Here is a 115343-nt window from a genome sequence, read left to right on the forward strand (position 1 = left end):
TACCGCTTACGCGGCAAACAGAAAAGCCCTGCCGTTTATTGGTTACGTCCATCAGGGGGAAATCTGGCAGACATGAAGCGCGTGGTTGAAATGTCGCTGGCCGAAGGCCAGGATTACACTGAGTTTATGCTGCACAGCTCAGAATTTATGCCCGACGGCAGCCCGACATTCAAAAATGCACAAGATATCGAGCGATTGTACGAAGATCTGGACGCGCTGTTTAGCTGGTTAGCCCCGCGTTTCGAGGGTAAGACGCTGTCGGAATATCACGACAGCTTTAAACTTCAACACGCTTAGCGCTGAGTTGCTGCCATGCTTCCCAGACCGTTTCTAGCGAGACATCCTGACACTCTCCCGAAGCGGTCTGCATAATTTGATATTCACCTGACCACGGATGCCACAGCCTGGCATTGGTATCGCCGAAAAAAACCACCTGCTTTTTATGCAGTCCGGCGGCAAGATGCATCTGCCCGCCATCGCTACACAAAATCTGCTCACAGCGATCAAAACCTGCCACCAGTTCGCGCACGGATGCGGTGGGATAGCGCGCCACTCGCGGTGAATTTACCAACTGCATCAGCTCATCCGTACGTGCCGCATCGCCTTTATCATCGAGATCTAGCGTACCCTGCGGCGACCAGAACACCAGCACGCGCGCCTGTTCATCTTCCAGCAGCTTATTAATAAACGCCGCATACAATTCCACCGACCAGCGGCGTTTTGGGCTGCGACTACTGATATGCACGCCGAAGATCTTGCCTGGTGTGGAGAACAGCGCGCCTACACGTTTACCCGCCGCTTCACGTTCGGCGGTTGAGAGATAGATATTGACCGCAGGCACTGCAGGCGGCACATCGGTGAGGGCATAAAGATAGGAATAAGTATGCTCAACCTGATGATTTCCGCGAAAATCACTTTTTTGAAACGGATGATCAAGCCGCGCGTCAGCCTGAGCCGCGCCAATCACGTTACCGGCTCCAGCCATTTTCGCCAGTCGCAGGCTGTATTTGCACGGTACGGGATTCGCCAGAATGGTGGCGTCAAAGCGGGTTTTACGCAGCGCCAGCATGACCTTCACTCGCTGCCAGTACACGCCAAGCGTGGTTTCATTTTTACCGCGATGCTTGGCTTTCTTGTAAACATATAAGCGGTCAACATGTGGGTTATGAATCACCACATCCTCAGCAATTTTATTGACCAACAGGGTCAGGGTCGCCTCAGGAAAAGCTTTTTTTAATCCTTCCAGCAGTGGCGTGGTGCAGACCATATCGCCAATGTTGTCGCGTCTGATGACGAGAATATTTTTCATGCTGATGCCCAGTTGAGGGAGTTTTCTCACGTCAGTCAACGCTGAAAAACTCATAAAAATGCTGAAATGTTAGCGAGCAAAACATTTTTGACCATTATTGTGCAAAAAGTTCTTAATTCATTACTAATAATTGGGGTAACAAATTTGTAACTTAGTAGCGGAAAAATGTCGCTCGCAACGCCCTTACTCTCTGTCATTACGCCATTATTTAATGCAGGCGCGATGTTCGAGTCATTCATACAGTCCCTACTCGCCCAAACCTTAACCTCACTCGAAATCATCATTGTCGACGATGGTTCCACTGACGGTTCAGGTGAGCGCGCGGATGCTTATGCGCAGCAGCATCCTCACGTGCGCGTGATTCATCAAGCCAACGGCGGCGTATCGCGCGCGCGCAATGCGGGTTTAGCGGTAGCGCGCGGTAAGTATGTTTCGTTTCCGGATGCCGACGACACCATGGATCCGGCGATGTATCAAACGCTGGTTGAGATGGCAGAACGCGACAATCTTGATGCCGCGCAGTGCAATGCGGAGTGGTTTTTTAAGGCCAGCCAGCAAGTGAAGCCGCTGATTCCGCTCGATCGATTAACCAGTACCGGAGTGCTGAGTGGTCCAGAGTGGCTTAACAAAGCCCTGAAAACCCATCGCTATATGCACGTGGTATGGCTGGGAATTTACCGCCGTGAAGTGATTGAGCAACTCAACCTCAATTTTGAACCCGGGCTGCATCATCAGGACATTCCCTGGACCACCGAGTTCATGCTCAACGCCCAACGCGTGCGCTACACCGATAAAGTGCTGTATTGCTATTACATGCATGATGCCTCAATCAGCAACCGCAAGCGCACCGGACAGCGCAACGTGGAATATCAGCGCCATTACCTGAAAATTGTGCGATTACTGGAAGAGATCAATGCACGTTATCGCCACAAGGTGAAAATCTACCCGGCGTTTCACTACCAGATTACGCATGAGGCGCTTAGCGTGTGTCACTGTATCCGGCGCGAGCCCGAAGAGAGTGCGCGTCAGGCGATGATTGCTGACCTGTTCGCGACGCAAACCCACAAGCGCATGCTGCGTAACGCACGCGGCGTGCAGCAATGGTATCAACTGCTGCTGTGGCTGAGCCGAATTTATCGCTGGCGCAAGAAATAAGCGCCGCGTCTGGCTTTCACGCCTTTGGGGTTTGCCCTACAATCAGCTGACTGAATTCTGAGATCATTTGAGTATGGCAAGCCCGATTCCAGACCAATTTGCACCGAAAAATATTCTACTGATCAAGCTGCGCCATCACGGCGATATGCTGCTGACCACGCCCGCAATTAACGCTCTTCGCCAGCGCTATCCACAGGCCAATATCGACGTCCTGCTGTATAAAGAAACCCGTCCGATGCTGGAAGCACATCCGGCTATCCGCCAGTTACACATCATCGATCGTAACTGGAAAAAAGAGGGCGGCTGGCAGAAATTCCGCCATGAGATGGCCCTGATTTCTGCCGTGCGCACTTGTCATTATGACGTTGTGATTAATCTTGCCGATCAGTGGCGCAGCGCCATCATCACTGGCCTTTCGGGCGCGCCGGTGCGCATTGGTTTTGCTTTCCACAAACGCGATAACGCCTTTTGGCGCTGGATGCATAATCAGCTGGTTAGCACCAACGATCATAATCAGCTGCACACGGTGGAACAAAATATGGCTGCGCTGAAGCCGCTGGGTATCAGCGCAGCGGGTGCGAAAGCCTCAATGCATTTCAGCGCCGCCGATCAACAGAAAGTGCAGGATGTGCTGGCACAGCATGCGGTGAGCTCACCCTTTATTGTTCTGCAGCCGACTTCCCGTTGGCCGTTCAAATGTTGGGAAGACGACAAAGTCGCGCAGCTGATTGATACGCTCGCCGCCGAGGGTCGTACGGTGATCCTCACCGCAGCGCCGGACCAGAAAGAGCTGGCGATGATCGCCAATATTCAATCGCTGTGCCGCAGCAGCAATGTGGTGTCGCTGGCTGGGGAATTATCCTTGCCACAGTTGGCGGCGCTGATCGATGCCGCGCAGCTGTTTATCGGCGTGGATTCAGCGCCAATGCATATGGCCGCCGCGCTGGAAACGCCATGTCTCGCGCTGTTTGGGCCGACCAAGCTGCAACACTGGCGTCCGTGGGGGGATCACAACCGCGTGATCTGGGCCGGTGATTATGGCCCGCTGCCTTCGCCAGACGCCATCGATACCAACACGCAACAGCGCTATCTTTCTGCCATTCCCGTTGAGGATGTCGTGGCTGCCGCCCGGAGTTTTTTGCATGAGTAAGTTACGCCTGGCAATCGTCCGGCAGAAATACCGCCCAGACGGCGGCGCCGAACGTTTTATCTCGCGTGCGCTTGAAGCGTTAGATAGCGAGCAGCTCGATCTTAATATCATCACCCGCAGCTGGCAGGGCACACCGAATCCCGCCTGGCATCTGCACATTTGCAATCCGGCGAAATTCGGTCGCATCTCGCGCGAGCGCGGTTTTGCCCATGCCGCGCGCGAATGCTGGGAACGTGAGAAGTTTGATATTGTGCAAAGCCACGAACGCATCGCCGGCTGCGATATCTTTCGTGCCGGTGATGGCGTGCATCGCGTATGGCTAGAGCAGCGCGCGCGCATCGTTTCTCCGTGGCAACGTTTAAGCGCCCGTCTCAGTCCTTATCACCGTTACGTGTTGCAAGCCGAAACCGAAATGTTCAACGCGCCGTCGTTGAAAGCGGTGATCTGTAATTCAGAGATGGTGAAACAGGATATTTTGCGTAATTTCACACTTGATGCCAGCAAGATCCATGTGATTCACAATGCGATTGATAGCCAACGTTTCCAGCCCGCCAGCGAAGCGCTGCGTCATGCGTCACGTCAGCAGCTTAAACTGCCGCAAGATGCCACAGTAATGATTTACGTGGGTTCGGGCTTTGAGCGCAAAGGATTGAAAGCCGCCATTGAAGCGGTGGCGAAAAGCGATCGCTACCTGGTGGTGGTTGGCCAGGACAAGCAGCTCTCACGCTATCAGCAATTGGCGAACCAGCTGAATTGCCTCGATCGCTTACGCTTTGTTGGCGTGCAGCAGGACGTGCAGCCGTTCTACCATGCAGCCGATGCGCTGCTGCTGCCCACGCTTTATGACCCTTTCCCGAATGTGGTGCTGGAAGCGATGGCCTGCGGTCTGGCAGTGATCACGAGCACCGGCTGCGGCGGCGCGGAGTTTATCACTGCGGGTCAGGAGGGTTTTGTCTGCGATGCATTAGATATCAACGCGTTAAACGAAGCCGTATTAGCAACACCGGCACTTTCACATAATCCTGCCATGGGCGAAGCCGCACGTCGCAGAATTGAACCTTTTGGTCCGCAGCGGCTGGCGCAAGCGTTGACTTCGCTGTATCAACAAGTGCTGCAGACCGGCTGACGAAGTGGTATGAGCAGGCGGTTAATTTCTGATAACATGCCGCCTTTCATCTGTTTTTTGACGCGATTCTGTCGTAACGGTAACTATGACGACTCTATACACAGCCTTGCTCTATCTGATTCAGCCACTGATCTGGCTGCGCCTGTGGCTGCGCGGTCGAAAAGCACCGGCCTATCGTAAACGCTGGGCAGAACGCTATGGCTACTGCGCGGGCAAAGTGCTACCGCATGGCATTGTGCTGCACTCCGTATCCGTCGGTGAGACGCTAGCGGCGGTGCCGCTGGTGCGCGCGCTGCGTCATCGCTATCCGACGCTACCGATTACTGTCACCACCATGACGCCAACCGGCTCCGAACGTGCGCAGTCGGCGTTTGGCAAAGACGTGCATCATGTTTACCTGCCCTACGACCTGCCGGGCTCGATCAACCGTTTCCTCGATTCCGTCGATCCGCGACTGGTGATTATCATGGAGACCGAGTTGTGGCCGAACATTATCCGTATTCTGCATCAGCGCAAGATTCCATTGGTGATTGCGAACGCGCGCCTGTCTGAGCGTTCGGCCAAAGGCTACAAAAAGCTCGGCGGCTTTATGCGCGACTTGCTGCAGCGCATCACGCTAATTGCCGCGCAAAACGCCGAAGATGGCGACCGTTTCCTCAGCCTTGGCCTGAAGCGTTCGCATCTCACCGTGACTGGCAGCCTCAAGTTTGATATTTCGGTGACGCCAGAGCTGGCGGCGAAAGCGGTCACGCTGCGTCGTCAGTGGGCGTCGCGTCGTCCGGTGTGGATCGCGACCAGCACCCACGAAGGTGAAGAAGCGATTGTGCTCGATGCCCATCGTCGTCTGCTGCAACAGTTCCCTGATCTGCTGCTAATTTTGGTGCCGCGCCATCCAGAACGTTTCAAAGATGCCTGCGATCTGACGCAAAAACGTGGCTTCAGTTTTATCCTGCGCAGCAGCGGCGAGATTCCTTCAAGCTCCACGCAAGTGGTGATTGGCGACACTATGGGCGAGCTGATGATGCTGTACGGCATTGCCGATCTCGCCTTTGTTGGCGGCAGCCTGGTCGAGCGCGGCGGCCACAACCCGCTGGAACCCGCAGCGCATGCCATTCCGGTGCTGATGGGCCCGCACATCTGGAACTTCAAAGATATCTGCGCCAAGCTGCAACAGGCCGAAGGGCTGATTACCGTTACTGACGTGGTATCGCTGCAGAAAGAGGTCGCCAACTTACTGCAGGATGATGATTATCGCCGCTATTACGGCCGGCATGCTGTGGAAGTGCTGCATCAAAATCAGGGCGCATTACAGCGTCTGCTACAGTTACTCGAACCTCACTTACCGCCGCGAGCTCACTAATTCATGTCGCAACGCCAACGTCTCTCTGTGGTAATGATCGCCAAAAACGAAGCTGAACTACTGCCTGAGGCATTGGCTTCGGTCAGTTGGGCGGATGAGATTGTAGTACTCGATTCTGGCAGCAGCGACAACACGGCGCAGGTAGCTCGCGAACAGGGCGCGCAGGTTTTCCAGGCTGAAGACTGGCAAGGTTTTGGTAAGCAGCGCCAGCGTGCGCAGGCGCATGCGCACGGCGATATGATTTTGATGATCGATGCCGACGAGCGTGTTACCCCCGAACTGCGGCGCGCTATTGAGCAAGTTCTCGCGCAGCCCGCTTCGGACCACGTTTACAGCCTCGGTCGCAGCAATCTGTTTCTCGGCCGCTTTATGCGCCACAGCGGTTGGTATCCCGACCGCGTGATGCGCCTTTATCCGCGCAAGCTTAATTACAACGACAATCTGGTACACGAATCACTGGAGACGCAAGGTGCGCCAGTAGTGAAGCTGGCGGGCGATCTGCAACATCTCACCTGTCGCGACCTGATTGCATTTCAGCGTAAGCAGATGAACTATGCCGAAGCCTGGGCGCAGGAACGCTTTCAGCGCGGCAAACGCTGTGGCTTGTTCTCGATTTTTAGCCACACGCTTGGCGCATTCGTCAAAACGCTGCTGCTGCGCGCCGGTTTTCTTGATGGCAAACAGGGCTGGATTCTGGCGGTGGTTAACGCACAGTACACTTTCAACAAATACTCGGCGCTCTGGGCGCTGCATCACACCTCAACACAAGGTCGCGTATGAGTACGAAAGCGATTTATCCCGGCACCTTTGATCCCTTTACCTTGGGTCATCTGGATATTGTGACGCGCGCAGCGAAGATGTTTGACCGCATCGTCGTGGCCATTGCCGCCAGCCCGAGTAAAAAGCCGCTGTTCAGTCTGGATGAGCGCGTGGATATGGCGCGCCAGGTAACGGCACATCTTCCGAATGTTGAAGTGATAGGTTTTAGCGATCTGATGGCGAATTTTGCCCAGGCGCAGAACGCCAACGTGCTGGTGCGTGGATTGCGTGCGGTGTCGGATTTCGAATATGAGCTGCAGCTGGCACAGATGAATCGTCACCTGTTGCCCACGCTGGAGAGCGTGTTCCTGATGCCGTCAGAAGGCTTCTCCTTCGTCTCTTCTTCGCTGGTCAAAGAAGTCGCGCGCCACGCCGGTGACGTGCAGGCATTTCTGCCTGACGTGGTGCACAAGGCGTTGCTGGCGCGACTGGCTCAGCCTTAACTCAATGCTGGCAGCGTGGACACCAGAAGGTGCTGCGCTGGCCATGCTTGCCGCTGACAATCGGCGTACCACAGGCACGGCACGGCTCACCGGCGCGACCATAAACCTGAAGCTCTTGCGCAAAGTAGCCGGGTTTACCGTCGGTTTGCAGGAAATCACGCAACGTGGTACCGCCCTGCTCAATCGAGCGTAGCAATACGGCTTTGATAGTGTTAACCAGCAGTTCCGCTTCCTCCTGACTCAAACTCATCGCGGAACGATCGGGCAAGATCCCGGCGGTAAACAGCGATTCGCTGGCATAAATATTCCCGACGCCCACCACCACTTTGTTATCCATCAGCCACTGTTTGATCACGGTGCGTTTACCGCGTGACTTTTCAAACAGGTAGGCACCATCAAATTCGCTGCTGAGCGGCTCCGGGCCGAGATGCGCCAGCACGCTGCTGCCTGCGAGGTCATTGCTCCACAGCCATGCGCCAAAGCGACGTGGATCGGTGTAGCGCAGCACTTTGCCGTTGCTCATCACCAAATCGACGTGGTCATGTTTGGCGGCGGGTTGTTCGCCAGGTAACACGCGTAAGCTGCCGGACATGCCGAGATGAATGATGATCCAGCCGTGCGGCAGTTCGAGCAGCAGATATTTAGCGCGACGCTGCACGCTCAATACCGGTTGGTCGCTCAGTGCGTGGATTTCATGCGAGACCGGCCAGCGTAAGCGTGGATTGCGTACCACCGCATGCAGAATGGTGGCACCGACCATGTGGGGTTCGATACCGCGACGACTGGTTTCTACCTCAGGTAATTCAGGCATCTCATCTCCTCAACGAATCGCAGAAACAAAAAACCCGGCCGAAGCCGGGTTTTTCTCAGAACACTAAAATTACTTAATTTTAGCTTCTTTGTAGATCACGTGCTGACGTACAACCGGATCGAACTTTTTCAGTTCTAATTTCTCTGGTTTAGTACGCTTGTTCTTCGTGGTGGTATAGAAGTGACCTGTACCAGCAGAGGAAACCAGCTTGATCTTCTCACGAATACCTTTAGCCATGATTCAGTTCCTTAGTACTTCTCACCACGGGCGCGGATTTCGGTCAAAACCGTATCGATGCCCTTTTTATCAATAACACGCATACCTTTAGCAGATACACGCAGAGTAACGAAGCGCTTTTCGCTCTCAACCCAGAAACGGTGAGAGTGCAGGTTCGGCAGGAAACGGCGTTTCGTCGCGTTCATTGCGTGGGAACGGTTGTTACCCGTTACCGGACGCTTTCCAGTTACCTGGCAGACTCGTGACATTTCTATTCTCCAAAAATCAAATCAGCTCGAGCTTTAAAAACTAGGTTTTGGCCGCCTCGTCAGGCCTTAGCCCGCCCAGGCGAGTTCCATGTGAACCCGCTAAGCTGGCCCAAACGCCAAACCCGAGATTCTCAAAGGTGGCGTAGTATACGCCGCTCAGCCCGAGTGCTCAAGTCCCGAACAGATAAAGATCCCTCTGGATCGCGCAAAAATGCCCTATTTCTGTTCACTTGAATCGATGAATTACAGCCAACCGCGCTCAGCGAAAGAGGTAAACTCGCCGTGACCGATCACCAAATGATCAAGTAAACGTATATTGAGCAGGGCGCACGCTTGCGCTACTTTCCCCGTAATATCACGATCGGCCCGGCTGGGTTCAGCAATTCCCGAAGGGTGATTGTGCGCCAGAATCACTGCCGCCGCGTTAAGCTTGAGTGCTTCGCGCACGATTTCGCGCGGATGTACCTCCACGCTGGCAATCGACCCCGAAAACATCTTCTGCGCCTGCAGGACACGATGCTGATTATCCAAAAACAGCGCCATAAATACTTCGCGCTCCTGATGCGCCAGCACGCTCTGCAGGTAATGGCGCGTCACCTGCGGATTCTCCATAACATTTTCTCGTGCCAGCTGGCTGGCAAAAAAGCGTCTTCCCAACTCCGCTATCGCATACAGCTGCGTCATCTTGGCGCTGCCCACGCCTTTAATCTGACAAAGTTCCTCTTTACTGGCGCTCATAATGCGGTACAACGAGCCAAACTCGTTCAGCATCTGCTGCGCCAAAAGCAGCACACTGGTGCCGGTGACGCCGGTGCGCAAAAAAATGGCCAGCAGCTCGGCATCGCTCAGCACTTCTGCGCCCAATAACATCAGTTTTTCCCGTGGTGCCAGTTCCATCATGACCTTATCCTCCCTGCGTTGCGGCGATTCTGCGCGTCAGCCACCGTCAACGCCAGCACGCGATTATTGATTTCAGAGCCGGCTCGCAAAGGCCGCAGGCAGGGAAAAGGCGCGCTGCGGGTTTTGTGATAAAGTTGCCTGCATCTGCCGACATTGACGCGGCAATCTGTATTGAGGCGAAGAACATGATGGGATTAGCCGGAAAGAAAATTCTGCTGGGCGTGAGCGGCGGCATTGCCGCTTATAAAGCGCCGGAGCTGGTGCGTCGGCTGCGCGATCGCGGTGCTGATGTACGCGTAATGATGACCGAAGCGGCCAAAGCGTTTATTACGCCGCTGAGCCTACAGGCGGTTTCCGGTTATCCGGTATTTGATGATTTGCTCGACCCGGCCGCAGAAGCGGCGATGGGCCATATTGAACTGGCAAAATGGGCCGACTTAATTGTGCTGGCGCCTGCAACTGCCGACCTGATTGCTCGCGTTACGGCTGGTATGGCGAACGATTTAGTCACCACCGCGTGCCTGGCAAGCGCAGCGCCCGTCGCCATCGTCCCGGCCATGAACCAGCAGATGTATCGCGCATCGATAACCCAAGAGAATCTGCAACGTCTGCATCAGCGCGGCGTGCTGATTTGGGGGCCAGACAGCGGCAGCCAGGCGTGCGGCGATATTGGGCCTGGCCGTATGCTCGATCCGCTGGCGATTGTGGCGCACGCGCTGGAATGGGCTGCGCCCGTCAACGATCTGCAACATCTCAACATTATGATCACCGCCGGCCCCACTCGCGAAGCGCTGGACCCGGTGCGTTATATCAGCAATCACAGCTCGGGTAAGATGGGCTTTGCGATTGCCGCGGCCGCGGCAAAACGCGGTGCGAAGGTGACGCTGGTTGCCGGTCCGGTGGCGCTGCCAACGCCAGCTGGCGTGCAACGCGTGGACGTCGACAGCGCGCTGGAGATGGAAGCGGCGGTGATGGCACAAATCCAGCAACAACATATTTTCATTGCCAGCGCAGCCGTGGCAGACTACCGGGCGGCTACCATTGCCGCAGAGAAAATCAAAAAACAGGGTGGCGACGATAACGTCACGCTGCAGTTGGTGAAGAACCCGGATATTGTCGCAGGCGTAGCGGCGTTGCAGGCACATCGCCCTTATGTTGTGGGGTTTGCTGCCGAAACCCAGAATGTGGAAGAATACGCGCGGCAAAAACGGGTGCGAAAAAACCTGGATCTGATTTGTGCTAACGATGTGGCGCAGGCGGGTCAGGGCTTCAATAGCGACACCAATGCTCTTCACCTTTTTTGGCAGGAAGGAGAAAAAGTCTTACCGCTCAGTGATAAGACGCTCCTTGGCCAACAATTAATAGACGAGATTGTCAGCCGTTATGATGAAAAAAATCGACGTTAAAATTCTTGATGCACGTGTGGGCAATGAATTTCCGCTGCCAACTTATGCAACCTCTGGTTCTGCAGGTCTCGATTTACGCGCCTGCCTTGATGGCGCGCTGGAAATCGCACCGGGCATGACCACGCTGGTACCAACAGGCCTGGCGATTCACATTGCCGATCCAAGCCTGGCTGCCGTGATATTGCCGCGCTCCGGTCTCGGCCATAAGCATGGCATCGTGCTCGGCAACCTGGTGGGTTTGATCGACTCCGATTATCAGGGTCAGCTCATGGTTTCGGTCTGGAACCGCGGTCAGGACAGCTTCACGCTGCAGCCCGGCGACCGCTTAGCACAGCTGGTCTTCGTGCCGGTCGTTCAGGCCGAATTTAATCTGGTGGAAGATTTTGACACCAGCGATCGCGGCGCAGGCGGCTTCGGTCACTCAGGCCGTCAGTAACACGCAACACTTTTTGCTTAGCCATCTTTTTATTTCTTGTCGCCACAGGCCGCTTTGCTTGTGGCAGATGAGGCAGTATTGCCTGTTTTTGGTGAATTTCAGGGGTGTTGAAGGTCATGGCAGAAAAAAAAGTCGCGAAACGGAACCGTCGCGAAGAGATTTTGCAGGCGCTAGCGCAGATGCTGGAGTCGGGCGATGGCAGTCAGCGCATCACCACCGCGAAGCTGGCAGCCAATGTAGGCGTTTCGGAAGCGGCGCTGTATCGCCACTTTCCCAGCAAAACGCGCATGTTCGACAGCCTGATCGAATTTATTGAAGACAGTCTGATTACCCGCATCAATCTGATCCTGAAAGATGAAAAAGAGACGCTGACGCGACTGCGTTTAATCGTGCAGCTGATTCTGGGATTTGGTGAGCGTAATCCGGGGCTGACGCGTATTTTGACCGGCCATGCACTGATGTTTGAACAGGATCGCCTGCAAGGGCGTATCAATCAATTGTTTGAACGCATTGAAGTGCAGCTGCGCCAGGTGATGCGTGAAAAGAAAATGCGCGATGGCGAAGGTTTCCAGAACGACGAAACGCTGCTGGCGAGCCAGTTACTGGCATTTTGTGAGGGATTGTTGTCGCGCTATGTGCGCTCCGAGTTCCGCTTCCGTCCGACCGCAGATTTCGAGAGCCGCTGGCCGCTGATGGCCGCGCAGTTGGTTTAAAATAGCAGGTCAGCATGAATGCCGACCCTACAGCGTAGGGTTGCCATTCATGGCAACCTCATTACACATCGCGCAATTGCCCGGTCGTTAAATCCCGTACTCTTTGCGATAGGCGCGCACTTTCGCCAGATGATCCGCCATCTCCGGCTTTTCTTCCAGATAATCAATCAGCTCAGCGAGCGTAATAATTGCAGTGACTTTGCACTTATAGTCGCGTTCCACTTCCTGAATCGCCGAAATATCGCTGCGTCCACGCTCCTGACGATCCAGCGAAATCAACACACCGGCTAACGTAGCGTTGTGCGCACTGATAATATCCATTGATTCACGAATCGCGGTGCCAGCGGTGATCACGTCATCCACCAGCATCACTTTGCCTTGCAGTGGGCTGCCCACCAGTAAGCCGCCTTCGCCGTGATCTTTGGCTTCTTTGCGGTTAAAGCAATAAGGCACGTCGCGCTCATGATGATCGGCCAGCGCCACCGCGGTAGTGGTGGCAATCGGGATGCCTTTATAAGCCGGGCCGAACAGAAGGTCGAAATCGACGCCGCCATCCACCAGCGCCTGCGCATAGAAACGGCCCAGCAGCGCTAAATCGCGACCGGTATTAAACAGTCCAGCGTTAAAGAAATAGGGACTTTTACGACCCGACTTCAGGGTGAACTCACCAAACTTCAGCACCCCTTTGTTCAGGGCGAATTCAATAAACTGACGCTGCCAGGCTTTCATTTCTTACTCCTCAAATAAAGAAAAGGCGACTCTATGGTCGCCTGTTACATCAATTATTTAGCGCTGCTTTCTGCGCCTGAATCAACTGCTCAATGCCACCTCGCGCCAGCGCCAGCAGCTGCAGTAACTCGTCGTGGCTGAACGGCTCACCTTCTGCGGTGCCCTGCACCTCAATCATGCGACCGTCTTCGGTCATCACAACGTTCATGTCAGTTTCGGCTGCGGCATCTTCGACATATTCCAAATCGCACAGCGCTTCAGCGCCCACGATACCGACGGAAATCGCCGCCACCATGCCTTTCAACGGGCTGGCTTTCAGCTTGCCAGCGGCAACCAGCGCATTCAACGCATCGGCCAGCGCCACGCAGGCACCGGTAATGGATGCGGTGCGCGTGCCGCCATCCGCCTGAATGACGTCGCAATCCAGCGTGATGGTAAATTCACCCAGTGCTTCCAAATCTACTGCCGCGCGCAGTGAACGGGCGATCAGGCGCTGAATCTCCAGCGTACGTCCGCCTTGTTTACCCTTGGCCGCTTCACGCGGCATACGGCTGTGAGTGGAACGTGGCAGCATGCCATATTCAGCGGTAATCCAGCCTTGACCTTTGCCTTTGAGGAAACGTGGCACGCTCTCTTCGACGGTTGCGGTGCACAGCACTTTGGTTTCGCCGAACTCAACGAGCACTGAGCCTTCTGCATGTTTAGTGTAGTGACGCGTAATAGTGACGGGACGTGTTTCAGATGCACTACGGCCTGCTGGACGCATGGTTTCTCTCCGGCTTGCTTAGGTTTGGCTGCGCATTATACGGACTTCGTGCGCGGCTGTCCCGCCCACGATCGGCACAATTCCGGATGAGTGGGCGCAATAAAAGAGAGTGACTTTTTAAAATGCGACGCATACCAGTGAATCAACTCGCATCACTGATTGCTGGTCAAAGCGCTTTTTGTAGATATCACGCAATGTGTTGATGCTGTCAGAACTGATGCGATCCGGGTTGTGAATCAACATCAACGTTTTACTGTGATCCGTTGCTCGCTTAGCGTGCTCGCCCGGCCGCTGCACATCAGATACTGATAATCCTTCTTTAAAGCGCGGCGTGACATCATTATCGATAAACTGCTGCCATTCCAGAGCGCTAATGGTGCTGCCATCGGGTTTATTGATGCCAAACCACAGCGTAGTTTGCATCATGATCTCTCCCGCACCACACACTGCAACAGGCGCAGTATTCGGCGGAATCTGTTCAAACGAGGGTGAAGGTGTCTGACATCCAGCCAGCAGTAACGTCAATAAAGCAAGCAGAGTCGCAGAGCGCAACATCACAATCATCCTTATAAGCGAACCAGCGATAAGCATAAGTGCCTGTTGCTAAAAGCGGTAATTTTTTGTTATTCAAGCTTATGTACGCTTATGCCTGTTAGCGTCGAGCCGGCCTCGCTATACTTCACCCAACATTTCTGAAAATGAGAAGACGATTATGATCCGCAGTATGACCGCTTACGCCCGCCGCGAAGCCAAAGGCCACTGGGGCAGCGCCGCCTGGGAACTTCGTTCTGTTAACCAGCGTTATCTGGAAACTTACATCCGTCTGCCGGAGCAATTTCGTGGTCTGGAGCCGGTAATCCGCGAGCGCATCCGTAATCGCCTGACGCGCGGTAAAATCGAGTGCAATCTGCGTTACGACGCTGATGCCAGCGCGCAAGGCGAACTGCAGCTGAATGAATCGCTGGCTAAACAGCTGGTGCAGGCTGCCAATTGGGTGAAGATGCAGAGCGATGAGGGCGCGATCAACCCGCTGGATATTCTGCGCTGGCCGGGCGTGATGTCCGCACAAGAGCAGGATTTAGACGCCATCAACGCCGAACTGCTGGTCGCGCTGGATGGCGCGTTAGATGACTTTATCGAAGCGCGTGAAAGTGAAGGTACTGCGCTGAAGGCGATGATTGAACAGCGCCTGGAAGGCGTATCGCATGAGGTCAGCAAAGTACGCGCGCAAATGCCAGAAGTGATTAAGTGGCAGCGTGAGCGTCTGGTGACCAAGCTGGAAGAAGCCGAAGTACAGCTGGAAAATAATCGCCTTGAGCAGGAACTGGTGATGATGGCGCAGCGCACCGATGTATCGGAAGAGCTGGATCGTCTGGATGCGCACGTGAAAGAAACCTACAACATCCTGAAAAAGAAAGAAGCCGTTGGCCGCCGCCTCGACTTTATGATGCAGGAGTTCAACCGCGAGTCGAACACGCTGGCTTCAAAATCGATTAACGCAGAGATCACCGCATCAGCGATCGAACTGAAAGTGTTAATTGAACAGATGCGTGAGCAGATTCAGAATATCGAGTAATATGCTTTTCGAAAAGCCCGCACTACAGCGGGCTTCTTAAAGTAGGATTGGCTGGCTAAATCGTTGCCGTTTACGCACAAGCTACGCAAGCAAGAACTCTGTTTTTCACGGTTAGCGTTAAATAAGTGTCAGCAATCATAAAAAATCTTTTCAGAATTGACTTTGAGTGAGCCAATATCCCCGTTAAACCGTATTAAGGTCGGCCATTAACTCACTGATAGTAAAGAGAACTCCCTGCCAGATAGCCATTAACACACTAACAGTCGCTTTATCAATGAGTTCTCTTAATCTTAAAGATTGTGGAGATCGCGTTTCTTTGACGGCACTATTTGTTAATCTACTGGTCGTAATTAGAACAGTTGTACCGCCAGGAACTCATGGACTCTCTTCTTTGTGCGATACATTTTTCCCGACATGAAGGCGTTATGACGAAATCCAGGCAGTTCCGCTCAACTCTTCTGCATCCTCGCTATTGGTTTACCTGGTTTGGGCTAGGTGTTCTGTGGCTACTGGTGCAACTTCCCTATCCTATTCTGATCCGGCTTGGCGCTGGCGCGGGTAAATTGTCACGTCGTTTCCTGAAGCGCCGAGAGCGCATTACCCGCCGCAACATTGAGCTGTGCTTCCCCAATATTGATGAAGAGAAGAAAGAAGCGATGATCGCCGGCAACTTCGAATCGTTGGGTATGGCGCTGGCAGAAACCGGCATCGCCTGGTTCTGGTCTGACGCACGCGTGCGTCGTTATTTCAAAGTGAGCGGACTCGAAAACCTGCAGCATGCTCAAAGCCACCAGCGCGGTGTAATGGTTATCGGCGTGCATTTTATGTCGTTGGAGCTTGGCGGCCGCATTACGGGTTTATGTCAGCCGATGATGGCGATGTATCGTCCACACAATAATCAGGCGATGGAATGGGCGCAGACCAAAGGGCGCATGCGTTCAAATAAAGCGATGATTGACCGTCGTGATTTACGTGGCATGGTGCAGGCGCTGAAAAAAGGTGAGGCAGTGTGGTTCGCACCCGATCAGGACTACGGTCCAAAAGGCAGCGTGTTTGCCCCGCTGTTCGCCGTTAAACAAGCAGCGACCACCAATGGCACTTTTGTGCTCTCTCGACTGGCAAAACCCGCGATGCTGACCATCGTGTTGATTCGTAATCAGGATAAGAGCGGTTATCAGCTGATCATTCAGCCAGAACTGGAAAATTATCCCTATGAAGATGAGGCTGCTGCCGCTGCTTATATGAATCGTGTGATCGAGAAAGAGATTTTGCGCGCGCCTGACCAATATCTTTGGCTGCATCGCCGCTTTAAAACCCGTCCGCCGGGTGAAGCGTCCCTCTATATCTAATCCATTGAAGCAACAAGCCTTAGGCTAACGGCTGGCATTCTGTCGGGCATTGATGAATGATAGTCCGCACTGTGTAATCACCTGCGGACTATTATGATGGAACAGAATATTGAGGCTGGCTGGTTGCGGCTTCTGATTGCCGACCGACTTACCCCTTACCTTGAAATTGATGCGCCGCGCCTGCAGCGCAACCTGCATCAGATGCAGCAAAAAGCCGATGCCGCTGGCGTCGCATTGCGTCCTCATATCAAAACCCATAAAAGTGTCTGGATCGCTCAGCAGCAACGCGCGCTCGGCGCGCGTGGCATTACCGTTTCTAAGCCGAGCGAAGGCATCGCTTTTATTCAGGGTGGTGAACGCGATTTGCTGCTGGCTTATCCGATTGTGCATGCCGACACGCTGGCTGAACTGCTGGCGATTGCCACACAGCATCAGGCGCGTATTACCTGCATTGCCGATAGCGCGACTGGCGTCGCGGCGATTGCCGCTGCGCATCAGCGCCAGCCCGATTGCCAGCTGGCCTTGGCCATCAAGGTGGATGTTGGATTACATCGTGTCGGCATTGATCCGCATAGCGATGCTGCCATTTCGCTGGCGCAACAAATCCAGGCTGCTGGCCTCACTTTTGCCGGGCTGATTTCTCATGCCGGTCACGCTTATGGCGCGGGCAACGCTGTTGCGATTGCAGACGTTGCGTTACAGGAAATCGCACTGATGCGTGATGTGCAGCAGTGCCTAATCGCCGCCGGTTTTGCGCACTGCCCGATTTCTGTCGGTTCAACGCCAACGGCGTTGGCGGCCCCCGTGGCAGATGGCTGCGATGAAATCCGGCCAGGCAATTACGCGCTGCTGGATCTGACCGCATGGCGTCTGGGTCTCTGCTCGCCGGATGCACTGGCGCTGAGCGTGGTGACACGCGTGGTGGCCGTCAATCCGCATTTCGCCATTATTGATGCCGGTTCCAAAATGCTCAGCTCTGACAAAGGTCCGCATGGTACCAATGCCAGTGGTTTTGGCATTGCCGTGGATGAACAAGGCAATCACTATGAAGTGTTAAAACTGTCGGAAGAGCATGGCTTCCTGCAATACAGCGATCCAGCGCCACCCGTTGGTGCACTGATGCGTATCTTTCCTAACCATAGTTGCGCCGTGGTGGCGCAGTCCGATCGCTTCGTGCTGCGCCAGGCTGACGGCTCTGGCGAAGAACTGGATATTCAGGGGCGCGGCAAGTTTATCTGATTACAGCGGTTTCACGGAAATCGTTGTTGACCCACACTTCCATGACCGGGCCGTTTGCAGCCCGGTATCACCGTGCTTTAATGGCTTCTTGTTTGCTCATCAGGAGGTTCCATGCTGCCATCTCAGACCGTCACACTTACGGTTCCACGTAACTGGTTAGATTTGTATGAAACCATCTGGAAACCAGAATGCTTTGCCAAATGGGCCAGCGGACTCAGCACCCGCACGCTGACGCAGGAAGGTAACGGCTGGAAAGCCAAAGGTCCCGAGGGGACAGTGAAGATCCGCTTCACGCCCCATAATCCGTTTGGCGTGATGGATCACTGGATTGATACCGGAACCGGTAAAGAGATTTATATGCCAATGCGGGTGATTGCTAACGAGCAGGGCGCGGAGGTGGTGATGGTAGTTTATCGTCAGCCCTTCATGTCCGACGAGAAGTTTGCAGAGGATGTAGCATGGGTAAAACGCGACCTGGAGCAGCTACTTCATCTATTAACTCATTAGAATCAATGTATTATGCCATGAACATCTCTTTACCTCGTGCTGGAATCAATTTATAAAATTCGGTTTCTTTTTTGCACAGTAGCGTTTAACTATTTTGTTCAAAGCATGATGTATTTATCTGTTAATCACCAGTCCAGCTTATGCATCCTCAACAGGAAAGTTCCTGGTGAGGATGAGCAGAAAAAGGCTGAGCCACTCTGATTTATCGACGTTTTTTCTATTTTTATTACTCACTTCTTCATTAAGACGTCCGGAATGAAGAAAAGCACTAATAAATAGTGAATCTCTCGCCTTATATATTCTGATGCAAATTCTGAAACCATTTATTCCTGCGGTCTATTTATAGGAGTTTTCTGATGGTGTTAATTTAATTAAAACACGGTATAACTCTTTCACACACAGCAGTAACCATAATAACAACAGCAGGGAAATAACATGGATCGCTCAACCTATCCTTTGTTATCAGAAAAAGAATTTGTTGAGATTGCCAGGCGGATGCTGGCCGGGGAATATATAAACGCAAAGGGATTTTATAATGATCTTACGGATTTCCTCCGCACAGGAGGAGATACCAGTAAGACAACAACACCATTACGCGCCAGGGGCATCTTTTTAAATTCAGGACATCATCTAATTGAAAGCATCTTTACGTGGCAACACCTGAAAGGTATTTCAGGTCTGCGCCAGGAATCGTTGCATTGATGTGAACTGTGCTTTGGCTATGGCCAGAGTAAACCCTTAATTGCACTGGTACATGTACCATAACGAGCAGAGTATGGCGATAAAAGAAAAAAATCTGACCCATTCAAAATGGTCATTTTTGTCATCGATTAAAATCGTCGGCATTGGTGTTTTACAACTTTCTCTTCTGGCGCAAATACTTCAGGCTAATGAGCTTGATTTACTCGCCATTGCTATTGTGATGTTATTGATCATTGACACACTTGCCGATCGCGGATTTGGCAATGCGATTATCAGAAATAAAAACCTTAATAATAGCGATCTATCAATTCTATATTGGGGAAATGTATTAATTGGGCTGGCAATTTTTTCCGCATTATTTATTGGCAGTGATATTTCAAGCCGAGTAATGGAACAACCCGAAATGGCAGTAATGCTGGAAATGATTTCAGTTATATTCATCATCATTCCGCAGGGACAACATTATCGCGCCATATTACAGCGGGAAAACCAATTTTCGCGCATCGCTTTTGCAGAAGCTTCTTCTGTGCTGGTGGGATTAGGCATCACACTCTTTACCGTGTGGCTGACACCTTCAGTGCTATGCGCTATCTGGGGTTACCTTGCCATGGTATCCATTAGAATGCTGATCTACTGCTATTACGGTCGTTCCTGGTTCCAGCCAGAATACCGTTTTAGCCTGAAAAGTTTCGCTAACGTGCGAGCAAGAAACGGATAATAAAAACAAGTCTGTATGGTGGGCTCTGGGCATCTGAAAAGATGCGTTCGCGTGCTGGTCGCCAGCACGCTTTTTTCTTTTTTAGGCTTCCAGCAACTCTTCCAGAGAGTTAACGTTGAGTTCACTTAACTTGCCGTTACGCTGCAAACGCAGCCAGCTGACCAGCATGCGTAACTCATCAATTACCATAAAGAGATCGGCCATATCATTCTTGCTTTTGATCTGCAGCCGCGCCAGCGCATTGAGCTTGTGTGCATTCACCGTTTTATGACTGATACCCAAGCGAACACCTATTTGCTCCGTGCTGTAACCCCACGCCATCATCAGTAACACCCGTAACTGACGATCAGGAAGCAAAATATCAGCGCCTTCTAATAACTGAATCTGCGCATGGGTGTTGATACAGGTGAGTAAACGACTGGTAATCCTCTGGCATGAGGATTTTAAGTCCAGAATACTGAGCGAAGGCAGGTAGCGACTGAGCGCATGCATTAACGGCAACAAACGTCGTGTTAGCACCATGATCTGCATCGTAGGGAATTGTTGTTGCAAAGCGTAAAGCACCTTTAAGGTGCCCGCCAACGGCATATTTTCATGAAAGATACATACCAGCAGCCGTGGTTTGAGTTTTTCACACTGAGCTATCACGGTGCTGAGCGACCACAACTCATGTATCTGACTCACGGCAGGTAGCGTAGCCAAAATACTTTCCAGCCCTAGCGCCGCCAGTTTGTCAGAGGAAAAAAAGAGTATGTCTTCGTTACGAATTTTCATGCCTGTCCAATAGTTGCTTCGTCTAAAGCCAATGAGTAATAAGCCCGGTTGAGCAGGCAGTAATCACTTACGACACAAATAGGAATGAACTTAAGAAGAGAGGTTTTACGCTATTTCGCATCATTTATACTTATGCGAAATCCTTGGCAAAAGCTGATTTATCCCTCCAATTAAGCCTGTTAGCATGCACGCCATTATAACGGCTAATCCGATGACGTTTTATTTAGAAAATCTCAGTGGTCTACACTCTGAAAAATCCTTAGCCTTGCCGCCAATCTGTTGGAGTGCTCAATGTTATTAACCGTTCTCTATATTATTGGTATTACTGCCGAAGCCATGACCGGCGCGCTGGCGGCGGGACGTCGTAAAATGGACCTGTTTGGCGTGATTATCATCGCCTCAGTGACCGCCATTGGCGGCGGTTCGGTGCGTGACATCTTGCTGGGCCATTACCCACTTAGCTGGGTCAAAAATCCTGAATACATCATGATCGTGGCCGCCGCCGCGGTTGTGACTACTTTTGTTGCACCGCTGATGACGCATCTGCGCAAAGTGTTTCTGGTGCTGGATGCGTTGGGTTTGGTGGTTTTCTCCATTATTGGTGCTCAGGTTGCGCTGGACAGCGGGCACGCCGCCATCATCGCCGCCATCGCCGCCGTGATCACCGGCGTTTTTGGCGGGGTGTTACGCGACATGTTCTGCAACCGCATTCCGCTGGTGTTCCAGAAAGAGCTGTACGCCGGTATCGCTTTCGCCTCGGGCTGGATGTATATCCTGCTGTTGAAAACGCCGCTGGCCCATGAAGCGGTGGTGATCATCACGCTACTGTTCGGCTTCTTCGCTCGCTTGCTAGCGCTGCGTTTCCGCCTCGGTTTGCCGATCTTCAACTATCCCCACCCTGAACATTGAGTCAGCAGCAGGAATATCCTGCTGTTGCAGAAAATGAATCAATTGCTGCAGGCTCGCATCCTGCAGCATCATCACAATCCTCTGTGCCAAAACGTTACCGATACCGGGCAACTGCTGCCAGCTTTCCGCCGTTCGCGCCATTAGCTGCGACCACTGCGTATCCGGGAGCGCCTGCAGTGCCGTGCGCGGTAACGGCAAGCCAAGCGCACTCACCCAGCGCCGCAGCGGCTGCTGTCGCGTCAGGTTAAAGCGGTGCCAGACGAGTTGGGCTCGTGCAGACGTAATGCCGTTGGCCTGCGCAATCTGATCTGGCGTCAGCGTCAGCCAGGAAAAGAGATGGCTGATAACGCTACTATCCAGAAGGCGCTGCCAGCTACTGCGCTGTACACCCGCAATATCGAGCACCGATTTCTGGCTTAACCAGCTGAGGCGAGACAAAAACTGCGCCCGGCAATCGGCGCTAAAGTGCAGACAGGTTAAGCCGTGGAATTCACCATCCTGAGGCGATGGTGGATAATCGCGCTGCACGACGCGCCAAATCACCCGTTCCAGCCGGGGAATACCTAATCCCGCTAGCGTGAGCGTCACTTCATCACCCGCGATCACATCCAGTTCGCGCCAGCGTCGCAGTGAGCCAATATTGACCCGCCGTACCGTTTTGTCATCGAGTTGTACCGGAATCAGATTCAGTACGACGGCGATCTTGCCTGTGCGTCCTACATTGAAATCGACAGAGAGCACTTCACTACTGACTTCCGCCGGCTGATATTTCCATGCCGCTGACCAATGGCCCTGACCGGGCTGCCAGTCGCGCCCTGCGCTGGCAGGTGATTGATGGATCACCACGCCATCGGTGACAAACGGCAGCGATTCACGGAACCAGCGATCGCGCCATATCGCAATCTCCTCTTCATTACTCACCTGACGACTCCAGCTCTGTGCGAGTCCAAAGCCCCATTGTGTTAGTTGTGTCAGACGATCGGACATCGACGCCGGACCATCCGGCCACGCCCAAATAAATATACCAAGTCGCTCAAGAAGCGGGCTGGTGTCGTGCCGCATCATCGCTCCGGCAACTTGGGCACGTGCATTTTTCCCCCCATCACGCGCCTGTTGATGATCGGTCATTTGTAGAAATAGCTCACCTTGCAGCACCACGTTTTCGCGCAGCGTATCAATAACTTGTGGAATGGCAGGAATATGCGGTGATTTGGCCAGCCACTCCTCACCACGCAAACCATCGCCCCGGCTGATTAATGACACCAACCGACCTTGCCGATACACCAAGGTGACAGCGACGCCATCGACTTTGGGCTGTAACCACAGCGCAGATTTATCCTGCATCCAGTACGCCACTGCCAGCTTATCGCGCAGTTTGCGCACGCCGGTATGCGCCACCGGATGATGTGTACTGCCATCGGTGGTGAGTCGCGCATCGTAGGTCATCTGCGATGGGGTGAAACAGCGTTGCCACTGCTGTAATCGCTGTTGCAGGCTGTCGTAATCGGCATCGGTCACACGATTGGTACCTTGCCGGTAATACGCGTCATCCCATTGCCGTAGCTGGGTTTGCAGCTGTTCGATTTCCTGCCCCGCGCGCACTGGCGACCAGTTCGGGCACAGCGCTACGGCCCAGCAACCCATGCTGAATAAGCAACACAATAGACTCAGGCATCCTTTCATCTTCGCTCTCCTTTTTCGCTATTGGAAAGCGCAGCACAGGCATTTACCAGCCATGAAAATCGCGCGCTGGAAGCAGATTCCAGACATTAAATCGCTGTTGCAGTCTGCTACATCAGCCTCTGGCGCGGCTTCACAGAAAAAAGAATTGCCTCAGCCAAGCGGCAAACGCTGCGTGACATCCCCAAGCCGTGTATACTGTGCAGGAAATCGACTCCGCTCTTTACTCAATTCAAGATAACCATGGCTCAAGGCACGCTTTATATAATTTCCGCCCCCAGCGGCGCGGGTAAATCCAGCCTGATTCAGGCGCTGTTAAAGACACAACCGCTGTACGATACGCAGGTGTCTATTTCTCATACCACCCGTGGCGTGCGTCCCGGTGAAGCTCATGGTGAGCACTACTTTTTCGTCTCTAAGTCCGAATTCGAGACCATGATTGCAGCAGACGACTTCCTCGAGCATGCGGAAGTGTTTGGCAATTATTACGGTACGTCACGCGCTGCGATTGAGCAGGTGCTGGCGACCGGCGTTGACGTATTCCTGGATATCGACTGGCAAGGTGCGCAGCAGATTCGCAAGAAAATGCCTGCCGCGCGCAGCATCTTTGTGTTGCCGCCTTCTACCGAAGAGTTGGATCGTCGCCTGCGTGGCCGCGGTCAGGACAGCGAAGAGGTGATTGCCCGTCGTATGCAACAGGCCGTGGCGGAAATGAGCCACTACGCCGAGTATGACTATTTAATTGTTAATGATGATTTCGATCTGGCGCTGTCAGATCTGAAAACCATTATCCGCGCAGAACGTCTGCGTATGGGTCGCCAAAAATCGCGACATGATGCTTTAATCAGCAAACTATTGGCAGTCTGAATTCACTTTCAGTATTATGCCCAGTCATTTCTTCATCATCTGTGGAGTAGCACACCTATGGCACGCGTAACCGTTCAGGACGCAGTAGAGAAAGTTGGTAACCGTTTTGACCTGGTGTTGGTCGCTGCACGTCGTGCACGTCAGATGCAGGTAGGCGGTAAAGATGCGCTGGTTCCAGAAGAGAACGATAAGCCAACCGTTATCGCCCTGCGCGAAATCGAAGAAGGTCTGATCACGACCCAGATTCTGGATGTCCGTGATCGTCAGGAACAGCATGAGCAGGAAGCCGCTGAGTTACAAGCCGTTACCGCTATCGCTGAAGGTCGTCGTTAACAGCACTTCGCAGGTCGCCCTTGTATCTGTTTGAAAGCCTCAATCAACTGATTGAAAAATACTTGCCTGAGGAGCAAATTAAGCGCCTCAAGCAAGCTTATCTAGTCGCGCGTGATGCCCACGAGGGTCAAACACGCTCCAGCGGCGAGCCTTACATCACCCATCCTGTTGCTGTCGCCTGCATTCTGGCCGAGATGAAACTCGACCATGAAACGCTAATGGCGGCGCTGCTGCATGACGTGATCGAAGATACGCCCGCCACTTACCAGGATATGGAACAGCTGTTTGGTAAAAGCGTTGCCGAACTGGTGGAAGGTGTATCCAAGCTCGATAAGCTGAAGTTCCGCGACAAGAAAGAAGCGCAGGCTGAAAACTTCCGCAAAATGATCATGGCAATGGTGCAGGATATCCGCGTCATCTTGATCAAACTGGCTGACCGCACGCACAACATGCGCACGCTCGGCGCATTACGTCCGGATAAAAAACGCCGTATCGCGCTGGAAACGCTGGAGATTTACAGTCCTCTGGCGCACCGCCTTGGTATTCATCACCTGAAAACAGAACTGGAAGAGCTCGGCTTTGAAGCGCTCTACCCCAACCGTTTCCGCGTGATTAAAGAGGTGGTGAAAGCGGCACGCGGTAACCGAAAAGAGATGATTCAGAAGATCCTCGCTGAAATCGATGGTCGCTTACAGGAAGCAGGAATTCCCTGCCGTGTAAGTGGACGCGAAAAACATCTCTATTCGATCTACCGCAAAATGCACCTGAAAGAGCAGCGTTTTCACTCGATCATGGATATCTACGCCTTCCGCGTCATCGTGAAAGATCTGGATACCTGTTATCGCGTGCTCGGACAGATGCACAGCTTGTACAAACCGCGTCCCGGACGCGTGAAAGATTACATCGCCATTCCCAAGGCCAACGGCTATCAATCGCTGCACACCTCAATGATTGGCCCGCATGGCGTGCCCGTTGAAGTGCAGATCCGTACCGAAGATATGGATCAGATGGCAGAAATGGGTGTGGCTGCACACTGGGCTTATAAAGAGACCGGTGAAATCAGCGGTACCACCGCACAAATTCGTGCCCAACGCTGGCTGCAAAGCTTACTTGAGCTGCAGCAAAGCGCCGGTAGCTCGTTTGAATTTATTGAAAGCGTGAAATCCGATCTCTTCCCGGATGAGATCTATGTGTTCACGCCGGAAGGCCGCATTGTCGAATTGCCGGCGGGCGCCACGCCAGTCGATTTCGCGTATGCGGTGCATACCGATATTGGTCATGCCTGTGTTGGCGCGCGTGTCGATCGTCAGCCTTATCCGCTGTCACAGTCGCTGACCAGCGGTCAAACCATTGAAATTATTACCGCACCGGGCGCACGTCCGAATGCTGCCTGGCTCAATTTTGTCGTCAGTTCTAAAGCACGCGCCAAAATTCGTCAGTTGCTGAAAAACCTTAAACGTGAAGACTCCGTCAACCTTGGCCGTCGTCTGTTGAGCCACGCGCTCGGCGGCAGCAAAAAGTTGGCAGAGATTCCGCTCGAGAATATTCAGCACGAACTTGAACGCATGAAGCTGACTGCCATCGATGATTTGCTGGCAGAAATTGGCTTGGGTAACGCCATGAGCGTGGTCGTGGCGAAGAACTTGCTGCAGTCAGGCAGTGAAGCGCCGCAGAGCAACAGCAAACGCAAAAAGCTGCCGATCAAAGGCGCAGATGGCGTGTTGATTACCTTTGCCAAATGCTGCCGCCCAATCCCTGGCGACCCGATTGTGGCGCACGTCAGTCCCGGTAAAGGTCTGGTGGTGCATCACGAATCCTGCCGTAACATTCGCGGCTATCAAAAAGAACCTGAAAAGTTCATGCCGGTAGAGTGGGATAAAGTGATTGATCAGGAATTTGTCGCTGAGATTAAAGTCGACATGTTCAATCATCAGGGCGCGCTGGCGAACCTGACTGCGGCAATCAATACCGCCGGTTCCAATATTCAGAGCCTGAATACTGAAGAGCGTGATGGTCGCGTGTATAGCGCCTTTATCCGCCTCACCGCGAACGATCGCGTCCATCTGGCGAATATTATGCGCAAAATCCGCGTAATGCCGGACGTGATCAAAGTTCACCGAAACCGTAATTAGTCCATGAACGCTCAACGCTTTGCCCGAATTCAGGAGATGCTGGCCTTGCGCCAGCACGATCTCACCGTCTGCATGGAACAGGTGCATAAACCGCATAACGTTTCTGCGGTGATCCGTACCGCCGATGCGGTAGGCATCCATGAAGTGCATGCTGTTTGGCCAAGCGTACGGATGCGTACCATGGTTTCCGCTTCTGCCGGCAGCAACAGTTGGGTAAAGGTCAAAACGCATCGTCATATCGCCGAAGCGGTCCGTCATCTGAAAGAGAGCGGCATGCAAGTGCTGGCGACTAATCTGTCGGCCAAAGCGGTTGATTTTCGCGAGATCGATTACACCAAACCAACCTGCATTTTGATGGGTCAGGAAAAAACCGGTATTACCGCTGAAGCACTGGCGCTGGCCGATCAGGACATCATTGTGCCGATGGTTGGCATGGTGCAGTCGCTCAATGTTTCGGTGGCTTCGGCGCTGATTCTGTACGAAGCACAACGCCAGCGGCAGAATGCCGGAATGTATCAGCGCACCTACAGCTTGCTGGATGAAGATGAGCAACAGCGTTTGCTGTTCGAAGGCGGTTATCCGGTGCTGGCGCGCGTCGCTAAGCAGAAAAACCTGCCTTATCCGCATATTAATGCCCGGGGCGAGGTGGAAGCTGACACCGAGTGGTGGGCCACCATGCAATCGACAGGTAGAAAATGAAAGGCCGTCTGCTGGATGCCATCCCGCTCAGTACCCTGACCGGCGTCGGCGCCAGTCAGGCGGGAAAGCTGGCCAAACTTGGCCTGTTTACCATTCAGGATTTACTGCTGCATCTGCCACTGCGCTACGAAGATCGCACCCAACTTTATAAAATTAATGACCTGCTGCCGGGCGTTTATGCCACGGTGGAAGGTGAAGTGCTGAGCAGCGAAATCACCTTTGGTCGCCGTCGCATGCTGGTGTGCCACATCAGCGATGGCAGCGGCATGCTGACCATGCGCTTCTTCAATTTCAATGCCGGGATGAAAAACAGCCTGTCACCGGGCAGTCGCGTTACAGCCTATGGCGAGATTAAACGCGGTCAGCGCGGTGCTGAAATCATTCATCCCGAGTATCGCATACAGGGCGAGCAAGGCGGCGTGGAGCTGCAGGAAACCCTGACGCCGGTTTATCCCACCACCGAAGGCATTCGCCAGGCGACATTGCGCAACCTCACCGATCAAGCGTTGACGCTGTTAGAGAGTTGCCCGATTGCCGAACTGCTGCCGTCCGAACTGAGCGGCGGGATGATTAGCCTGCCAGATGCACTGCGCACGCTGCATCGTCCGCCGCCGGATATGCGTCTGAGTGAGCTGGAAACCGGCCGCCATCCGGCACAGAAACGCTTAATTCTGGAAGAGCTGCTGGCACATAACCTCAGCATGCTGGCGGTACGTGCCGGGGCGCAGCGCCATCATGCGCTGCCGATGACCGCTCGCCACGAACTGGTTGATCAACTGCTGGCGGCGCTGCCCTTTTCACCGACCGGTGCGCAAAACCGTGTGGTGGCAGAAATCGAAAAGGATCTGACCAACGATTTTCCGATGATGCGTTTGGTGCAGGGCGATGTGGGCTCCGGTAAAACGCTGGTGGCCGCGCTGGCCGCCTTGAACGTCATCGCGCACGGCAAACAGGTGGCGCTGATGGCACCGACCGAATTGCTGGCCGAGCAGCATGCCAACAACTTCCGCCAGTGGTTTGCGCCACTGGGAATTGAAGTGGGCTGGCTAGCGGGCAAGCAAAAAGGCAAAGCGCGCGAAGCACAGCAGGAAGCGATTGCCAGCGGCCAGGTCGCGATGGTGGTTGGCACGCATGCGCTATTCCAGGAGCAGGTGAAATTCAACGGTATGGCGCTGGTGATCATTGATGAGCAGCACCGCTTTGGCGTGCATCAACGCTTAGCGCTGTGGGAAAAAGGCGAGGAGCAAGGTTTCCATCCACATCAGCTGATTATGACCGCGACGCCGATTCCGCGCACGTTGGCGATGACCGCTTACGCCGATCTGGATACCTCAACCATTGACGAATTACCGCCGGGACGCACGCCGGTGACCACGGTGGCGATTCCCGATAGCCGCCGCAGCGAGATCATTACGCGTGTGCAAAGCGCCTGCCATGAAGGGCGTCAGGCTTATTGGGTGTGTACGCTGATTGAAGAATCCGAAGTGCTGGAGGCGCAGGCGGCGGAAGCAACCTGGGAAGAGCTAAAAGTGGCGCTGCCAGATTTGCAGGTCGGCCTGGTGCACGGCCGCATGAAGCCTGCCGAAAAGCAGGCGGTGATGGCAGCGTTTAAAGCCAATGAAATCCAGTTGCTGATCGCCACCACGGTTATCGAAGTGGGCGTGGATGTGCCAAATGCCAGCCTGATGATTATCGAAAATCCGGAACGCCTTGGTTTAGCGCAGCTACATCAGCTGCGTGGTCGTGTTGGTCGTGGGGCCGTCGCCTCGCATTGCGTGCTTCTATACAAAGCGCCGCTCAGCAAAACCGCGCAAAAACGTTTGCAAGTCTTGCGCGACAGCAATGACGGCTTTGTCATTGCCCAGCACGATTTGGAGATTCGCGGTCCAGGTGAAATGCTCGGCACGCGTCAAACCGGCAACGCAGAGTTTAAAGTGGCTGATTTGCTGCGTGATCAAGGCATGATTCCCGAAGTTCAGCGCGTGGCGCGCCATATCCATCAGCACTATCCGGAACAAGCGCAGGCTCTTATTGAGCGCTGGCTGCCGGAAACCGAGCGCTACAGCAACGCTTAATCCGTCGTATTGGCCTTATCAATAGCCATAAAATCCCCGACAAACTTCTGTAGCAGACGTGCTAATTCGGCGCGTTCTTCATCCGGCCAGCTTGCAAACAGGTTTTGATAAATCTGCGCGCGCGCCGCATCGATTTTGTCGGTCATCGCTTTACCTGCCGCAGTAATTACTGCTTCATTCACCCGTTTATCTTTGCCATTTTTCTGGCGCTTCGCCAGCCCTAACTCCTCCAGCTTAGCCACCTGACGACTCACCGTGGTGTAATCGCGTCCGGCACGCTCTGCCAGTTCCACCACGCCAATCGGGCCGAAGCGCCCGATCTGAATCAGCAGCGGAAACAGCGCGCGATCAAGCTGAATATTCGACTCTTTAATCAATAATTCATCACGTTGCGGACGGTTAAATGTCCCCACAATCATCAGCAGCGCGTTGTGCAGATCATCGAATGATGCACTATTATGTGTATTTTGCACACTTTCCATTGACGTTATTCCGAGGCAAGCCTAATGTGTGCATATTACACATAGTTTACGTCTAACAGAAGGTGAAAGCATGAAAGCAGCGATAGTTTCTGCGGCAGGTGAACAGCCCGTTTACGGTGATTTCCCTGAACCGCAGGCCGATGAAAACCATGTGGTGGTCACGGTGAAAGCCGCCGCCATCAGCCAACTGGCAAAAGCACGCGCCGCCGGCACGCATTACAGCGCGGCCGCGCACTATCCCTTCATTACCGGCATTGATGGTACTGGCACGCTGAGCAACGGCGATCCGGTTTACTTCCTCGCCTTTACAGCGCCGTGGGGCAGCATGGCGGAAAGAACCTTAGTGCCTGCCGATAGCATCGTTCCGCTGCCGGCCACACTTGATCCGGTGCTGGCTGCCGCGCTGGCGAATCCAGGCATGTCCTCCTGGGCGGCATTAACCCGACGCGCTCAGCTGCGTCACGGTGAAACCGTGTTGATCAATGGCGCTACCGGCACGTCGGGCGGTTTGGCGGTACGTATCGCGCAGCATTTGGGCGCAGGCAAAATCATCGCCACCGGACGTAACCGCGCCGCGCTGGAGCAACTGCGCGCACAGGGCGCGGACATCACGCTCACGCTGGATGAATTACCGGGCGCGTTACCGGCGTTAATGAAAGAAGGCGTTGATGTGGTGCTGGATTATCTCTGGGGTCAGAGCGCGCTCGATATCATGCAGGCCGCAGTGGCAGGCGGTGAAAAGACGGTGCGCTTTGTACAAATCGGTTCGCTGAGCGGTCAGGAAATCACGCTGCACAGCAAGCTGCTGCGCTCCTCCGGATTGACGTTGATGGGCAGCGGCCTGGGAAGCGTCTCGGACAAGGAGCTGATTACCTGCATTGGCGAAATGTTGACAGCGGCCGCCGAGAGCGATTTTTCCATCGCCTTCAAGATGCGTCCATTAAGTGAAGTGGCGCAGGCGTGGCAGGAAGAGGATAGCCGCTGCCGCACGGTGTTTACGCTTTAGATCAACGGAAGTAAAAAGGGGCATTGCAAACGATTGCTTTCACAACGCAACCGTTTAAAATCGCCCCTTTGTTGTAATTGAGAACGTCCACCATGTCCGTCAATACCGCTGAAACTCGCCAGCCTGCCAGCGCTGCAAGCCCGAAAAGTGAACTGATTTACCGCCTCGAAGACCGTCCACCGCTGCCACAAACCTTGTTTGCTGCCTGTCAGCATTTGCTGGCGATGTTTGTCGCGGTGATTACGCCCGCATTGCTAATTTGCCAGGCGCTGGGTTTACCGGCGCAGGATACGCAGCACATCATCAGCATGTCATTGTTTGCCTCGGGCGTGGCATCCATTCTGCAAATCAAAACCTGGGGGCCGGTGGGTTCCGGCCTGTTGTCGATTCAGGGCACCAGCTTTAACTTCGTGACGCCGCTGATCATGGGCGGCATGGCGCTGAAGAATGGCGGCGTTGATGTGCCGACCATGATGGCGGCACTGTTTGGTACGCTGATGGTAGCGTCTTGTACCGAAATGGTGCTGTCACGCGTGCTGCACCTGGCACGCCGCATCATTACGCCGCTGGTTTCCGGCATTGTGGTGATGATTATTGGTCTGTCGCTGATTCAGGTCGGTTTGACCTCCATCGGCGGCGGCTTTGCCGCCATGAGCGATCACTCGTTTGGTGCACCGAAAAATTTGTTGCTGGCGGCTTCGGTGTTGGTGGTGATTATCCTGCTTAATCGTCAGCGTAATGCCTATCTGCGCGTTGCTTCACTGGTGATCGCGATGGCGGTAGGTTATGCGTTGGCTTGGACACTGGATATGCTGCCTGCCACCAGTACGCCAGCCGATCAGCCACTGATTGCCGTGCCATCGCCGCTCTACTACGGTCTGGGCTTTGACTGGAACCTGCTGATCCCGCTGATGTTGGTATTTATGGTGACCTCGCTGGAAACCATTGGCGACATCACCGCGACCTCTGATGTTTCCGAGCAGCCGGTCAGCGGCCCGCTGTATATGAAGCGTCTGAAAGGCGGCGTGCTGGCCAACGGCCTCAACTCCTTTGTTTCGGCGCTGTTCAACACTTTTCCGAACTCCTGTTTTGGCCAAAACAACGGCGTGATTCAGCTTACCGGCGTCGCCAGTCGCTATGTGGGTTTTGTCGTGGCGCTGATGCTGATCGTGCTGGGCCTGTTCCCGGCAGTGAGCGGATTTGTGCAGCACATTCCAGAACCGGTATTGGGCGGCGCGACCATTGTGATGTTCGGTACTATCGCCGCGTCTGGCGTGCGTATCGTTTCACGTGAACCGCTGAATCGTCGTGCCATCATGATTATCGCGCTGTCGCTGGCAGTAGGTTTGGGCGTTTCTCAGCAGCCGCTGATTCTGCAATTTGCCCCGGACTGGCTGAAAACCCTGCTTTCATCTGGCATTGCGGCCGGTGGTATCACCGCCATCGTACTGAACCTGATCTTCCCGCAAGAAAAGTAATCTCGCAGGCAGGCTTCGGCCTGCCTGATATTTATCCGCATTTACATCCAGGCTGTTGAGCTGTAACGGTAATTCAGGCATAACAACCACTCACCGGATAAATATCGGGATGGATGAGTGCGATGAAATTTTTAGGCAAGTTTTTCCTTACTTTACTGCTGCTAATTCTGCTGGCGCTGGTAGTGCTGTATGTGTTGCTGCAAACACAATGGGGCGCAGGTTGGTTTAGCCGCTGGGTAAGCGATAAAACTGCCTGGCATCTCTCTCTCAGCAAGATTGAGCACGACTTTTCCTCCCCTTCGCACATCATTCTCGATGACTTCAGCTTTGGCCATGATGGTCAGCCCGCTGTATTGGTGGCGAAACGCGTTGATCTCGGTCTCGCGCTGGTTCAGTTTAGCGATCCTCTGCACTTCAACAGCATCGAAGTGCGCGACGGCGAAATCAATCTTGCCAATCAAGCGCCCAATACCACGCTGCCCATCCAGGCCAATCGCCTGCAGCTGAACAATGTGCGTATTGAGAATCCACAAAGCACTTTGCCGATGAGTGCTGAGCGCGTGAATGGCGGTCTTCTACCTTGGAAACCGCTGCCTAACGACGTACTGGGCAGCGATGCGCAGTTCCAGATCAGTGCCGGAACCTTGACGCTGGACGGCGTACCGGGCAACAACGTGCTGTTACAGGGCAGCATTAAGCAACGTCGTCTGGTGCTGAGCAATATCGGTGCCGATCTGGCGCGCGGTTCGATGACCGGCAACGCCGAGCGTGATGCGCAGGGCAACTGGAAAATTGACCAACTGCGCCTGAACGATATCCGCCTGCAAACGCATCAAAACCTGAGCGACTTCCTTAATCCACTGCGCGATGTGCCTTCGGTGAGCATCAATCGTCTGGATATGACCGATGCGCGCCTGCAAGGGCCCGATTGGGCGGTAACCGATCTCGATTTAACGCTGAAGAACATTACCCTGCGCGGCGATAGCTGGGAAAGCGACGGCGGTTCTCTTTCCATGAACGCCGGGAATTTTATTAACGGCGGCTTTGAGCTTAACGATCCGATCGTCAATGCTGACCTCTCCGCGCAGGGCATTGCCCTCACCCAGTTCAGCTCGCGCTGGGTCAATGGCGTGGTGCGCGCCAGCGGTAACTGGTCGCGCAGCGACAAGCGGCTGACGCTGGATGAACTGGCGATCGCCGGGCTGGAATATACGCTGCCGCAAAATTGGCGCGATCGCTGGCAGCAAGCCCTGCCGGATTGGCTGGATAGCGTGCTGATCACGCGTGCCACCGCTAACCGCAACCTGATTATTGATATCAATCCAGCGTTCCCGTTCCAGATGACGTCACTGGATGGTAGCGCGGATAACCTGCTGCTGGCACGTCAACATCAATGGGGAATTTGGGCTGGGAAAGCCAGCTTTAACGCCGCCGAAGCTACCTTCAATCGTACCGATTTGCGTCATCCGTCGATTGCGCTGAATGCCAACGATCAGCAGATTCAGGTGACTGAAATGAGTGCCTTTAACGGCAGCGGTTTATTGGAAGGTACCGCGACGGTTGGACAGGATGTGCCACGTCCGCTAACGCTGAATCTGAAAGGACAGGCTGTGCCGGCAAACGTGCTGGGGAACTGGGGTTGGCCAACGCAGCTGAGCGGTAACAGTAATTTGCAGCTGCAGATGAAAGCGTCGCTGAACGCCAGCGCGCCGCTGCGCCCAAGCGTGGATGGCACGTTGTCGGTGACCACCGATACACAAGCCGTGCAGCAGACGATGCGTGGCGGTCAGTTGCAATAATTTAAAAACCAGGTCGCCATGAATGGCGACCCTACGTTTATAGAGCTGGATTTTCCTAGGGTGCGCATGCATGCGCACCTGGATAACCGGGCATTTTTGCGTAATTGAGCGGTATCAGTTGATACGCGCCCCGGAGCCGCCTTCTTCCAGTGAACCATCAGAATCGGCGGGCAGAACGATATACACCCCTTCGAAAACCGCGCCTAACTCTTCATCACCAAACAGCTCAACTTCCATCTGCACGCGCGCTTTACGGCCACGTGCCAGACGATCAAGATCGCCGCTGAGTGAGCCGAGATCGGCAATCGCGCCCGGACGGCCGCTGATGGGTTTGCTGTAGCGAATATGCGCATCTGCCAGAATGATAGTACCGCCGAGGTGACGCTCGCGCAGCAGCAGCCAAATCAAGCCCCAGCCAGTCAGCGTAGCGAGCGAGAACAGGCTGCCGGCGAATAAGGTGTGATGGGGATTCTGGTTGCCCGCTTCGGGCATGGTGGTAACGAATTTCTGCCCGGTATATTGCAGAATGCGCACGCCCATTTTTTCACTCAGCGGGATGTGTTCATACCAGGCTTGCTGCAGCTGGCCGCACCAGTCGGCGCGATGCAGAATATCGTCGAGCGTCACGACCGGTTTGATCATCAGGAAGTGGCGCACCGGCGTGGTTTGCGGTGCAGTGATTTCACCCTGATTGACGTAGCCTAGCTTGGCAAAGAATTCGACGGCGTCTTCACGCGCACTACAGGTGACGCGCTTTGCCCCTTCCTGACGTGCGACCGATTCCAGCGTCATCGCCACGAGCGTGCCAAGACCTTTGCCCTGCACGGAAGGATGGACCGCGAGGAAGCGAATTGCCGCTTCGTTTTCCGCGTTGATATACAGACGACCAATCGCCACCGGTTTGCCCTGCTCATCCACCACCATTTGATGATGTGCTAGCGCATCCCAGGCGTCGCGCTCAGAACCCTGCGGCTGACGCAGCGGCTTTCGTAACATTTCCCAGCGGAACTGGTAATACATATCCAGCTCTTCCGCCGTTTGCGGTACGCGAAGATGATACATAAAGTGATTCTCTCGTTCGGAGCTTGCGTGGCTAAGTCCTTGCCGCTCGGCTGAAAACCTCACACCTGTAACCAAAAGGTCACCGGACCATCGTTTACCAACGAAACCTGCATATTGGCGGCAAAGCGTCCGTTTGCTGTGGATACGCCCTGTGCCCGGCAGCAATCGCTAAAGTATTCATAGAGGCGATCGGCTTCCGCCGGTTCAGCGCCGCCAGAAAAAGAGGGACGCATGCCTTTATTGGTATCCGCGGCGAGAGTGAATTGCGATACCACCAGCACGCTGCCGCCAGCCTGCTGCACATTGAGATTCATTTTGTCATTCTCATCCGCGAAGATGCGGTAGCCCAGAACGCGCTCGGTTAAACGCTGCGCTTTTTGCTCGTCGTCGCCCTTTTCTACACCCAATAACACTAATAAACCGGCACCAATTTCACCCACTGTCGCGCCATCAACGCTGACACTGGCGCGGCTGACGCGCTGAATCAAAGCAATCATGTTTCCTCACGTTCTTTATCGCGTTCCTGCTGTTTTAACTGGCGATAGTCATCCAGGGTGACGGTGATTTCCGCGCCTAACAAAACAATACACCACGACCAGTACACCCAAAGGAACAGAATAGGGATAACCGCCAGAACGCCGTAAATTAACTGATACGAAGGGAACATCGTAACATAGAGCGCAAAGCCTTTTTTGCCCAGCTCGAACAGCAAGCCGGCAACGATAGCGCCGATCAGTGCATCGCGCGTGGGCACACGTCGCGTTGGCACAATGCTATACAGCAGCCAGAAAGCGAGAATGGAGAGGAACAGCGGGAAGATGCGCAGCAGATGATCAATCAAACTGGTGACGCCGGTGACATTCACCCAACGCAGCGACAACAGATAGGAGCTAAGGGCTAAGCTTGCGCCTGCCAGCAGCGGGCCGAGCGTTAAAATCATCCAGTAAACGGCAAACGAATAGACCAATGGCCGCGGCTTGTCACTGCGCCAGATGGCATTTAACGCACTGTCTACCGAATGCATCAGCAGCAGCGCGGTGACGATCAATCCCACAATGCCGACCGCCGTCATCTTATTGACGTTGGCGACGAACTGATCGAGATAACGCTGAATCACATCGCCCGTCGCCGGGATGAAGTTGGTGAAAATGAAGTTTTTTAGCTGCACACTGATATCTGAGAACATCGGAAAGGCGGCAAACAGCGCAAAAACCACGGCAATCAGCGGCACCAACGCCAGCAATGAGACGTAGGCGAGATTACCCGCCTGCGTGGTCATGTTGTCATCATCAATGCGTCGCCACAGCAGTTTAACCCACAAATAAAAGGCATGCGCCGAGTGGCGCAGATGTCGTCGGTTCAGCACTCAGAGACGACCCTCGAACCAATCCGGCACAGTTTTCTCATCCACTACCAGCACGCTCTCAATGCCGAGCGCGCGTGCAGCGTCGATATTGGCCTGATTATCATCAAAGAATACCGCCTGATCGGCCTGGTAACCTTCATGCTGCAGCACATAGTTATAGATGCGGGCTTCCGGCTTACGCATGCCGATATCCTGCGACATATAAAGATGATCGGCCGCCTGCTGCACATCGGGGTATTGCGTTGGCCAGAACTCAAAGTGCAGCTGATTGGTATTGGACAGGATCACCACGCGCTCGCCATTGGCTCGCAGCTTGTTCATGATGGCCAGCGTTTCCGGACGCACGCCAACAAACACCGCCTGCCAGCCAGCAGTAAATTGCGGATAGCTCAGCGCGATATCCAGTTGGTCGCAGATGCGCGCCGCGAATTCGGGATCGCTGATTTCGCCACGTTCGTGTTTCTCAAAAGCCTCATCCATGCGGAAACTGCTTTGCAACGTTGCCAGCGGCACACGCCCCAAATCGCTCCAGACGCCGAGCACACGATTAAAATCGATATCAACAATCACATTGCCTAAATCAAAAATGTACAGCATGACGCCTCTCCTTTATGTTCCCTGGATCATTCACTTTAGCGGCAAAAGCGGCGTCTGAACAGGGACGAGGCGCGGGAAATCAGCAATCTGTAAGCGGGGCCGAACGACCGCAAGCGAGCGTTGTAGCGGATTACAGGCACAAAAAAGCCCCGCTGGTGCGGGGCTTAATATCAGACTGTTTCGCTTACTCTTTGCTGCCGCGAGAAGAACGTTTACGATCGTTCTCGGTCAGGTGACGTTTACGAATACGGACTGACAGCGGAGTCACTTCAACCAGTTCGTCGTCATCGATGAACTCGATAGCCTGTTCCAGCGTCATTTTCTGCGGTGGAACCAGAGTGGTCGCTTCATCAGTACCTGATGCACGCATGTTGGTCAGTTTCTTACCGGTCAGGCAGTTAACTGTCAGGTCGTTAGAACGGCTGTGAATACCGATGATCTGGCCTTCATACACTTCCGCACCGTGACCCAGGAACAGCTTACCGCGATCCTGCAGACCGAACAGAGCAAACGCTACCGCTTTACCCTGACCGTTAGAGATCAGTACGCCGTTCTGACGCTGGCCCACTTCGCCCGGACGAACGTCGTCGTAGTGGCTGAAGGTGGAGTACAGCAGACCAGTACCTGAGGTCATGGTCATAAATTCGTTACGGAAACCGATCAGACCACGGCTTGGGATCATGTAGTCGAGACGTACACGGCCTTTACCATCTGGATCCATGTTTTTCAGGTCGCCTTTACGCTCACCCATCGCTTGCATCACAGAACCCTGATGGGTTTCTTCGATGTCGAGGGTAACGTTTTCGAATGGCTCCTGCTTACGGCCTTCGAACTCACGGAAGATAACTTTCGGACGGGATACCGCCAGCTCGAAACCTTCACGACGCATGTTCTCGATCAGCACTGACAAGTGCAGCTCACCACGACCGGAAACGCGGAATGCATCCGAATCTTCAGTTTCTTCAACGCGCAGTGCAACGTTGTGTACCAGCTCTTTGTTCAAACGCTCCAGGATCTGGCGCGAGGTCACGAACTTACCTTCTTTACCGCAGAACGGTGAGGTGTTCACGTTGAAGAACATGGTTACGGTTGGTTCGTCGACGCTCAGGGCTGGCAGCGCTTCCACATTCTGCGTGTCGCAGATGGTGTCAGAGATGTTCAGCTCGCCCAGACCGGTGATCGCGATGATGTCGCCCGCTTCCGCCAGGGTGCTTTCGATACGCTCCAGACCAAGGTGGCCCAGCACTTTACCGACTTTACCGTTACGGGTTTTGCCTTCGCTATCAATGATAGTGACCTGCTGGTTCGGCTTAACGGTACCGCGTTTGATGCGGCCGATACCGATCACGCCCAGATAGTTGTTGTAGTCCAGCTGCGAGATCTGCATCTGCAGTGGAGCTTCAACTTCAACCTGAGGTGGAGAAACGTGGTCGACGATCGCCTGATACAGCGGGGTCATGTCGTCAGCCATGTCGGTATGTTCCAGACCCGCGATGCCATTCAGCGCCGAAGCGAAGATGATCGGGAAGTCCAGCTGCTCGTCAGTCGCATCCAGGTTAACGAACAGGTCAAATACCTGATCAACAACCCAATCAGGACGCGCGCCCGGACGGTCAACTTTGTTAATAACCACAATCGGCTTCAAACCATGAGCAAATGCTTTCTTGGTTACGAAGCGGGTTTGCGGCATAGGGCCATCCATCGCATCTACAACCAGCAGCACCGAATCCACCATGGACATGACGCGCTCCACTTCACCACCGAAGTCGGCGTGTCCTGGGGTATCAACGATGTTGATACGGTAGTCATTCCATTTGATGGCGGTGTTTTTTGCGAGGATGGTAATCCCACGCTCTTTCTCCAAATCGTTGGAGTCCATTACGCGCTCAGTCGCTTCGGTACGAGCATCAAAAGTACCGGACTGTTGTAGCAGCTTGTCAACCAGGGTGGTCTTACCATGGTCAACGTGCGCGATGATGGCGATGTTACGCAAATTTTCGATCACAGCTTTGCCTCAGGCATTATAGAAATAACGCGGTATTGTACACGGATTAAGCGGAAGACTGAACATGATCACAGATTTCGCCGAAAGTTTCTCGTAGCGCTGGTTTTTAGCACCATTTACGGTGCATTAATCTGCACTGCGATGGCAATTTGCACCAATATAGTGCTTATATTCACCGGTGATGCACCATAACAATGCATGCAATCCATCCTGGTGCAGCCTTCGACTCACGAAAGAGCGCATTGTAGCGCCATTTTCGCCATTGTCATAAAGTTGGCACAGAATTCGCTTTATATATTTTAAGCGAAAACGACAGTTATAAAACGGTTGAAAGAGCTTGCCGAGATCTTTGGTTAGGAATGGTCAGCAGTCGAGACACATTCCCGGCAACGAAGTTCTCTCACCATGACGATAATGACCATTTCCAGGAGAGTTGAGTATGTCCGCTGAACACGTTCTCTCGATGATGAACGAGCATGAAGTTAAGTTTGTTGACCTGCGTTTTACCGATACTAAAGGTAAAGAACAGCACGTTACTATCCCTGCTCACCAGGTTAACGCTGACTTCTTCGAAGAAGGCAAAATGTTCGATGGCTCCTCCATCGGTGGCTGGAAAGGCATTAACGAATCAGACATGGTGCTGATGCCGGATGCAACCACTGCAGTCATGGATCCGTTCTTCGAAGACTCGACCCTGATCATCCGTTGCGACATCCTTGAGCCAGGCACTTTGCAGGGCTACGATCGTGACCCACGCTCCATTGCTAAACGTGCAGAAGAGTTCCTGCGTTCTTCAGGCATCGCGGATACCGTGCTGTTTGGACCAGAACCAGAGTTCTTCCTGTTCGATGACATCCGCTTCGGTTCTTCTACCTCAGGTTCACACGTTGCTATCGATGATATCGAAGCCGCATGGAACACCGGTAAAGAGTATGAAGGCGGAAACAAAGGTCACCGTCCTGGTCTGAAAGGCGGTTACTTCCCAGTGCCACCGGTTGACTCCGCGCAGGACATCCGTTCTGCCATGTGTCTGACCATGGAACAGATGGGTCTGGTGGTTGAAGCACATCACCACGAAGTCGCCACTGCTGGTCAGAACGAAGTGGCAACCCGCTTCAACACCATGACTAAAAAAGCTGACGAAATTCAGATCTACAAATACGTGGTGCACAACGTTGCTCACGCGTACGGCAAAACGGCAACCTTCATGCCTAAGCCAATGTTCGGCGATAACGGTTCTGGTATGCACTGCCACATGTCCCTGTCAAAAGGCGGCGTGAACCTGTTCTCTGGCGACAAGTACGGCGGCCTGTCTGAAACTGCTCTGTTCTACATCGGCGGTATCATCAAGCACGCTAAAGCGATCAACGCCCTCGCGAACCCAACCACCAACTCATACAAGCGTCTGGTTCCAGGCTACGAAGCCCCCGTTATGCTGGCTTACTCTGCCCGTAACCGTTCTGCTTCTATCCGTATTCCAGTGGTTGCTAGCCCGAAAGCACGTCGTATCGAAGCGCGCTTCCCGGATCCAGCGGCTAACCCATACCTGGCATTCACCGCGCTGCTGATGGCCGGTCTTGATGGTGTTATCAACAAGATCCACCCTGGCGATGCGATGGACAAAAACCTGTATGACCTGCCGCCGGAAGAAGAAGCTGAGATTCCAAAAGTTGCAGGTTCTCTGGAAGAAGCCCTGAACGCACTGAACGAAGACCGCGAGTTCCTGACCCGTGGCGGTGTGTTCACTGATGACGCGATCGATGCGTACATCGAACTGCGCAAGCCAGAAGTTGACCGCGTGCGTATGACTCCGCACCCGGTTGAGTTCGAACTGTATTACAGCGTTTAATCAGCATTAAAGATTCGCGGGTTTTCATCGCCGCAAGGCGGCAATCGAGACAATCCCGGAGAGCTGAGATAATTCAGTGACTCGGGTCAACGAGTGCAGCCAACGCAGCGGCGGTGTAAAAGACGCCGAAGATTTTATATTGCCGTGGAAACTTTAGCCCATCTCCGGATGGGCTTTTTTCTCCGCGCATACAGGGTACGAAGCACAGATTTCCGTCCTGAAAGGCTATAATGCACTAAATTAGTGCAGAGGAACGCTGTATGGCAACTGGCACGCTGCCCGACGCGGGGCAGATTCTCAACTCTCTGATCAACAGTATTTTGCTGGTCGATAACGATTTAGTTATCCATTACGCCAATCCGGCGGCGCAGCAATTACTGGCGCAAAGCTCACGTAAATTGTTCGGCACGCCATTACCGGAATTAACCGGCTATTTTTCGCTGAATATTGAGGTGATGAGCGAGAGTCTCGGAGCTGGCCAGGGCTTTACCGATAGCGAAGTCACGTTAGTGGTCGATGGCCGGGCGCACATTATGTCGCTGACGGCACAGCGCTTACCAGATGGCTTTATTCTGTTGGAAATGGCGCCGATGGATAATCAACGTCGTCTTAGCCAGGAACAAATTCAGCATGCTCAGCAGGTGGCTGCCCGCGATTTAGTCCGCGGTCTGGCGCATGAAATCAAAAATCCGCTGGGAGGATTACGGGGTGCCGCGCAACTGCTTACCCGCGCATTACCCGATCCTTCTTTGCATGAATATACGCGCATCATCATTGAGCAAGCCGACCGACTGCGTAATTTGGTCGATCGTCTGTTAGGTCCGCAACAACCGGGTCTGCACGTGACGCAAAGCATTCATCAGGTGGCGGAACGTGTGGTGAATCTGGTGTCGATGGAGTTGCCGGAAAATGTTTCACTGGTGCGTGATTACGACCCAAGCCTGCCGGAAATGCCGCACGACCCCGACCAGATTGAACAGGTGCTGTTGAATGTGGTGCGTAATGCGCTGCAAGCCTTAGGCGATGCAGGCGGCACCATTGTGATTCGCACCCGAACTGCCTTCCAGCTCACGCTGCACGGCACGCGCTACCGTTTGGTCGCACGTATTGATATTGAAGACGACGGCCCAGGAATTCCGGCCCAGCTACAAGATACCCTGTTCTATCCGATGGTAAGCGGACGCGAAGGCGGTACCGGTTTAGGTCTGTCCATCGCCCGTAGCCTGATCGATCAGCATTCAGGAAAAATAGAATTTAACAGTTGGCCAGGTCATACCGAATTCTCGGTTTATCTGCCTATTCGCCAGTGAGGTTTCTATGCAACGAGGGATAGTCTGGATCGTCGATGACGATAGCTCCATCCGCTGGGTGCTTGAACGAGCGCTCACTGGAGCCGGTTTGAGCTGTGCTACCTTTGACAGCGCTAACGAGGTATTGGACGCGCTCGCAAGTAAAACCCCAGACGTATTATTGTCAGACATTCGCATGCCTGGCATGGATGGACTTGCGCTGCTGAAACAAATTAAGCAGCGCCATCCCATGCTGCCGGTGATCATTATGACTGCGCACTCCGATCTGGATGCTGCCGTCAGCGCTTATCAGCAAGGTGCGTTTGATTACCTGCCAAAGCCGTTTGATATTGATGAAGCCGTTGCGCTGGTTGAACGCGCGATTAGCCATTATCAGGAACAGCAGCAGCCGCGTAATCAACCGGTTAGCGGCCCAACCACCGATATTATCGGCGAAGCGCCGGCAATGCAGGATGTATTCCGCATCATTGGTCGTCTTTCACGCTCCTCAATTAGCGTGCTGATCAACGGTGAATCCGGTACGGGTAAAGAGTTGGTGGCGCATGCGCTGCATCGCCATAGTCCGCGCGCGAAATCGCCTTTTATCGCGCTGAACATGGCGGCAATTCCAAAAGATTTGATCGAATCAGAGCTGTTTGGTCATGAGAAAGGCGCATTTACCGGTGCGAATCAGATTCGCCAGGGGCGTTTTGAGCAGGCCGATGGCGGTACGCTGTTCCTCGATGAAATTGGTGATATGCCGCTCGATGTGCAAACCCGCCTGTTACGCGTATTGGCAGATGGCCAGTTTTATCGTGTCGGCGGCTATGCGCCGGTGAAAGTGGATGTGCGTATTATCGCGGCAACCCACCAGAATCTTGAGCTGCGTGTGCAGGAAGGCAAATTCCGAGAAGACTTGTTCCACCGTCTCAACGTGATTCGTGTTCATCTGCCGCCGTTGCGCGAACGACGCGAAGATATTCCGCGCCTGGCGCGTTACTTCCTGCAGGTCGCTGCGCGTGAGTTGGGCGTGGAAGCGAAGATCCTGCACCCGGAAACCGAAACCGCGCTGACGCGTCTGCATTGGTCCGGTAACGTGCGTCAGCTGGAGAATACCTGTCGCTGGTTAACGGTGATGGCAGCGGGCCAGGAAGTGTTAATTCAGGATCTGCCGCCTGAACTGTTTGAATCCAGCACGCCAGACAACCCGGTGCAGTCGTTGCCAGACAGTTGGGCCACGCTACTGGCGCAGTGGGCCGATCGCGCTTTGCGTTCCGGTCATCAAAACCTGTTGTCGGAAGCACAGCCTGAGATGGAGCGCACGCTGCTCACCACCGCGCTGCGTCACACTCAGGGGCACAAACAGGAAGCGGCACGCCTGCTCGGCTGGGGACGTAATACCCTGACGCGTAAGTTAAAAGAGCTGGGAATGGAGTAACGCGGAACATGGCGTTTCGAAGCCGGGGAGCCCATGGGCTCCCCGGCTTTTTTATATCACGCGTGAAAATTGCTGCATGCGCACCTTTTGGCGCATATAAACATCGAAGCACATGCAGATGTTACGAATCAGCAAACGGCCGATGCCAGTAACGTGCAGGCTGCGACCGCGCTGTTCCACCAAGCCATCTGCCACCAGCGGCGCTAACAACGCTAAATCCTCGGCGAAGTACGCTTCGAACGCGATCGGCCATTGCGCTTCTAACGCGGCAAAATCCAGCGCAAAATTGCAGATTAAGGCTTTGATCACATCGCGACGCAGGCAATCATCATCACTCAACGTGAGCCCACGCCATAGCGCATTGCCGCGCTGTTCAACATCGCTGTAATAGGCTTTTAGCTCTTTGTGATTTTGCGCATAACTGTCGCCCAGCATGCTGATGGCCGAGACACCCAAACCGAGTAGATCGGTTTCGCCCTGCGTGGTGTAGCCCTGAAAGTTACGATGAAGTTCACCGGCGCGTTGTGCGACCGCCAATTCATCATCCGGACGCGCAAAGTGATCCATGCCGATAAACTGATAACCTTCGCCGGTTAAGGTGGCGATGGTTTCCTGTAGGATTTGCAGTTTCTGTGCCGCGCCCGGCAGCTCATCATCTTTAATTTTGCGCTGCGCAGCGAACAGCGTTGGCATATGCGCATAGTTGAAGACGCTGAGGCGATCGGGATTGAGCGCAATAACGCGCTGTAAGGTGAAGGCGAAGCTCTCCGGCGTTTGCAGCGGCAAGCCATAAATCAGATCGAGGCTAACCGAACGGAAGCCCTGCTCCCGCGCACGCTGCACCAGAGCAAAGATGGTTTCTTCGTCCTGCACGCGATTAACGCGCTCTTGCACCGCCTTATTGAAGTCCTGCACGCCCATGCTCAGACGATTAAACCCTGCCGCGCGTAGATGATCGATCATCTCCAGCTCGATTTCACGCGGATCAACCTCGATCGACATTTCGACATCATCGGCAATCGTAAAATGATCGCGTAGCAGCGCCACCAGCCGACTCACTTGCTGTTTATTAAGAAATGTTGGCGTACCGCCGCCCCAATGCAGTTGAGTGACACAGCGCCCCGCAAACAAGGGCGCTCGCTGGCGGATTTCCTGCTCCAGCACATCGAGGTAGCGATCGGCTTTGTGCAGCTGTCGCGTCACAATTTTATTGCAGCCACAGAAGTAGCAGAGACGATGACAGAACGGGATATGCACATACAGTGACAGCGGGCGTTCGGCATAGCGAACGGCCGCTTGCTGAAAATCTGCCTCACCAAAGTTCTCACTGAACTCGAGCGCGGTGGGATAAGAGGTATAACGCGGGCCAGCGTAATTGTATTTTTCGATGAGGCGCTGATCCCAATCAATCTGCTGCGATGACATGCTCACTCCTTACGGTGACGTCGTTTGAGAGAGGGTCGCGTAGCAGAAGAGTGGACGAAGCGATGGGCTGAACGCCGACGTAAACGCGACTTCAGACGCGACAGGCGGCGTAGTTTAAACAATAACCAGATCAGATAACATGTCAGCAGCAGCGCGAAAATTGATCCAGGCCAAAACATAGGTGAATACCTGTTCAGCGCGGCATGCGTGAAAACGCATGCCGATCAAAATTTGCCTTAATTACCTTTTAGCAGGCGCATCATATCTTCTTCGGCCTGCTCATCTTCCACTTCGTCATCCAGCGCGATGCCCAGTGTTTCCATCAGTTCGTCAATGCGGTCCAGGGTTTGATCCAGCCAGGCCTGATCTTCGCCACTCAGGGTCTCACCGTTTTCCAGGCGATCCAGCAACGTGTCCAGGCGTTCGTCATTTTCCAGCTTAGCCAGCTCTTCTTGTGGCGTCAGACGCGTTTTTTCCGCTTTTGGCTTTGGTTTAGCTTCCGGCTTTTTCGCCGGCTGGGTTTTCCCATCTGCGACTAATGCGATCGGTGTTTTGCTTCCCAGGCGCGGATCCTGCGCTTTTTTACCCTGACCTTTGCCAGCGGTTTGCGTTTCCGGATTAGCACGGCTGCCAGATTTTAGGCCGCTGTGCTTTTTATCGCGTTTGCGATCGCGCGCTTCCTGATTGAGGTCTTCACGCGATTTGCGTTTGGCTTTCGCAGCAGGTTTGCCACGCGGGGCTGATGCAGGTTGCTTCATGATGTCCGGTCTCGGCGGTGCTTTGTGAGTTCAGTATAGAATTGCGGCGAAATCTAGCAGAAAGTAAGCAAAGAAAAAAGGCGATAGCCTATGCTATCGCCTTTTATCGCACCTTCATACGAAGGAAACACGTTATATATCCTTTACGGCTCACAACGTCCCGGTTGCTCCATCGCCACATCGCTCCTGCGATTAATCCCTGTCCTTATCCGATTCCTGCCTGAATCGCTTCCCGCCATGCTCTTGGTCATCCCCGACACTCCTGAGCTCATCATCCTGATGGGTGCTGCCGTGCACTGACAACAAATGTAGACTAATAGGTAAAATGAACAAGTGAGACTTGTCTCTATTTTAGAGTGGTATTTGCCACAATAAATTTAACCAATTGAAAAACAACATTTAAATGGATTGTTAATATTCCATGAAGCGGTAATCGCTGGCAGTAAAAATCATAGATCTCTTACAAAATGACGTGTTTAGACGCTATCGGGTACTTTTGCGCCATTACAGGTATAATCAACCCAATTGCCCGATTCATTTTGCTGGAGTTTCACTTTGTCTGCTTTGAACTATCACATGACCCATTTCATGCTCAGCGCCCCCGATATTCGCCACTTACCGGCGGATGTGGGTATTGAAGTTGCTTTTGCCGGGCGCTCGAATGCAGGCAAATCCAGCGCGCTAAACACCATCACTAACCAGAAAGGCCTGGCACGTACCAGTAAAACGCCAGGTCGTACTCAGCTCATTAACTTGTTTGAAGTGGTTGAAGGGAAATGTCTGGTCGATTTGCCCGGTTATGGCTATGCCCAGGTTCCGGAAGAGATGAAGCGTAAATGGCAGCGCTCGCTAGCGGAATATTTGCAAAAACGCCAGGCGTTGAAAGGTCTGGTGGTATTGATGGATATTCGCCATCCGCTGAAAGACCTCGATCAGAACATGATTGAATGGGCCGTTCAGAGCCAGATTCCCGTGTTGGTGTTGCTGACCAAAGCAGACAAGCTGGCATCCGGCGCGCGTAAAGCCCAGCTGACGATGGTGCGCGAAGCGTCATTAGCCTTTAACGGCGACGTGCAGGTGGAAATGTTTTCGTCACTGAAGAAGATGGGCGTTGATATCGTGCGCAATAAACTGGATAGCTGGTTCAGCGAACTGGAGCCAGCGCAAGAAGGCGACGGCGAAGAACAAGCAGAGTAATTTTGTTGCGGCTTTTGAGAAAAAGCCCAATAAAAAACGCCCCAGTCATAAATGACTGGGGCGGCTAAATATTCAGCCAAATCCGATTACGTGAAGTAAAAGGTCTGAAAGATAGAACATCTTACCTCTGTACCCTACGCGACAAACTTTACCTGATTTTCCGCGCCCCACAAAGGGTTTTTTGTTGTTAAGTTTCAGCTTTCGACATCTTTTTTACTAAGTTCATCACACTTTCGTACGTGCAATGTAGTTTAATTACTAAAAAAATGCTTAGCCGATAAGCAGTTACAAAACGCGCATTTAATAGACCGCTTTTTGGTGTTGCTGAACCGATTAAGTAAACTTTTTTCTTATGATGATGTCAGCGGCAGGTAAATACCGCTAAACCAGCATGATCAATGTGCCTCATCCCAGTTATCGCCGGTTCCTACTTCCACCTGCAGCGGCACATCCAGCTTCATGCTGTTCTCCATCAGATCACGGATGGTTTTAATGGCGCTATCCACCGCATCGCTACGAATCTCAAATACCAGTTCATCATGTACCTGCATAATCATGCGCACGGCATCGTCTTTTTGCTGTAACAGCCAGCCATCCACCGCAATCATCGCGCGTTTAATGATGTCTGCTGCGGTGCCTTGCATTGGGGCATTGATCGCCGCACGTTCAGCCGCTTTACGGCGAATGGCATTGCTTGAGGTGATATCTGGCAGCCACAAGCGACGACCATCGAGCGTTTCTACATATCCCTTCTCTGCCGCCTTCGAACGCGTCTCTTCCATATAACGCAGCACGCCCGGATAGCGTTCAAAGTAGAGATCCATATATTTCTTCGCCTCGCCCGCGCCGATATTCAGCTGGCGAGAAAGACCAAATGCGCTCATACCGTAGATCAGACCAAAGTTGATCGCTTTGGCACTGCGACGCTGCTCACCCGAAACGTTGCTTAACGCAACACCAAACACTTCTGATGCAGTAGCACGGTGGATGTCTTCACCCTGAGCAAACGCATCCAATAAGCCTTTGTCTTGCGACAGATGCGCCATGATGCGCAGTTCAATCTGTGAGTAGTCCGCGGCAACAATACGATTACCCGGCCCGGCAATAAACGCCTGCCGAATACGGCGCCCCTCTTCATTGCGTACGGGAATATTCTGCAGGTTAGGATCGGTAGATGAGAGTCGTCCCGTTGCCGTTACCGCCTGATGATAAGACGTGTGTACGCGACCCGTTACCGGATTGATCATTAGCGGCAGTTTATCGGTATACGTCGATTTCAACTTCGATAAACCACGATGCTCAAGAATGACTTTTGGCAATGGATAATCAAGCGCCAGTTCAGCTAGCACTTCTTCACTGGTCGACGGCGCGCCGCCCGGCGTTTTTTTGGTCGGTTTGATACCCTGCTTTTCAAACAGGATAGTTTGCAGTTGTTTAGGTGAAGAGAGGTTAAACGGTTCTCCCGCCAACTCATGCGCTTTCAGCTCCAGCTCAGCCACGCGCGTGGTCAGCTCCTGTGAGTGATTCGCAAGGATATTCTGGTCGATCAGCACACCGTTGCGCTCAATACGCGATATCACCTTCAACAATGGCATTTCAATCTCTTCAAATACCTGTTTTGGTCCCGCTTCCGGCTCCAGCTTCTCCCACATCTTCAGATGCAATTGCAGCGTGACATCGGCATCTTCCGCCGCATAATGGCCCGCTTGCTCGATAGCAATCTGATTAAAAGTGAGCTGATTTTTGCCTTTGCCTGCAATCTCTTCAAAAGTCACCGTTTTGTGGTTCAGCCAGCGCGCGGCCAGGCTATCCATATCGTGTTTACCGCCCACGCTGTTCAGGCAATAAGACTCCAGCATGGTGTCAAATTTGATGCCGTTCAGTTCAATATCGTAATTCTTCAGTACGCCGCGATCGTATTTGAGATTCTGCCCAACCTTTGCCGCTTTGCCATCTTCCAGCAGTGGTTTTAGCTGTTTCAGCACGTCGCTACGATCCAACTGATCTGGGGCGTCTAAATAATCGTGGGCAACAGGCAGATAAGCCGCTTCACCCGGCGCGACGGCAAACCCAATGCCGACAATATTGGCGCTTAAGGTATCCAGCGAGTCGGTCTCGAGATCGAAAGCGAAAAGCTCGGCGCTTTTTAGCTTTTTCAACCACTCGGCAAATGTCGCTTCATCAAGGATCGTGACGTAGCCATCCGCAGAGAGCACGCTGGTTGCTTCAGCAACGGGCGCAGCGGGTTCGCTAAGCTGCGACTTCTGCGCCTTCGTGTTGCTCTTCTTGCCTTGTTGCAACCATGAGCCATCCTGCAGATCAGCGATCCAGCGCTTAAATTCATAACGGCTAAATAGGGTTTGCAGTGCTTCTACATTAGGTTCGTTAACGACGAGCTGGTCGCACGTTAGATCTAACTCAACGTCGGTTTTGATGGTTGCCAGCTGATAGGACAGGAAAGCGACATCGCGATTTTGCTCCAGCTTCGCCGCCATGGTTTTCGCGCCGCGGAATGAGAGATCGGCGACTTTATCAAGATTGTCATAGATTGACTGCATGCCGCCCAAGCCTTGCAACAAAGCCTGGGCGGTCTTCTCACCCACGCCCGGCACGCCGGGAATGTTGTCCGAGCTGTCGCCCATCATGGCGAGGAAATCGATAATCAGCGCTGGCGGCACGCCATATTTCTGCTCGACCTCTTCTGGGCCCAGCACGGTATTCGTCATGGTATTGATCAATGTGATCGCCGGCGTCACCAACTGCGCCATATCTTTATCGCCGGTGCTAATTAACACCGGGCGACCGAGTTTTTCCGCCTCTTGTGCCAACGTACCGATGACATCATCCGCCTCAACGCCGGAAACCGCCAACAGCGGCAAGCCCATCGCTTTCACCATTTCATGCAGGGGCTCAATCTGCGCGCGCAGATCGTCAGGCATCGGCGGACGGTGGGATTTGTAGTGCTCAAACAGCTCATCGCGGAAGGTTTTACCTTTCGCATCGAAGACCACAGCCACATGGCTTGGCTGATATTGCATCAACAAGCTTTTCAGCATGTTGAGCACACCATACATGGCGCCAGTTGGCTCGCCTGCACTGTTCGTTAGCGGCGGAAAGGCATGATATGCACGGTACAGATATGAAGAGCCGTCGACCAGAATCAGGGGATTTTCTGCAATTTGCGCCATAGGTTCGTATTTTCTTCGTTGCGATAATGAGGGCTATAAGGATGCCACAACCGGAGGAGAATGTTGAATGCACTCGAGGAAGTCAGGATCTTTTTCGTGGTTACGCGGGACGGATCGCAAGGATCAAGTTGTGGATAAGTTTGTGCGTAAAAATCATAACGTATTGTTATTTACGCTAATTGATACTACTTTAATATTAAATAAATAATAAAATCATTAAGTTATAAGCTTATCGTGACCTTGCTCGACTAAATGAAAAGATGATCGTTCATGTGGATATTAAGCAAAGGGTTAATAAATACAGCGTATGAGTAAGACAAAAAAGCAATAAAAAAACGCCGACAGTGCCGGCGTTCTAAAAGCTAATTTACTTCTTTTCTACCAGGAACTTCACTACGTTGGCGTAATCGGCAACGAAGTTGTCCATTGAGCTGGTATCGAGACCGCCATTGTTAACCATATATTTGCCGTTAACAAAGATCGCTGGCACGCCCTGCAGATTGACGTCTGCTGCCGCTTTCTGCTGCTGTGCAACCAGCGCTTTTACGGCGAAGCTGTTCCAGGCAGCATCGTAATCTTCAGAAGAGATACCTGCCGCTTTAATAAAGGTCTCTTTCAGGCTTGCTGCATCGGTAACGGTTTGGGTTTTCTGAATGCCGTCAAAGATCGGTGCAGTGACTTTGCTTTCTACACCCAGCGCCATGGCAACAGCCCACGCTTGAGTGACGATCGGACCGAATTGACCACCGAGGAAATCAACATGGTATTTGGTCACTTTCGTGTCTGCTGGAAGGTTCTTTTTCACTGCATCGCTCACGTGATAAACGCGTTCGAACTGGTAGCAATGCGGGCAGAAGAAGGAGAAGAACTCCAGTACCTGTGGCTCACCCGCCACTGGCTTTGGCAAAGTGACGAATTGCTTACCCTCGTTGAACTGTGCCGCTGAGGCGCCAAATGCCAGCATTAAACCTACCAGCGCAAACATGATCTTTTTCATCGTGAAACAATCTCCTGAGTACTTCATTAATATTGCGGGCTAAGCTGCAACGGCGGTTCGTGTAACAGCCTTTCCTGCTCGATAAATAATGCAATCTGCCGGCGCCAAAAATCCTCATCTGTCATCCAGGGAAAAGCGCGCGGAAAAGCGGGATCCTGCCAGCGGCGTACCACCCAGGCCAAATAATAAACCATGCGCATAGCGCGTAAAGGCTCAATCAGTGACAATTCATGTAAATCAAAATCACCGAATTCATTATAGGCTTCCAGCAAAATATCCCATTGAATCAACTGTTCCTGGCGATCGCCATTGACCAGCATCCACAAATCCTGCACTGCCGGCCCGTTACGGGCATCATCAAGATCGACAAACATTGGGCCATCACGCCACAGAATGTTGCCGGGATGGCAATCACCGTGCAACCTTAACGGCTGCCATTGGCTATGCCAGCGCTGCTGCAGCGTAGCGCTCAGCTTATCAACGGCAGCAAGCAGCAAGTCTTTAAGAGAAGCCGGTACTAATGCACTTTGTTCCAGTTCCTGGCGCGGTTGAAACACATACTCTTCGAGGCCGAAAGTCGGACGCTGCTGAAACAGGCTTTGCTTTGCAGTTTGATGGATGCGTCCCAGAAAGCGGCCAACCCATTCCATCTGATCTTCATTGTCGGTTTCATATTGTCGCCCCCCTAAACTGGGGAAGACCGCGTACATAAAGCCGGCATGATGATTTAGCGTGCAATCCTGCAGAATGAGCGGCGCGGCAACCGGTACGTCGTCGTCTAATAAATCCTGCGTGAACTGATGTTCTTCGAGGATCTGTTGTGCGCTCCAGCGTTGCGGACGATAAAACTTAGCCACATAGCGGCGTTTATCATCATCGCTGAATTGATAGACGCGGTTTTCATAGCTATTGAGGGCGGTTAAGCCTGATTCGACACGCAGACCCGCATCCCAAAGTGCATCAAGAATGACATCGGGATTCAGCGTCTGGAAATTAAAGGCGGCTTCGCTCATCATTTTGCCTGTGTGTTACCTTTGCGATTAATGCGCAAGGATAACACTACTCATCATCCTTAATCACACCGCGTGCGCGTAATAGCGCGGTTTTGAAGTCCACTTCATAATCCTTTTTCAGGCCGGGAATGGCACTCTGGCTGTCTGCATCACGCATTTTGAGATGGTAAATCAATACATCATCGGTTAATTCACTTAATGGGCCACTGAAACCAGATTCCTGCGCCAGTTTTTGTAAAAATGCCAGCAGGTTGAGATCTTCATCCTTTTGCCATGCGGGTTGCAGGAGCTCGAGCAGTTCATTGAGTCGGTGATATTTCATCATTGATTCCTTTATGCAGATGGTACGCTGCCGCTAATCAAGTATCGTCCAGAATGAAGCAAGGAGACGAAGATGACAGCATTTACCGGCGTAATCCTCGCAGGTGGGCAAGGCAGTCGCATGGGGGGCCAGGATAAAGGGCTGCTAATGTTACAGGGCGAACCACTTTATCAGCACGTTTTGCGGAGATTCCGGCCGCAAGTCAATATTGTGTTGATAAGCGCTAACCGTAACATTGATCGCTATCAGGCAAGTGGTTGTCAGGTTGTTACTGATTCCTTGCCAGACTATCCCGGACCGCTGGCTGGCATGCTCAGTGGTTTACGCCAAAGTAAAACAGATTGGGTGGCTTTTTGCGCTTGCGATACTCCCTGGATTCCCACTGATTTTGTTGCACGCTTATGGCATCAGCGTGGCGATGCGCCCGCAGTTTGGGTGAAGTCCTCTCAGCGTGATCATCCTGCATTAGCGCTCGTCAATTGTGCGCTTGCTGATGATCTTGAGGCCTGGCTGCTGCGGGGCGAGCGACGTTTGATGCAGTTTTTACATGAGCATGGCGGGCATGCCGTTACGCTTTTAGAGGCAGAATCGGCATTCCGTAATATCAATACGCCAGATGATTTAGTGAATGAGGAAAAATTGTTATGAGCGTGCCTTTGTTGGCTATTTCTGCCTGGAGCGGAACTGGAAAAACCACGTTGCTCGAGCAAGTGATTCCGCTACTGAAAAGGCAAGGAATCCGGTCGGGCCTAATTAAACATACGCATCATCAAATGGACATCGATACACCGGGTAAAGACAGTTATCTACTCCGCAAAGCCGGGGCAGACCAGGTGATCGTTGCTAGTAATCAGCGGTGGGCGTTGATGGTCGATACGCCCGATAAACCATTAAGCCTGATGCAATTAGCCTCGAGAATGGATAGCTCGACGTTAGACCTGGTTTTAGTTGAGGGTTTTAAAGATGAGCTGCTGCCCAAAATTGCGCTTTGGCGGCGTGACGTTAAAGGTGAGATTGAGGATTTACTGGATGGTTATGTAATTGCAGTGGCAACCGATGAGGATTTAGAACTGAATTTGCCGATGCTGGACATCAATCAGCCGGAATATGTTGCTGATTTTATTTCTCAGTGGCTGAGAACTCAATGAATTGGGATGGTTTTTCCGATCTGCAGATGTAAAAAAGCCCCGAACTTCCGTTCGGGGCTTCTTCACCTGATTGATGCCTGGCAGTTCCCTACTCTCGCATGGGGAGACCCCACACTACCATCGGCGCTACGGCGTTTCACTTCTGAGTTCGGCATGGGGTCAGGTGGGACCACCGCGCTAAAGCCGCCAGGCAAATTCTTTTGCTCACGCCGCCCTCGCGGGCCGCGCAAATCTATCCGGTAAAACAAGCTGAAAATTTCAGGTCTCTCAGACCAAAACGCCTCTGGCGTTGTAAGGTTAAGCCTCACGGGTCATTAGTACCGGTTAGCTCAACGCATCGCTGCGCTTACACATCCGGCCTATCAACGTCGTAGTCTTCAACGTCCCTTCAGGACTCTCAAGGAGTCAGGGAGAACTCATCTCGGGGCAAGTTTCGTGCTTAGATGCTTTCAGCACTTATCTTTTCCGCACTTAGCTACCGGGCAATGCCATTGGCATGACAACCCGAACACCAGTGGTGCGTTCACTCCGGTCCTCTCGTACTAGGAGCAACCCCCCTCAATTCTCCAGCGCCCACGGCAGATAGGGACCGAACTGTCTCACGACGTTCTAAACCCAGCTCGCGTACCACTTTAAACGGCGAACAGCCGTACCCTTGGGACCTACTTCAGCCCCAGGATGTGATGAGCCGACATCGAGGTGCCAAACACCGCCGTCGATATGAACTCTTGGGCGGTATCAGCCTGTTATCCCCGGAGTACCTTTTATCCGTTGAGCGATGGCCCTTCCATTCAGAACCACCGGATCACTATGACCTGCTTTCGCACCTGCTCGAGCCGTCACTCTCGCAGTCAAGCTGGCTTATGCCATTGCACTAACCTCCTGATGTCCGACCAGGATTAGCCAACCTTCGTGCTCCTCCGTTACTCTTTGGGAGGAGACCGCCCCAGTCAAACTACCCACCAGACACTGTCCGCAGCCCGGATTACGGGCCTACGTTAGAACATCAAACATTAAAGGGTGGTATTTCAAGGTTGGCTCCACGCAGACTGGCGTCCACGCTTCAAAGCCTCCCACCTATCCTACACATCAAGGCTCAATGTTCAGTGTCAAGCTATAGTAAAGGTTCACGGGGTCTTTCCGTCTTGCCGCGGGTACACTGCATCTTCACAGCGATTTCAATTTCACTGAGTCTCGGGTGGAGACAGCCTGGCCATCATTACGCCATTCGTGCAGGTCGGAACTTACCCGACAAGGAATTTCGCTACCTTAGGACCGTTATAGTTACGGCCGCCGTTTACCGGGGCTTCGATCAAGAGCTTCTCCTTGCGGATAACCCCATCAATTAACCTTCCGGCACCGGGCAGGCGTCACACCGTATACGTCCACTTTCGTGTTTGCACAGTGCTGTGTTTTTAATAAACAGTTGCAGCCAGCTGGTATCTTCGACTGGCTTCGGCTCGGGGAGCAAGTCCCTCCACCTACGCGCCAGCGTGCCTTCTCCCGAAGTTACGGCACCATTTTGCCTAGTTCCTTCACCCGAGTTCTCTCAAGCGCCTTGGTATTCTCTACCTGACCACCTGTGTCGGTTTGGGGTACGATTTCGTGTTACCTGGAGCTTAGAGGCTTTTCCTGGAAGCAGGGCATCAGTTACTTCACCACCGTGGTGGCTCGTCGTCACGCCTCAGCCTTAAGACACCCCGGATTTACCAAAGGTGTCAGCCTACACGCTTAAACCGGGACAACCGTCGCCCGGATAACCTAGCCTTCTCCGTCCCCCCTTCGCAGTAACACCAAGTGCAGGAATATTAACCTGCTTCCCATCGACTACGCTTTTCAGCCTCGCCTTAGGGGTCGACTCACCCTGCTCCGATTAACGTTGAACAGGAACCCTTGGTCTTCCGGCGAGCGGGCTTTTCACCCGCTTTATCGTTACTTATGTCAGCATTCGCACTTCTGATACCTCCAGCATGCCTCACAGCACACCTTCAACGGCTTACAGAACGCTCCCCTACCCAACAACACATAGTGTCGCTGCCGCAGCTTCGGTGCATGGTTTAGCCCCGTTACATCTTCCGCGCAGGCCGACTCGACCAGTGAGCTATTACGCTTTCTTTAAATGATGGCTGCTTCTAAGCCAACATCCTGGCTGTCTGTGCCTTCCCACATCGTTTCCCACTTAACCATGACTTTGGGACCTTAGCTGGCGGTCTGGGTTGTTTCCCTCTTCACGACGGACGTTAGCACCCGCCGTGTGTCTCCCGTGATAACATTCTTCGGTATTCGCAGTTTGCATCGGGTTGGTAAGCCGGGATGGCCCCCTAGCCGAAACAGTGCTCTACCCCCGAAGATGAGTTCACGAGGCGCTACCTAAATAGCTTTCGGGGAGAACCAGCTATCTCCCGGTTTGATTGGCCTTTCACCCCCAGCCACAAGTCATCCGCTAATTTTTCAACATTAGTCGGTTCGGTCCTCCAGTTAGTGTTACCCAACCTTCAACCTGCCCATGGCTAGATCACCGGGTTTCGGGTCTATACCCTGCAACTTAACGCCCAGTTAAGACTCGGTTTCCCTGCGGCTCCCCTATACGGTTAACCTTGCTACAGAATATAAGTCGCTGACCCATTATACAAAAGGTACGCAGTCACCCCCATAAATGAAGGCTCCCACTGCTTGTACGTACACGGTTTCAGGTTCTGTTTCACTCCCCTCGCCGGGGTTCTTTTCGCCTTTCCCTCACGGTACTGGTTCACTATCGGTCAGTCAGGAGTATTTAGCCTTGGAGGATGGTCCCCCCATATTCAGACAGGATACCACGTGTCCCGCCCTACTCTTCGAACTCACAGAATGTGCACTTTCGTGTACGGGGCTGTCACCCGGTATCGCGCGACTTTCCAGACGCTTCCACTAACGCACAAACTGATTCAGGTTCTGGGCTGTTCCCCGTTCGCTCGCCGCTACTGGGGGAATCTCGGTTGATTTCTTTTCCTCTGGGTACTTAGATGTTTCAGTTCCCCAGGTTCGCCTCGCAACACTATGTATTCATGTTGCGATGATGCACTGAGTGCACCGGGTTTCCCCATTCGGACATCGTCGGCTGTAGCGGTTCATATCACCTTACCGACGCTTTACGCAGATTAGCACGTCCTTCATCGCCTCTGACTGCCAGGGCATCCACCGTGTACGCTTAGTCGCTTAACCTCACAACCCACAGGCGTTTTGCAACGCTTGGGACTGCAGGCATTGAGAGACTCGAACATGTCGTTATTCATTTCTTATTACGGAGAAATGAGCCAACACGTCGTTTCAATTTTCAGCTTGTTCCGGATTGTTAAAGAGCAATATCTCAAACATGACGGTTACGTCAGTTTTGAGATATTTCGTGGAGACACCTTTCACCTGTCACCAAGCAAGTGGCGTCCCCTAGGGGATTCGAACCCCTGTTGCCGCCGTGAAAGGGCGGAGTCCTAACCGCTAGACGAAGGGGACACGATGTGTCACGACTTCGCAGCCGTCTTGCTCATTACTTTCTATCAGACAATCTGTGTGAGCACTACGCGGGAAGGTATCTTCAGGTAAGGAGGTGATCCAACCGCAGGTTCCCCTACGGTTACCTTGTTACGACTTCACCCCAGTCATGAATCACAAAGTGGTAAGCGCCCTCCCGAAGGTTAAGCTACCTACTTCTTTTGCAACCCACTCCCATGGTGTGACGGGCGGTGTGTACAAGGCCCGGGAACGTATTCACCGTAGCATTCTGATCTACGATTACTAGCGATTCCGACTTCACGGAGTCGAGTTGCAGACTCCGATCCGGACTACGACGCACTTTATGAGGTCCGCTTGCTCTCGCGAGGTCGCTTCTCTTTGTATGCGCCATTGTAGCACGTGTGTAGCCCTACTCGTAAGGGCCATGATGACTTGACGTCATCCCCACCTTCCTCCAGTTTATCACTGGCAGTCTCCTTTGAGTTCCCGGCATAACCCGCTGGCAACAAAGGATAAGGGTTGCGCTCGTTGCGGGACTTAACCCAACATTTCACAACACGAGCTGACGACAGCCATGCAGCACCTGTCTCAGAGTTCCCGAAGGCACCAAAGCATCTCTGCTAAGTTCTCTGGATGTCAAGAGTAGGTAAGGTTCTTCGCGTTGCATCGAATTAAACCACATGCTCCACCGCTTGTGCGGGCCCCCGTCAATTCATTTGAGTTTTAACCTTGCGGCCGTACTCCCCAGGCGGTCGACTTAACGCGTTAGCTCCGGAAGCCACTCCTCAAGGGAACAACCTCCAAGTCGACATCGTTTACGGCGTGGACTACCAGGGTATCTAATCCTGTTTGCTCCCCACGCTTTCGCACCTGAGCGTCAGTCTTTGTCCAGGGGGCCGCCTTCGCCACCGGTATTCCTCCAGATCTCTACGCATTTCACCGCTACACCTGGAATTCTACCCCCCTCTACAAGACTCTAGCCTGCCAGTTTCGAATGCAGTTCCCAGGTTAAGCCCGGGGATTTCACATCCGACTTGACAGACCGCCTGCGTGCGCTTTACGCCCAGTAATTCCGATTAACGCTTGCACCCTCCGTATTACCGCGGCTGCTGGCACGGAGTTAGCCGGTGCTTCTTCTGCGGGTAACGTCAATCGGTAAGGTTATTAACCTCACCGCCTTCCTCCCCGCTGAAAGTACTTTACAACCCGAAGGCCTTCTTCATACACGCGGCATGGCTGCATCAGGCTTGCGCCCATTGTGCAATATTCCCCACTGCTGCCTCCCGTAGGAGTCTGGACCGTGTCTCAGTTCCAGTGTGGCTGGTCATCCTCTCAGACCAGCTAGGGATCGTCGCCTAGGTGAGCCATTACCCCACCTACTAGCTAATCCCATCTGGGCACATCCGATGGTGTGAGGCCCGAAGGTCCCCCACTTTGGTCTTGCGACGTTATGCGGTATTAGCTACCGTTTCCAGTAGTTATCCCCCTCCATCGGGCAGTTTCCCAGACATTACTCACCCGTCCGCCACTCGTCACCCAAGGAGCAAGCTCCTCTGTGCTACCGTTCGACTTGCATGTGTTAGGCCTGCCGCCAGCGTTCAATCTGAGCCATGATCAAACTCTTCAATTTAAGTTTGATTTGCTTAAACAAGTTAAGCGATGCTCATCTGTAAAACGTCATAATGAATTTCATTATGTGTTCACTCGTGAGACTTGATATTTTTTTGCGTCCGGAGACGCTGATATCAATCCTGCGAGTGCCCACACAGATTGTCTGATAAATTGTTAAAGAGCGTTGCGAGCAGCGGGTTAACCGTCTGTCGCGAGGTGGCGTATATTACGCTTTCCTCCTTCGGAGTCAAACACTTTTTTCAGCGTTTTCATCCGGCGGGGTGAATTTCCTCACTCCCTGCTGAGCCGTCTGCGTTGCCGCTTTGCCGTCTCAGTGGTGGCGCATTATAGGGAGTTATTCGGAGCTGACAAGGGTTTATTGCAAAAAAATGACTGAGCGCCTCTTTTTTAAACGAACGCGTTAAAAACGGACATTTCCTGGCGAAGAATCAGTCAAAATCGCCGCTTCATCGGCATAAATCAGCGCCATTACCTTAAAAACCAATGCTATTCTGTTTAGCCAAACGTAATTTCTTTGTTGTAGGCTGACAATTATTCGAGAAGGACTTTCAATGATTCGCTCCGCGCGCAGTATGGCCGGCTTGCCCTGGATCGCCGCCATGGCGTTTTTCATGCAAGCACTTGATGCCACCATCCTGAATACTGCGCTTCCTGCTATCGCCACCAGCCTTGAACGTTCTCCTTTAGCCATGCAATCTGCCGTCATCAGTTACACGCTAACGGTGGCGATGCTAATCCCGGTGAGTGGCTGGTTGGCGGATCGCTATGGCACCCGCAAAATCTTCATTCTTGCAGTATCGCTATTTACACTGGGTTCGCTGGCCTGTGCCTTGTCCGGTTCATTAAGCATGTTGGTGGTCTCTCGCGTGGTGCAAGGTGTTGGCGGAGCGATGATGATGCCCGTCGCGCGTCTGGCGTTATTGCGCGCTTATCCACGTAGTGAACTGCTACCCGTGTTGAACTTCGTTACCATGCCGGGTTTAGTGGGACCGATTCTGGGCCCGATGCTCGGCGGTTTGTTAGTGACCTACGCCAGCTGGCACTGGATATTCCTGATCAACATTCCTATTGGTATCGCAGGCATCTTCTACGCACGCAAATATATGCCGGACTTCACTACCCCAAAACGCCGCTTCGACTTTTTAGGCTTCCTGCTGTTTGGCTTGGGTCTGGTGCTGATATCGGTCGGCATCGAACTGTTTGGCGAGCGCGTAGTGTTGCCGTGGCAAGCGCTGTTGGTACTGTTTAGCGGCATTGCATTACTTCTTCTCTATATAGTGCACGCGCGTCGTCATCCGGCACCGCTAATCAATCTGCCAATGTTTAAAACCCGGACCTTCTCGGTCGGCATCATTGGCAATATTGCTTCGCGTCTGGGAACCGGCTGTATTCCGTTCCTGATGCCGCTGATGTTACAGGTGGGCTTTGGTTATCCCGCGCTTATCGCCGGTTGCATGATGGGACCTACGGCGATTGGCGCGCTGCTGGCCAAATCCACGGTGACACAAGTATTACGTCGCTTCGGTTATCGCCATACGCTGGTTGCTATCACCATCATCATTGGCATGTTGATCGCCACCTTCTCACTGCAATCGCCGGGAGGCAGCGTAGTCATGCTGCTGGCAGCACTGTTGATTCTGGGAATGGCGATGTCGACGCAGTTCACCGCGATGAACACCATCACACTAGCGGATTTAAATGATGAGAACGCCAGCGGCGGGAACAGTGTGCTGGCAGTAACGCAGCAGCTTTCGATCAGCTTTGGTGTCGCGGTGAGCGCCGCGGTGCTGCGCTTCTATCAGGATGTCGAGGCCACAACCGTCGCGCAATTCCACGCGACTTTCCTGACGATGGGCGTCGTCACCGTGTTGTCTGCCTTTACCTTTATGATGTTACGTCCGGGCGACGGCCGTAATTTGATCGCCAACCGCGAGAAAAAGAAGAAAGCAGCTTAAACCGAACCGCGCTCAACCAGTTCCGGCGTCAGCACCAGCGTTTGCTGACTGGCGTCGGGATCGCTCATACGATGAATCAAGGTATCAATCGCCAGTTCGCCTAACTCATCTTTCGGTTGATGGATGGTGCTAAGTGGCGGCGTCAGATAACGCGCCAGTTCTATGTTGTCATAACCCATCACTGCAATATCCTGCGGCACACGCAATCCGGCCTGAAACAGAGCGTGATAGACGCCAACCGCCATCGCATCATTGCTGGTAAATACCGCTTCGGGTAGCGTATCCAGCGTCAGCAATTGATTCATGGCGTTGAAACCGCCCTGAAACTCGAAATCGCCATCGACGACATAACCTGGCGGTACCAACAATCCGCTGTTGGCCATCGCTTTATGGAACCCCTCCAGACGCAAACGCGCCGGGGTTTTATCCTGCGGACCCGCAATACAGGCAATGCGCGTATAGCCGCGATCGATCAGATGCTGGGTTGCCAGCTCGCCACCGAGCAGCGCGTTGTCCTGAATAATGTCGCCGCGCCCTTCAAATGGCGCCCAGTCCATCATCACCATCGGCACGGACGGATAGCGATTGAGGATTTCCGCCGACGGCAGATGGGTTTCAGTGCACATCATCAGCAAACCATCGACGCGTTTTTGCATCAGCGTTTCGAGGCTGCGATTCATACGTTCCTCATCGCCTTCGGTGTTGCACAGAATCAAGCTGTAGCCACGTTCGTAGCAGCTGTTTTCTACCCCGCGCACCACTTCGGAATAGAATGGGTTACTGCTGGCGGTGAGCAGCATGCCGATGGTGCGCGTTTGCTTAATTTTCAGGCTGCGCGCCAACGCGGACGGCGCATAGTTCAGCTCGCGAATCGCCTGATCCACCTTTTCGCGCACCTGCTCGCTCACAAAGCGATTATTATTGATGACGTGCGAAACGGTGGACGTTGAGACGCCCGCCAGGCGGGCGACGTCTTTCATGGTAGCCAAGCGCTTAACCCTGTTGTTGCAGGAAGGCGTCGATCTCAGTGCGCCACGGCACTGAGGGCTGCGCGCCCGCACGCGTCACCGCAATCGCGGCAGCCGCATGGGCGAAACGAACGGCATCGTGCATTGCCATACCTTCCAGACGCGCAGTAATAAACGCACCATTGAAAGTATCGCCCGCCGCGATGGTATCAATGGCCTGCACGCTGAAGCCCGGAATACGCACGCCGTTGCCTTGCTCACTTAGCCACACGCCGCGACGGCCTAGTGTGATTAACACGGTATCAATACCTTTGGCATGCAATGCCTGCGCTGCGCGAGCTGCATCTTCATCACTCTTTACCGCGATACCGGTGAGAATTTCTGCTTCAGTTTCATTTGGCGTGATGATATCGATAAGCGCAAGCAGCTCGTCAGAAAGCGCGGTAGCCGGCGCAGGATTCAGGATGACTTGCGTTTGCTGCTTGCGGGCAATCTTCGCGGCTGCCAGCACACTTTCCAGCGGTGATTCCAGTTGCATCAATAATGCATCGGCATTGGCAATCACCTGCTGATGATGCTCGACGCGCGCGGGCGTCAGCGCTGCATTGGCACCAGAATAGATACCGATATTATTTTCGCCTTCGCTATTCACGAAGATCATCGCTACGCCGGTCGATTCATCTGCGACGGTTTCAACGGGGGCGGTATCAATGCGATCTTGCTGCAACTGCTGACGAATACGCTCGCCAATGTCATCGGCGCCCACGCAAGCAATAAAGGCAATGTCTGCACCGGCACGACCCGCAGCGACCGCCTGATTGGCCCCTTTGCCGCCAAAGGCAATTTGGTACTGTTTCCCGATCACCGTTTCGCCCGGACGCGGAAAGTGGGCGAGGTTAAGGATGTGATCGGCATTGATGCTGCCGAGAACGGCCAGTTTTGCGCTTGTGGTCATTGGGATTCATCCAGAAAGATGCGCCACCAGGACGGTGGCGCGTTGCCCTGCTTTTCTTTACTTATTATTTGGTCACCAGCTTCAGGTCAACCGGATTAACCGCCTTTACCTTCTCGCCTTTCAATACTTTATCGGCAGTCTGCACGCCAATCACGCCAATCTTGTCAGGCATCTGAGCTACAGTGGCGGTCAGTTTACCCGATTCGACGGCTTTCACACCGTCAGCGGTGCCGTCAAAACCCACCACCAGCACGTCGGTTTTACCGGCTGTTTGCAGCGCACGCAGCGCGCCCAGCGCCATTTCGTCGTTCTGAGCAAATACCGCCTGTACATCAGGATGTCCCTGCAGCAGGTTCTGCATCACGTTCAGACCTTTAGTACGGTCAAAGTCAGCCGGCTGGCTCGCCAGGATATTGAACTTATGTGCGTCAGCCGCTTGTTTGAAGCCTTCACCGCGCTCGCGCGCCGCAGAAGTGCCCGCAATGCCCTGCAGTTCAATAATTTTCGCGCCTTCGCCCAGTTTTTTGGCGATGAAGTCACCGGCCATTTTGCCGCCGAAGCGGTTGTCAGAAGCAACGTGGCTCACCACCGTGCCTTGTGCTGCCACGCGGTCGAGTGTAATCACCGGAATGTTTGCCTGGTTCGCCATCTTCACGGCATTACCTACTGCATCAGAATCGGTTGGGTTGATCAGCAGCAGCTTGGTGCCGCGCACCGTCAGATCTTGCACGTTCGCCAGCTCTTTCGCCGGGTTGTTCTGCGAATCCAGCACCACGAGGTTATAACCTAATTGGTCAGCTTCTTTCTGTGCGCCATCTTTCAGTGACACAAAGAACGGATTATTCAGCGTTGAAACCACCAGAGCAATGGTGTCCTTAGCCATAGCGCCAGCACTGAGGGTGGCGCCAAGAATGACGGCCAATGCAGTTAACTTTTTCATTTTTTAAATCCTGTGTGAAGGTCAGAGTTATTTACTGCTTTTGTTATCCACCAGCACTGCTAGCAGAATGACGACGGCTTTAACAATCATTTGGTAGTAAGACGATACGCCCATCAGATTCAGGCCGTTGTTGAGGAAACCGAGGATCAACGCACCAATCAGCGTGCCCATGATGCGGCCTTTGCCACCCGCCAGGCTGGTACCGCCCAGCACCACCGCAGCAATCGCATCCAGTTCATAACCGGTGCCCGCTGTCGGTTGTGCGGAAGAGAGACGCGCCACTTCGATGGTTCCGGCCAATGCCGCCAACATGCCGCACAGCGAATAAACGATAATTTTGACGCGATTAACGTTGATGCCCGACAAACGCGTGGCGGCTTCGTTGCCACCCAGCGCATAGATGTAACGACCGAGGCGCGTGTGATGCAGCATGTACCATGCCAGGCCGAACACCGCGACCATTAGCCACACCGGCGTGGGGATACCCAACGGGCGACCAATACCGAACCAACCAAACAGATCGGCGTTATCGTTGAAACCGGTGTTGATGGGGCTGCCGTTGGTGTACACCATGGTGACGCCGCGCAGCAGCAACATCATCACCAGCGTGGCGATGAAAGCCTGCACCTTGCCGCGCGCCACAATCACGCCGGTAATACCGCCAATCGCTGCTCCCAGCGCCAGCGAAGCCGCTACGGCCACCAGCGCATTCACTTCTAATCCAACGATCGATGCCGCCACCGCACCGGTCAGCGCCAGCAGCGATCCTACCGACAGATCAATGCCCGAAGTCAAAATCACCAGCGTCATCCCCACCGCCATAATGGCGTTGACCGACGTCTGCTGCAGAATGTTGAACATGTTGGCCAGCGTAAAGAAGTTCGGGCTCTGGCTGGCAACCACGGCGATCAGCACGATCAATGCAATCAGTGATTTCTGCTCCAGCAGCCAGGCTTTGCTGAACCAGCGACGGCTGGCGGGTAAGGTTTGGGTGCTCATACAACTAACTCCTCGCTGTGTTGCTTACCGACTGCCGCCGCCATCAGGGATTCCTGGGTAGCTTGCTCACGGGAAAATTCGCCACTCAGATGGCCTTCATGCATCACCATGATGCGGTCGCTCATGCCCAGCACTTCAGGCATTTCCGATGACACCAAAATGATGCTCAGCCCTTCGGCTTTAAACTGGTTAATTAACTGATAAATCTCTTTTTTTGCCCCGACATCGACGCCGCGTGTCGGCTCATCAAGAATCAGCACATCAGGACGCGTCATCAGGCCACGCGCAATCGCCACTTTCTGCTGATTCCCCCCCGACAGCAGGCCAATCGGCTGCTCCATCGACGGAGTTTTAACGTTGAACAGGCGAATAAAATCGCCCACCGCCAGCTGTTCGTCACTGTGTCTCAGGTTGCCCGCGCCGGTGCTGAAATAGCGCAGCGCGGTCAGCGACATGTTCTCTTTCACCGACATACCGAGCACCAAACCATCGCGTTTGCGATCTTCCGAGATATATACGATGCCGTTGGCGAGGCCATCCTGCGGAGAGCGGGTCACGATCTCACGGCCGTTCAGGGTCACTTTGCCTTTGCTGCGTGGCAGAGCGCCGTACAGCACTTTCATCAGTTCGGTACGTCCTGCGCCCATCAGACCGGATACGCCAAGGATTTCGCCTTTGCGCAGCGTAAAGCTGACGTCATCCACGCCCGGACCGCTGAGGTTTTCGACTCTTAAACGGATCTCACCCGGTTGTTGATCGATACGCGGATATTGATCTTCCAGTTTGCGGCCTACCATCATCTCGATCAGGCTCTCTTCGATGAGATCGCACACTGCGCGCTCGGCAATAAACTGCCCATCGCGGAACACGGTGACGTCATCGCAAATCTCGAAGATCTCTTTCATGCGGTGCGAGATATAGACAATGCCGCAGCCCTGCGCTTTCAGTTCATTGATCACGCGGAACAGCGACAGCGTTTCGGTATCGGTTAACGCATCAGTCGGTTCATCCATAATGATGACTTTCGATTCGAAACTGAGCACTTTGGCGATCTCGACCATCTGCTGATCGCCAATCGACAAATCGCCCACCAGCTTGTGGCTGTTGAAGCGCAGATTAAGGCGCTTTAACAGCGCATCCGCCGCGGCATACATCTTTTTCCATTCGATGCGGCCAAAACGGTTAACAAATTCACGGCCAAGGAAAATATTCTCGGCGACGGTCAGTTGCGGGATCAGGTTCAGTTCCTGATGGATAATGCCAATGCCCGCTTCCTGCGACGCTTTCGGGCCGGAGAAAGCGACATCCTTACCGAGCCACTGCATGGAGCCGGCATCCATGCTGTAAATGCCGGTCAGCACTTTCATCATGGTGGATTTGCCCGCACCGTTTTCGCCCACCAGCGCCATGACGCGTCCCGGATAGACGGCGAGCGATGCGCCATTCAGCGCCTTCACGCCCGGAAACGACTTTACAATCCCTTTGAGTTGCAATAACGGTTGCATAGCGGCCTCAGAAGGTCACGCCGGCGCTCAGGATGACATTCGCATACGGAGAACACTCTCCGCTGCGAATGACCGCCTGACTACGCTGCGTTTGTTGTTTGAATTGTTCATGGCTGGTGTAACGGATGGTGATGACATTCCCCTGGTGCTGTTGCAAGGCTTCGAGCACGGCGAGCAGTGCGCTATGGAGCTGCGGATTGTGCTGCTTAATCTCCTCCGCCATCAGGGCGCTTTCAACCTGCATCTCCTGCGTGACAACCTCAACCACCTGTAAAAATTCGGGCGTACCCGGCGTTAACGCCAGATCGATGCGCTGTGGACCAGCCGGAATTGGCAAGCCTGCATCAGCAATCGTCAGCGTATCGGTGTGCCCCAGGCGAGCAATCACATGAGAGACTTCAGCGTTTAACAAGCGACCTTTTTTCATTTCTTCCACTCCACAGCGAAACGTTTCGCTGATCGGGAGTGTATAAAATGCGCACGGCAACTCAATCACGGCATCACGGAAATGTGATCGCCATCGAAACGTTTCGCTTGTGCCAGAGAGAATTTGAGTTTGGAAGGGTTTTGGAGCCGCTCAGGCGGCTCCGGGGAAGGATTATGGCAGTTTACGTACCTGTTTCACGTCCAGTTCGATGGAGTTGAAATCTTTATCCAGTTCGCCGGTCAGTTCTACCTGATCCTTCGGCGAGACGGTCAATCCGTTCCAGCGTTTATGATCGATTTCGACCTTCATGGTGCCGGTAGCATCACGAAACTGATAATCCTCATCACCGATTTGCTTCTCAAGCGTACCGCGCACGGTGATCCAGCTATCGTCTTTCATCTCTTCGGCCTGTTTCACCGTGACAACGCTGGTGTTATCGGCTTTGAAACCACCGGATTTAACCTGTGCAGTTGGCGCATTCGGATCAACAAAACCGCCTTGCTGAGCAGCAAGAACCGGCGTGGCGGCCAGGGCGACAATCGCTAACAGAGCTGCGGACTTTTTCATATTTCACCTCTTTTCCATGAATGTGTCGGTTTACGGAAGCTATTTCACCATAAGGTTCTTAACAGGATCTTAAGAGAATGGCTTTTACGTACATTCATGAAAAATAGTCTATTTGCGGCTATTTTCCCTGTACAACAGGGATTGTGCTTCGTATAACACGGCTCAACACAAGGAGAACTGATGCGCATTTTACTGATCGAAGATGACACCTTGATTGGCGACGGTTTGAAAGTTGGGCTGACCAAGCTTGGCTTCAGCGTGGATTGGTTTGTCTCCGGCGAAGCCGGATTTCAGGCGCTAACGGCCGCGCCCTGGGATGCGGTGGTACTGGATCTGTCGCTGCCGGAACGCGATGGTCTGGATATCCTGCGTCAGTGGCGTCAGCAAGGACAAGACGTGCCGGTGCTAATTCTCACTGCACGTGATGCGCTCGATCAACGCGTGCAGGGATTGCAACTTGGTGCCGACGATTACCTGTGCAAGCCATTTGCGTTAACAGAAGTCGCGGCGCGCTTGCAGGCGCTGATCCGTCGTCGTCATGGGCAGCTGCAGCCAGAACTCAAACACGGCAAAGTAGTGATGGCACCCAACAGCCACAGCGTAATGTGCGATGGCGAAGCCGTCAGCCTGAAGAGCCGCGAACTGGCGCTACTGGAACTGTTTCTGCGCAATCCAGGCCGCGTGCTCACGCGCAGCCAGCTGGAAGAGAAGCTCTACAGCTGGGATGAAGATGTCTCTAGCAATGCGGTAGAAGTGCACATTCATCATCTACGCAAGAAACTCGGCAGCCAGTTTATCCGTACCGTACACGGCGTTGGTTATACGCTGGGAGCGGAGGAATGAGTCTGTTTCTGCGCCTCGCCATCGGCTTTGTGCTGTTGATTATGTTGTGCGGCGGACTTGCTGGTCTCAGCGCCTGGCATCAAACCCGCGATACGGTGAACGAGCTGTTTGATACCCAGCAAATGCTGTTTGCTAAACGCCTAATCACCCTTGATCCAACCGCGTTGCAGGACGTTACGCTGCCCAAAACTAAAGCGATCCTGCGCCATCATCGTGGCGAGCAGGATGATGATGCGCTGGCGTTTGCCATTTTCAGCGCCGAAGGCCAGCCGCTATTAAACGACGGTGAAAATGGTCGCGATCTGCAGTTTGATCAGCAGCGCGATGGCTTTGTTGATGGCCAGCTGCGTGACGATAATGACAGCTGGCGCTTAGTGTGGCTGACCTCTGAGGATAAGCGTTATCGCGTGGTGGTCGGGCAAGAGTGGGAATACCGCGATGATATGACGCGCGATCTGGCGCTCAGCAGCCTGCTGCCGTGGCTGATCGCCATGCCGTTTATGCTGCTGTTGCTACTGTTGCTGGTGTGGTTTGAGCTGCGCCCGTTGAAACGCCTCACGCTTTCACTGCATCAGCGTGCACCGGATGATGCTACGCCATTGCCGGACACGCGCTTGCCCAAAGAGGTGAAGCCGCTGGTGGTGGCGCTTAATGGCTTGTTCAGTCGTATGGCGCATTTGGTGCAGCGCGAACGTCGCTTTACCTCCGATGCCGCCCATGAACTGCGCAGCCCATTGGCGGCGCTGCGGGTGCAAAGTGAAGTAATTCAGCTGGCCGATGATGATGAGGCGATGCGCAAACGTGCCATTCAGCAACTGGATAGCGGCATTGCGCGCGCCACGCGGTTGGTAGATCAGCTTTTAACACTGTCCCGTGTGGAAGCTGACGATCTGCGCAGCGAGTTTCAACCGGTAGCGCTGGCGCCACTGCTCCAAAATTTGTTGGCGGAGCACTTCCCGCAGGCGGAACAACAGCAAAAGCATTTGCAGTTCACCAGCCACGCCGAACCGGTGATGAACGGTCATCCGCTGTTGCTGGGTTTGATGGTGCGGAATCTGCTGGATAACGCGCTACGCTATTCGCCGTCGGGCAGCACCATTGACGTACAGCTCAATGCCCGCGCCATAACCGTTGATGATAACGGGCCTGGCGTCAGCGATGAGCAACTGGCACGGTTGGGTGAACGCTTCTGGCGACCGCCGGGACAGGCGCAAACCGGGAGCGGATTGGGGCTTTCGATTGTGAAGAATATTGCGCAGCTGCACAACATTCAATTGCTGTTCAGCCAGCGAGCCAGCGGAGGATTGCGCGTCACCTTGAGTTGGTGACGCGCATGCATAACGTTAAATCTCGACTTGGGTTCCCAGCTCGATGACACGGTTCGGTGGGATTTCAAACTGATCCGGCGCGCGCAGCGCATTGCGTTGCAGTGCAAGGAACAACTTGCCGCGCAGGCGCAAATACCACGGACGATCGCCGATTATCAGCGATTCATGCGACATAAAGAATGAGGTTTCCATCATGCGGCAGTTAAGGCCTTCAAGGCCGCAGCGGTGGAAAATCTCCTCAACGTTCGGCGTTTCACGCCAGCCGTAGCTCGCCACTACGCGCCAGAAGGTGGGTGACAACTGTTCAATGGTTACACGACGGACATTGTGCACGTAAGGCGCATCTTCGGTACGCAGCGTCAGCAGCACCACGCGCTCATGCAATACCTTGTTATGCTTAAGGTTATGTAGCATGGCAAACGGAATCACATTCAACGCACGCGACATATACACCGCCGTTCCCGGCACGCGCACCGGCGGCGATTTCTCCAGCGACGCGATCATCGCTTCCAGTGAGTTGCCGTGCTCGTGCATACGACGCAGCAGGCGGAAACGCTCACTTTTCCAGGTGGTCATGATGATGAACATCATCAGCGCCAGCGTCAGCGGCAGCCAACCGCCGGAGAACACTTTGATCAGGTTGGCAGAGAACAGCGACACGTCGATGCACAACATGGCGATCAGAATCAGCACCACCAGATAGCGGTTCCAGTGCCAGTTTTGAATCGCTACGGTAGAACAGAGAATGGAGGTCAGCACCATGGTTCCTGTCACCGCGATACCATAAGCCGCTGCCAGATTACTGGAGTGCTCGAAGCCGACAATCACAATCACTACGGAGAAATAGAGCAGCCAGTTAATCACCGGGATATAGATCTGGCCGGATTCCTCTTCCGAGGTGTGCACAATGCGCATCGGCGGCAAATAGCCGAGACGCACCGCCTGACGGGTTAATGAGAACACGCCGGAAATCACCGCCTGTGACGCAATCACCGTGGCTAAGGTTGCCAGAATCAACATCGGGATCAGCATCCAATCCGGCGCGAGCAGGAAGAATGGGTTTTTAATCGCTTCGGGATGTTTAAGCAGTAACGCGCCTTGTCCAAAGTAGTTCAGCACCAGCGAAGGCAGCACCACGATGAACCAGGCGAGGCGAATCGGGAATTTACCGAAGTGGCCCATGTCGGCGTATAGCGCTTCGACGCCGGTAATCGCCAGCACCACTGCGCCAAGCGCGAAGAAAGAAACGGTTTTGTATTCAATAAAGAAATGCAGCGCCCAGTAAGGGTTCATCGCATGCAAGACGTCCGGGTTGCTAATGATGCTGCGCGCGCCCAGTACTGCAAGGACGAGAAACCACAGCAACATCACCGGCGCGAACAGCTTACCAACGATGCCTGTGCCGTGCTTTTGGATAACAAATAGCAAGGTCAGCACGGCAATCGCCAATGGCACGATGTAGGCATCAAGACTCGGCGCGGCAATTTCCAAACCTTCTATCGCAGAAAGTACCGAAACCGCCGGCGTAATCACCACTTCACCATAGAAGAAGCTGCCGCCAATCAACCCCATGATCACCAAAATTGCCGTGGCTCTAGCCCCCGTATGGCGTCCGGCCAGCGACATCAGCGTCAAAATCCCGCCTTCACCGGCGTTATCCGCACGCATCACGTAGCTAATGTACTTAAGTGACACCACCAGAATCAGTAGCCAGAAGATCAGCGACAAGAAGCCAAAAACCGCTTCACGTTCTACGCCAAAACCAAACTGACCAGAAAGACATTCACGCAATGTATAGAGCGGGCTGGTACCAATATCGCCATACACCACGCCAATTGCCGCCAGCGTGACTGCCCCAAGGGACTGTTTCTTATCCGAGCTCATAAGTTGTCTTTTGTTGGAGCCGGAGGCACTTGCCTACCGCTCAAGCCATCAAAAAGCGCACAGTATGCACATATTCCCAAAAAAACCTACTCTTACAAAGTGTCACCATCGCGTCGGTGACGCGGTTTTTCGCCGAAAATCGGGCCAAAAAACCGTTGGAAGCGGCGAGTTATCTCGCATCAACCTTCTGAAACAAAAAAGCTGACGGCTATCAACGCAATCGCGCATGATAATCAGTAGAGTATTGCGCTCGCCAGAATATGACGGCACCAGGATCAAAAGGATAATGATGTGATTATGGCTCAACCCCATCTTTTGGCAGAAAGAATTTCTCGCCTGAGCAACGCTCTGGAAAAAGGGCTGTATGAACGCCATCATGCGATCCGCCTCTGTTTGCTGGCTGCCTTGAGTGGCGAAAGCGTGTTTTTACTCGGGCCGCCGGGCATTGCCAAAAGTCTGATTGCTCGCCGATTAAAATACGCCTTCCAGCATGCCCGCGCTTTTGAATACCTGATGACCCGCTTTTCCACCCCCGAAGAAGTATTTGGTCCGCTGTCGATTCAGGCGCTCAAAGATGAGGGGCGTTATCAGCGTCTGACCAAAGGCTATCTGCCGGATGCCGAAATTGTCTTCCTCGACGAAATCTGGAAAGCCGGCCCGGCAATTCTTAACACCTTGCTAACCGCCATCAACGAACGTCGCTTCCGTAACGGCGACAGTGAAGAAAAAATCCCGATGCGTTTGCTGGTTACCGCCTCGAACGAACTGCCGGAAGCCGACAGCGGCCTGGAAGCGCTGTATGACCGCATGTTGATTCGCCTGTGGCTGGATAATGTGCATGAGAAGCAGAACTTCCGCAGCATGCTGACCCACCAGCAGGATGAAAACGACAATCCGGTGGCGGAATCATTGCGCATCAGCGATGAAGAGTATGAGCAGTGGCAGAAAGGCATCAGCCAGGTCAGTTTGCCGGATCACGTGTTTGAATTGATCTATCAGCTACGTCAGCAGTTAGAAACACTGCCGGACGCGCCCTACATTTCCGATCGTCGCTGGAAGAAAGCCATTCATCTGTTGCAGGCCAGCGCCTTTTACAGCGGGCGCGTGACCATCGCGCCTATCGACCTGGTGCTGCTGAAAGATTGCCTGTGGCATGACGTGGCTTCGATGAAGCTACTGGATCGCGAAATCGATACCTTGATGTCACAACATGCGTGGCAGCAACAGGCGCTGCTGCACAAACTGCAGCAGATCAAAGGTCGTCGTCTGGCATTGCAACAGCAGCAAAGTGTGGCGCAAGCGCTGACGCTCGAGAAACACAGCGGCATGTTCAGCCGCAAACCGCATTACGAATTACCCACAGCCATCACCGATGAGCAGCTGACGTTAATGCTGCAACAGCCGCTGATGCTGCACGATATGCAGGTGACGCACATTCTGATTGGCCGCGAAGCGCTGGATCAGTGGCTGCTGAAGGGCGGTGAAATCCGCGGCAAGCTGAACGGCATTGGCTTTGGTCAGACGCTGGATATGCTGGTGGATACCCATCACTGCCTGACACTGCGCGATGTCAGCCTGCAATCCACACGCCTGACGCTGCCCGGCGCCGGCAGCAGCAGCGAGGTCCCGCAGGAGATCATGGATGAATATGACGCGCTCGAGACGCAACTGCGCGCACAGCGCACGCTGTTCAGCCAACATCAGCGCTGCCTGTTTATTAGCGATGACTGGCTGGCACGCATTGAAACCAGCCTGCAGGATGTCGCGGAACAGCTGAAACAGGCAAGAAAATGATCTCACTGGAGACGCTGAGCACGCTGCTGTCGATTGGCGAAACCGAGTTAATCGAAGAGTTGATTATCGCGCTGCTCGCTTCGCCGCAACTGGCGCTGTTCTTTGAGAAGTTTCCCCGCCTGAAGCAAGCAATGATGCGCGATCTGCCACGCTGGCGATCGGAGATCGCCGAGCAGATCAAAGTCACGCCGGTGCCAGAAGCGCTGGCGCAGGAGTTTCAGCTGTTTCAGCAGATGCAATTGCTCAGTACGCAACATTTCACCCAGCAGCTACCCAACATTATGACGCAGCTGAAAAGCCTGCCGTCGCCGTTCATCGAAGAAGCCAGCAAACTGTTACTGAACGCCGAAAGCGCCGAGCTCAGCAACGCGCAACACACGCTATTCCTGCAACGCTGGCGTCTCAGCCTGACGCTGCAAACGTTGACGCTGAATGAAAGCATTCTGGAAGAGCAGCGCGATCGCTTGATGGCGGAACTGCAGCAGCGCATGGCGATCAGCGGTCAGCTGGCACCGATTCTCACCGATGACGATGAAGCCGCTGCTGGACGCCTGTGGGATTTGAGCAAAGCGCCGCTGCAGCATGGCGATTACGAACTGATCGTGCAGTACGGCGGTTTCCTCGCCCAGCAGCCGGAATTGATGAAACTGGCGCAGCAGCTGGGTCGCAGCCGCGAGGCCAAATCGGTGCCGTCGCAGGAGGCGCCGCTGGAAGCGTTTCACCAACTGGTGCGCGAACCGGATAACGTGCCGGAAGAGGTCAGCGGCATTCATCAAAGCGATGATGTGCTGCGGCTGTTGCCACCTGAACTGGCGGCATTGAGCATCAGCGAGTTAGAGCTGGAGTTTTATCGGCGCTTAGTTGAGAAACGCTTGCTGACCTATCGCTTGCAGGGCGATGCGTGGCATGAAAAAGTCACGATGAGTCCGGTCAGCCACCAGCAGCATGAAGAGCAACCACGCGGCCCGTTCATCGTCTGTGTTGATACGTCCGGTTCGATGGGCGGTTTCAATGAACGCTGCGCTAAAGCCTTTTGCCTGGCGCTGCTAAAAGTGGCGCTGGCGGATAAGCGTCGCTGTTACATCATGCTGTTCGCCCATGAAGTGATCGGCTATGAACTCACCGCCGATAACGGCATTGAGCAGGCGATCCGTTTTCTCAGCCAACGTTTTCGCGGCGGCACCGATCTCGCAGCCTGTCTCGCAGCAGTGGTGAAACGTATGGAAGGCAGCGCGTGGCAGGAAGCCGATGCGGTGATCGTGTCGGATTTTATTGCCCAGCGTTTGCCAGACGACATTATCAGCACCATTAAGCAGCGCCAGCGCCAATATCAACAGCGCTTTCACGCGGTGGCGATGTCGCTGCATGGTAAACCAGGCATTCTGCGCATCTTCGATCATATCTGGCGCTTCGATACCGGCCTGAAAAGTCGCCTGCTGCGCCGCTGGCAGCGCTAATTCATCTGACAGAAATGCTTATTTGCTATAGTGATAAGTTCGCACACTAAGCAACTGGAGCACCTTGTGACCACCGCCCAACTTCCCGCACCGACTCGCACGCTGCGACTCTCCGGCCAAAATACCGAACAAAAAAGAGCCGAGCTGCTGGCGTACTTCACCCAAACCTGGGAACTGTACGAAAGCCTATTTGATTGTCTGGCGGACGATCGCGCCTGGTTTAACAAAGCCATTTCGCTGCGCCATCCCCTGATCTTCTATTTTGGCCACACCGCCACCTTCTACATTAATAAGCTGATGGCGGGCCGCTATCTTGAGCAACGCGTTGACGATCACATCGAAGCGATGATGGCGATCGGCGTGGATGAGATGAGCTGGGACGATCTCAACGACAGTCACTACGACTGGCCAACCATCGCAGAAGTACGCGACTATCGCGGCAAAGTGAAAAGCCTGGTGAGCGAGTTCATTCGCACCCTGCCACTGGAACTGCCGATCGGCTGGGACAGCCCGGCGTGGGTGGTGTTAATGGGGATTGAGCACGAACGCATTCACCTGGAAACCTCCAGCGTGTTGATGCGCCAGCTACCGATCGAATGGGTCAAAGCGCAGCCGCACTGGCCGATTTGTCCGCAAGCACGTCACGATCGTCAATCCGTGCCAGCCAATTCCCTGATCGCCATGCCCGGTGGCCGCGTGCAGCAGGGAAAAACCGACGACACTTACGGTTGGGATAATGAATACGGCAGTCAGCAAACAGATCTCAAACCGTTTAAGGCCAGTAAAATGCTGGTCAGCAATGCCGAGTTTTATCGCTTTGTTGCGGCGGGTGGGTATAACGATCGCCGCTGGTGGGATGAGGAAGGTTGGGGTTGGCGTGAATTCTCTGGTGCGCAGATGCCGACATTTTGGGTCGGTGATGAACAGATGCCCGATCAGTTAAAACTGCGTTTGCTGGCTGAAGAAGTCGCGATGCCGTGGGATTGGCCAGCGGAAGTGAATCAACTGGAAGCCGCGGCGTTCTGTCGCTGGCTGGCCGAAGAGACCGGCAAATCTGTTCAGCTGCCGTGCGAAGCCGAATGGGCGCAGCTGCGTGAGCAGGTAAGCGGCGATCAGCCAGATTGGCATGATGCACCGGGCAATATCAATCTGGCGTACTGGGCTTCGTCTAACCCAGTTGACCATTTTGCACAGGGCGAGTTTTACGACATCGTCGGCAACGTCTGGCAGTGGACGACCACGCCAACCCACGGTTTCGACGGATTTAAGGTGCATCCGCTGTACGACGATTTCTCCACGCCGACCTTTGATGGCAAACATGCGTTGATCAAAGGCGGCAGCTGGATTTCCACCGGTAACGAAGCGCTGAAATCTGCACGCTACGCCTTCCGCCGTCATTTCTTCCAGCACGCCGGTTTCCGCTATGTGGTTTCTTCACATGAAGAGAGCATGGCGCTCAATCCTTATGAAACCGACAGCATGGTGTCGCAGTATCTCGATTTTCAGTACGGGCCGAGCTACTACAACGTGCCAAATTACGCGGCCGCGCTGGTGGAAAAACTGCTGCCGCACTGTGCTGTGCGCGGTCAGGCACTGGACATCGGCTGCGCCACCGGACGCGCCAGTTTTGAGCTGGCGCGTCACTTCGACGCGGTAACCGGTATGGATTACTCAGCACGCTTTATTGATGTTGCGCTGCAGCTGACCTCCGGTGAGGATTTCCGTTATGTGGTGCCAGAAGAAGGCGAGCTGGTGGAATATCGTCAAGTGCGGCTGAAAGAGTTTGGTCTTGAAATTGAGCAAGCGCAGCGCATTCAGTTTGTCCAGGGCGATGCCTGTAACCTGAAGCCGCAGCCGGATCGTTACGATCTGGTGCTAGCCTCAAATCTGATTGATCGTCTGCGTCAGCCAAAACGCTTCCTGCAGGATATTACCCCGATGATCCGCTCCGGCGGTTTGCTGGTGCTGTCATCGCCTTATACCTGGCTGGAAGATTTCACGCCGAAAGAGAACTGGCTGGGCGGTATTCGCGAAAATGGCGAAGCACTGACGACCTATCAAGCGCTGCAGCGCCTGTTACGTGAGGACTTTGACGAAGTGGCACCGCCGCAGGATGTACCGTTTGTGATCCGCGAGACGGCGCGTAAATTCCAGCATACCCAGGCGCAAGTCACCTTCTGGCGTAAGCGTTAAAAAGCGTGCAGACAACGGCCTGGCTGTTGTCTGCACCTTGCCTGCACCGCTAATTTGCTGCACATTCTCCTTTATTCATAGAAGAAGAACTCAACGAGGATGGACAATGGCGGAACACCTTCAGCTGGATAACCTGGATCGCGGCATTCTGAATGCGCTGCTGCAGAATGCGCGCACCGCTTATGCCGAGCTCGCCAAACAGTTCAACGTGAGCCCCGGCACAATTCATGTTCGTGTGGAGAAAATGCGCCAGGCGGGCATTATTTTGGGGACACGCGTGGAGATCGATCCCCGTCAGCTTGGCTTCGATGTGTGCTGCTTTATTGGCATTATCCTCAAAAGCGCCCGCGATTATCCGGCGGCATTGAGCAAACTTGATGCCCTTGATGAAGTCGTGGAAGCCTGGTACACCACCGGTCATTACAGTATTTTTATCAAAGTGATGTGCCGATCAATTGATGCCTTGCAACAGGTTTTGATCAACAAGATCCAGACCATCGACGAAATTCAGTCCACCGAAACCCTGATCTCACTGCAAAACCCGATCATGCGCACCATTAAGCCATGATCCTCCTCTAAGCTGTGCACAAACTTATCCCCGGCAGATCGCGCGCATGGCGCGACTTGCCGCCTGATGCTTTCTACTATTAACCCTGTTTTCCACAGGTGGATCACGGCTTGATCACAGCGTACAATGCTCGCCTTTAGTGCGGGAGAGCATCATGGCCGATATTACGTTAATCAGTGGAAGTACCCTTGGCAGCGCCGAATATGTAGCTGAACATCTGGAAGAAAAACTGCAGGAAGCGGGCTTCTCAACCGAGGTGTTGCATGGCCCTGAGCTGGATGAGCTGCAACCGGAAGGCATTTGGCTGATTGTAACCTCCACGCACGGCGCCGGTGAACTGCCCGATAATTTGCTTCCTTTATATGAAGCACTGCAAGAGACAAAACCAGACCTCTCCGGCTTACGTTATGGTGCAGTAGGCATTGGTAATCACGAATACGATCTTTTCTGTGGCGCGATCAAACTCCTGGAAGAGCAATTAAACCAGTTGGGTGCCAAACGTATTGGCGATCGCCTGGAGATCGACGTGCTGGAGCATGAGATCCCGGAAGACGCCGCCGAAGTGTGGGTCGCCACATGGAAAACTCAGATTTAAAACGATCTATAGTGGCTGGGGATCGGGAAAATAGAATGATCCCCAGTTGATTGCGCTGTTTTTTCACGTTAAACACGCGATCGACTGTGGATAACTAGGCCTGTTTCTTGCGTATAACCAGTAGTTATCCAAAGAACAACCGCTGTTTCTTTTTTAAGCTGTGTATAAGTGTCCATTTTGATCCCAGCTTATACGGATCAGGATCACCGATCATTCACAGCTAATGATCCTTTCTAATCGACTGTTTAACCTGTTCTTTTCGGGGTTATCAACAACCTGGGGCGATCCTAATAGTAGATCTAACAGAGAGATCATATAAAAGAATTAAAGATCCTTTATTTAAAACCTCAGGATCCCGCGACTTTCGCCGCCGACATAATTTCAGTAGAATCCACCGCCCAGGGCAACGATCCCTGTCCGAACACTAACGAGGACCCACTTCATGTTTTATCCAGATCCTTTTGACGTCATCGTAATCGGTGGTGGTCATGCGGGCACAGAGGCCGCGATGGCCGCCGCTCGAATGGGTCAGCAAACCCTGTTACTCACCCATAACATTGATACGCTTGGACAAATGTCCTGTAATCCGGCGATCGGTGGCATCGGGAAAGGACATCTGGTGAAGGAAGTGGATGCCTTAGGCGGTTTGATGGCCACGGCAATTGACCAGGCGGGTATCCAGTTTAGGATACTAAACGCGAGCAAAGGCCCAGCCGTTCGTGCCACGCGTGCTCAGGCTGACCGTGTACTGTATCGCCAGGCGGTACGCACTGCGTTAGAGAACCAGCCGAACCTGATGATCTTCCAGCAGGCGGTTGACGATCTGATTGTGGAAAACGATCGTGTCGTCGGTGCGGTGACGCAGATGGGCTTGAAGTTCCGCGCCAAAACGGTGGTGCTGACCGTCGGGACGTTCCTCGATGGCAAAATTCATATTGGCCTTGATAACTACAGCGGTGGCCGTGCTGGCGATCCGCCATCCATCCCGCTGGCAAAACGCCTGCGTGCGCTGCCGCTGCGTGTTAACCGTCTGAAAACCGGTACGCCGCCTCGTATCGATGCACGCTCAATCGATTTTTCGGTGTTGGCACCACAGCACGGCGATAATCCGATGCCAGTGTTCTCGTTCATGGGCAAGGTTTCACAGCACCCACAACAAGTGCCGTGCTGGATCACTTACACCAACGAACAGACGCATGATGTGATCCGCAATAATCTCGATCGTAGCCCAATGTACGCCGGGATCATCGAAGGTATTGGTCCACGTTATTGTCCGTCGATCGAAGATAAAGTGATGCGCTTTGCCGATCGTAATGCACACCAGATCTTCCTGGAGCCAGAAGGCCTCACCAGTAACGAGATCTACCCGAATGGTATCTCCACCAGCCTGCCGTTTGACGTACAGATGCAGATCGTGCGTTCGATGAAAGGGCTGGAAAATGCGAAGATCATCCGTCCGGGTTATGCCATTGAGTATGATTTCTTCGATCCACGCGATCTCAAACCGACGCTGGAAAGCAAATTTATCCACGGCCTGTTCTTTGCCGGGCAGATCAATGGCACTACCGGCTACGAAGAAGCGGCAGCGCAAGGTTTGCTGGCCGGTCTGAACGCCGCACGCGCTTCAGCGGACAAAGAGGGCTGGGCACCACGTCGCGATCAGGCTTACCTTGGTGTGCTGGTCGACGATCTCTGCACGCTCGGTACCAAAGAGCCGTACCGCATGTTTACATCGCGCGCGGAATACCGCTTGATGCTGCGTGAGGATAACGCCGACTTGCGTTTGACCGAAGCCGGCCGCGAACTGGGTCTGGTCGATGATGCACGCTGGGCGCGCTACAATCAGAAACTGGAGGCGATTGAGCAAGAACGTCAGCGCCTGCGCGATCTGTGGGTGCATCCAAAATCGGACAACGTGGCTGAAGTCAACGCTGTTATCAGCGCGCCGCTCACCAAAGAAGCCAGCGGCGAAGATCTGCTGCGTCGTCCAGAGATGACTTATCCATTGCTGACTTCACTCGCCAGCTACGGTCCGGCACTGCCTGATGAGCAAGCCGCTGAGCAAGTGGAGATTCAGGTAAAATACGAAGGTTATATTGCGCGTCAGCAGGAAGAGATTGATCGCCAGCAGCGCAATGAAAACACCTTGTTGCCTGTCGAGCTTGATTATCGTCAGGTGAATGGGCTGTCGAATGAAGTGATCGCGAAACTCAACGATCACAAACCGACCTCCATTGGCCAGGCTTCACGTATTTCGGGTATCACACCTGCGGCTATTTCAATTCTGCTGATTTACCTGAAAAAACAGGGCCTGCTGCGTAAAAGCGCCTGATAGACTTTGGGGCGAGGCACCTCGCCCCCGTTAATGGAATTCTCTTCGTGATCAACAAACTCTCCTCGCTGCTGAAAGCGGCGAACATTTCGCTTACCGATCAACAAAAACAACAGTTGGTTGGCTATGTTGAGTTGCTGCATAAGTGGAATAAGGCCTATAACCTGACATCAGTGCGTGACCCGCAGCAAATGCTGGTGCGTCATATTCTCGATAGCGTAGTGGTTGAGCCGCATTTGCAGGGCGAACGCTTTATTGACGTGGGGACCGGCCCGGGCTTACCCGGCATTCCGTTAGCCATTGTGCGCCCGCAATCTCATTTCACTTTGCTGGATAGCCTCGGCAAGCGCGTGCGTTTTCTGCGTCAGGTACAACATGAGTTAGGACTTACTAACGTCACGCCAGTGCAGAGCCGCGTTGAAGAGTTCCCCTCTGAGCCGCCATTTGATGGTGTTATCAGCCGAGCATTTGCCTCACTGGAAGATATGCTGAACTGGTGCCACCATTTGCCGGGCCGTGAAGGGCGTTTTTATGCCTTGAAAGGGGTGCGACCGGATGATGAAATTTCAGCGCTACCGAGTGGATTCGTGGTGGAGAAAATTCAGCCATTGCTGGTACCTGAACTGGATGGCGAACGCCATCTGGTGATCATTACTCGTCAATAGCCTTTTAAACGGTATGGAATTACGCCAATTCATACCGTTTGCCTTAGTTGTTCTGCTGAATGAAAAAGCAGCGATTGAACACTTTCAGACAAACGCTTTTATTTAGCAGGGCAGGGTAAGGGAGTTAACATCCGCGACGGAAATTATCCGAAAAGCTCTGTTACATTTAACGATTAATTCACATTTCATTATCACTTATATCACTTCGCAGCGTGTATTTACCCAACCGAATAATCACTGGGGAAAATATAACTTTGCAATAAGTTGGCGTGCGTAATATCACTTTTACGTTTTTATTGCAGAGCATGATGTCAATAGAGTGTTTTTATCGAAAATCAGCGTGTAGCGCTTAGGTGATAATTTTAATTCATTGATAATGAAATGCTTTAAGCAATTTTGAAATCGTATAATTCTTGTCTGAAACAAATTCGCTAGCTTAATCCTTGTTTATTATGTGATCTAAAGCACGCTTTAAAAGCAAGTCGATTGGGCAATTTCAGACTTTCAGCGAAGCATTGTTGGAAGTGGATGTTTTGAAAAATAGCCCTTCAGAAAGAAATTTAAATAATTGTTCACCTTTTCGCTACTTACCGATTGAAATCGCAGGTGGCGCCCGTATAATTTGCACGGCTTTTGCTGCTTGACTCAAATGAGTAAAGGCAGTCTTATACGACACGCGACATACCCCGTTCGGGGCAGGAGAGTTCAGCGTCATGTCAGTGTCTCTTTACAGTGTGAAATTAGCCCGGGCCGTGCTGATCATTCAGCTGGTGACCTTTGTCATCATCGGTGCGCTCTTTACCCTGAAAGAGGTCACCTGGGGCGCCTCCGCCATCGCCGGTGGAGTGGCAGCCTGGCTGCCGAACGTGTTGTTTATGTTTTTAGCCTGGCGCCTGCAGGATCAAACGCCTGCGAAAGGACGTGTTGCCTGGAGCTTCGCCCTCGGTGAAGTGTTGAAGGTGTTCACAACCGTCATTTTCCTTGCGGTGGCGTTGGGTGTGTTTGGAGCGGTCTTCTGGCCACTCGCAATCACGTGGTTATCGGTGCTGGTGGTGCAGATCGTCGCTCCGGCTGTAATTAACAACAAAGGGTAAGAGGCATCATGGCTGCTGGAGAAATCTCTACTCCGCAAGAATACATAGGTCACCACCTGAATAACCTTCAGTTGGACCTGCGTACTTTCGAGTTGGTGAATCCGCACGACGCTCCCGCGACGTTCTGGGTATTAAATATCGATTCCATGTTTTTCTCTGTGGTGCTGGGACTGATTTTCCTGGTGTTGTTCCGCAAAGTAGCTAAAAGCGCTACCAGCGGTGTTCCAGGGAAATTACAAGCGGCTATCGAACTGGTTGTCGGTTTCGTTGATAACAACGTGCGCGACATGTACCACGGTAAAAGCAAACTTATCGCCCCGCTGGCTCTGACGATTTTTGTCTGGGTCTTCCTGATGAACTTCATGGATCTGCTGCCTATCGATTTGCTGCCGTTTATCGGCGAGCACTATTTAGGCCTGCCGGCGCTGCGCGTCGTGCCGTCTGCAGACGTGAACATCACGCTGTCTATGGCGCTGGGCGTATTTATTTTGATTCTGTTCTACAGCATCAAAATGAAAGGCATTGGCGGCTTCACCAAAGAGTTGACGCTGCAGCCTTTTAATCACCCGATCTTCATCCCCATTAACCTGATTCTTGAAGGTGTTAGCCTGCTGTCCAAGCCTGTTTCACTGGGTCTGCGACTGTTCGGTAACATGTATGCGGGTGAGTTGATCTTTATCCTGATTGCCGGCTTGCTGCCGTGGTGGTCGCAGTGGTTGTTGAATGTGCCTTGGGCCATTTTCCACATCCTGATCATTTCGCTGCAGGCTTTCATTTTCATGGTCCTCACGATCGTCTATCTGTCGATGGCATCTGAAGAACATTGATTTTTATCTCAACACTTAAGCTTTTAACTGAAACAAACTGGAGACTGTCATGGAAAACCTGAATATGGATCTGCTGTACATGGCTGCCGCTGTGATGATGGGCCTGGCGGCAATCGGTGCTGCGATCGGTATCGGCATCCTCGGAGGTAAATTCCTGGAAGGCGCCGCGCGTCAACCGGATCTGATCCCTCTGCTGCGTACGCAGTTCTTTGTTGTAATGGGTCTGGTGGATGCAATCCCGATGATCGCTGTAGGTCTGGGTCTCTACGTGATGTTTGCTGTCGCTTAAACCTGGTAGCCTTGTTCACTCATGGCACCTGGTGTGATGAGGGACGGATTCTGCCGTTTATCTCTGATAGCGGCAGAGCAAGTTAACTTAATAAGAGGCATTGTGCTGTGAACATTAATGCAACAATCCTCGGCCAGGCCATCGCGTTCATTCTGTTTGTCGCGTTCTGCATGAAGTACGTATGGCCGCCGATTATGGCTGCCATCGAAAAGCGCCAGAAAGAAATTGCTGAAGGCCTTGCTTCTGCTGAGCGCGCGAAGAAAGATTTAGATCTCGCGCAGGCCAATGCGACCGACCAGCTGAAAAAAGCGAAAGAAGACGCTCAGGTCATTATCGAGCAGGCGAACAAACGCCGTGCCCAGATTCTGGACGAAGCGAAAACTGAAGCTGAGACTGAACGTAACCGCATCGTGGCACAGGCGCAGGCAGAAATTGATGCCGAGCGTTCGCGTGCCCGTGAAGAGCTGCGTAAGCAAGTCGCGTTGCTGGCATTAGCTGGCGCCGAGAAAATCATCGAACGTTCCGTGGATGAAGCTGCTAACAGCGACATCGTTGATAAACTGGTCGCTGAACTGTAAGGAGGGAGGGGCTGATGTCTGATCTGATTACTGTAGCTCGCCCCTACGCCAAAGCAGCTTTTGACTTTGCTGTTGAGCATCAAAGCATCGATCGCTGGCAATCAATGCTGGCGTTTGCCGCAGAAGTGGCTCGCAACGAACAGATCGCAGATCTTCTTTCCGGTGCGCTTGCACCGGAAGCTTTGTCTGCTTCTTTCATTGCAGTTTGTGGCGATCAACTTGATGAAAACGCCCAGAACCTGATTAAGGTAATGGCCGAAAACGGACGTTTGACAGCGCTTCCAGCCGTACTGGCTCAGTACATTCAACTGCGTGACGCTTATGAAGCGACAGCCGAAGTTGATGTGATTTCTGCCAGCACGCTGAGTGACAGTCAGCTGGCTAAAATCAGCGCCGCGATGGAAAAACGTCTGTCACGTAAAGTTAAGCTGAATTGCAAAATTGATAAGTCTGTAATGGCAGGTGTGGTTATCCGTGCGGGTGACCTGGTCATTGATGGCAGCGTACGCGGCCGTCTTGATCGTCTGGCAGACGTCTTGCAGTCTTAAGGGGACTGGAGCATATGCAACTGAATTCCACCGAAATCAGCGAACTGATCAAGCAGCGCATTGCTCAGTTCAATGTCGTGAGTGAAGCTCACAACGAAGGTACTATTGTTTCTGTAAGTGACGGTATCATCCGCGTACACGGCCTGGCCGATGTTATGCAGGGTGAGATGATTGCCCTGCCGGGCAACCGTTACGCTATCGCACTGAACCTCGAGCGTGACTCGGTTGGTGCAGTAGTGATGGGCCCGTATGCTGACCTCGCGGAAGGCATGAAAGTGAAATGTACGGGTCGTATTTTAGAAGTTCCAGTTGGCCGTGGCCTGCTGGGTCGTGTAGTGAACACCTTGGGTGCTCCGATCGACGGTAAAGGCGCAATTGACAACGACGGCTTCTCGCCTGTTGAAGTGATCGCACCGGGTGTTATCGACCGTCAGTCAGTAGACCAGCCTGTTCAGACCGGTTACAAATCTGTCGATGCGATGATTCCAATCGGCCGTGGCCAGCGTGAGCTGATCATCGGTGACCGTCAGACCGGTAAAACTGCAATGGCAATCGACGCCATCATCAACCAGCGTGATTCAGGCATCAAATGTGTCTACGTTGCGATTGGTCAGAAAGCGTCAACCATTTCTAACGTGGTTCGCAAACTGGAAGAGCATGGCGCGCTGGCTAACACCATCGTCGTTGTGGCTTCTGCTTCTGAATCTGCAGCACTGCAGTACCTGTCACCGTACGCCGGTTGTGCGATGGGTGAGTACTTCCGTGACCGCGGTGAAGACGCACTGATCGTGTACGATGACCTGTCTAAGCAGGCTGTTGCTTATCGTCAGATTTCTCTGCTGCTGCGCCGTCCACCAGGTCGTGAAGCATTCCCTGGCGACGTGTTCTATCTCCACTCTCGTCTGCTGGAGCGTGCATCACGCGTTAGCGCTGACTACGTTGAGCGCTTCACCAACGGTGAAGTGAAAGGCCAGACCGGTTCATTGACCGCGCTGCCAATCATCGAAACTCAGGCGGGTGACGTTTCTGCGTTCGTTCCGACCAACGTAATCTCGATTACTGATGGTCAGATCTTCCTGGAATCTAACCTGTTCAACTCCGGTATTCGTCCAGCCGTTAACCCGGGTATCTCTGTATCCCGTGTTGGTGGTGCTGCACAGACCAAGATCATCAAGAAACTGTCCGGTGGTATTCGTACCGCGCTGGCACAGTATCGTGAACTGGCTGCGTTCTCTCAGTTCGCTTCCGATCTGGACGATGCAACGCGTAAACAGCTGAGCCACGGTCAGAAAGTGACCGAGTTGCTGAAACAGAAACAGTATGCGCCGATGTCAGTCGCGCAACAGGGTCTGGTGCTGTTTGCTGCTGAGCGCGGCTATCTGAACGATGTTGAACTGGCGAAAGTCGGCAGCTTCGAAGCCGCTCTGCTGGCGTTCGCGGATCGCGATCACGCTGAGCTGATGGCTGAAATCAACCAAGCGGGTAACTTCAATAACGAAATCGAAGAGAAGCTGAAAGGCCTCCTCGAAACGTTTAAAGCAACCCAGTCCTGGTAATGTCTGGCGGCTTGTCTGAAAAGGCAGGCCGCAAGGCTTTGAGGAGAAGCTAATGGCCGGCGCAAAAGAAATACGTAGTAAGATCGGAAGCGTAAAAAATACGCAGAAGATCACCAAAGCGATGGAAATGGTCGCCGCCTCCAAAATGCGTAAAACGCAGGAACGCATGGCGGCCAGCCGTCCGTATGCAGATACCATGCGCAAAGTGATTGGTCACCTTGCACTGGGTAATCTGGAATACAAGCACCCTTACCTGGATGAGCGTGACGTTAAGCGCGTCGGCTACCTGGTCGTTTCGACTGACCGCGGGCTTTGTGGTGGTTTGAACATTAACCTGTTCAAAAAATTGCTGGCAGATATGAAAGGCTGGGCAGATAAAGGCGTACAGAGCGATCTGGCCGTTATCGGTTCGAAAGGCAATTCATTCTTCGGCTCTGTAGGTGGCAACATTGTGGCTCAGGTCACCGGTATGGGCGATAAGCCTGCACTGTCTGATTTGATTGGCCCGGTAAAAGTGATGTTGCAGGCCTATGATGAAGGTCGCATCGACAAGCTGTATATCGTTGCCAACAAGTTTAATAACACCATGTCTCAGACTCCGACCATTACCCAACTGCTGCCGTTACCGCCAGCGGAAGGTGAAGAAGAGATGAAGGCGAAGACCTGGGATTACCTGTACGAACCCGATCCGAAAGCGCTGCTGGATACCCTGCTGCGCCGTTATGTCGAATCGCAGGTTTATCAGGGTGTGGTGGAAAACCTGGCCAGTGAGCAGGCCGCACGTATGGTTGCGATGAAAGCTGCAACCGATAACGGCGGAAACCTGATCAAAGAGCTGCAGTTGGTTTACAACAAAGCTCGTCAGGCCAGCATCACCCAGGAACTTACCGAGATCGTCTCGGGAGCCTCCGCGGTTTAACCAGGCATATATCCTGTCGCGCGAGCGCGGCTGGGTATTTTCGTATTAGGTAGAGGATTCAAGATGGCAGCTGGAAAGATTGTCCAGATTATCGGCGCCGTAGTTGACGTCGAATTCCCTCAGGACGCGGTACCGCAGGTATACAGCGCTCTCGAGGTGAAAAATGGTGATGCTCGTCTGGTGCTGGAAGTTCAGCAGCAGCTGGGTGGTGGCGTGGTTCGTACCATCGCCATGGGTACTTCTGACGGCCTGAAGCGCGGTCTGGAAGTCACTGACCTGAAAAAACCTATCCAGGTTCCGGTTGGTAAAGCAACCCTCGGCCGTATCATGAACGTATTGGGTGAGCCAATCGACATGAAAGGCGACCTGCAGAATGACGACGGCAGCGCATTAGAGGTTTCCTCTATTCACCGCGCAGCACCTTCTTATGAAGATCAGTCTAACTCGCAGGAACTGCTGGAAACCGGCATCAAGGTTATCGACCTGATGTGTCCGTTCGCGAAGGGCGGTAAAGTCGGTCTGTTCGGTGGTGCGGGTGTAGGTAAAACCGTAAACATGATGGAGCTGATCCGTAACATCGCGGCTGAGCACTCAGGTTATTCGGTCTTTGCTGGCGTGGGTGAGCGTACTCGTGAGGGTAACGACTTCTACCACGAAATGACTGACTCCAACGTTATCGATAAAGTAGCGCTGGTGTATGGCCAGATGAACGAGCCGCCGGGTAACCGTCTGCGCGTAGCACTGACCGGTTTGACCATGGCGGAAAAATTCCGTGATGAAGGCCGTGACGTTCTGCTGTTCATCGACAACATCTATCGTTACACCCTGGCCGGTACTGAAGTATCAGCACTGCTGGGTCGTATGCCATCTGCGGTAGGTTATCAGCCGACGCTGGCAGAAGAGATGGGTGTGTTGCAGGAGCGTATTACCTCCACCAAGACCGGTTCAATCACCTCTGTACAGGCCGTTTACGTTCCTGCGGATGACTTGACTGACCCGTCACCAGCAACCACCTTTGCTCACTTAGACTCAACCGTTACGCTGAGCCGTCAGATCGCCTCTCTGGGTATCTACCCAGCCGTTGACCCGCTGGATTCAACCAGCCGTCAGCTGGATCCACTGATCGTGGGTCAGGAGCACTATGACGTTGCGCGTGGCGTGCAGTCTCTGCTGCAGCGTTACCAGGAACTGAAAGACATCATCGCCATCCTTGGTATGGACGAGCTGTCTGAAGAAGACAAACTGTTGGTGGCACGTGCGCGTAAGATTCAGCGCTTCCTGTCGCAGCCGTTCTTCGTTGCTGAAGTCTTCACCGGTTCTCCAGGTAAGTACGTCACGCTGAAAGACACCATCCGTGGCTTCAAAGGCATCATGGAAGGCGAATTCGACCACCTGCCAGAGCAGGCGTTCTACATGGTCGGCGCTATCGAAGAAGCCGTAGAAAAAGCGAAGAAACTGTAATTTAGGTTTCCCAGGAGGAATGGTATGGCTATGACTTATCATCTGGACGTGGTCAGCGCGGAGCAACAAATGTTCTCCGGTCTGGTCGAGCGCATCCAGGTGTCAGGTAGCGAAGGTGAGCTGGGTATTCGTCCTGGCCACGCCCCGCTGCTGACAGCCATCAAGCCTGGTATGATTCACATCGTGAAACAGCACGGCGAAGAGGAGTTTATTTACCTCTCTGGCGGCGTGCTGGAAGTTCAGCCTGGCAGCACCACCGTTCTGGCCGACACCGCGATTCGCGGTGAAGACCTCGACGAAGCGCGCGCGCTGGAAGCGAAACGTAAAGCAGAAGAGCACATGAACAGCAGCCACGGCGACGTGGATTATGCTCAGGCTTCTGCGGAACTGGCGAAAGCCATCGCGAAACTGCGTGTCATCGAGCTGACCAAAAAAGCGATGTAATCAGGCTTTATGCGTCACGAAATGCCAGCCCTTTGGGTTGGCATTTTTTTTGCCTGAATTTTGCCGCCATGCGCTTACCTCCGCTAATTTCGACCCGAGAAAAATGTAGTAATCTCAGGGCTAAACCTTACACTTTCGAAAGTTGAAGAGAATCAGGATAGATATGTCTACGAACGCGATGAGTGTGGTGATCCTGGCCGCTGGCAAAGGCACCCGAATGTATTCCGACCTGCCCAAAGTGCTGCACACCCTTGCAGGTAAACCCATGGTCCAACATGTGATTGATGCCGCAACCGGTTTGGGCGCACAGCAGATCCATCTGGTTTATGGTCACGGCGGAGATTTACTCAAGTCGACGTTAGCGGATAACGCACTCAACTGGGTGTTGCAGGCAGAACAGCTCGGCACCGGCCACGCGATGCAGCAGGCCGCGCCCTTCTTTGCCGATGACGAAGATATTCTGATGTTGTACGGCGATGTGCCGCTGATCTCGCAGGCCAGCTTGCAACGTCTGCGCGACGCGAAACCGGCGGGTGGCATTGGCTTACTCACCGTGGTTCTGGATAATCCAACCGGCTACGGACGTATCGTGCGTGAAAACGGCACGGTGACCGGCATTGTTGAGCAGAAAGATGCTTCGCCAGAACAGCTGAAAATTCAGGAGATTAATACCGGCATCCTGATTGCCAATGGCGGCGATCTCAAGCGCTGGCTGGCGCAGCTCAATAACAATAATGCGCAAGGCGAATTCTATATCACCGATATCATCGCCATGGCACACCACGAAGGCCGCGTGATCAATGCGGTGCATCCGGCGCGCATCAGCGAAACCGACGGCGTCAACAACCGCCTGCAGCTGGCAACGCTGGAGCGTGTTTACCAAAGCGAGCAGGCAGAAAAACTGTTGCTTGCAGGAGTGATGCTGCGCGATCCGGCGCGTTTCGATCTGCGCGGTTCACTGCAACATGGCCGCGATGTTGAGATCGACACCAACGTGATCATCGAAGGTAAGGTTACGCTCGGCAACCGCGTCAAAATCGGTGCAGGCTGCATCATTAAAAACAGCGTGATTGCTGACGACTGTGAAATCAGCCCTTACTCGGTGATCGAAGATGCCACGTTAGCCGCCGCCTGTACGGTTGGACCTTTTGCACGTCTGCGCCCGGGCAGCGAATTAGCGGAAGAAGCGCATGTTGGCAATTTCGTAGAAATGAAGAAAGCCACGCTCGGCAAAGGCTCTAAAGCTGGCCATCTCTCTTATCTTGGCGATGCGGAAATTGGCGCGGGCGTAAATATTGGCGCAGGCACCATTACCTGTAACTACGATGGTGCCAACAAGTCCAAAACCATCATCGGCGACAACGTGTTTATTGGTTCGGACACCCAGCTGGTGGCACCTGTCAGCGTGGCGAGCGGTGCCACCATTGCGGCTGGCACCACCATAATGAAAGATGTGACAGCTGCTGACCTGGTCTATAACCGTAAAGAGCAGAATCAAAAGTCTGGCTGGCAGCGTCCGGCGAAGAAGAAATAAATTTTAAAGGCCGACAACGATCGGCCTGTTAGCAGTGCCATAAAAAATATCCCCACTCTCTACAAGGCTCGGGGAAATCAGGTCGTATGACAACGCAATGGCCGAAAGCCATGAAGTCAGGAAATTACTATGTGTGGAATTGTTGGTGCAGTAGCGCAGCGTGATATCGCAGAAATTCTGCTGGAAGGTTTGCGTCGTCTTGAATATCGCGGTTATGACTCCGCCGGTCTGGCGGTGGTCGATCGTCAAGGCCACATGACGCGCCTGCGTCGTCTGGGCAAAGTGCAAAACCTGGCGGAAGCAGCAGAACAACAGCCGCTGATTGGCGGCACGGGCATCGCTCACACGCGTTGGGCGACACACGGTGAGCCGTCAGAGGCCAATGCGCATCCGCATATTTCTGAGCACATTATCATTGTGCACAACGGCATTATCGAGAACCATGAGCCGCTGCGCGCGCAGTTGCTTGAGCGCGGCTACCGCTTTGCCTCAGAAACCGACACCGAAGTGGTGGCGCATCTGGTGCATTGGGAGCAGAAGCAGGGCGGCACGCTGCGAGAAGTGGTGTTGCGCGTCATCCCGCAGCTGCGCGGTGCGTATGGCATGGTGATCATGGACAGCCGCGATCCTTCACTGCTGGTGGCAGCCCGTTCCGGCAGCCCGCTGGTGATTGGCCGTGGCGTGGGTGAAAACTTTATTGCTTCCGATCAGCTGGCCTTGCTGCCGGTGACGCGTCGCTTCATCTATCTGGAAGAGGGCGATATTGCCGAAATCACCCGCCGCGAAGTCACCATTATCGATCGTAACGGTAAAACGGCTAAGCGCGCCGAAATCGAATCGACCGCACAGTACGATGCCGGTGATAAAGGCATTTATCGTCACTACATGCAGAAAGAGATTTACGAGCAGCCAAACGCGATTAAAAACACCTTAACCGGTCGTTTTAATCACGGCGAAGTCGATCTCAGCGAGCTGGGTCCGGATGCTGAAAAGCTGCTGGGTCAGGTCGAGCATATTCAGATCATCGCCTGCGGCACGTCATACAACTCCGGCATGGTATCGCGTTACTGGTTCGAATCGCTGGCCAACATTCCCTGTGATGTGGAAATCGCCTCTGAATTTCGCTATCGCAAATCAGCGGTGCGCAAAAATAGCCTGCTGATCACGCTGTCACAATCCGGGGAAACCGCCGATACGTTGGCGGCGCTGCGTCTGTCGAAAGAACTGGGTTATCTCGGTTCGCTGGCGATCTGTAACGTGGCCGGTTCATCGCTGGTGCGTGAGTCTGATTTGGCGCTGATGACCAAAGCCGGCACTGAAATTGGCGTTGCTTCAACCAAAGCCTTCACCACGCAGCTCGCGGTATTACTGATGCTGGTGGCGAAACTCGGTCGTCTGCACGGCATGAAAGCCGAAACCGAGCACGAAATTGTGCACGGATTGCAGGCGCTGCCAAGCCGCATCGAGCAGATGCTGGCGCAGGATAAAGTGATCGAAAATCTGGCGGAAGGTTTCTCGGATAAACATCACGCGCTGTTCCTTGGCCGTGGCGATCAGTATCCGATCGCTATGGAAGGCGCGCTGAAGCTGAAAGAGATTTCCTATATCCACGCAGAAGCCTATGCGGCGGGCGAGCTGAAGCACGGCCCGCTGGCGCTGATCGATGCCGATATGCCAGTGATTGTAGTCGCGCCAAACAATGAACTGCTCGAGAAGCTGAAATCCAATATTGAAGAGGTGCGCGCGCGCGGCGGTTTGCTGTACGTGTTTGCCGATCAGGATGCCGGTTTCAGCGACAGCGATGGCATGAAAATCATCTCTCTGCCGCACGTAGAAGAGGTGATAGCACCGATCTTCTATACGGTGCCGCTGCAACTGCTTTCTTATCACGTGGCGTTGATCAAAGGCACTGACGTTGACCAACCGCGTAACCTGGCGAAATCAGTTACCGTTGAATAATCAGTCACAAGAGTGGGCCCGCAATGGGCCCGCTTCATTTCTGCGCACTGTCATATAACTGTCATATTTCGTACATTTCACTGTCATCAAACTGTCCTATTTTCCCTCCAGCAGCAATCACTAACTCCTACTAAAAAGGCATTGAGCCTGATTTTTTTGAATCCCCTGGAGGGAACATGACACTGATGCGTAGCACCGTAGCCCGAATCCTCGCCGCCACCTTCGCCGTAAGCGCGGTATCTGCTTTTGCAGCAACCGATCTGACTGGCGCAGGCGGGACATTCCCGGCGCCGGTTTATGCCAAGTGGGCAGCCGAGTACCAGCAAGCCACCGGTAGCAAAGTTAACTATCAGGGAATTGGTTCTTCAGGCGGCGTGAAGCAAATCATTGCTAAAACCGTCGATTTCGGTGCGTCTGATGCGCCAATGAAAGAAGAAGATCTGCAGAAAAACGGCCTGTTCCAGTTCCCTACCGTCATCGGTGGTGTGGTGCTGGCGGTTAACATCCCAGGTGTGAAATCAGGTGAATTAACCCTCGACGGTAAAACCGTGGGTGATATCTACCTCGGCACCATCAAAAAGTGGAACGACCCGGCGATCACTAAACTGAACCCAGGCGTGAAACTGCCCGATTCCAACATCAACGTGGTTCGCCGCGCTGACGGTTCCGGTACGTCATTCGTCTTCACCAGCTACCTGGCGAAAGTGAACGAAGAGTGGAACAGCAAAATCGGTAAAGGTAACACCGTTAACTGGCCAACCGGCCTCGGCGGTAAAGGTAACGACGGTGTGGCCGCCTTCGTGCAGCGTCTGCCGGGTTCAATTGGCTACGTGGAATATGCTTACGCTAAGCAGAACAACCTGACCTACACCAAACTGGTTGATGCCGACGGTAAAGCGGTAGCACCAAGCGAAGAGAGCTTTGCTAATGCAGCGAAAGGCGCAGACTGGAGCAAAACCTTCGCTCAGGATCTGACCTTCCAGAAAGGCAACGATGCATGGCCGATCACCTCAACTACCTTCATCCTGATTTACAAAGATCAGGCGAATGCGGAGAAAGGTAGCGAAGTGCTGAAGTTCTTCGACTGGGCTTACAAAGGTGGCAGCAAAACCGCCACTGACCTGGATTATGCCGCGCTGCCTGAAAGCGTAGCAAACCAGATTCGTGCAGCGTGGAAAGCCAACATTAAAGATAGCGCCGGTAAAGCGCTGTACCAGTAACTGACCTATCCGGCTACTCCAATGGGCGGCGTCATGAATGCCGCCCTGATATCCTCCTGAGAACAGAGAATTCTATGGCTGCCACTAAGCCGACGTTCAAAGCCCCCGGTAAACAAGGCGACATGATTTTCGGCGCACTGGTCAAACTGTCTGCGCTTATCGTGTTGCTGTTGATGGGCGGCATTATCGTCTCCCTGATTTTCTCCTCCTGGCCAAGCATCCAGAAATTTGGTTTCTCTTTCCTGTGGAACAAAACCTGGGATGCGCCAAACGAACAATTTGGTGCGCTGGTACCGATTTACGGCACCCTCGTCACCTCGATTATCGCCTTGATCATTGCCGTGCCGGTGAGCTTCGGCATTGCGCTGTTCCTGACTGAACTGGCGCCAGGCTGGCTGCGTCGCCCGCTGGGCACCGCCATTGAATTGCTGGCAGCGATTCCCAGCATCGTTTACGGCATGTGGGGCCTGTTTGTTTTCGCCCCGCTGTTCGCCGAATATTTCCAGGCGCCGGTTGGCAATGTGATGTCGAATATCCCGATTGTCGGCACGCTGTTCTCTGGCCCGGCTTTTGGTATCGGTATTCTTGCGGCGGGCGTGATTCTCGCCATCATGATCATTCCTTACATCGCCTCGGTAATGCGTGACGTGTTTGAGCAAACGCCGGTAATGATGAAAGAGTCGGCTTACGGTATCGGCTGTACCACGTGGGAAGTGATCTGGCGCATCGTGCTGCCCTTCACCAAAAACGGTGTGATCGGTGGCGTCATGCTCGGTCTGGGGCGCGCGTTGGGTGAAACCATGGCGGTGACTTTTATCATCGGTAACACCTACCAGCTGGATAGCGCCTCGCTGTTTATGCCCGGTAACAGCATTACCTCCGCGCTGGCCAACGAATTCGCCGAGGCGGAATCCGGTGTCCACGTCGCCGCGCTGATGGAGTTGGGCCTGATTCTGTTCGTGATTACCTTTATCGTGCTGGCGATCTCCAAACTGATGATCCTGCGACTGGCGAAGAGTGAAGGAGCCCGTTCATGACCGTTATTGAAGTGCAGGCTCGCGCTGAGCTGGAAGCCTCGCGCCGCAAAATGCAGGCGTGGCGCAGTACCAAAAACAAAATTGCCCTGACGCTGTCGCTGATGACCATGGCCTTCGGCTTGTTCTGGCTGGTGTGGATTTTATTCACCACCGTCACGCGCGGTGTTGATGGGTTGAGCTGGTCACTGTTTACCGAATCGACCCCGCCGCCCAATACGGCTGGCGGCGGTTTAGCGAATGCCCTGGTCGGCAGCGGTTTACTGATTTTCTGGTCAACGATCATCGGAACGCCGCTCGGCATCATGGCCGGGATTTACCTGGCGGAATATGGCCGTAAACACTGGCTGGCAGAAGTGATTCGCTTCATCAACGATATTCTGTTGTCTGCCCCGTCGATTGTGGTCGGCCTGTTCGTCTACACCATTGTGGTGTCGCAGATGCAGCACTTCTCTGGTTGGGCCGGTGTGGTTGCGCTGGCGCTGCTGCAAATCCCGATTGTGATTCGCACCTCCGAAAACATGCTGCGTCTGGTGCCAGATAGCATGCGTGAAGCGGCTTATGCGCTGGGTACGCCGAAGTGGAAGATGATTTCAGCGATTACGCTGAAAGCCTCGGTTTCCGGCATCATCACCGGTGTGCTATTGGCCGTGGCGCGTATCGCCGGTGAAACCGCACCGCTGCTGTTTACTGCGTTGTCGAACCAGTTCTGGAGCACCGACATGATGCAGCCGATTGCTAACCTGCCGGTCACCATTTTTAAATTCGCCATGAGCCCATTTGCCGAGTGGCAAAGCCTGGCGTGGGCGGGTGTGCTGATTATTACAGTGTGCGTGCTGCTGCTGAACATTGTGGCGCGTGTGATTTTCGCCAAGGGCAAACACTAATTTCCCGGCGCGGCTTCGGCGGCGCTGCATATGAGAGACGAGAATGAGTAACGTGACTTCATCAGCCGGTAAAATTCAGGTCCGTAATCTGAACTTCTATTACGGTAAGTTTCACGCGCTGAAAAACATTAACCTGGATATCACTAAAAACCAGGTCACCGCGTTTATCGGCCCCTCAGGCTGCGGTAAATCGACTTTGCTGCGCACCTTCAACAAAATGTACTCACTCTATCCAGAGCAGCGTGCAGAAGGTGACATCCTGCTGGATGGCGATAACATTCTGGCTTCAAATCAGGATATCGCCCTGCTGCGTGCGCGTGTCGGCATGGTGTTCCAGAAGCCTACGCCGTTCCCAATGTCGATCTACGACAACATCGCTTTTGGCGTGCGTCTGTTTGAAAAGCTGTCGCGTGCCGATATGGATGAACGCGTGCAGTGGGCGCTGACCAAAGCCGCGCTGTGGAATGAAACCAAAGACAAGCTGCATCAGAGCGGTTACAGTCTTTCCGGCGGCCAGCAGCAACGTTTGTGTATCGCCCGCGGCATCGCGATTCGTCCGGAAGTGCTGCTGCTGGATGAGCCGTGTTCAGCGTTGGATCCTATCTCTACCGGTCGTATCGAAGAGCTGATCACCGAGCTGAAGCAGGATTACACCGTGGTGATTGTTACCCACAACATGCAGCAGGCCGCGCGTTGTTCTGACCATACCGCTTTTATGTATCTGGGCGAGCTGATTGAGTTTAGCGATACCGATACCTTGTTCACTAAGCCCGCACAGAAGCAGACCGAAGATTACATCACCGGTCGTTACGGCTGATTCAGGAGACGCACATGGATAATTTAAATCTGAACAAACACATCTCCGGTCAGTTCAATGCGGAGCTGGAGCACATTCGCACGCAAGTGATGATCATGGGTGGCATGGTTGAGAAGCAGCTGATGGATGCCATCACCGCGATGCACAATCAGGATGGCGAGCTGGCACGTCACGTCATTGACGGCGACCAGAAGGTCAACATGATGGAAGTGGAGATTGATGAAGCCTGCGTGCGCATCATCGCTAAGCGCCAACCCACCGCCAGCGATTTGCGGCTGGTGATGGCGATCATTAAGACCATTTCTGAGCTGGAACGCATTGGTGACGTGGCAGAGAAAATCAGCCGCACCGCGCTGGAGAAGTTCAGCCAGCAGCACCTGCCGCTGCTGGTGAGCCTCGAAGCGCTTGGGCATCATACCGTGCAGATGCTCCATGATGTGCTGGATGCATTTGCGCGCATGGATCTGAACGAAGCCATCAAAATCTATCGCGAAGATAAGAAGGTAGATAAAGAGTACGAAGGCATCGTGCGTCAGCTGATGACGTACATGATGGAAGATCCGCGCACTATCCCAAGCGTGTTGACCGCGCTGTTCTGCGCACGCGCCATTGAGCGTATCGGCGATCGCTGCCAGAACATCTGCGAAATTATCTTCTATTTCGTCAAAGGTCAGGATTTCCGCCATGTGGGCGGCGACAAGCTGGATGAACTGCTATCGGGCGATGACGGCAGCAATAAACCCTCTTGATTGATGCTTTAGCGGCCCGTTGCCACTGTGGTTAACGGGCTGCCTGCTTAAATTCTGTCTGTTCTCGGCGATTCCCTCTCTTTATACTTGGCGCACTTTTTTCTGCAAGGTGCTGCTGCATGTCCTCCCCACTCCCTAAAAAACAAGCCATTACACCGGCAAAAGCGATGCTGGCTGCCATCAGCGGCTACGCGATGGACGGATTTGATCTGCTGATTCTCGGCTTTATGCTGCCAGCGATCAGCGTTTCGCTGGCGCTCGATCCTTCTCAGGCCGGTTCCCTGGTCACCTGGACGCTGATCGGCGCAGTGATCGGCGGCATCGTGTTTGGTCATCTCAGCGATCGCTATGGCCGCATTCGCATTCTTACCGTCACTATTTTAGTGTTCTCGGTTTTCACCGGGCTGTGTGCAGTGGCGCAAGGTTATTGGGATCTACTGGCGTATCGCACACTGGCGGGCGTGGGATTAGGCGGTGAGTTCGGCATCGGCATGGCGCTGATCGCTGAAGCCTGGCCGAAAGAGAAGCGCAACCGCGCCTCAGCGTGGGTGGGCATTGGCTGGCAGCTTGGTGTGCTGCTGGCGGCCTTTATTACGCCGCCGCTGCTGAGCGTGATTGGCTGGCGCGGGATGTTTCTCGTTGGTTTGTTACCGGCGCTGGTGTCATTTGTGATTCGTCGCAGCATGGGCGAGCCGGAAGGCTTTACCCGCCACGTTGAGAAAACGCCGCAGCTCTCTTTCGCTGCGCGTAGTAAATTGCTGTTCGCCGATCGCGCGACCAGCAAAGCCAGTCTGGGGATATTCATCCTTTGCTCAGTGCAAAACTTTGGTTATTACGGGCTGATGATCTGGATGCCGAGCTATCTGTCATCCAACTTTGGCTTCAGCCTGACAAAATCTGGCGTGTGGACGGCGGTAACGGTCGTCGGCATGACATTCGGTATCTGGCTGTTTGGCGTGCTGGCCGATCGCTTCGCACGCTGGAAAATCTTCCTGCTGTACCAGTTCGGCGCGGTGGTGATGGTGGTGGTGTATGCGCAGCTGCGCGATCCCACGGTGATGCTGTTTACCGGCGCGCTGATGGGGATGTTTGTGAACGGCATGATTGGCGGCTACGGCGCGCTGATTTCTGACACCTTCCCGACGCAGGCCCGCGCCACGGCGCAGAACGTGTTGTTCAACCTCGGACGCGGCGTGGGTGGCTTTGGTCCGCTGGTGATTGGTTTGCTGGCGACCAACATCTCCTTTACCGCCGCGATTACGCTGCTGGCACTGATTTATCTGCTGGATATCGCCGCCACGCTGTTCCTGCTGCCGAAGAAGCAGAGCAACGAGGATTCGCTGGGGGCGATTGGCTAATGTTGGTGGTCGCCATGGATGGCGACCCTACAATTGAAGAGTGCACGAACGTAGGGTCGGCATTTATGCCGACCTGGCTGAACACCGCACTATCCCACCAAATCCCAGCCGCGCGCACGCCACAGATCCGGCAATTGCGCCATATCGTCAAAGCGCGTCACCAGCGGATGATCTAACTCAGGATTGTGCGCATCGGCGCAGTAGTAAAACACCGGAATCCCGGCCGCGATGCCCGCGCGTGCGCCTGCCTCGGAATCATCCACCAGAATGCACTTCTCAATCGGCACCTGCATCTGCTCGGCGGCGTGATACATCAGCTCTGGATCTGGCTTCCAGTGGTTAATGTCATAACCGCTGTACAGCTTCTCTTCGAAATACGGCAGCATGCCGGTTAATCCCAGCGAATGTTGCATCTTCTTAACCGTACCGTTTGAAACCACGCACATCGGCACTTTCACGCGCTCCACCAGCGCTTTGGCACCGGTAATCGGCTGCAAATCGAGATCAAACAATCGCGCCACTTCGGCGCGATAGGCGGCTTCCACTTCTTCGAGCGGCAACTCAACCTGATGTGCTGCCGCAACATCGCGGATGATGTCGTAAAGCTTGACCCCTTTATACTGCTCAAACATCTGCTGTAGAGAGCATTCAATACCGTAGCGGGCAAAGGTGTTGACGTAAGATTGCGTACAGATCACTTCGCTGTCGACCAGCGTGCCGTCGCAATCAAAAAATACATTCAACCGACATCGCACATCATCCTTTTGTTAAACAATAAGCTGACACTCTAGCGCACTGAGCGCAGAAAGCGACCCTGAGCAACCGGTTGCGAAAAATCAGTGTTTTGCCGCGCTAAACTCTATACGATACGCGGCGATAAAATTTTTCATCGGAACAGTGGAATGATAAATCAGGGCCTTTTGCAGCGGATCTTCAAACTGCAGGAACACGGAACCACCGTGCGCACCGAAGTGATTGCCGGTTGCACGACTTTCCTGACGATGGTGTACATCGTTTTTGTTAACCCGCAAATTCTCGGTGTGGCGGGCATGGATACGCAGGCAGTGTTTGTCACTACCTGCTTGATTGCCGCGTTCGGCAGCATCCTGATGGGCCTGGTGGCGAACTTGCCGGTGGCATTGGCGCCAGCGATGGGCCTGAACGCCTTCTTCGCCTTTGTGGTGGTCGGTGCGATGGGCTATTCGTGGCAGATTGGCATGGGCGCGATTTTCTGGGGCGCGCTGGGTCTGTTGATCCTCACCCTGCTGCGCGTGCGCTACTGGATGATTGCCAATATTCCGCTGAGCCTGCGCGTTGGCATCACCGCCGGTATCGGCCTGTTTATCGCCATGATGGGACTGAAAAATGCCGGGATCATCGTGCCGAACGCTGACACGATTGTTGCCGTTGGCAATCTAACCTCGCACAGTGTGCTGCTCGGAGCGCTCGGTTTCTTTATCATCGCGATTCTGGCTTCGCGCAACATCCATGCAGCGGTGCTGGTATCGATTGTGGTAACAACCGCGCTCGGCCTGATGATTGGCGATGTGAAATTCAGCGGCGTGTTCGCGGCTCCGCCTGCTATCACTTCCGTTGTGGGGCAGGTCGATATTAAAGGCGCGTTCAACATCGGTATGGCGGGTGTGATCTTCTCATTTATGCTGGTCAACCTGTTCGACTCCTCTGGCACGCTGATTGGCGTGACCGATAAAGCTGGCCTCACCGACGAGAAAGGCACTTTCCCGCGCATGAAGCAGGCGCTGTACGTCGATAGCATCAGTTCGGTGACCGGTTCGCTGATCGGTACCTCATCGGTGACGGCCTACATTGAAAGCTCATCTGGCGTGGCGATCGGCGGTCGTACCGGCTTGATGGCGGTGATCACGGGGATGCTGTTCCTGCTGGTGATGTTCCTGTCACCGCTGGCGGCGATGGTGCCCTCTTATGCGGCGGCAGGTGCGCTGATTTACGTTGGTGTGTTGATGACGGCGTCGCTGTCACGCGTGCAGTGGGATGATCTCACCGAAGCGGTGCCGGCATTCGTTACTGCGGCAATGATGCCCTTCAGCTTCTCGATCACCGAAGGTATCGCGCTGGGCTTTATCTCTTACTGCGTGATGAAGTTGGGAACCGGTCGCTGGCGTGAAATCAGCCCGTGTGTGGTGGTGGTTGCACTGTTGTTCGTGCTAAAAATCGTCTTTATCGACGCTCACTAAACGAAAAGGCCGCTTCAGCGGCCTTTTTTACAGATGTCCCATCTCTTGCGGTGCGACCAGGCTGGTCAGGCGCAGGGTGCGCGGGCCAATATTGGGTTTGCTTATCTCGACATCGCGCAGCGCTTGCCATTGCTGCGCGCCATCAATCTCCCACAAGTGTAAGCGTTCAGTGCCGGGCGACAGCGCGCACGACCACACCAGCGTGGGTTCGGCATCACACACCGCCTGAATATCAGGAAATACGGTGGAGCGCAGCCGTCCGGCCGCAGGATGCAAACGCAGTGAATCAATACCGCTATTGGTTTCACCGGTGAGCTTGAGAATGCTTTGGCGTAGCGTCCAGATTTGCGTCAGCGCTTCCATGAAATCCTGCTGCGCGTTGATCCAGGCTTTTTCGCCGGAGGAGAGATCCTGCGTTAACATGTCCTGCGTTTGACGACTGTGCGCGCGCACAATTTCCATATCCAGCCCGGCGCGACCGCCTTCTTCGGCCAGCAGCACACCGATAGTATTTCCGGCGTAGGAAATGCTGAAATCGGGCAGGTTGGCATCGGCAAAACAGGGACGTCCGCTGCTGGTGGTCATCAGCGCGGGGAGTTCGCGAATGCCGTAGACGCGCAGCATCAGCTGAGCCAGCAACTCGCGTGCGGCAAGAAAGCGTCCGCGACGCTTGTCAGCGAAGCGCTGAGCGCTATGAATCACTTCCTGTGGCACCCGCATGTTCTCGGAAGAAAAGGGCGGATTACCTATCCAACGTACAAAATGACTAGCCATCTGTCGCTCCGTGAAAATGGTCGAATAATCATCAGCGCTATTGTAAGAATTTTCTCATGGGTTTGCATCCGGCTTAAGATGGAATAGGTGATATTTCAGATAAGGACGAAGCCGTACGGCAATCCCATTTAGCAACTTTGCATAGAACGCTTTTGCAGATTCATCGCTGAACGGGTGCTGAACGGCCTGATGTGGTGTAGGATTTGGACAGTAAAAAGGCACATTGAAGTGCGCTAACCAATTCATTCATCTGCCAATCGTGCGCATCAGAAGCATGCACGTCGGAGTTTTTTATGTCAGTTACCGCTATTACTCGCCAGGAATCGATCTCTCTTGATGAGTTTCGTCACGGCATGCGTCGCTTAACCGCGGGTGTTTCTCTGGTTACCACTGAATTTCAGGGCGAAAAGCTGGGGCTGATTGCGACCTCGGTCAGTTCGCTGGCCGCTGAGCCACCCAGTCTGCTGGTGTGCGTCAATCGCAGCGCGTCCAGTCATGATGCCTTTATCGCAGCTGGCCATTTTGCCGTTAACGTGCTGCGTGAGCAGCATGACGACTTGTGTGCCCAGTTCAGCCAATCCTCACGTCGCGCCGAGCGTTTTCAAAACGGTGCGTGGCAGACGCTGAATACCGGCTCGCCGATTCTGGCTGATGCGCTGGTGAGCTTTGATTGCCAGCTGGAGAAAGTGGTGGAGTGGAACACGCACAGCGTGCTGCTGGCGCGGATTGTTGGCATCGCTCTGCCTGGTGAAGCGGCAGAGCCGATGATCTACTTCAACAGCGGCTTCCATTCACTGGGATAACCGCGCAGGAAAGGGGCGTCCTGCGCGACGCCCTGCTCTCAATCAGGCAAATTTGCTGGCTTCATCAAAGCCCAAACGCGGCAGACGCGGATGCAGTTTGCTGGCTTCGCCATATCCCAGATTGATCAGCAAGTTAACCTGCCATTTGCTCTCGCTGAAGAAGGCTTCGTTCACTTTTGACGGATCGAAACCGGACATCGGGCCCGCATCCAAGCCCAGCGAACGTGCCGCCAGAATCAAATACCCTGCCTGCAAGCTGCTGTTACGGAACGCGGTCTCTTTTGCCAGGTCCGGGCTGCTGGTGAACCAGCTGCGCGCATCGCCGTGCGGGAACAGCTTCGGCAGCGCTTCGTAGAATTCTGGATCCCACGCCACGATCACCGTCACCGGTGCGGCCATGGTTTTATCAACGTTGCCCGAAGAGAGCGCTGGTTTCAGTTTCTCTTTGCCTTCCTGTGAAGTCACAAAGACAAAACGGCTTGGCGAGCAGTTCGCGGAGGTTGGGCCGAGCGCGGTCAGATTGTAGAGCTGCTGCAGCAACTCCGGTGAAACCGGTTTGTCCTGCCAGTAACTGTGGGTGCGGGCGTCATTGAACAGCGCATTCAGCGCCACGCTGTCGAGCGTTGTACTCATGTTTCTCTCCTGTTCAGGCCGCAACTTGCGCCCAATATCTAGCATGAATAGTGGATGTACCCGACAGGACCTGTTCGCCGGGCAGTGATCGTTATACTGCAAAGCGAAAGGGGAGCCAAATAACAAAGACGCATGTTTAGTGGGAGTCAGGTGCGCATGAATGCGCACCCTACGAAAACCGCGCTAATTCGCTGTGGGATCGTGATTTATGGCGACCGTGGAATGGGCGATTACTTACCAATACAGAAACTGGAGAAGATTCTGCCCAGCAGATCGTCGGAGGTGAATTCGCCGGTGATTTCGCTCAGTGCCTGCTGCGCTAAACGTAACTCTTCCGCCAGTAATTCACCGGCCCACGCGCCTAATAACTGATGTTTTCCCTGTTGCAGGTGAGTAGCCGCTAACTCCAGCGCTTGCAGATGGCGACGGCGTGCCAGGAATCCACCTTCCATATTGCCGGCAAACCCCATGCTCTGTTTCAGGTGATCGCGCAGCGCTTCTACGCCTTCACCGGTTCGCGCCGAGAGACGAATCAGTGAGTGACCGTTCACTTCAGTCAGGCCAAGGACTTCGCCAGTCATATCCGCTTTATTGCGTACTACGGTAATTGGCAGCGCATCCGGTAAACGCGAGACAAAATCTGGCCAAATGGCGACGGCTTCAGTGGCATCCGTTGTGGTGCCATCGACCATAAACAGCACGCGATCGGCCTGCTCGATCTCCTGCCAGGCGCGTTCGATACCAATGCGTTCCACTTCATCACTGGCTTCACGTAAACCGGCGGTATCAATGATATGCAGCGGCATGCCGTCGATATGGATGTGTTCGCGCAATACGTCGCGCGTCGTACCGGCGATATCGGTCACAATTGCCGCTTCGCGTCCTGCTAAGGCGTTCAACAGGCTCGATTTTCCGGCATTAGGGCGACCAGCAATCACCACTTTCATTCCTTCACGCAGCAGGCTGCCTTGCCGCGCTTCGGCACGCACGCCATCAAGGTCGCCGATCACCACATTGAGCTGCGCTTCAATTTTGCCGTCGGAAAGGAAATCGATCTCTTCATCCGGGAAGTCGATTGCCGCTTCTACATAGATGCGCAGGTGAGTAAGTGCTTCCACAAGCGCGTTGATGCGCAGGGAAAATGCGCCCTGCAGCGAGTTCACCGCAGAGCGGGCGGCTTGTTCCGAACTAGCATCGATCAGATCGGCAATCGCTTCGGCTTGTGCCAGATCGAGCTTGTCGTTGAGGAAGGCGCGTTCCGAGAATTCACCGGGCTGCGCAATGCGCAAGCCGGGCAGTGCCACGATGCGTTTGAGCAGCAGGTCGAGAATCACCGGTCCACCGTGGCCTTGCAGCTCCAGCACATCTTCGCCGGTAAAGGAGTTCGGCCCAGGAAACCACAGCGCGATGCCCTGATCGAGCACGCTGCCATCGGCATCGGTGAAGGGCAGATAATCGGCATAACGCGGTTTTGGCAGCTTGCCAAGCACGGCTTGCGCCACCTCAGCGGCTTTAGCGCCGGAGATACGCAGAATGCCGACGCCGCCACGTCCGGGAGGCGTCGCCTGGGCAACGATGGTGTCGCTGTGGCTCATGATTCACCTTTTCTCAAAACAAAAAAACAGGGCGACATAAATGCCGCCCCTGAATTATACGCTACTGCTGAAGGCAGTCAGACGTTACGCTTTCTTCTTGTCGCGGCTATGCAAACCACGTTTTTCCAGGCCGCGATAAATCAGCTGCTGCTGGAGAATGGTTACCAGGTTGCTGACGATGTAGTACAGCACCAGACCTGACGGGAACCACAGGAAGAACACGGTAAAGATAACCGGCATGTAAGTCATGATCTTCTGCTGCATCGGATCGGTCACGGTAGTCGGTGACATCTTCTGAATGAAGAACATGGTGATACCCATGATGATCGGCAGAATGTAGTACGGGTCCTGCGCAGACAGGTCATGAATCCACAGAATGAACGGTGCATGACGCAGTTCAACCGAGCCGGACAGCATGTAGTACAAGGCCAGGAAGATTGGCATCTGGATAACCAGTGGCAAGCAGCCGCCCAGCGGGTTCACTTTCTCCGCTTTATACAGCGCCATCATCTCCTGGCTCTGCTTCTGCTTGTCATCGCCTAAACGCTCACGCATCGCCTGAATCTTCGGCTGCAGCATACGCATCTTCGCCATGGAGGTGTACTGCGCTTTGGTCAGCGGGTACATGATGCCACGAACGATGAAGGTGATAACGATAATGGAGAAGCCCCAGTTACCGATGAAGCTGTGCAGGAACTTCAGCAGCTTAAACAGCGGCTGAGAGATGAACCACAACCAGCCGTAATCCACGGTCAGATCCAGGTGAGGCGCGATAGCGGCCATCTGATCCTGAATTTCCGGGCCTACCCACAGCGTTGCGCCAAGATCTTGCTGTGCGCCTGCGCCAACGGTAACCGGTGCAGATTTATAGCCAATTGCCGCGATACCATTGCCGAGATTACTGGTGTACAGCGTGTTGTTACCCTGTGTGCGTGGCACCCAGGCGGTAGCAAAGTACTGTTGCAGCATCGCCACCCAACCATTGCTGGTGGTGGCGTTCAGGTTCTCATTATCCGCGATGGTGTCGAATTTATATTTTTCGTATTTCGCATCGCTGGTTGAGTACGCTGCGCCACGGAAGGTATGCAGAGCGAAGTTGTTGCTGCCGGTATCGCGGTGCTTAGGCACCTCGATGGTCTGCTTCAACTGACCAAACATCGACACTTCCAGCGGCTGCTGGGTGGTGTTGTTGATGTTGTAGTCAACGTTTACCGCATACTCACCGCGCTTGAAGACGAAAGTCTTGGTGTAAACCACGCCGTTTTCACCGGTCCAGGTCAGCGGCACGCGCAGCTCGCTCTGGCCATCCGCCATCACGAAGCTATCTTGCGACGTGGTATACAGCGGACGTGCGCCGTTGTTCGGGTTATCCGGACCGTTGCGACCGGTTAAGCCGCTCTGCGCCTGATAAACGAATGCTGGAGTGGTCTCAAGCAGCTGGAACGGTGCATCTGAACCCAGTTTGTCCGGGTAAGTCAGCAGCTGAGCCTGCTCAATATCGCCACCGCGCGTGTTGATGTTGAGTGACAGGACATCTGTCTTAACGGTGATCGTTTTGCCCTGTCCGCTAGCCGGCACGCCGGAAGTGGCGGCATCACCCGCTGCGCTGCTTGTGTTTTGCGTGGTCTGGGTTTGCTGTGGCTGCGGAGCGTGGTCCGTCTGCCAGGCTTGCCAGATCATAAAAGACACGAACAGAAAAGCGATGAGAAAGAGATTGCGTTGCGAATCCATCGTTAATGTTCTCTGGTATCAAAGGTTTTTGGCGGCACAGGATCGTCACCACCCGGGTTCAAAGGGTGGCATTTTAATACGCGTTTTATCGTCAACCAACTGCCTTTTACAACGCCAAAGCGGCGTAAGGCCTCAATCCCATACTGCGAACAGGTGGGATGGAACCGGCAATGAGGTCCCAGCAGTGGGCTGATGGCGCGTTGATAAACGCGTATCAGGGCAATCAGGAGCCGCGAGCCAGGCGACAGTGACGACGCCATAGTTTCTCCAACGCTTCCGTCAGCGCACGGTTATCCAGGTCAGCAATCCCTTTTTTAGCCACGATCACAAAATCCATCGCAGGCAGCTCATGTTGACGCAGACGAAAGCTTTCGCGGGTCAATCGCTTGATCCGGTTGCGTTCATGGGCGCGTTTTACATGTTTTTTTGCGACGGTGAGACCGATGCGGGGATGCCCCAGCGAGTTAAGTCGGCCGAGTATGGTAATTTGCGGCGTACCGGCTCTTTGTGGCTGCTGGAAGACGAAAGTGAAATGAGTGGGAGTTAACAAACGTAACTCCCTGGGAAATGCGAGCTTAACCACGAGGGTTAGCTTTATTACTTAGAAACGGTCAGACGAGAACGGCCTTTAGCACGACGACGTGCCAGAACCTGACGACCATTTTTTGTTGCCATACGAGCACGGAAACCGTGTGAACGGTTGCGCTTCAGTACGGACGGTTGAAAAGTGCGTTTCATGGCGATTTCTACCTAAACTTGAAAATTTTCACTGGGTGACGCGTTTTCGGGCCAGTAAATCGACCAACGCCTCAATGTGTCTTTAATAAAGAGGCGGGATTGTAATAATTGTACAGTCCAGAGTCAATTCACTTCGCTGGTCGCGGCACCTGGAAACCCAGATACAGCCCGCTGATTCCGGGCATCAAGGCTTCACGCAATAATGCCGGGTGGGGAATTATACGGGCTGTGGGTTAAAGCGCAAGGATCGCGCAGGATCTTCTTGCGATCAAATTGCAGATTTGTTGCGCAGAAACGAGAGCTCGCCAGAAAAAATACCGCTTTCAGCCACATTAACGCTGGCTTTTTTCGCAGAAAGCGTAAACTCATTATCGCTTCAGCAGCCTGTGGATAAATTGGATCAAAACTGTGTAGAAAGGGAAGATCTCTGTGCGGCTTTACGTTATGATCCGCCCTTCCGCTGACGATCCTCACTGCGATCGCCGGGGAAGACTACCGCGAATAGCGGTCGCAGGCGCTTTCCAACCGTCTGTGTCTAAAAATTACGTTTCTATTTATTAGCGCCTAAAATTCTTATCGATTTTGTACGAGTGGAGTCCGCCGTGTCACTTACGCTTTGGCAACAGTGTCTTGCCCGTTTGCAGGATGAGCTTCCTGCCACCGAATTCAGCATGTGGATTCGTCCGCTGCAAGCTGAATTGAACGACAATACGCTGACCTTGTATGCACCAAATCGGTTTGTACTCGACTGGGTTAGAGATAAATATCTCAATAGTATCAATGGGCTGCTGAATGAGTTCTGCGGTGCAAATGTGCCGTTACTGCGTTTTGAAGTCGGCACGCGTCCTGCCGCACAGATGACCACCAGCCAACCGGCGATGGCCACTTCCAATTACAGCGCGCCTGCACCGATTGAAAATCGTCCCGCGCCAACGCAAATTCTGCGTCCAAGCTGGGATTCAGTGCCTGCGCCAGCCGATGTAACTTACCGCTCCAATGTGAATAACCGTCATAACTTCGATAACTTCGTTGAAGGTAAATCGAACCAACTGGCGCGCGCGGCGGCACGTCAGGTGGCGGATAATCCTGGTGGCGCTTACAACCCACTTTTCCTTTATGGCGGCACCGGCCTGGGTAAAACTCACCTGTTGCACGCGGTGGGTAACGGCATCATTGCACGCAAGCCCAATGCCAAAGTGGTGTATATGCACTCTGAGCGTTTTGTGCAGGACATGGTTAAAGCCTTGCAAAATAACGCGATTGAAGAGTTTAAGCGCTATTACCGTTCGGTTGATGCGCTGCTGATCGATGACATCCAATTTTTTGCTAATAAAGAGCGTTCACAGGAAGAGTTTTTCCATACGTTTAACGCGCTGCTGGAAGGCAATCAACAAATCATCCTGACTTCGGATCGCTATCCAAAAGAGATCAACGGCGTAGAAGACCGCCTGAAATCGCGTTTTGGCTGGGGATTAACCGTGGCGATCGAGCCGCCTGAACTGGAAACGCGCGTCGCGATCCTGATGAAGAAAGCCGATGAAAACGACATTCGTCTGCCGGGCGAAGTGGCGTTCTTTATTGCTAAGCGTTTGCGTTCCAACGTGCGAGAGCTGGAAGGCGCGCTGAACCGCGTGATTGCGAACGCGAACTTTACCGGTCGCGCCATTACCATCGATTTCGTGCGCGAAGCGCTGCGCGATCTGTTGGCGCTGCAAGAGAAGTTGGTCACCATTGATAATATTCAGAAGACGGTGGCCGAGTATTACAAAATCAAAGTGGCGGATTTGCTGTCGAAACGCCGTTCGCGTTCGGTAGCGCGTCCGCGCCAGATGGCGATGGCGATGGCGAAAGAGCTCACCAACCACAGTTTGCCAGAAATTGGCGATGCGTTTGGCGGCCGCGATCATACCACCGTGCTTCACGCTTGCCGTAAAATCGAGCAGTTGCGCGAAGAGAGCCACGACATCAAAGAAGATTTCTCTAACCTCATTCGAACACTATCTTCCTGACGCATATGAAATTTATTGTAGAACGTGAGCAGTTACTGAAGCCACTGCAACAGGTTAGCGGTCCCCTTGGCGGACGCCCAACGCTGCCGATCCTGGGAAATTTACTGCTGCAGGTCAGCGAAGGCTCGCTGCGCTTGACCGGTACCGATCTGGAAATGGAAATGGTGGCTCGTGTTGCGCTGACGCAGCCACACGAGCCGGGCGCCACCACGGTTCCCGCGCGTAAATTCCTCGATATTTGCCGTGGTTTGCCGGAAGGCGCGGAAATCAGCCTGACGCTGGAAGGCGACAGAATGCTGGTGCGTTCTGGCCGCAGCCGTTTCTCGCTATCAACGCTGCCAGCCAGCGATTTCCCGAATCTGGATGACTGGCAGAGCGAGGTGGAATTCACCTTGCCACAGGCAACGATGAAACGCCTGATCGAAGCGACGCAATTCTCAATGGCGCATCAGGATGTGCGTTATTACCTCAACGGTATGCTGTTCGAAACCGAAGGTGAAGAGTTGCGTACCGTTGCGACCGATGGTCACCGCCTCGCCGTCTGTTCAATGCCAATTGGTCAGGCGCTGCCAAACCATTCGGTGATCGTACCGCGTAAAGGGGTGATTGAGCTGATGCGTTTGCTCGACGGCGGCGAAACGCCGCTGCAGGTGCAGATTGGTAGCAGCAATATTCGCGCACACGTTGGCGACTTCATCTTTACTTCCAAGCTGGTTGATGGCCGTTTCCCGGATTATCGCCGCGTATTGCCGAAGAATCCCGACAAGGCGCTGGAAGCGGGCTGTGATATTTTAAAACAGGCGTTTGCGCGTGCGGCAATTCTTTCAAATGAGAAATTCCGCGGTGTTCGCATCTATATCACCGAAAATCAACTCAAAATTACGGCAAATAACCCCGAGCAGGAAGAAGCCGAAGAGATGCTGGATGTTTCTTACAACGGCACCGATCTGGAGATTGGTTTCAACGTCAGTTACGTGCTGGATGTGTTGAATGCACTGAAGTGCGAGAATGTGCGTTTGCTGCTGACTGATGGCGTATCAAGTGTGCAGATTGAAGACGTCGCAAGTCCAGCCGCAGCGTATGTTGTTATGCCGATGCGCTTGTAGGGTCGGCATTTATGCCGACCTGGCCAATGTTCGCACCATCCTGGGAGCCATTAATGGCTCCCCTACAACATCCCGAATGGCTTCATCCCGGAACACCTCATGGCTTTAACCCGCCTCCTGATTAAAGATTTTCGTAATATCGAACAAGCCGATCTGACGTTAGCGCCCGGCTTTAATTTCCTTGTCGGTGCCAACGGCAGCGGCAAGACCAGCGTGCTGGAGGCGATTTATACGCTGGGGCATGGCCGCGCGTTTCGCAGTTTGCAAGCTGGCCGCGTGATTCGTCACGATCAGGACGCCTTTGTGCTGCACGGTCGCATTGAAGGCAGCGAACGCGAAATGTCGGTTGGTCTGACCAAGAATCGCGCCGGCGACAGCAAAGTGCGTATTGATGGCAGCGATGGCCACAAAGTGGCGGAGTTGGCGCAGCTGTTACCGATGCAGCTCATTACGCCGGAAGGCTTTACGTTGCTCAATGGCGGTCCGAAATATCGACGCGCCTACATCGATTGGGGCTGTTTTCACGCCGCGCCGGGTTTTTTCCATGCCTGGAGCAATTTGCGTCGCTTATTGAAGCAGCGCAATGCGGCGCTGCGTCAGGTAACACGCTACAGCCAAATTCGTCCGTGGGATCAAGAGTTGGTGCCGCTGGCTGAACAGATCAGCGCCTGGCGCGCCGAATATAGCGCCGCGATCTCCCGCGAGATCATCGCCACCTGCGGCCAATTTTTACCGGAGTTTGCGTTGACGTTCTCTTTCCAGCGCGGCTGGGACAAAGAGAGCGACTACGCCGAACTGCTGGAACGCAATTTCGAGCGCGATCGTGCGCTCACCTACACCGCTAGCGGCCCGCATAAAGCCGATTTTCGCATTCGTGCCGAGGGTACGCCGGTGGAAGATTTACTCTCACGCGGCCAGTTAAAACTGCTGATGTGCGCGCTGCGCTTAGCGCAGGGAGAATACCTGACGCGCAGCAGCGGACGACGCTGTTTGTATTTGATTGATGACTTTGCCTCAGAGCTGGATGACACCCGTCGTCGGCTGTTAGCTGAACGCCTAAAAGCCACGCAGGCTCAAGTATTTGTCAGCGCCATTGGTGTCGAGCATGTAATCGACATGAGTGATGAAAAGGGCAAGATGTTCCGCGTGGAACAGGGTAAAATAGTGGTTCAACCTGAAGATTAAATGAGCGAGAAACGTTGATGTCGAATTCTTATGACTCCTCAAGTATCAAAGTCCTGAAAGGGCTTGATGCGGTACGCAAACGCCCGGGTATGTACATCGGCGATACGGATGACGGCACCGGTCTGCATCACATGGTATTCGAAGTCGTGGATAACGCTATCGACGAAGCGCTCGCCGGTCACTGTAGTGATATTACCGTTACTATTCATGCCGATAACTCTGTCTCCGTGCAAGATGATGGCCGCGGTATTCCGACCGGCATTCATCCGGAAGAGGGCGTCTCTGCGGCTGAAGTGATCATGACCGTCCTGCACGCAGGCGGTAAATTTGATGATAACTCGTATAAAGTGTCTGGCGGCCTGCACGGCGTGGGTGTTTCTGTGGTTAACGCCCTGTCGCAGAAGCTGGAGCTGACTATTCGCCGCGAAGGCAAAGTGCATCAGCAGGTTTATCAGCATGGCGTGCCGCAGGCTCCGCTGGCGGTCTCAGGCGATACCGATGCCACCGGTACTCGCGTGCGTTTCTGGCCAAGCTATGAAACCTTCACCAACGTGATTGAGTTTGAGTACGAGATCCTGGCGAAACGCCTGCGTGAACTGTCGTTCCTGAACTCCGGCGTCTCGATTCGTCTCGAAGACAAACGCGACGGCAAAAACGATCACTTCCACTACGAAGGCGGTATCAAGGCGTTTGTTGAGTATCTCAACAAGAACAAAACCCCGATCCATCCAACGGTGTTCTACTTCTCGACTGAGAAAGATGGCATCGGTGTGGAAGTGGCGCTGCAGTGGAACGATGGTTTCCAGGAAAACATCTACTGCTTCACCAACAACATTCCACAGCGCGACGGTGGTACGCATCTGGCCGGCTTCCGTGCGGCAATGACGCGTACGCTGAATGCTTACATGGATAAAGAAGGCTACAGCAAAAAAGCCAAAGTCAGCGCCACCGGTGATGATGCACGTGAAGGCCTGATTGCCGTGGTTTCCGTGAAAGTGCCGGATCCGAAATTCTCCTCACAGACCAAAGATAAACTGGTCTCATCCGAGGTGAAATCGGCGGTTGAGCAGCAGATGAATGAACTGCTGGCGGAATACCTGCTGGAAAACCCATCTGATGCCAAAATCGTGGTTGGCAAAATCATCGATGCAGCGCGTGCGCGTGAAGCGGCGCGTCGTGCGCGTGAAATGACCCGCCGTAAAGGCGCGCTGGATTTGGCCGGTTTGCCGGGCAAACTGGCGGACTGTCAGGAGCGCGATCCGGCGCTGTCTGAAATCTACCTGGTGGAGGGTGACTCCGCAGGCGGTTCAGCCAAACAGGGCCGTAACCGTAAGAATCAGGCGATTCTGCCGCTGAAAGGTAAAATTCTTAATGTGGAGAAAGCGCGTTTCGACAAGATGCTCGCTTCGCAGGAAGTCGCCACGCTGATTACTGCGCTGGGCTGCGGTATCGGCCGTGACGAATACAACCCGGACAAACTGCGTTATCACAGCATCATCATCATGACCGATGCGGACGTCGACGGCTCGCACATCCGTACGCTGCTGTTGACCTTCTTCTATCGTCAGATGCCAGAAATTGTGGAACGTGGTCATGTCTATATTGCGCAGCCGCCACTGTACAAAGTGAAGAAAGGCAAGCAAGAACAGTACATTAAAGACGACGAAGCGATGGATCAGTATCAGATTTCTATCGCGCTCGACGGCGCTACACTGCACACCAATGCCAGCGCACCAGCACTGGGCGGCCAGCCGCTGGAAACGCTGGTGGCTGATTTCAACAGCACGCAACGCATGATCAAACGTATGGAGCGCCGTTTCCCGGTGGCTCTGCTGCGTGGCCTGATCTACCATCCGACCTTAAGCGACCTCAGCAATGAAGCCGCGGTACAAGGTTGGATCGACGGTTTGGTGGCGTATCTGACCGAGCGGGAAGCGCACGGCAGCAGCTACATGGCGCAGGTTCGTGCGAATCGTGAACAGAACCTGTTCGAACCGGTGCTGCGTGTGCGTACGCACGGTGTTGATACCGATTATCCGCTGGATAGCGAGTTCATTGATGGGCCGGAATACCGCAAAATCTGTAGCTTGGGCGAGCAGTTGCGTGGCCTGATCGAAGAAGATGCCTATATCGAACGTGGCGAACGTCGTCAGCCGGTCACCAGCTTCGAGCAGGCGATTGAGTGGCTGGTGAAAGAGTCACGTCGCGGTCTGTCCGTGCAGCGTTATAAAGGTTTGGGTGAGATGAACCCAGAGCAGCTGTGGGAAACCACCATGGATCCGGATAGTCGCCGCATGCTGCGCGTGACCATCAAAGATGCCATTGCTGCCGATCAGCTGTTCACCACGTTGATGGGTGATGCGGTAGAACCGCGTCGTGCCTTCATTGAAGAGAATGCGCTTAAAGCGGCCAATATCGATATTTAATCGATTAGGCAAAAAAGCAAAACCCTTCCCTGGTGGAAGGGTTTTTTGTTTTCAGCGGGGGACGGAGAAGCGGAAGCACGCGCCCGATGCTTGTTCATCCAGCCGAATATCACGCTCATGCAGTTGCAGGATGCGGCGCACCACCATCAATCCCAGCCCACCGCTGTTTTTGCGCGTGCTGGCGTGTGTTAACGCCGACGGACGTTCAAATAAGGTCGCACGAAGATGTTCAGGAATACCCGGCCCGGAATCTTTCAGACTCACTTCAACCTCGCGATCGGTGCTACGTAACGTTACCTCGATGATTCCTGCTTCCGGCGTATATTTGATGGCATTGTCGAAAAGATTGGTCAACACCCGATCGATCATCGAAACATCCGCATAAACCTGCGGCAGTTGTTCCGGCATATCCACCACAAAGCGGATATGGCGCGTACTGGCCATTAACTCAAATTTCTGCATCACATCGTAAGTCAGCTCCGACAGGCTGAAATTTTCGCGATTGGGCTTAATCACGCCATATTCCAGCTGCGCCAGTTCAAAAAGCTGCTGCGCCAGCATGCTGACTTTCTGGCTTTGCGAAAGCGCAATGTGCAAATAACGCTGGCTATCGGCTGATTTGAGGCTGTCTGATTTATACAGCAAGGTTTCGAGATAGCCATGTAAGGTGGTCAGCGGCGTGCGCAGGTCGTGCGAGATATTGGCGACAAAATCGCGGCGCAGCTGGTCCTGATAGGTCAGTTTTTCCCACTGAAAGGCGACGCGTCGCGCCATGCCAACAAAGGCGCCTTGCAGCAAACTCACCTCATCCTTCTCCTGCGCCTGTGGCAACGGCAGTTCAGCCAGTTTTTTTATCTCGGCCATATCGTCACGATTAAGCTGACGCACGCGCTGCGTAAGCTGGCGTATTGGACGAGTAATTAAGCTAAACGCCACAGCGCCCGCTGTCAGACCAAATAACACCACCAGCAAGGATGACCAAAATGAGGTGCGCATCAGGGTATCGATCTGCGCTTCCTGCGCCAGTTGGTGATAATTCTCTCCCTGCAAAATCACGTAAAGATAACCGGCAGGTTGGCCATTTAGCGCAACCGGGGCGGCGCTAAAGACCTTCTTCTCCTTCAGATTACGCGGATCGTCGCCGTAAATTGGCGACGAGGCGCCATGAAGCTGCGAATGAATTGGCGCAAGACTCACTCTGGTGCGTTTAATATGATTGGGTGGGGCGGCATCGGCAAGAATATTGCCCTGCAAATCGAGCAGATAGACTTCTACGCTGGGATTAAGCACCATCAAATCCTTAAACAGCACCTTCATCAGTGGCAGGTTCACACCCTGCACGCCAATCATATTGGGATTGGTACTGATGATATGCCGCGCCAGACCATCGGATAAGCGTTGCACCACCGCGCTACCGTATTGCGCGTTAATACGAATCTGCATCCAGCCTGACAACAATGTACAGAGCAACAGCAAAGAAGCGAAAACCAGCGCCAGGCGCTGGCTGAGTGTCAGGCGTTTCATCATTAAGAACCTAATTAGCCGGCAGCGAAAATTTATAGCCTTTTCCCCACACCGTCAGAATGTAGTGCGGTTCAGTTGGATTATCTTCAATTTTCAACCGTAAGCGGTTGATATGCGTATTGACGGTATGTTCATAACCATCGTGCTGATAGCCCCAAACCTGATTGAGCAGATTGAGGCGGGAAAATACTTTTCCCGGGTTTTTGGCGAAGTGGTAAAGCAGATCAAACTCACGTGGCGTCAGATTTATCGGCTTATCGTGCATCCACACTTCCCGCGCCATGGGATCAATCGTTAAGGCATCAAGTTGTAAGGTTCCCGCTTCCATGCGCGAATTCATGTTCATCGCTTCCTGGCGGCGGAACAGCGCTTTGAGCCGCGCTATCAGCTCAATCATCGAAAAGGGCTTCGGCAAATAGTCATCGGCACCCAGTTCAAGACCCAAGACGCGGTGCACTTCGCTAGAGCGGGCGCTGATCATAATGATTGGCGTGTAGCGCTTCATGGTGCGTGCGCGACGACAGATCTCCAGACCATCAACGCCAGGTATCATCAGGTCAAGAATCAGGGCGTCCCAGTGCTGTGCTTCCAACAGTTTTAGCGCCAGAAGACCGTCAGCAGCATGCGTCACCGCATAACCTTCATC

At 53.6% G+C, this 115343-nt stretch carries 104 protein-coding genes, 1 tRNA gene, 3 rRNA genes and 1 pseudogene (2 of these 109 running past the window's edge); 64 read left to right on the forward strand and 45 right to left on the reverse strand.

The genetic code is table 11. The annotated features are described in order from the left end of the window. Positions 1–297, forward strand: the 3' portion of a protein-coding gene (locus tag ACRQ84_RS14835) for a polysaccharide deacetylase family protein (RefSeq protein WP_483816457.1). 669 nt of this gene lie to the left of the window's left edge; the window shows 297 of its 966 coding nt (coding positions 670–966); the start codon falls outside the window, past its left edge; the stop codon is at positions 295–297. Here the strand turns inward: ACRQ84_RS14835 and ACRQ84_RS14840 are convergent. Beyond that, entirely contained in the window at positions 278–1309 is a 1032-nt protein-coding gene (locus ACRQ84_RS14840; RefSeq protein WP_483816458.1) for a glycosyltransferase family 9 protein, read from the reverse strand. The two genes, ACRQ84_RS14835 and ACRQ84_RS14840, sit on opposite strands and share 20 nt — an antisense overlap. A gap of 165 nt (positions 1310–1474) precedes the next feature. Here ACRQ84_RS14840 and ACRQ84_RS14845 point away from each other — a divergent pair, with 165 nt between their 5' ends. The 6 genes from ACRQ84_RS14845 (at position 1475) to coaD (ending at position 7362) form a co-directional block, all read left to right on the forward strand. After that, a complete protein-coding gene (locus ACRQ84_RS14845; RefSeq protein WP_483816459.1) occupies positions 1475–2464 on the forward strand; it encodes a glycosyltransferase in 990 nt (329 codons plus the stop codon). Between the two features lie 73 nt (positions 2465–2537). After that, entirely contained in the window at positions 2538–3614 is a 1077-nt protein-coding gene (gene rfaQ, locus ACRQ84_RS14850; RefSeq protein ID WP_483816460.1) for a putative lipopolysaccharide heptosyltransferase III, read from the forward strand. Then, positions 3607–4740 (forward strand): glycosyltransferase family 4 protein, encoded by a 1134-nt coding sequence (locus ACRQ84_RS14855; protein ID WP_483816461.1) that lies wholly within the window; start codon positions 3607–3609, stop codon positions 4738–4740. The genes rfaQ and ACRQ84_RS14855 overlap by 8 nt, the downstream gene beginning before the upstream one ends. Positions 4741–4825: 85 nt before the next feature. Beyond that, on the forward strand, positions 4826–6100 hold the full coding sequence (gene waaA / locus ACRQ84_RS14860; RefSeq protein ID WP_064741530.1) for a lipid IV(A) 3-deoxy-D-manno-octulosonic acid transferase: 1275 nt from the start codon (positions 4826–4828) through the stop codon (positions 6098–6100). Between the two features lie 3 nt (positions 6101–6103). Next, a complete protein-coding gene (locus ACRQ84_RS14865) occupies positions 6104–6880 on the forward strand; it encodes a glycosyltransferase family 2 protein (RefSeq protein ID WP_483816462.1) in 777 nt (258 codons plus the stop codon). Next, positions 6877–7362, forward strand: coding sequence for a pantetheine-phosphate adenylyltransferase (gene coaD / locus ACRQ84_RS14870; RefSeq protein ID WP_064741532.1), 486 nt, complete (start codon positions 6877–6879; stop codon positions 7360–7362). Before ACRQ84_RS14865 ends, coaD begins: the two co-directional genes overlap by 4 nt. A 1-nt stretch (position 7363) precedes the next feature. On the opposite strand, the gene mutM is transcribed toward coaD, so the two are convergent. From mutM to radC, 4 genes are all read right to left on the reverse strand, one after another. Then, positions 7364–8173: a bifunctional DNA-formamidopyrimidine glycosylase/DNA-(apurinic or apyrimidinic site) lyase gene (gene mutM, locus ACRQ84_RS14875; protein ID WP_008109739.1), complete on the reverse strand. Its 810-nt coding sequence runs from the start codon at positions 8171–8173 to the stop codon at positions 7364–7366. 69 nt (positions 8174–8242) lie between these two features. Further along, on the reverse strand, positions 8243–8410 hold the full coding sequence (rpmG, locus tag ACRQ84_RS14880; RefSeq protein WP_001051798.1) for a 50S ribosomal protein L33: 168 nt from the start codon (positions 8408–8410) through the stop codon (positions 8243–8245). 11 nt (positions 8411–8421) lie between these two features. Further along, positions 8422–8658 carry a 50S ribosomal protein L28 gene (gene rpmB, locus ACRQ84_RS14885; RefSeq protein WP_007885297.1) on the reverse strand — a complete coding sequence of 79 codons (237 nt, stop codon included), beginning with the start codon at positions 8656–8658 and terminating at the stop codon, positions 8422–8424. A gap of 243 nt (positions 8659–8901) precedes the next feature. Next, positions 8902–9558, reverse strand: a complete 657-nt coding sequence (gene radC / locus ACRQ84_RS14890) for a RadC family protein (RefSeq protein WP_064741533.1) — start codon at positions 9556–9558, stop codon at positions 8902–8904. A gap of 185 nt (positions 9559–9743) precedes the next feature. On the opposite strand from radC, the gene coaBC reads away from it, so the two are divergent. From coaBC to slmA, 3 genes are all read left to right on the forward strand, one after another. Then, entirely contained in the window at positions 9744–10964 is a 1221-nt protein-coding gene (gene coaBC / locus ACRQ84_RS14895; RefSeq protein ID WP_483817932.1) for a bifunctional phosphopantothenoylcysteine decarboxylase/phosphopantothenate--cysteine ligase CoaBC, read from the forward strand. Next, a complete protein-coding gene (gene dut / locus ACRQ84_RS14900) occupies positions 10942–11400 on the forward strand; it encodes a dUTP diphosphatase (RefSeq protein ID WP_483816463.1) in 459 nt (152 codons plus the stop codon). The genes coaBC and dut overlap by 23 nt, the downstream gene beginning before the upstream one ends. 116 nt (positions 11401–11516) lie before the next feature. Further along, positions 11517–12113: a nucleoid occlusion factor SlmA gene (gene slmA / locus ACRQ84_RS14905; RefSeq protein WP_008109747.1), complete on the forward strand. Its 597-nt coding sequence runs from the start codon at positions 11517–11519 to the stop codon at positions 12111–12113. An 87-nt stretch (positions 12114–12200) separates the two neighbouring features. On the opposite strand, the gene pyrE is transcribed toward slmA, so the two are convergent. From pyrE to ACRQ84_RS14920, 3 genes are all read right to left on the reverse strand, one after another. Then, entirely contained in the window at positions 12201–12842 is a 642-nt protein-coding gene (pyrE, locus tag ACRQ84_RS14910) for an orotate phosphoribosyltransferase (protein WP_008109749.1), read from the reverse strand. A 49-nt stretch (positions 12843–12891) separates the two neighbouring features. Further along, the gene (rph, locus tag ACRQ84_RS14915; protein ID WP_064741536.1) at positions 12892–13608 is read right to left on the reverse strand and encodes a ribonuclease PH; all 717 of its coding nucleotides are present in this window, start codon (positions 13606–13608) and stop codon (positions 12892–12894) included. A 117-nt stretch (positions 13609–13725) separates the two neighbouring features. Beyond that, positions 13726–14034, reverse strand: a complete 309-nt coding sequence (locus ACRQ84_RS14920; protein WP_483816464.1) for a DUF3574 domain-containing protein — start codon at positions 14032–14034, stop codon at positions 13726–13728. A 286-nt stretch (positions 14035–14320) separates the two neighbouring features. On the opposite strand from ACRQ84_RS14920, the gene ACRQ84_RS14925 reads away from it, so the two are divergent. The 6 genes from ACRQ84_RS14925 (at position 14321) to ACRQ84_RS14950 (ending at position 19699) form a co-directional block, all read left to right on the forward strand. Next, the gene (locus ACRQ84_RS14925) at positions 14321–15184 is read left to right on the forward strand and encodes a YicC/YloC family endoribonuclease (RefSeq protein WP_064741538.1); all 864 of its coding nucleotides are present in this window, start codon (positions 14321–14323) and stop codon (positions 15182–15184) included. A gap of 425 nt (positions 15185–15609) precedes the next feature. Then, positions 15610–16533, forward strand: a complete 924-nt coding sequence (gene lpxP / locus ACRQ84_RS14930; RefSeq protein ID WP_483816465.1) for a kdo(2)-lipid IV(A) palmitoleoyltransferase — start codon at positions 15610–15612, stop codon at positions 16531–16533. A 93-nt stretch (positions 16534–16626) separates the two neighbouring features. After that, entirely contained in the window at positions 16627–17772 is a 1146-nt protein-coding gene (locus ACRQ84_RS14935; protein WP_483816466.1) for an alanine racemase, read from the forward strand. A gap of 111 nt (positions 17773–17883) precedes the next feature. Then, a complete protein-coding gene (locus ACRQ84_RS14940; protein WP_064741541.1) occupies positions 17884–18279 on the forward strand; it encodes a hypothetical protein in 396 nt (131 codons plus the stop codon). Positions 18280–18714: 435 nt separating this feature from the next. Beyond that, positions 18715–18981: a phosphoribosylaminoimidazole carboxylase gene (locus ACRQ84_RS14945; protein WP_064741542.1), complete on the forward strand. Its 267-nt coding sequence runs from the start codon at positions 18715–18717 to the stop codon at positions 18979–18981. A 73-nt stretch (positions 18982–19054) separates the two neighbouring features. Further along, positions 19055–19699, forward strand: a complete 645-nt coding sequence (locus ACRQ84_RS14950; RefSeq protein WP_064741573.1) for an oligosaccharide flippase family protein — start codon at positions 19055–19057, stop codon at positions 19697–19699. A gap of 81 nt (positions 19700–19780) precedes the next feature. On the opposite strand, the gene ACRQ84_RS14955 is transcribed toward ACRQ84_RS14950, so the two are convergent. Further along, the gene (locus ACRQ84_RS14955; RefSeq protein WP_064741543.1) at positions 19781–20473 is read right to left on the reverse strand and encodes a response regulator transcription factor; all 693 of its coding nucleotides are present in this window, start codon (positions 20471–20473) and stop codon (positions 19781–19783) included. A 291-nt stretch (positions 20474–20764) separates the two neighbouring features. Between ACRQ84_RS14955 and ACRQ84_RS14960 the strand changes: the two genes are divergently transcribed. Next, entirely contained in the window at positions 20765–21382 is a 618-nt protein-coding gene (locus ACRQ84_RS14960) for a trimeric intracellular cation channel family protein (RefSeq protein ID WP_064741544.1), read from the forward strand. Here ACRQ84_RS14960 and ligB read toward each other — a convergent pair. Further along, positions 21323–23065, reverse strand: coding sequence for an NAD-dependent DNA ligase LigB (ligB, locus tag ACRQ84_RS14965; RefSeq protein ID WP_483816467.1), 1743 nt, complete (start codon positions 23063–23065; stop codon positions 21323–21325). The genes ACRQ84_RS14960 and ligB overlap by 60 nt on opposite strands. Positions 23066–23305: 240 nt before the next feature. Between ligB and gmk the strand changes: the two genes are divergently transcribed. Genes gmk through recG form a run of 5 tightly spaced genes read left to right on the forward strand, consistent with a single transcriptional unit; the run spans position 23306 to position 29168 of the window. Beyond that, the gene (gene gmk / locus ACRQ84_RS14970; RefSeq protein WP_064741546.1) at positions 23306–23929 is read left to right on the forward strand and encodes a guanylate kinase; all 624 of its coding nucleotides are present in this window, start codon (positions 23306–23308) and stop codon (positions 23927–23929) included. 57 nt (positions 23930–23986) lie between these two features. After that, the gene (gene rpoZ, locus ACRQ84_RS14975) at positions 23987–24262 is read left to right on the forward strand and encodes a DNA-directed RNA polymerase subunit omega (RefSeq protein WP_007885265.1); all 276 of its coding nucleotides are present in this window, start codon (positions 23987–23989) and stop codon (positions 24260–24262) included. A gap of 20 nt (positions 24263–24282) precedes the next feature. Beyond that, on the forward strand, positions 24283–26394 hold the full coding sequence (gene spoT / locus ACRQ84_RS14980; protein WP_064741547.1) for a bifunctional GTP diphosphokinase/guanosine-3',5'-bis pyrophosphate 3'-pyrophosphohydrolase: 2112 nt from the start codon (positions 24283–24285) through the stop codon (positions 26392–26394). A gap of 3 nt (positions 26395–26397) precedes the next feature. After that, positions 26398–27093: a tRNA (guanosine(18)-2'-O)-methyltransferase TrmH gene (trmH, locus tag ACRQ84_RS14985; protein WP_483816468.1), complete on the forward strand. Its 696-nt coding sequence runs from the start codon at positions 26398–26400 to the stop codon at positions 27091–27093. Further along, the gene (gene recG / locus ACRQ84_RS14990) at positions 27090–29168 is read left to right on the forward strand and encodes an ATP-dependent DNA helicase RecG (protein ID WP_483816469.1); all 2079 of its coding nucleotides are present in this window, start codon (positions 27090–27092) and stop codon (positions 29166–29168) included. Before trmH ends, recG begins: the two co-directional genes overlap by 4 nt. Here recG and ACRQ84_RS14995 read toward each other — a convergent pair. Further along, positions 29165–29650, reverse strand: a complete 486-nt coding sequence (locus ACRQ84_RS14995; protein WP_483816470.1) for a MarR family winged helix-turn-helix transcriptional regulator — start codon at positions 29648–29650, stop codon at positions 29165–29167. The two genes, recG and ACRQ84_RS14995, sit on opposite strands and share 4 nt — an antisense overlap. 70 nt (positions 29651–29720) lie before the next feature. On the opposite strand from ACRQ84_RS14995, the gene ACRQ84_RS15000 reads away from it, so the two are divergent. From ACRQ84_RS15000 to ACRQ84_RS15010, 3 genes are all read left to right on the forward strand, one after another. Then, a complete protein-coding gene (locus tag ACRQ84_RS15000) occupies positions 29721–30656 on the forward strand; it encodes a quinone oxidoreductase family protein (RefSeq protein WP_483816471.1) in 936 nt (311 codons plus the stop codon). A 92-nt stretch (positions 30657–30748) separates the two neighbouring features. Beyond that, positions 30749–32134, forward strand: coding sequence for a nucleobase:cation symporter-2 family protein (locus ACRQ84_RS15005; protein ID WP_483816472.1), 1386 nt, complete (start codon positions 30749–30751; stop codon positions 32132–32134). A 122-nt stretch (positions 32135–32256) separates the two neighbouring features. After that, positions 32257–33933, forward strand: coding sequence for an AsmA family protein (locus tag ACRQ84_RS15010; protein ID WP_483816473.1), 1677 nt, complete (start codon positions 32257–32259; stop codon positions 33931–33933). A 114-nt stretch (positions 33934–34047) separates the two neighbouring features. On the opposite strand, the gene fabY is transcribed toward ACRQ84_RS15010, so the two are convergent. From fabY to typA, 5 genes are all read right to left on the reverse strand, one after another. Continuing rightward, on the reverse strand, positions 34048–34995 hold the full coding sequence (fabY, locus tag ACRQ84_RS15015) for a fatty acid biosynthesis protein FabY (protein WP_483816474.1): 948 nt from the start codon (positions 34993–34995) through the stop codon (positions 34048–34050). Positions 34996–35054: 59 nt separating this feature from the next. Then, positions 35055–35492, reverse strand: coding sequence for a D-aminoacyl-tRNA deacylase (gene dtd, locus ACRQ84_RS15020; protein ID WP_483816475.1), 438 nt, complete (start codon positions 35490–35492; stop codon positions 35055–35057). After that, positions 35489–36358, reverse strand: a complete 870-nt coding sequence (locus tag ACRQ84_RS15025) for a virulence factor BrkB family protein (RefSeq protein ID WP_483817933.1) — start codon at positions 36356–36358, stop codon at positions 35489–35491. The genes dtd and ACRQ84_RS15025 overlap by 4 nt, the downstream gene beginning before the upstream one ends. 3 nt (positions 36359–36361) lie before the next feature. Continuing rightward, positions 36362–36958 carry a glucose-1-phosphatase gene (yihX, locus tag ACRQ84_RS15030; protein ID WP_064741557.1) on the reverse strand — a complete coding sequence of 199 codons (597 nt, stop codon included), beginning with the start codon at positions 36956–36958 and terminating at the stop codon, positions 36362–36364. A 184-nt stretch (positions 36959–37142) separates the two neighbouring features. Further along, complete coding sequence (gene typA, locus ACRQ84_RS15035; RefSeq protein WP_007885247.1) at positions 37143–38963, reverse strand: ribosome-dependent GTPase TypA; 1821 nt, start codon at positions 38961–38963, stop codon at positions 37143–37145. 439 nt (positions 38964–39402) lie between these two features. Between typA and glnA the strand changes: the two genes are divergently transcribed. The 3 genes from glnA (at position 39403) to glnG (ending at position 43539) form a co-directional block, all read left to right on the forward strand. Continuing rightward, the gene (glnA, locus tag ACRQ84_RS15040; RefSeq protein ID WP_007885243.1) at positions 39403–40812 is read left to right on the forward strand and encodes a glutamate--ammonia ligase; all 1410 of its coding nucleotides are present in this window, start codon (positions 39403–39405) and stop codon (positions 40810–40812) included. A 260-nt stretch (positions 40813–41072) separates the two neighbouring features. After that, positions 41073–42122 (forward strand): nitrogen regulation protein NR(II), encoded by a 1050-nt coding sequence (gene glnL / locus ACRQ84_RS15045; protein WP_483816476.1) that lies wholly within the window; start codon positions 41073–41075, stop codon positions 42120–42122. 7 nt (positions 42123–42129) lie between these two features. Continuing rightward, a complete protein-coding gene (gene glnG / locus ACRQ84_RS15050) occupies positions 42130–43539 on the forward strand; it encodes a nitrogen regulation protein NR(I) (protein ID WP_008109800.1) in 1410 nt (469 codons plus the stop codon). Between the two features lie 51 nt (positions 43540–43590). On the opposite strand, the gene hemN is transcribed toward glnG, so the two are convergent. Both hemN and yihI read right to left on the reverse strand, forming a co-directional pair. Then, positions 43591–44964: an oxygen-independent coproporphyrinogen III oxidase gene (gene hemN / locus ACRQ84_RS15055; RefSeq protein WP_483816477.1), complete on the reverse strand. Its 1374-nt coding sequence runs from the start codon at positions 44962–44964 to the stop codon at positions 43591–43593. Positions 44965–45200: 236 nt separating this feature from the next. Beyond that, complete coding sequence (yihI, locus tag ACRQ84_RS15060) at positions 45201–45722, reverse strand: Der GTPase-activating protein YihI (protein ID WP_064741560.1); 522 nt, start codon at positions 45720–45722, stop codon at positions 45201–45203. 555 nt (positions 45723–46277) lie between these two features. Here yihI and yihA point away from each other — a divergent pair. After that, complete coding sequence (gene yihA, locus ACRQ84_RS15065; protein ID WP_064741562.1) at positions 46278–46919, forward strand: ribosome biogenesis GTP-binding protein YihA/YsxC; 642 nt, start codon at positions 46278–46280, stop codon at positions 46917–46919. 395 nt (positions 46920–47314) lie between these two features. On the opposite strand, the gene polA is transcribed toward yihA, so the two are convergent. The 4 genes from polA to ACRQ84_RS15085 form a co-directional block, all read right to left on the reverse strand. After that, positions 47315–50107: a DNA polymerase I gene (gene polA / locus ACRQ84_RS15070; RefSeq protein WP_483816478.1), complete on the reverse strand. Its 2793-nt coding sequence runs from the start codon at positions 50105–50107 to the stop codon at positions 47315–47317. A gap of 367 nt (positions 50108–50474) precedes the next feature. Then, positions 50475–51104, reverse strand: coding sequence for a thiol:disulfide interchange protein DsbA (gene dsbA, locus ACRQ84_RS15075; protein WP_064741564.1), 630 nt, complete (start codon positions 51102–51104; stop codon positions 50475–50477). 26 nt (positions 51105–51130) lie between these two features. Further along, a complete protein-coding gene (locus ACRQ84_RS15080) occupies positions 51131–52117 on the reverse strand; it encodes a serine/threonine protein kinase (RefSeq protein ID WP_483817934.1) in 987 nt (328 codons plus the stop codon). Between the two features lie 46 nt (positions 52118–52163). Then, positions 52164–52439, reverse strand: a complete 276-nt coding sequence (locus ACRQ84_RS15085; protein ID WP_483817935.1) for a YihD family protein — start codon at positions 52437–52439, stop codon at positions 52164–52166. A 72-nt stretch (positions 52440–52511) separates the two neighbouring features. On the opposite strand from ACRQ84_RS15085, the gene mobA reads away from it, so the two are divergent. Together mobA and mobB are read left to right on the forward strand one after the other, a co-directional pair. Beyond that, positions 52512–53087 (forward strand): molybdenum cofactor guanylyltransferase MobA, encoded by a 576-nt coding sequence (gene mobA / locus ACRQ84_RS15090; RefSeq protein WP_483816479.1) that lies wholly within the window; start codon positions 52512–52514, stop codon positions 53085–53087. After that, positions 53084–53587: a molybdopterin-guanine dinucleotide biosynthesis protein MobB gene (gene mobB / locus ACRQ84_RS15095; protein WP_483816480.1), complete on the forward strand. Its 504-nt coding sequence runs from the start codon at positions 53084–53086 to the stop codon at positions 53585–53587. The genes mobA and mobB overlap by 4 nt, the downstream gene beginning before the upstream one ends. Positions 53588–53662: 75 nt before the next feature. On the opposite strand, the gene rrf is transcribed toward mobB, so the two are convergent. The 5 genes from rrf to ACRQ84_RS15120 all read right to left on the reverse strand — a co-directional run bounded on the left by rrf (position 53663) and on the right by ACRQ84_RS15120 (position 59321). Further along, positions 53663–53778, reverse strand: a 5S ribosomal RNA gene (gene rrf / locus ACRQ84_RS15100). Positions 53779–53880: 102 nt separating this feature from the next. After that, a 23S ribosomal RNA gene (locus tag ACRQ84_RS15105) occupies positions 53881–56788 on the reverse strand. Between the two features lie 213 nt (positions 56789–57001). Next, positions 57002–57076 (reverse strand) — tRNA-Glu (locus tag ACRQ84_RS15110). An 87-nt stretch (positions 57077–57163) separates the two neighbouring features. Further along, positions 57164–58706: ribosomal RNA gene (locus tag ACRQ84_RS15115) — 16S ribosomal RNA — on the reverse strand. Together the 16S, 23S and 5S rRNA genes with 1 tRNA gene alongside form the textbook arrangement of a ribosomal RNA operon. 402 nt (positions 58707–59108) lie before the next feature. Beyond that, entirely contained in the window at positions 59109–59321 is a 213-nt protein-coding gene (locus ACRQ84_RS15120) for a hypothetical protein (RefSeq protein ID WP_483817960.1), read from the reverse strand. On the opposite strand from ACRQ84_RS15120, the gene mdtD reads away from it, so the two are divergent. Further along, complete coding sequence (gene mdtD / locus ACRQ84_RS15125) at positions 59260–60663, forward strand: multidrug transporter subunit MdtD (RefSeq protein WP_483816481.1); 1404 nt, start codon at positions 59260–59262, stop codon at positions 60661–60663. The genes ACRQ84_RS15120 and mdtD overlap by 62 nt on opposite strands. Here mdtD and rbsR read toward each other — a convergent pair. The 7 genes from rbsR to ACRQ84_RS15160 all read right to left on the reverse strand — a co-directional run bounded on the left by rbsR (position 60660) and on the right by ACRQ84_RS15160 (position 67024). Further along, positions 60660–61643, reverse strand: coding sequence for a ribose operon transcriptional repressor RbsR (rbsR, locus tag ACRQ84_RS15130; protein WP_483817936.1), 984 nt, complete (start codon positions 61641–61643; stop codon positions 60660–60662). The two genes, mdtD and rbsR, sit on opposite strands and share 4 nt — an antisense overlap. A gap of 13 nt (positions 61644–61656) precedes the next feature. Then, positions 61657–62586, reverse strand: coding sequence for a ribokinase (gene rbsK, locus ACRQ84_RS15135; RefSeq protein ID WP_483816482.1), 930 nt, complete (start codon positions 62584–62586; stop codon positions 61657–61659). A gap of 64 nt (positions 62587–62650) precedes the next feature. Beyond that, a complete protein-coding gene (gene rbsB, locus ACRQ84_RS15140; RefSeq protein ID WP_064738324.1) occupies positions 62651–63526 on the reverse strand; it encodes a ribose ABC transporter substrate-binding protein RbsB in 876 nt (291 codons plus the stop codon). A 27-nt stretch (positions 63527–63553) separates the two neighbouring features. Next, a complete protein-coding gene (gene rbsC / locus ACRQ84_RS15145) occupies positions 63554–64525 on the reverse strand; it encodes a ribose ABC transporter permease (RefSeq protein WP_064738323.1) in 972 nt (323 codons plus the stop codon). Next, the gene (rbsA, locus tag ACRQ84_RS15150) at positions 64522–66030 is read right to left on the reverse strand and encodes a ribose ABC transporter ATP-binding protein RbsA (protein ID WP_064738322.1); all 1509 of its coding nucleotides are present in this window, start codon (positions 66028–66030) and stop codon (positions 64522–64524) included. The genes rbsC and rbsA overlap by 4 nt, the downstream gene beginning before the upstream one ends. A 7-nt stretch (positions 66031–66037) precedes the next feature. Next, positions 66038–66457 (reverse strand): D-ribose pyranase, encoded by a 420-nt coding sequence (gene rbsD / locus ACRQ84_RS15155; protein ID WP_008106751.1) that lies wholly within the window; start codon positions 66455–66457, stop codon positions 66038–66040. A gap of 171 nt (positions 66458–66628) precedes the next feature. Beyond that, the gene (locus ACRQ84_RS15160; RefSeq protein ID WP_064738321.1) at positions 66629–67024 is read right to left on the reverse strand and encodes a YgiW/YdeI family stress tolerance OB fold protein; all 396 of its coding nucleotides are present in this window, start codon (positions 67022–67024) and stop codon (positions 66629–66631) included. A 180-nt stretch (positions 67025–67204) separates the two neighbouring features. Here ACRQ84_RS15160 and qseB point away from each other — a divergent pair, with 180 nt between their 5' ends. Both qseB and qseC read left to right on the forward strand, forming a co-directional pair. Next, complete coding sequence (gene qseB / locus ACRQ84_RS15165) at positions 67205–67867, forward strand: quorum sensing response regulator transcription factor QseB (RefSeq protein WP_483816483.1); 663 nt, start codon at positions 67205–67207, stop codon at positions 67865–67867. Continuing rightward, complete coding sequence (gene qseC, locus ACRQ84_RS15170) at positions 67864–69195, forward strand: quorum sensing histidine kinase QseC (RefSeq protein WP_483816484.1); 1332 nt, start codon at positions 67864–67866, stop codon at positions 69193–69195. Before qseB ends, qseC begins: the two co-directional genes overlap by 4 nt. A gap of 15 nt (positions 69196–69210) precedes the next feature. Here the strand turns inward: qseC and kup are convergent, their stop codons facing one another. After that, positions 69211–71079, reverse strand: a complete 1869-nt coding sequence (kup, locus tag ACRQ84_RS15175) for a low affinity potassium transporter Kup (protein ID WP_064738318.1) — start codon at positions 71077–71079, stop codon at positions 69211–69213. A gap of 297 nt (positions 71080–71376) precedes the next feature. Here kup and ravA point away from each other — a divergent pair, with 297 nt between their 5' ends. From ravA to ACRQ84_RS15295, 24 genes are all read left to right on the forward strand, one after another. Then, on the forward strand, positions 71377–72873 hold the full coding sequence (gene ravA / locus ACRQ84_RS15180; protein WP_064738340.1) for an ATPase RavA: 1497 nt from the start codon (positions 71377–71379) through the stop codon (positions 72871–72873). Continuing rightward, positions 72870–74330, forward strand: a complete 1461-nt coding sequence (viaA, locus tag ACRQ84_RS15185; RefSeq protein WP_483816485.1) for an ATPase RavA stimulator ViaA — start codon at positions 72870–72872, stop codon at positions 74328–74330. The genes ravA and viaA overlap by 4 nt, the downstream gene beginning before the upstream one ends. Before the next feature lie 66 nt (positions 74331–74396). After that, positions 74397–76523 (forward strand): 5-histidylcysteine sulfoxide synthase, encoded by a 2127-nt coding sequence (gene ovoA, locus ACRQ84_RS15190; protein ID WP_483816486.1) that lies wholly within the window; start codon positions 74397–74399, stop codon positions 76521–76523. Positions 76524–76629: 106 nt separating this feature from the next. Then, positions 76630–77091 carry a transcriptional regulator AsnC gene (gene asnC, locus ACRQ84_RS15195; RefSeq protein WP_008106733.1) on the forward strand — a complete coding sequence of 154 codons (462 nt, stop codon included), beginning with the start codon at positions 76630–76632 and terminating at the stop codon, positions 77089–77091. A gap of 154 nt (positions 77092–77245) precedes the next feature. Next, entirely contained in the window at positions 77246–77686 is a 441-nt protein-coding gene (mioC, locus tag ACRQ84_RS15200; RefSeq protein WP_064738315.1) for an FMN-binding protein MioC, read from the forward strand. Between the two features lie 442 nt (positions 77687–78128). Further along, positions 78129–80018, forward strand: a complete 1890-nt coding sequence (gene mnmG / locus ACRQ84_RS15205; RefSeq protein ID WP_483816487.1) for a tRNA uridine-5-carboxymethylaminomethyl(34) synthesis enzyme MnmG — start codon at positions 78129–78131, stop codon at positions 80016–80018. Between the two features lie 47 nt (positions 80019–80065). Then, positions 80066–80683, forward strand: coding sequence for a 16S rRNA (guanine(527)-N(7))-methyltransferase RsmG (rsmG, locus tag ACRQ84_RS15210; protein ID WP_064738313.1), 618 nt, complete (start codon positions 80066–80068; stop codon positions 80681–80683). Positions 80684–81396: 713 nt separating this feature from the next. Further along, positions 81397–81777 carry a F0F1 ATP synthase subunit I gene (gene atpI / locus ACRQ84_RS15215; protein ID WP_064738312.1) on the forward strand — a complete coding sequence of 127 codons (381 nt, stop codon included), beginning with the start codon at positions 81397–81399 and terminating at the stop codon, positions 81775–81777. A gap of 8 nt (positions 81778–81785) precedes the next feature. Next, entirely contained in the window at positions 81786–82604 is an 819-nt protein-coding gene (gene atpB, locus ACRQ84_RS15220; protein WP_007893608.1) for a F0F1 ATP synthase subunit A, read from the forward strand. 49 nt (positions 82605–82653) lie between these two features. After that, positions 82654–82893: a F0F1 ATP synthase subunit C gene (gene atpE / locus ACRQ84_RS15225; RefSeq protein WP_003849523.1), complete on the forward strand. Its 240-nt coding sequence runs from the start codon at positions 82654–82656 to the stop codon at positions 82891–82893. A 107-nt stretch (positions 82894–83000) separates the two neighbouring features. Then, on the forward strand, positions 83001–83471 hold the full coding sequence (gene atpF, locus ACRQ84_RS15230; protein ID WP_007893603.1) for a F0F1 ATP synthase subunit B: 471 nt from the start codon (positions 83001–83003) through the stop codon (positions 83469–83471). Between the two features lie 14 nt (positions 83472–83485). Next, a complete protein-coding gene (gene atpH / locus ACRQ84_RS15235; protein ID WP_064738311.1) occupies positions 83486–84019 on the forward strand; it encodes a F0F1 ATP synthase subunit delta in 534 nt (177 codons plus the stop codon). A 14-nt stretch (positions 84020–84033) separates the two neighbouring features. Further along, positions 84034–85575, forward strand: a complete 1542-nt coding sequence (gene atpA / locus ACRQ84_RS15240; RefSeq protein WP_064738310.1) for a F0F1 ATP synthase subunit alpha — start codon at positions 84034–84036, stop codon at positions 85573–85575. A 52-nt stretch (positions 85576–85627) separates the two neighbouring features. After that, positions 85628–86494, forward strand: coding sequence for a F0F1 ATP synthase subunit gamma (atpG, locus tag ACRQ84_RS15245; RefSeq protein ID WP_007893596.1), 867 nt, complete (start codon positions 85628–85630; stop codon positions 86492–86494). 63 nt (positions 86495–86557) lie between these two features. Then, positions 86558–87955 carry a F0F1 ATP synthase subunit beta gene (gene atpD / locus ACRQ84_RS15250; RefSeq protein WP_007893594.1) on the forward strand — a complete coding sequence of 466 codons (1398 nt, stop codon included), beginning with the start codon at positions 86558–86560 and terminating at the stop codon, positions 87953–87955. A gap of 24 nt (positions 87956–87979) precedes the next feature. Further along, on the forward strand, positions 87980–88399 hold the full coding sequence (locus ACRQ84_RS15255) for a F0F1 ATP synthase subunit epsilon (RefSeq protein ID WP_008106717.1): 420 nt from the start codon (positions 87980–87982) through the stop codon (positions 88397–88399). Positions 88400–88562: 163 nt separating this feature from the next. Then, positions 88563–89933: a bifunctional UDP-N-acetylglucosamine diphosphorylase/glucosamine-1-phosphate N-acetyltransferase GlmU gene (glmU, locus tag ACRQ84_RS15260; RefSeq protein WP_483816488.1), complete on the forward strand. Its 1371-nt coding sequence runs from the start codon at positions 88563–88565 to the stop codon at positions 89931–89933. Between the two features lie 129 nt (positions 89934–90062). Beyond that, the gene (glmS, locus tag ACRQ84_RS15265; RefSeq protein WP_483816489.1) at positions 90063–91892 is read left to right on the forward strand and encodes a glutamine--fructose-6-phosphate transaminase (isomerizing); all 1830 of its coding nucleotides are present in this window, start codon (positions 90063–90065) and stop codon (positions 91890–91892) included. Between the two features lie 176 nt (positions 91893–92068). Further along, positions 92069–93112 carry a phosphate ABC transporter substrate-binding protein PstS gene (gene pstS, locus ACRQ84_RS15270; protein ID WP_064738307.1) on the forward strand — a complete coding sequence of 348 codons (1044 nt, stop codon included), beginning with the start codon at positions 92069–92071 and terminating at the stop codon, positions 93110–93112. 74 nt (positions 93113–93186) lie between these two features. Beyond that, the gene (gene pstC, locus ACRQ84_RS15275; RefSeq protein WP_483816490.1) at positions 93187–94149 is read left to right on the forward strand and encodes a phosphate ABC transporter permease PstC; all 963 of its coding nucleotides are present in this window, start codon (positions 93187–93189) and stop codon (positions 94147–94149) included. Continuing rightward, a complete protein-coding gene (pstA, locus tag ACRQ84_RS15280) occupies positions 94146–95033 on the forward strand; it encodes a phosphate ABC transporter permease PstA (RefSeq protein ID WP_064738306.1) in 888 nt (295 codons plus the stop codon). The genes pstC and pstA overlap by 4 nt, the downstream gene beginning before the upstream one ends. Positions 95034–95076: 43 nt before the next feature. Continuing rightward, positions 95077–95850, forward strand: a complete 774-nt coding sequence (pstB, locus tag ACRQ84_RS15285) for a phosphate ABC transporter ATP-binding protein PstB (RefSeq protein ID WP_007893584.1) — start codon at positions 95077–95079, stop codon at positions 95848–95850. A 14-nt stretch (positions 95851–95864) separates the two neighbouring features. Beyond that, the gene (phoU, locus tag ACRQ84_RS15290; RefSeq protein ID WP_007893583.1) at positions 95865–96599 is read left to right on the forward strand and encodes a phosphate signaling complex protein PhoU; all 735 of its coding nucleotides are present in this window, start codon (positions 95865–95867) and stop codon (positions 96597–96599) included. Positions 96600–96718: 119 nt separating this feature from the next. Further along, complete coding sequence (locus ACRQ84_RS15295) at positions 96719–97957, forward strand: MFS transporter (RefSeq protein ID WP_483816491.1); 1239 nt, start codon at positions 96719–96721, stop codon at positions 97955–97957. Between the two features lie 89 nt (positions 97958–98046). On the opposite strand, the pseudogene yieH reads toward ACRQ84_RS15295, so the two are convergent. Next, positions 98047–98707: pseudogene (yieH, locus tag ACRQ84_RS15300) on the reverse strand (6-phosphogluconate phosphatase). Between the two features lie 152 nt (positions 98708–98859). On the opposite strand from yieH, the gene ACRQ84_RS15305 reads away from it, so the two are divergent. Further along, the gene (locus ACRQ84_RS15305; protein ID WP_483816492.1) at positions 98860–100173 is read left to right on the forward strand and encodes an NCS2 family permease; all 1314 of its coding nucleotides are present in this window, start codon (positions 98860–98862) and stop codon (positions 100171–100173) included. A gap of 27 nt (positions 100174–100200) precedes the next feature. Here the strand turns inward: ACRQ84_RS15305 and ACRQ84_RS15310 are convergent, their stop codons facing one another. After that, complete coding sequence (locus tag ACRQ84_RS15310; RefSeq protein WP_064738303.1) at positions 100201–100947, reverse strand: 4'-phosphopantetheinyl transferase family protein; 747 nt, start codon at positions 100945–100947, stop codon at positions 100201–100203. A gap of 293 nt (positions 100948–101240) precedes the next feature. Here ACRQ84_RS15310 and ACRQ84_RS15315 point away from each other — a divergent pair, with 293 nt between their 5' ends. Next, positions 101241–101750, forward strand: a complete 510-nt coding sequence (locus tag ACRQ84_RS15315) for a flavin reductase family protein (RefSeq protein ID WP_483816493.1) — start codon at positions 101241–101243, stop codon at positions 101748–101750. A 42-nt stretch (positions 101751–101792) separates the two neighbouring features. Here ACRQ84_RS15315 and ACRQ84_RS15320 read toward each other — a convergent pair whose 3' ends face one another. The 6 genes from ACRQ84_RS15320 to rpmH form a co-directional block, all read right to left on the reverse strand. Next, positions 101793–102383 (reverse strand): malonic semialdehyde reductase, encoded by a 591-nt coding sequence (locus ACRQ84_RS15320; RefSeq protein ID WP_483816494.1) that lies wholly within the window; start codon positions 102381–102383, stop codon positions 101793–101795. A gap of 230 nt (positions 102384–102613) precedes the next feature. Continuing rightward, positions 102614–103978 (reverse strand): tRNA uridine-5-carboxymethylaminomethyl(34) synthesis GTPase MnmE, encoded by a 1365-nt coding sequence (mnmE, locus tag ACRQ84_RS15325; RefSeq protein ID WP_483816495.1) that lies wholly within the window; start codon positions 103976–103978, stop codon positions 102614–102616. An 84-nt stretch (positions 103979–104062) separates the two neighbouring features. Continuing rightward, positions 104063–105709 carry a membrane protein insertase YidC gene (gene yidC / locus ACRQ84_RS15330; RefSeq protein ID WP_064738298.1) on the reverse strand — a complete coding sequence of 549 codons (1647 nt, stop codon included), beginning with the start codon at positions 105707–105709 and terminating at the stop codon, positions 104063–104065. Positions 105710–105711: 2 nt separating this feature from the next. After that, a complete protein-coding gene (gene yidD, locus ACRQ84_RS15335; RefSeq protein ID WP_007893564.1) occupies positions 105712–105969 on the reverse strand; it encodes a membrane protein insertion efficiency factor YidD in 258 nt (85 codons plus the stop codon). Then, on the reverse strand, positions 105933–106292 hold the full coding sequence (gene rnpA, locus ACRQ84_RS15340) for a ribonuclease P protein component (protein ID WP_034830013.1): 360 nt from the start codon (positions 106290–106292) through the stop codon (positions 105933–105935). Before rnpA ends, yidD begins: the two co-directional genes overlap by 37 nt. A 14-nt stretch (positions 106293–106306) precedes the next feature. Next, positions 106307–106447 carry a 50S ribosomal protein L34 gene (rpmH, locus tag ACRQ84_RS15345; RefSeq protein WP_003849659.1) on the reverse strand — a complete coding sequence of 47 codons (141 nt, stop codon included), beginning with the start codon at positions 106445–106447 and terminating at the stop codon, positions 106307–106309. A 602-nt stretch (positions 106448–107049) separates the two neighbouring features. On the opposite strand from rpmH, the gene dnaA reads away from it, so the two are divergent. From dnaA to gyrB, 4 genes are all read left to right on the forward strand, one after another. Beyond that, entirely contained in the window at positions 107050–108456 is a 1407-nt protein-coding gene (gene dnaA / locus ACRQ84_RS15350) for a chromosomal replication initiator protein DnaA (protein WP_064738297.1), read from the forward strand. Positions 108457–108461: 5 nt separating this feature from the next. Beyond that, positions 108462–109562, forward strand: a complete 1101-nt coding sequence (gene dnaN / locus ACRQ84_RS15355; protein ID WP_064738296.1) for a DNA polymerase III subunit beta — start codon at positions 108462–108464, stop codon at positions 109560–109562. 99 nt (positions 109563–109661) lie between these two features. Beyond that, the gene (gene recF, locus ACRQ84_RS15360) at positions 109662–110747 is read left to right on the forward strand and encodes a DNA replication/repair protein RecF (RefSeq protein ID WP_064738295.1); all 1086 of its coding nucleotides are present in this window, start codon (positions 109662–109664) and stop codon (positions 110745–110747) included. A 17-nt stretch (positions 110748–110764) separates the two neighbouring features. Continuing rightward, positions 110765–113173: a DNA topoisomerase (ATP-hydrolyzing) subunit B gene (gene gyrB, locus ACRQ84_RS15365; RefSeq protein WP_064738294.1), complete on the forward strand. Its 2409-nt coding sequence runs from the start codon at positions 110765–110767 to the stop codon at positions 113171–113173. 51 nt (positions 113174–113224) lie between these two features. Here gyrB and ACRQ84_RS15370 read toward each other — a convergent pair whose 3' ends face one another. Further along, positions 113225–114697, reverse strand: a complete 1473-nt coding sequence (locus ACRQ84_RS15370) for a sensor histidine kinase (protein WP_483817937.1) — start codon at positions 114695–114697, stop codon at positions 113225–113227. A gap of 10 nt (positions 114698–114707) precedes the next feature. Continuing rightward, positions 114708–115343, reverse strand: the 3' portion of a protein-coding gene (locus ACRQ84_RS15375; protein ID WP_483817938.1) for a response regulator transcription factor. The gene runs 75 nt beyond the window's last position; 636 of the gene's 711 nt are visible here — the last part of the coding sequence; the start codon falls outside the window, past its right edge; its stop codon occupies positions 114708–114710.

Source organism: Pantoea sp. E2023-21 (assembly GCF_051302795.1).
GTDB classification, from domain to species: Bacteria; Pseudomonadota; Gammaproteobacteria; order Enterobacterales; family Enterobacteriaceae; genus Pantoea; species Pantoea ludwigii_A.

Coding starts and splice junctions, on each gene's coding strand:
- ACRQ84_RS14840 (WP_483816458.1), bottom strand. CDS start 1,309: ATGAAAAATATTCTCGTCATCAGACGCGACAACATTGGCGATATGGTC.
- ACRQ84_RS14845 (WP_483816459.1), top strand. CDS start 1,475: ATGTCGCTCGCAACGCCCTTACTCTCTGTCATTACGCCATTATTTAAT.
- rfaQ (WP_483816460.1), top strand. CDS start 2,538: ATGGCAAGCCCGATTCCAGACCAATTTGCACCGAAAAATATTCTACTG.
- ACRQ84_RS14855 (WP_483816461.1), top strand. CDS start 3,607: ATGAGTAAGTTACGCCTGGCAATCGTCCGGCAGAAATACCGCCCAGAC.
- waaA (WP_064741530.1), top strand. CDS start 4,826: ATGACGACTCTATACACAGCCTTGCTCTATCTGATTCAGCCACTGATC.
- ACRQ84_RS14865 (WP_483816462.1), top strand. CDS start 6,104: ATGTCGCAACGCCAACGTCTCTCTGTGGTAATGATCGCCAAAAACGAA.
- coaD (WP_064741532.1), top strand. CDS start 6,877: ATGAGTACGAAAGCGATTTATCCCGGCACCTTTGATCCCTTTACCTTG.
- mutM (WP_008109739.1), bottom strand. CDS start 8,173: ATGCCTGAATTACCTGAGGTAGAAACCAGTCGTCGCGGTATCGAACCC.
- rpmG (WP_001051798.1), bottom strand. CDS start 8,410: ATGGCTAAAGGTATTCGTGAGAAGATCAAGCTGGTTTCCTCTGCTGGT.
- rpmB (WP_007885297.1), bottom strand. CDS start 8,658: ATGTCACGAGTCTGCCAGGTAACTGGAAAGCGTCCGGTAACGGGTAAC.
- radC (WP_064741533.1), bottom strand. CDS start 9,558: ATGATGGAACTGGCACCACGGGAAAAACTGATGTTATTGGGCGCAGAA.
- coaBC (WP_483817932.1), top strand. CDS start 9,744: ATGATGGGATTAGCCGGAAAGAAAATTCTGCTGGGCGTGAGCGGCGGC.
- dut (WP_483816463.1), top strand. CDS start 10,942: ATGATGAAAAAAATCGACGTTAAAATTCTTGATGCACGTGTGGGCAAT.
- slmA (WP_008109747.1), top strand. CDS start 11,517: ATGGCAGAAAAAAAAGTCGCGAAACGGAACCGTCGCGAAGAGATTTTG.
- pyrE (WP_008109749.1), bottom strand. CDS start 12,842: ATGAAAGCCTGGCAGCGTCAGTTTATTGAATTCGCCCTGAACAAAGGG.
- rph (WP_064741536.1), bottom strand. CDS start 13,608: ATGCGTCCAGCAGGCCGTAGTGCATCTGAAACACGTCCCGTCACTATT.
- ACRQ84_RS14920 (WP_483816464.1), bottom strand. CDS start 14,034: ATGATGCAAACTACGCTGTGGTTTGGCATCAATAAACCCGATGGCAGC.
- ACRQ84_RS14925 (WP_064741538.1), top strand. CDS start 14,321: ATGATCCGCAGTATGACCGCTTACGCCCGCCGCGAAGCCAAAGGCCAC.
- lpxP (WP_483816465.1), top strand. CDS start 15,610: ATGACGAAATCCAGGCAGTTCCGCTCAACTCTTCTGCATCCTCGCTAT.
- ACRQ84_RS14935 (WP_483816466.1), top strand. CDS start 16,627: ATGATGGAACAGAATATTGAGGCTGGCTGGTTGCGGCTTCTGATTGCC.
- ACRQ84_RS14940 (WP_064741541.1), top strand. CDS start 17,884: ATGCTGCCATCTCAGACCGTCACACTTACGGTTCCACGTAACTGGTTA.
- ACRQ84_RS14945 (WP_064741542.1), top strand. CDS start 18,715: ATGGATCGCTCAACCTATCCTTTGTTATCAGAAAAAGAATTTGTTGAG.
- ACRQ84_RS14950 (WP_064741573.1), top strand. CDS start 19,055: ATGGCGATAAAAGAAAAAAATCTGACCCATTCAAAATGGTCATTTTTG.
- ACRQ84_RS14955 (WP_064741543.1), bottom strand. CDS start 20,473: ATGAAAATTCGTAACGAAGACATACTCTTTTTTTCCTCTGACAAACTG.
- ACRQ84_RS14960 (WP_064741544.1), top strand. CDS start 20,765: ATGTTATTAACCGTTCTCTATATTATTGGTATTACTGCCGAAGCCATG.
- ligB (WP_483816467.1), bottom strand. CDS start 23,065: ATGAAAGGATGCCTGAGTCTATTGTGTTGCTTATTCAGCATGGGTTGC.
- gmk (WP_064741546.1), top strand. CDS start 23,306: ATGGCTCAAGGCACGCTTTATATAATTTCCGCCCCCAGCGGCGCGGGT.
- rpoZ (WP_007885265.1), top strand. CDS start 23,987: ATGGCACGCGTAACCGTTCAGGACGCAGTAGAGAAAGTTGGTAACCGT.
- trmH (WP_483816468.1), top strand. CDS start 26,398: ATGAACGCTCAACGCTTTGCCCGAATTCAGGAGATGCTGGCCTTGCGC.
- recG (WP_483816469.1), top strand. CDS start 27,090: ATGAAAGGCCGTCTGCTGGATGCCATCCCGCTCAGTACCCTGACCGGC.
- ACRQ84_RS14995 (WP_483816470.1), bottom strand. CDS start 29,650: ATGGAAAGTGTGCAAAATACACATAATAGTGCATCATTCGATGATCTG.
- ACRQ84_RS15000 (WP_483816471.1), top strand. CDS start 29,721: ATGAAAGCAGCGATAGTTTCTGCGGCAGGTGAACAGCCCGTTTACGGT.
- ACRQ84_RS15005 (WP_483816472.1), top strand. CDS start 30,749: ATGTCCGTCAATACCGCTGAAACTCGCCAGCCTGCCAGCGCTGCAAGC.
- ACRQ84_RS15010 (WP_483816473.1), top strand. CDS start 32,257: ATGAAATTTTTAGGCAAGTTTTTCCTTACTTTACTGCTGCTAATTCTG.
- fabY (WP_483816474.1), bottom strand. CDS start 34,995: ATGTATCATCTTCGCGTACCGCAAACGGCGGAAGAGCTGGATATGTAT.
- dtd (WP_483816475.1), bottom strand. CDS start 35,492: ATGATTGCTTTGATTCAGCGCGTCAGCCGCGCCAGTGTCAGCGTTGAT.
- yihX (WP_064741557.1), bottom strand. CDS start 36,958: ATGCTGTACATTTTTGATTTAGGCAATGTGATTGTTGATATCGATTTT.
- glnA (WP_007885243.1), top strand. CDS start 39,403: ATGTCCGCTGAACACGTTCTCTCGATGATGAACGAGCATGAAGTTAAG.
- glnL (WP_483816476.1), top strand. CDS start 41,073: ATGGCAACTGGCACGCTGCCCGACGCGGGGCAGATTCTCAACTCTCTG.
- glnG (WP_008109800.1), top strand. CDS start 42,130: ATGCAACGAGGGATAGTCTGGATCGTCGATGACGATAGCTCCATCCGC.
- hemN (WP_483816477.1), bottom strand. CDS start 44,964: ATGTCATCGCAGCAGATTGATTGGGATCAGCGCCTCATCGAAAAATAC.
- yihI (WP_064741560.1), bottom strand. CDS start 45,722: ATGAAGCAACCTGCATCAGCCCCGCGTGGCAAACCTGCTGCGAAAGCC.
- polA (WP_483816478.1), bottom strand. CDS start 50,107: ATGGCGCAAATTGCAGAAAATCCCCTGATTCTGGTCGACGGCTCTTCA.
- dsbA (WP_064741564.1), bottom strand. CDS start 51,104: ATGAAAAAGATCATGTTTGCGCTGGTAGGTTTAATGCTGGCATTTGGC.
- ACRQ84_RS15080 (WP_483817934.1), bottom strand. CDS start 52,117: ATGAGCGAAGCCGCCTTTAATTTCCAGACGCTGAATCCCGATGTCATT.
- ACRQ84_RS15085 (WP_483817935.1), bottom strand. CDS start 52,439: ATGAAATATCACCGACTCAATGAACTGCTCGAGCTCCTGCAACCCGCA.
- mobA (WP_483816479.1), top strand. CDS start 52,512: ATGACAGCATTTACCGGCGTAATCCTCGCAGGTGGGCAAGGCAGTCGC.
- mobB (WP_483816480.1), top strand. CDS start 53,084: ATGAGCGTGCCTTTGTTGGCTATTTCTGCCTGGAGCGGAACTGGAAAA.
- mdtD (WP_483816481.1), top strand. CDS start 59,260: ATGATTCGCTCCGCGCGCAGTATGGCCGGCTTGCCCTGGATCGCCGCC.
- ACRQ84_RS15120 (WP_483817960.1), bottom strand. CDS start 59,321: ATGAAAAACGCCATGGCGGCGATCCAGGGCAAGCCGGCCATACTGCGC.
- rbsR (WP_483817936.1), bottom strand. CDS start 61,643: ATGAAAGACGTCGCCCGCCTGGCGGGCGTCTCAACGTCCACCGTTTCG.
- rbsK (WP_483816482.1), bottom strand. CDS start 62,586: ATGACCACAAGCGCAAAACTGGCCGTTCTCGGCAGCATCAATGCCGAT.
- rbsB (WP_064738324.1), bottom strand. CDS start 63,526: ATGAAAAAGTTAACTGCATTGGCCGTCATTCTTGGCGCCACCCTCAGT.
- rbsC (WP_064738323.1), bottom strand. CDS start 64,525: ATGAGCACCCAAACCTTACCCGCCAGCCGTCGCTGGTTCAGCAAAGCC.
- rbsA (WP_064738322.1), bottom strand. CDS start 66,030: ATGCAACCGTTATTGCAACTCAAAGGGATTGTAAAGTCGTTTCCGGGC.
- rbsD (WP_008106751.1), bottom strand. CDS start 66,457: ATGAAAAAAGGTCGCTTGTTAAACGCTGAAGTCTCTCATGTGATTGCT.
- ACRQ84_RS15160 (WP_064738321.1), bottom strand. CDS start 67,024: ATGAAAAAGTCCGCAGCTCTGTTAGCGATTGTCGCCCTGGCCGCCACG.
- qseB (WP_483816483.1), top strand. CDS start 67,205: ATGCGCATTTTACTGATCGAAGATGACACCTTGATTGGCGACGGTTTG.
- qseC (WP_483816484.1), top strand. CDS start 67,864: ATGAGTCTGTTTCTGCGCCTCGCCATCGGCTTTGTGCTGTTGATTATG.
- kup (WP_064738318.1), bottom strand. CDS start 71,079: ATGAGCTCGGATAAGAAACAGTCCCTTGGGGCAGTCACGCTGGCGGCA.
- ravA (WP_064738340.1), top strand. CDS start 71,377: ATGGCTCAACCCCATCTTTTGGCAGAAAGAATTTCTCGCCTGAGCAAC.
- viaA (WP_483816485.1), top strand. CDS start 72,870: ATGATCTCACTGGAGACGCTGAGCACGCTGCTGTCGATTGGCGAAACC.
- asnC (WP_008106733.1), top strand. CDS start 76,630: ATGGCGGAACACCTTCAGCTGGATAACCTGGATCGCGGCATTCTGAAT.
- mioC (WP_064738315.1), top strand. CDS start 77,246: ATGGCCGATATTACGTTAATCAGTGGAAGTACCCTTGGCAGCGCCGAA.
- mnmG (WP_483816487.1), top strand. CDS start 78,129: ATGTTTTATCCAGATCCTTTTGACGTCATCGTAATCGGTGGTGGTCAT.
- atpI (WP_064738312.1), top strand. CDS start 81,397: ATGTCAGTGTCTCTTTACAGTGTGAAATTAGCCCGGGCCGTGCTGATC.
- atpB (WP_007893608.1), top strand. CDS start 81,786: ATGGCTGCTGGAGAAATCTCTACTCCGCAAGAATACATAGGTCACCAC.
- atpE (WP_003849523.1), top strand. CDS start 82,654: ATGGAAAACCTGAATATGGATCTGCTGTACATGGCTGCCGCTGTGATG.
- atpH (WP_064738311.1), top strand. CDS start 83,486: ATGTCTGATCTGATTACTGTAGCTCGCCCCTACGCCAAAGCAGCTTTT.
- atpA (WP_064738310.1), top strand. CDS start 84,034: ATGCAACTGAATTCCACCGAAATCAGCGAACTGATCAAGCAGCGCATT.
- atpG (WP_007893596.1), top strand. CDS start 85,628: ATGGCCGGCGCAAAAGAAATACGTAGTAAGATCGGAAGCGTAAAAAAT.
- atpD (WP_007893594.1), top strand. CDS start 86,558: ATGGCAGCTGGAAAGATTGTCCAGATTATCGGCGCCGTAGTTGACGTC.
- ACRQ84_RS15255 (WP_008106717.1), top strand. CDS start 87,980: ATGGCTATGACTTATCATCTGGACGTGGTCAGCGCGGAGCAACAAATG.
- glmU (WP_483816488.1), top strand. CDS start 88,563: ATGTCTACGAACGCGATGAGTGTGGTGATCCTGGCCGCTGGCAAAGGC.
- glmS (WP_483816489.1), top strand. CDS start 90,063: ATGTGTGGAATTGTTGGTGCAGTAGCGCAGCGTGATATCGCAGAAATT.
- pstS (WP_064738307.1), top strand. CDS start 92,069: ATGACACTGATGCGTAGCACCGTAGCCCGAATCCTCGCCGCCACCTTC.
- pstC (WP_483816490.1), top strand. CDS start 93,187: ATGGCTGCCACTAAGCCGACGTTCAAAGCCCCCGGTAAACAAGGCGAC.
- pstA (WP_064738306.1), top strand. CDS start 94,146: ATGACCGTTATTGAAGTGCAGGCTCGCGCTGAGCTGGAAGCCTCGCGC.
- pstB (WP_007893584.1), top strand. CDS start 95,077: ATGAGTAACGTGACTTCATCAGCCGGTAAAATTCAGGTCCGTAATCTG.
- phoU (WP_007893583.1), top strand. CDS start 95,865: ATGGATAATTTAAATCTGAACAAACACATCTCCGGTCAGTTCAATGCG.
- ACRQ84_RS15295 (WP_483816491.1), top strand. CDS start 96,719: ATGTCCTCCCCACTCCCTAAAAAACAAGCCATTACACCGGCAAAAGCG.
- ACRQ84_RS15305 (WP_483816492.1), top strand. CDS start 98,860: ATGATAAATCAGGGCCTTTTGCAGCGGATCTTCAAACTGCAGGAACAC.
- ACRQ84_RS15310 (WP_064738303.1), bottom strand. CDS start 100,947: ATGGCTAGTCATTTTGTACGTTGGATAGGTAATCCGCCCTTTTCTTCC.
- ACRQ84_RS15315 (WP_483816493.1), top strand. CDS start 101,241: ATGTCAGTTACCGCTATTACTCGCCAGGAATCGATCTCTCTTGATGAG.
- ACRQ84_RS15320 (WP_483816494.1), bottom strand. CDS start 102,383: ATGAGTACAACGCTCGACAGCGTGGCGCTGAATGCGCTGTTCAATGAC.
- mnmE (WP_483816495.1), bottom strand. CDS start 103,978: ATGAGCCACAGCGACACCATCGTTGCCCAGGCGACGCCTCCCGGACGT.
- yidC (WP_064738298.1), bottom strand. CDS start 105,709: ATGGATTCGCAACGCAATCTCTTTCTCATCGCTTTTCTGTTCGTGTCT.
- yidD (WP_007893564.1), bottom strand. CDS start 105,969: ATGGCGTCGTCACTGTCGCCTGGCTCGCGGCTCCTGATTGCCCTGATA.
- rpmH (WP_003849659.1), bottom strand. CDS start 106,447: ATGAAACGCACTTTTCAACCGTCCGTACTGAAGCGCAACCGTTCACAC.
- dnaN (WP_064738296.1), top strand. CDS start 108,462: ATGAAATTTATTGTAGAACGTGAGCAGTTACTGAAGCCACTGCAACAG.
- recF (WP_064738295.1), top strand. CDS start 109,662: ATGGCTTTAACCCGCCTCCTGATTAAAGATTTTCGTAATATCGAACAA.
- gyrB (WP_064738294.1), top strand. CDS start 110,765: ATGTCGAATTCTTATGACTCCTCAAGTATCAAAGTCCTGAAAGGGCTT.
- ACRQ84_RS15370 (WP_483817937.1), bottom strand. CDS start 114,697: ATGAAACGCCTGACACTCAGCCAGCGCCTGGCGCTGGTTTTCGCTTCT.